This window comes from Sphingopyxis sp. Root154 (genome assembly GCF_001427105.1).
Classification (GTDB): domain Bacteria; phylum Pseudomonadota; class Alphaproteobacteria; order Sphingomonadales; family Sphingomonadaceae; genus Sphingopyxis.
The window spans coordinates 932,568-1,047,910 of record NZ_LMGI01000002.1 but is presented as its reverse complement, the minus strand read 5'-3'; the positions used below and the strand labels follow the sequence as shown (position 1 = coordinate 1,047,910).

Sequence of the window (115,343 nt, the reverse complement as noted above, 5' to 3'; positions counted from 1 at the left end):
GATGGAGCTCGCGATCGGCGAATTGGCGGTCGTGCTCGACCAGAGCCAGCCGCGCGTGTCGCGCCATGTCCGTATCCTTGTCGAGGCGGAAATCGTCGAGCGGCGACGCGAAGGGAGCTGGGTTTTCCTGCGCATTGCGACCGGCGGACCGGTCGCCGGGATTATCGGGCAGGCCGAAAAATGGCCCTTCTCCACGCGCGAGACGCGGGTCATCGCGCATGATGCGCGGCGGCTGGCGGCGGTGCGCGACGAACGGGTCGCGGTTGCCGAACGCTATTTCGCCGAACATGCCGCCGAATGGGATGCGATCCGTTCGCGCCATGTCGCCGAAAGCGAAGTTGAGGCCGCGATGCTGGCAATGATGCACAACCGCCGGCTCGGCCATCTGCTCGACATCGGGACTGGCACCGGACGGATGGCAGAAATTTTCGCCCCGACCGCGCGCCGCGTCACCGCACTCGACCGCAGCCCCGAAATGCTGCGCATCGCGCGCACCAAGCTGGCGGGGCAATCGGTTCCCGTCGATCTGCTCCAGGGCGACTTCCTGAACCTGCCGGTCGCGGATGCCAGCATCGACAGCATCGTCATTCATCAGGCGCTGCATTTCGCGCATGAGCCCGACCGCGTGATCGCCGAAGCGAGCCGGGTGCTGCGCGGCGGCGGCCATTTGCTCGTCGTCGATTTCGCACCGCACGAGGACGAGGAGTTGCGCAATTTTGCGGCGCACGCGCGTCTCGGCTTTTCGGACGCGCAGATCCGCGGCTGGTTCGCGTCGGCGGGGCTGCTGCTGGAAAATACCCAGACGCTGGAAGGCGGGGAGCTGGCCGTGAAGCTGTGGCTCGGCCGCCGTCGCAGCGATGAAGATCAACCTCCCGCCAGTGAAGGCGGGCAAAGTAAAAGGCTTGCGGCATGACGTCGAATTTGAACTCGCTGGCGGAGGCGCGCCGCGCTGCGGCCTCGCCGCTGTTCGCCAATCTCGAAGGCGACATCGGCGTCAGCTTCGAATTCTTCCCGCCCAAGACCGAGAAGATGGAGGCGCAGCTGTGGGACACGTTCCGCACGCTCGAGCCGCTGGGCCCCAGCTTCGTGTCGGTCACTTATGGCGCGGGCGGCTCGACGCGCGAGCGCACCCACGCGACCGTCGCGCGCATCGCCGCCGAAAGCGCCGTTCCGCCCGCCGCGCACCTGACCTGCGTCGAGGCGTCGCGCGCCGAGATCGACGAGGTCGCGCAGGCCTATTGGGACGCCGGGGTGCGCCATATCGTCGCGCTGCGCGGCGATGTCCCTGGCGGCGCGCCATACCGCGCGCACCCCGATGGCTATGCCAATGCGATCGAACTCGTCGCGGGGCTGAAGGCGATTGCGCCGTTCGACATTTCGGTCGCCGCTTACCCGGAGGTCCACCCCGACGCCGACTGCGCCGAATCGGATCTCGATAACCTCAAGCGCAAGCTCGATGCGGGCGCGACGCGCGCGATCACGCAATTCTTCTTCTCGCCCGACAGCTTCCTGCGCTTTCGCGACGCGGCGGCGGCGGCGGGCATTACCGCGCCGATCATACCGGGCATTCTGCCCGTATCGAATGTGTCGCAGACGCGGCGCATGGCCGACATGTGCGGTACTGCGATCCCCGGCTGGATGATCTCGCTGTTCGAGGGACTCGACGACCTGCCCGCGGCGCGCCAGCTGGTCGCCGCGACGATCGCCGCCGAGATGTGCCGCCGCCTTTATGCGGGCGGCGTGCGCGACTTCCACTTCTACACGCTCAACCGCGCCGAACTCAGCTATGCCATCTGCCACCTGTTGGGCCTGCGCCCGGCGGCGGCGCCCGCGACGGAGAAAGCCGCATGACCGCCAGTTTGACAAGCAGCGCACGCGAAGCCCTGCAGGCAGCAGCGAAGGAGCGCATCCTGCTCACCGACGGCGGCTGGGGAACGCAGATCCAGCTCCGCAAACTGGTCGAGGCCGACTATGCCGGCAGCCTCGGCCTGACGCACGACCAGAAGGGCAATAACGACATCCTCGCGCTGACGCGGCCCGATGTCGTCACCGCGATCGGCGAGGCCTATCTGGCGGCGGGGTCGGACATCGTGTCGACCAACACCTTCAGCGCCAACACGATCAGCCAGGCCGATTATGGCGCCGAGCATCTGGTCGCCGACATCAACCATGAAAGCGCGCGGCTGGGCCGCGAGGCGGCCGATCGCTATCAGGATCGTGACGGCCGCCGCCGCTTTATCGCGGGCGCGGTCGGGCCGACGAACAAGACGCTGTCACTGTCCCCCGACGTCAACAACCCCGGCTATCGCGAGATCGATTTCGACGAGCTCAAGAATGTCTATCTGGATCAGGTCGTCGCGCTCGCCGAGGGCGGGGCAGATTTCATCCTGATCGAGACGATCTTCGACACGCTGAATGCCAAGGCTGGGATCGCTGCAACGCTCGAGGCCGAAGCAAAGGTCGGACGCGAGCTGCCGCTGATGATCTCGATGACGCTCACCGACCTTAGCGGCCGCAACCTGTCGGGACACACGGTCGAAGCCTTCTGGTACGCGGTACGTCATGCCAAACCGCTGACGATCGGGCTCAACTGCTCGTTCGGCGCGTCGCAGCTGCGCCCGCATGTGCGCGTGCTCTCCGATATCGCCGATGCGCTGGTGATGGTCTATCCGAACGCCGGCCTGCCCAACGAACTCGGCGAATATGACGAGATGCCCGACACGACCGCGGGGCTCGTGCGCGAATGGGCCGAGCATGGTCAGGTCAACATCCTCGGCGGCTGCTGCGGGTCGACGCCGGCGCATATCGCGGCGATGGCGCGCGCGATCGAGGGCCTGCCGGCGCGGAAGATTCCCGAGGTGCCGGTACGCACGCGGCTCGCGGGGCTCGAGCCCTTCACCATGGCGGCCTGAACCGATGACCGACAATCCGACGTGGACGATCCGGGAAGCCGGAGCCGACGATGCGTCGGCGCTCGCGCTGATCGGCGCCGCGACCTTCCTCGAAACCTTCGCGGGCATCCTCGACGGCGAGGCGATCGTCGGTCACTGCGCCGCGCATCATACTGAGGCGGCTTATCTGGCCTATCTCGCGGATGGGGGCCGGGCATGGATCGCCGAGGCGCAGCCCGGCGGCGCGCCGATCGGTTTCGCGCTGGTCGGTAAGCCCGACCTCGCCGCGGCTCTCGACGGCGATATTGAGCTCAAGCGTATCTACTCGCTGTCGCGTTTCCACGGCTCGGGGCTCGGCGCGGCGTTGATGAAACAGGCGCTGGAAGCGGCGCGCGGCCATCGCCGTCTGCTTCTCGGCGTCTATGCCGGCAACCAGCGCGCGCTCGCTTTCTATCGCAAACAAGGTTTCGCCGACCTTGGCACGCGCCAGTTCAATGTCGGCGGCAAGCTTTACGACGATCTCGTCCTCGCCCGGCCGCTTACCGCCTAATGCTCAGTTTCAGGATACCCCGATGACCACCGCCGCCTCTTCCAGCTTCGTCAATATCGGCGAGCGCACCAACGTCACCGGATCGGCGGCGTTCAAGAAGCTGATCCTCGCCGACGACTATACCGCTGCGGTCGAGGTCGCGCGCCAGCAGGTCGAGAATGGCGCGCAGGTCATCGACGTCAACATGGACGAAGGTCTGCTCGACGCCGAATATGCGATGACGACCTTTTTGAAGCTTATCGCCGCCGAGCCCGACATCGCGCGCGTGCCGGTGATGATCGACAGCTCGAAATGGAGCGTGATTGAGGCGGGGCTGAAATGCGTCCCCGGCAAGCCGATCGTCAATTCGATCAGCATGAAGGAAGGCGAGGAGCCTTTCCTCGAACATGCGCGCAAATGCATGGCCTATGGCGCCGCGGTCGTCGTGATGGCGTTCGACGAGGTCGGGCAGGCCGACACGATGGAACGCAAGATCGAGATTTGCGAGCGCGCCTATAAATTGCTGATGACCATCGGCTTTCCGCCCGAAGATATCATCTTCGACCCCAATGTCTTCGCGGTCGCGACGGGGCTGGAAGAGCATGACAATTATGCCGTCGATTTCATCGAGGCGGTGAAGATCATCCGCGTCCGCTGCCCGCATGTGCATTTTTCGGGCGGGCTGTCGAACCTCAGCTTCGGCTTCCGCGGCAACGAGGTCGTGCGCCGCGCGATGCACAGCGTCTTCCTTTATTATGCGATCCCCGCCGGGCTCGACATGGCAATCGTCAACGCCGGCCAGCTCGACGTGTACGACACGATTGACCCCGAACTGCGTCAGGCGGTCGAGGATGTCGTGCTCAACCGCAAGGTCGAGGGCGAAGCCGAAAGCCCGACCGAGCGGCTCATCGCACTCGCCGAACGCTATAAGGGTAGCAACCCCGCGCAGGAAAAGGCGGCCGAGGAATGGCGCGGCTGGCCGGTCGCCAAGCGGCTCGAACATGCGCTCGTCAAGGGCATCGACGCCTATGTCGTCGACGACACCGAGGAAATGCGCCTGCTGATGCCGCGTCCGATCGAGGTGATCGAGGGGCCGCTGATGGACGGGATGAACGTCGTCGGCGACCTGTTCGGGTCGGGCAAGATGTTCCTGCCGCAGGTGGTGAAATCGGCGCGCGTGATGAAAAAGGCGGTCGCGCACCTGCTGCCCTTCATCGAGGCATCGAAGGAGCCTGGCGCGAAGGGCAAGGGCAAGGTCGTGATGGCGACCGTGAAGGGCGACGTCCACGACATCGGCAAGAATATCGTCGGCGTCGTGCTGCAATGTAACGGGTTCGAGATCGTCGACCTCGGCGTCATGGTGCCCTGGTCGAAGATCCTCGAGGCGGCGAACGAGAATGACGCCGACATGATCGGCCTCTCGGGCCTCATCACCCCCTCGCTCGACGAAATGGTCACGGTCGCCGAGGAAATGCAGCGGGCGGGCATGACCATGCCGCTACTGATCGGCGGCGCGACGACCTCGAAGGTCCACACCGCGCTGCGCATCGATCCGGCATACCAGGGTCCGGTGCTCCACGTCCTCGACGCCAGCCGTGCGGTGGGCGTCGCGACCTCTCTGGTCAGCGATACCGGGCGCGAGGCGTATGTGCAGGGGTATAAGGACGATTATGCCCATATCCGCGACGTGCGCGCGGGCAAGGGGCAGAGCGTGCTGCACACCCTCGAAGAAGCGCGTGCCAATTATTACGACGCCTATCTCAGCGACAAGCCGGCGCCGCCGTTACAGCCCGGACTGCACCGCTTCGACGACTGGTCGCTCGAAGATTTGCGCGAATGCATCGACTGGACGCCCTTTTTCCGCGCGTGGGAATTGCATGGCACCTGGCCGTCGATCATGGAAGACGACGTGGTCGGCGAAACGGCGCAGGCGCTCAAGGCCGATGCCGATGCGATGCTCGACAAGCTGATCGCCGAAAAATGGCTGACCGCACGCGGCGTCTGCGCCCTCTGGCCTTGCGCGCGCGACGGCGACAGCGTCACCATCCACATCGCCGAGGAGGAGCGCCATGTGACTCTTCCTTTTCTGCGCCAGCAGGTCAAGAAGAGTCGCGACCGCGCCAATATGTGCCTCGCCGATTTCATCGATCCGGCGGGCGACTGGATGGGCGGCTTCGCGGTCGGCATCCACGGCATCGAGCCGCATTCGGAACGCTTCCGGGCCGACAAGGACGATTATTCCGACATCTTGCTGAAGGCGCTGGCGGACCGCTTCGCCGAGGCCTTCGCCGAGCGGCTGCATCAGCATGTCCGCACCACGCTGTGGGGTTATGCGCCCGGCGAGCAGCTGACCAACGAGGCGCTGATCAAGGAAGAATATCGCGGTATCCGACCCGCCCCCGGCTATCCCGCCTGTCCCGACCACAGCCTGAAGCCGATCCTGTTCGATCTGCTGGCGGCGGGCGATAATGCCGGGCTGGTGCTGACCGAAAGCTTCGCCATGCTGCCGACGGCGGCGGTCAGCGGCTTTTATTTCGGCCATCCCGAAAGCCAGTATTTCGGTGTCGCCCGGATCGGGAGCGACCAGCTCGAAGACTATGCGCAGCGGCGCGGCGTCGATATCGAAACCGCGACGCGCTGGCTGCGACCCAATCTGGATTAACCTGCGTCCGCGCGCCTGTCCGATAAGGGGACAGGCGTGCGGTTAACCAGCTTCGCCAACGACGGACGCGCCGAAAGCCGCTATGGGCGGCGCATGTTCAAGGCACTTCTCCGTCGGCCGTTGATGCCGCTGCTCGCCCTCCCGCTGCTCCTCGCGCCGGTACCGCTGCCCGCCCAATCGGGTACGGCCCCGTATGTCGTCGCCGAAAGCGGTCGCAGTTTCGGACGGTTGCAGGACGCCGTCGATGCGATCGGTGAGGGCGAGGGCACGATCCGCGTCGCTTCCGGCTATCATCGCGACTGCGCGGTGCAGACCGCGGGCCGCATTGCCTTCGTCGCGGTCGAACCCGGCCGGGCGATCTTCGACGGCGTGACCTGCGAGGGCAAGGCGGCGCTGGTGCTGCGCGGCGCGGGCGCGAAAATCGACGGGATCGTGTTCCAGAATATGCGCGTCCCCGACGGCAATGGCGCGGGCATCCGTCTCGAAAAAAGCGATCTCGACGTCGTCAACAGCCTGTTCCGCAACAGCGAGGAAGGGATTTTGACCGCCGACGACCCCGCGGCGACGCTGACGATCGACCGCTCGACCTTCTCACGCCTCGGCCGCTGCGACCGCGGCCTCAGCTGCGCGCACAGCGTTTACACCGGGGTCTATGGCCGCGTCGTCGTCACCCGCACGCGCTTTGAAAAGGGCAGCGGCGGCCATTATCTCAAGACCCGCTCGCCGCGCGTCGAGATCCGCGACAACAGCTTCGACGATACGCAGGGCACCGCGACCAATTACCTGATCGACCTGCCTGCGGGATCGACCGGACGGATCGCAAACAATTTGATGATCCAGGGACGCGACAAGGAAAATTACGGCGCGTTGATCGCGGTCGCGGCCGAGGCGCGCGACAATCCGTCGCGGGGGCTGGTCATCGAAGGCAATCGTGCGAGCGTTCCGCAGGGCACGGGCCGCAAGACGATCTTCGTCGCCGACTGGAGCGGCGAGGCGCTGGCGATCGGGCCGAACGAACTGGGGCCAGGGTTGACGCGCTTCGAGAAGATTTAGGGGCTTAGGCTTCGCCGCGCGTTTCGATGAGCGACGCGGCGAGCGCTTCGGCGGGCGATTTTCCGCCCCACAGCACAAACTGGAACACCGGGTAAAAGCGCTCGCATTCGTCGATCGCGCTTTCAATTAGCGTTTCGGTCATGTCGAGCGGCAGCGACGCGTCGGCGCCGAGCAGCATGCCATGGCGGAACAGGATCGTGCCACTGTTCGACCACAGCTCGAAATGGCCCAGCCACAATTGTTCGTTGATCAGCGCGAGCGCCTCATGCGCGGCGGCGCGCTTGTCCTCGACGACGCGGATGTCGGGAAAGGCGAGGAGCTGGATGACGCCGTCGTCGGCGCGCCACACCGCGCGCAGCTCATAGGTCGTCCAGCTGCCCTGCGCGGTCGCGACGATCTCGTCCTCGCCGACCATCTCGTGGGGCCAGTCGTGCGCGGCAAAGTAGGACGCCAGCATCTCCATCGGTGCCGCGTCCTGGCCATCATCGTCGTCGTAAATATCGTCACTCATGCGCGCGCCTTTAGCCCGGATGGCTGGATGACGCGAGTCGGCATCCCGTGCCATCCGGGGAATATTTTCTGTGCATAAACGGCCAAAAGCGCGCCCGCGCGTCCTAGCTCTTGGGCTTGCGCGCCGCGGGCTTGGCTGCGGGTTTTGCGGCCGGCTTTGCAGCAGCAGGTTTCGCTGCCGCCTTCGGCGCCGCCGCAGCCTTGGCAGCCGCCGCAGGTTTCGTCACGCCTTCGAGCTTGTCGAGCCGCGCCTTCAGCGCTTCGGCTTCGGCGCGTGCCGTCGCGGCCATTTTCTTCACTGCCTCGAATTCTTCGCGGCTGACGAAATCCATGCGGCCGACCCATTCCTTGGCACGGTCGCGCATCGCGGACTCGGCTTCGCGGCCTGCGCCCGCGACGGTTCCGGCAATGCCGTTCACCATCTTGGCCAGATCGTCGAAAAAGCGGTTTTCGCTCTGCATGTCTCATATTCCTTCGTCGGGGTCTGTCCCCTTGCCGTCACCCTATTTGGGTGCTGGCGGCGGCGGGGACAAGGGTTTCGGCATCGGGATTGCGCTGATCGATCTGGAAATTAAGGATCGCGGCAAAGCTGAGCCAGATCATATAGGGCACGAGCAACCACGCCGCGGCCTTGCGGATCGGCGCAAAGGCAAAGGCGGTGGCGATCGTCACCATCAGGATGAAGATGATCACATAGAGCGCGGTCGTCACCTGATGCTGCCCGAAAAAAAGCGGCGACCAGGCGAAATTAGCGATCAACTGGACGAAGAAGAGCAGCAGCGCAAAGCCGCGCCCCTTGGCGCCGCGCGCATGGAGGATCATCGCCAGCGACAGGCCAAGGCAGATGTAGAGGAGCGGCCAGACGGTGCCGAACACCCAGCCCGGCGGGGTGATCGGCGGCAGGTCGAGCGAGGCAAACCAACGATTGCCATAGCCGCTGTTCGACAGCAGGCCCGACAGGCTGCCGGCAAGCACGATCGCCGGAACGGTGACGAGCGCCCAGCGCAGATAGGACATGCGAAGCTGCCCCGGCGTTGCGATTTCGGTCATCTCCGCATTATCCCCCACACGCGAATCCGTTGCATGGTGTCGCGATTGTGCGGCGCAGCGTCAAGCGGCTCGCTTCACCGCGGCGATCAGAAATTCGACATTTCCTTCCGGACCGGTGATCGGGCTTTCGACAAGGTCGAGCACGTCCCAGCCTTCGCCGGTCAGCCAGCCCTGCACTTCGGCGCAAACGCGCGCGTGCACCGCGGCATCGCGGACGACGCCCTTCTTGCCGACCTCGTGGCGTTCGGCCTCGAACTGCGGCTTGATCAGCGCGACGATGCGCGCGCCCCCTTTCGCGAATGACATCGGCACCGGCAGCACCTTTGCCAGCGCGATGAAACTCGCGTCGCAGACGATCAGATCGACGGGTTCGGGGATATGCGCCGGTGTCAGGATGCGCGCGCTCGTCTGTTCGTGGACGATGACGCGCTCGTCCTGCCGCAGCTTCCACGCGAGCTGGTTGGTGCCCGAATCCACCGCATAGACGCGCGCCGCGCCGCGGCTGAGCAGCACATCGGTGAACCCGCCGGTCGACGATCCGACGTCGATCGCGACCGCGCCGGTCACGTCCCAGTCGAGATGGGTCAGCGCATGGTCGAGCTTGATCCCGCCGCGCGACACCCACGGATGGTCGCGGCCCTTGACGCTGATCTCGGCATCTGCCGCGATCTGCTGTCCCGCCTTGTCGATCTTGCGGTCGCCGACAAAGGCGAGCCCCGCAAGGATCAGCGCCTGCGCGCGCGTCCGGCTTTCGGCGAGGCCGCGGTCGACGAGCAGCTGGTCGGCGCGCTGCTTCGCCATCAGCCGCCAACCTTGTCGGTGAGCAGGCTTGGCGTGAGGATCTGCGGCAGGATTTCGGCCTTCGCGGCGCCCGGCGCATACCAGAGATAGAGCGGCACGCTGTTGCGGCCATGCTCGGCGAGGGTGCGCGTGATGGCCGGATCGCCATTGGTCCAGTCGCCCACCAGAGTGACGACACTCGCCTTGTCGAACGCCTCCTGCACCGCCTTGCGGTTGATCGCGCCGGCTTCGTTCGCCTTGCACGACAGGCACCAGTCGGCGGTGAAATAGACGAAGACGGGCTTGCCGGTGGCGCGCGCCTTGGCGAGCGCGTCGGCCGAGAAGGTCGATCCGGCGCCGTCGGCGGTGCGTTCGGCCTCGGCGACTTCGGTCACCGTGCCCGCGAGGCTGACAAGGAAGAGCAGGCCTGAGGCGAATAGCAGCCACGACCGCCGGTCGCCGCGCTGGATTGCTCCGTAGTGCGTGAGCAGGACAAGCGCCATGGCGACAGCGAGGATCGGCCATAAGAGCTGCTCGCCGCTGCCGAGCTGCCGCCACAGCAGCCATGCCAGCGCGAGCGTGGTGAGCCCCATCGGTAGCGCCATCCATTTGCGGAAGCGGTCCATCCACGGCCCCGGTTTTGGAAGCCGGTTGCGCAGTGCGGGTACAAAGCCGACCGCGAGGAAGGGCAGGGCGAGGCCCAAGCCGAGCCCGCCGAAGATCGGCAGTGCCGCCCATGCCGGAAGCACCAGCGTCGCGCCGAGCGCCGCGCCGAGCAGCGGGCCGCTGCACGGCGTCGCGACAAAGGCGGCGAGCGCGCCCGTCCAGAAGCCGCCTGCCGCGCCGCCCTTGTCGACCAGCGCCTGCCCACGGCCGAAGGATGGCAGTTCAAAGGCACCGAGCAGATTGAGCGTGATCGCCAGCGCGAGGATCAGGAGCGCGAGCACGCTCAGCGGATGCTGCAGCTGAAACGCCCAGCCGACCTGCTCGCCCGCTGCGCGCAGCGCGAGCAGCGCGCCGCCGAGGAGCAGCGCGGTGACGATGGCGCCTGCGGTGTAGGCGAGCGCCTCGACTTTCGCGCTTCGCGCATCGCCGCCCGAGCGCGCGAGGCTAAGCGCCTTGAGGCTCAATATCGGGAAGACGCACGGCATCAGGTTGAGGATCAGCCCACCGAGGATCGCGCCGCCGAGCGCCGTCCAGAACAGGGTCATATCGATGCCGGCTTTCCCGGCGATCGCCTCACCCGCGGCGGGGACCGCGCCGGGGTCGAGCGTCAACGACAGCCCGCGCCCGCCGCCGAGCTTCAGCAGCGCCGAAACCGGCCCCGCCTTGTCGCCCTTCACGCGCGTTTCGACGATGATGTGGTCGCCGTTGCGGCTGAAACTTTGCGGCGCGGCATAATCGACCACATCCTGCGTTTCGACGAACAGGTGCGGCGCGTCGATCGCGGTGCTGGCGGGGAGGGGGATGGCGAAGCGCACCATGTCGCCGCGTTTTTCCCAACTGCCGTGCCGGTCGAGCGGCTGCGGCAGCAGCGCCCGCCAGCCGTCGAAGCGCGTGCGGTCCGCCGACGCGATCCTGCCATCGCCCGCCTTCAGCGCGACCGAAATCACCGCTTTCTCGGGCACGCACACCTTGTCGGTGCAGGCGAGCCAGTTCGCGATCCCCGACAATGTCAGATCGGTGCCCGGCGCAACGCTTTTGTCGACCTGCACCTCGGCGAGCAGTGCATAGGGGTGCTCATAGACATGGTTCATCATGCCAAAGAGGGTCAGCGCGTCGGGCACCGGATAGCGGAAGGGCGCGATCGTCACCCCCTCGGGCGCGTTCCATTCGACCGACAGGCCGAAACCCGCGTCGCCGCCATTCGCCCAATAGCCGTGCCAGGTCGGCTCGGGCGCCATCGTCAGCGCGAGCGTCGTGCTGCGGCCGGGGGCGGGCGCCGCCGACTCGGCGACCAGTTTGGGCTGGATATGCGTCGATTGCGCGTGCGCGGGGCTCATGGCGACGAGCGCCAGCGCCAGCAACGCCAGTATGGTCCGCCATGCGCGTGTCACAAAAGCCTCACTTCTCAAATTCATGCTCAGCCCGCGCCCGTTCGTCGTTCGAAGGCTTGCCATATAGGCGGCTTTCGACGAGAGGACAGCCCGCGCTGACACCCTTAGGTTGGAGAAGCCGTCCGTGAAGCTGAAATATCTGTCTACCGCCCTTGCCGCCGTGCTTTGTGTTGCCGCTGCCGGAACCGGCCTCGCGCAGAATTCCGTGCCGCCGGTACAGAAGGTTACCGCCGCGACCCCGGCGCCGAAGCTCGTCGTGATGATCGCGGTCGATCAATTTTCAGCCGACCTGTTCGCCGAATATCGCGGGCGTTTCACCGGCGGTCTTGCGCGGCTGGCGTCGGGCATCGTCTTCCCGTCGGGCTATCAGGCGCACGGCGCGACCGAAACCTGCCCCGGCCATTCGACGATTCTGACCGGCAACCATCCGGCGCACACCGGGATTGTCGCCAATAATTATTTCGACCTGTCCGTCGCCCGCGAAGACAAGCGCGTCTATTGCGCCGAGGACGAGACGGTCGCGGGGACGACGTCGAGCAGCGGTAAATATGCGCCGTCGGTGAACCATCTGCTCGTTCCGACGCTCGGTGACCTGATGAAGGCGCGCGATCCGAAGGCGCAGGTTATCTCGGTATCGGGCAAGGATCGTTCGGCGATCATGATGGGCGGCCGGCAAGCCGACGAACTCATGTGGCTCGCACCCACCGGCCTCACCAGCTATCGCGGCACGACCTTGTCGCCGGCCGCGCAGCAGGCGAGCGCCGCGATCGCCGCCGCGATCAACCAGCCGCGCCCCGCGCTGACGCTTCCCGCCGATTGCACGACGCATGATATCGCGATCCCGGTTGGCGACAAGGGCGCGACAGTGGGCACCGGGCGGATGGCGCGCGACGCCGGGGACTTCCGCAAATTCATGGCATCGCCCGAGGCCGACGGCGCGGTGCTCGCAACCGCCGCCGCGCTGCGCCAGGTGCGCAAGATGGGCGAGGGCAACAGCACCGACCTGCTCATTGTCGGCCTGTCGGCGACCGATTATGTCGGCCACAGCACCGGCACCGAAGGCAGCGAAATGTGCATCCAGATGGCGGGGCTCGACCGCGAGCTCGGCGATTTCTTCGCGCGGCTCGATGCTACGGGAATCGACTATGTCGTCGCGCTGACCGCCGACCATGGCGGCCACGACTTGCCCGAACGCAACCGCCAGAACGCCTGGCCCGATGCGCAGCGTATCGACAAGGCGCTGAACCCCGGCGCGATCGGCAAGGAAGTCGCTGAAAAACTCGGCCTGCCGCAGCCCATTCTCTATGGCGACGGCGACGATTATTATTTCTCGAAGGCGCTGACCGCGGCGCAGCGCAAGGCGGTGCTCGCCGAAATCCTGCCGCGCCTGCGCGCGCATCCGCAGGTCGAGGCGGTGGTGACGCGCGACCAGCTCGACGCGCATCCAATTTCGAAACGCGCGCCCGATACGTGGAGCCTGCTCGACAAGCTGCGCGCCTCGTACAACCCGCAGCGTTCGGGCGATTTCATCATCGCGCTGAAGCCACGGGTCACGCCGATCCCCGAATCGGGCATCGGCTATGTCGCGACGCACGGGTCGGTGTGGGATTATGACCGCCGCGTGCCGATCCTCTTCTGGCGCAGGGGGCTCGCCGGTTTCGAACAGCCCAATGCGGTGATGACGGTGGATATCATGCCGACGCTGGCGTCGGTCGTTGGTGTGCCCGTCGATGCGAACAAGATTGATGGCCGCTGCCTCGACCTGTTGTCGGGGCCAGAGAGCAGCTGTCGCTAAGGATAAGAAAAGTAGGACCTATGACCAAAGCTTTGCGGAATTTCTCCAGCCGGTTCCTGCTCGTGGGCTGCGGCAATATGGCGGGCGCAATGCTCGATCGCTGGCTGGCGGCGGGTCTCGACCCGGCGCTGGTCGCGATCGTCGATCCCTATGCGGCGCCGCGTGCGGGCATCGCCCAGCACGCGTCGCTCGATGAATGGCAAGCCGCAGGCGGCAGCGCCGACTGGATCATGCTCGGAATGAAGCCGCAGCAGCTGGGCGACGTCGCCGACGTGCTGGCACCGCTAGCGACGGGCAAGGTTCACCTGCTCTCGATCCTCGCGGGCGTGTCGCTCGCCGATCTGGCGGCACGCTTCCCCGATGCCGGCGCTCAGGTCCGCATTCTGCCGAATCTCGCGGCGCGCATCGGCGCCGGCGTGTCGGCGGTCGCGACGCTGGGCGATGCCGACGACGCGGCGATCGACGCGCTGCTCGACACTTTGGGCCAGACGGTGCGGCTCGCCGATGATTCGACGATGGATCTTGTCACCGCTTTCACCGGCAGCGGCCCCGCTTTCGTTTTCCGACTGATCGAATCCTATGCCGCCGCGGGCGAACGCCTCGGCCTGCCCGCCGAAGACGCGTTGGCGCTCGCGACCGCGACGTTCGGCGGCGCGACCGCGCTGCTTGCCGACAGCGGCGAAAAGCCGGGCGTGCTGATCGCGCAGGTCGCGAGCAAGGGTGGCACGACGCAGGCCGGGCTCGACATACTCGACAGCGACGGTCAGCTCGCGGCGCTGCTCACCAACGTGCTGCGCGCAGCACGCGACCGCGGGCGCGAACTGGCCGATATCGCGCGGGGCGAGGGCTGATCTAGCCCACATCCTTCCCCAGCATCGCGATCCGGCGGCGCTCGCGCGGCGGCACCAGCGCCTCGCTGACCTGCCAGAACCCCGTCACCGCCTGCTGTCCTGCGTGCGTATAGGCGCGGCTCATCGTGTCGCGCAGCAGGCCGAAGATCACCGTCTCGGCGGCGCGGCCGGCATCGGTCAGGCGCAGTTCCTTTTGCCGCCGGTCGCGATTGCCGGGGCGCGTCGTCAGATATTCGCGCGCCTCCAATTCCTTCACCACCCGGCCGAGCGACTGTTTGGTGATGCCGAGCAGGGCGAGGAGGTCCGAAATCGTCAGCCCCGGTTGCCGCGCGATGAAATAGAGCGCGCGGTAATGCGCGCGGCCCAGTTCCTTCTCGGCGAGCCGCGCGTCGATCGCGCGCCACAGCGAGGCGTGGGCGAAAAAGAGGAATTCGATGCCGCGGCGCACTTCGTCTTCACGCAAGAAAAGAGCAGAGGCGGCGGGTACTTGTGAAAGAAAATTTTCATCCGGCATAGTCGCTACCGTTGCGCGCCGCGCCCGTATTTGGCAAGAGGCGCGCACCATAGACCCCCAAGCTACAGGGATTTTTTGCATGTCCGCTCCCGCCTTTACCCATCTGCCGCACCCCAATCTGATCGCGGACGATGTACGGGCGGCGGCGATTGCCGACCCGGCGTTCGGGCGGGTCTTCACCGATCATATGGTGTCGATCCGCTATACCGAGGGGCAGGGCTGGCACGACGCGCAGGTGATGCCGCGCGGGCCGCTGTCGCTCGATCCCGCGACCGCGGTGCTCCATTATGCGCAGGAAATCTTCGAAGGGCTGAAGGCGTATCGCCTCGACGACGGATCGATGGCGCTGTTCCGCGTCGAAGCCAATGCCGCACGCTTCAACGCCAGCGCGCGCCGCATGGCGATGGCCGAATTGCCCGAGGACTTGTTCATCGCCGCGGTAAAGGAAGCTGTCGCCGCCGACGCGCACTGGTTCCCGCAGGTCGACGGCGGCGCGCTGTACCTGCGCCCCTTCATGTTCGCGAGCGAGGTGTTCCTCGGCGTCAAGCCCGCGGCTGAATATCAGTTTCTCGTCATCACCTCGCCCGTCGGCAATTATTTCAAGTCGGGCGCCCCCGCGATCTCGCTCTGGGTATCGGAAGACTACACCCGCGCCGCGCCCGGCGGCACCGGCGCCGCAAAATGCGGCGGCAATTACGCCTCCAGCCTCGTCGCGCAGCGTGAGGCGATCGCCAAGGGCCACGATCAGGTCGTCTTCCTCGACGCCGCCGAGCGTCGCTGGATCGAGGAACTGGGCGGCATGAACATGTTCTTCGTTTTCGACGACGGCAGCATCGTGACGCCGCCGCTGACCGGCACGATCCTGCCCGGCATCACGCGAGATGCGATTATCACGCTGGCGCGCGACGCCGGGCTGACGGTGCGCGAGGAACCCTATGCGATCGACCAGTGGCAGGCCGATGCCGAAAGCGGCAAGCTGACCGAAAGCTTCGCCTGCGGCACCGCCGCCGTGGTGACCCCGGTGGGCAAAGTGACACGCGGCAATTCAAGCTTCACCATCGGCGCCGGCGGCCCGGGACAAGTGACGACAAAGCTCAAGGACAAGCTCGTCGACATCCAGCGCGGCCGCGCCGCCGATCCGCACGGCTGGGTTACCCGGCTCTGACCGGCTAGCTTGCCAAGCGGCCGAGAGGCGCTATAGACGCGCTCGCACCGGCCTGTTGGGGCGTCGCCAAGTGGTAAGGCAGCGGCTTTTGATGCCGCCATTCGCAGGTTCGAATCCTGCCGCCCCAGCCAGCCAGCCGGTGCTGATTCCCAGCCAAAATCTGGATCAAGTATCTGATATTGATGACCAGTTTTGATTGGTCAGCCGTCGAGGCGCTTCTGATTGTGCATCAGAGTGCGCCAATGCGCTGGCCGGAAGGTCGGTTATGACATCCCTACCGGATGGAAGCGAGCAGCAGAGGGGCGGCTCTCATGGCCGCGTCGAGGGGCGTTAATGAAATGTTGAACCAGTATGCGGCCGAGCGGGCGCCGACAGAGGCCGAGTTGCGGGCAATCGCCAGAGCAGCCTATGAGAAGCTGCTGTCGGAGATCTGTCGGGATCAACGCTCGACACCACACCATGTCGAACTCAACAGCGCTACAAACCTCGCTTTCGCAGATTATTATCAACACCTGAGCAACAATCGCGGGCACACCTCCCTGCTGCCGGCAGAGGAACGCCGCCTGTCCGAAGAAGAGGGGTGGGACCCGCAGCGCGTCGAATATCTCAGGGGCGGCGCTTCATCTCCAGTTGACGGTGCCCGACGCTCGAATGGCAGTTGCACCCACCCTCAACTCGCCGATGTCGAGCAGTGCACTGGCCCCAGCGGCGCGATTGACCCGGACATTTGGCGCCGGCGATAAAAGAGGCTCTGTCAGGCCTTCTCCGCCCGCGCACCGCTGTGTTTTTCGAGAAATGTCAGCATGGCGGCATTGACCGCCTCGGGATTGTCGAGGTTTGCGACATGGCCGGCATCGGCAACTTCGATATACTCGCTGTTCCGGTCGCGCTCGCGCCACCGGGTAACTATCCGGGAGATGTTTCCAAGCCTGTCGTGCGCGCCGTTCATGATGAGGATGGGATGCTCGATGGAATAGTCCGCCTCGCCATGAACCGCCCCTGCAATCCCTCTGCTGATATCGAGGATATCGCTCCGGCCCAGCGGGGCGATCATCTCGCGCAGCTTGTCGCGCGATGCCTGCACGGATGCGGCATCGTCCATGGCTTTGCGCTTGAAGGTCTCGGCAGGATAAAGGCCGACAAAGAACGGAAAGCTCGCGAGGAGCCAGCGTTCCCACCATTTCGGCGCGATCGTGCTGCAGGTACAGCCCACGAGGATCGCGGCTGTGCAACGCTCCGGGTATCGGAACAGCATTTCCTGCGAAATATTGCCGCCGATGGACTGCCCGATCAGGGCCACCTCTTTCTCCCCGATTGCGTCCAGAATGGCGATCAGATCCTCAGCGGCGAGTTGGGTGGAAAAGGGCCGCGTCGCGGGGCGCGAAAGGCCATGGCCGCGCGGATCCCACCGCAATGTCCGATATGATGCCTGCAACGGACCGATCTGGAGATCGAACATGCGACGATCGGTGTAGGCGCCCGGCGTCAGGACGACGAGCGGTGCGCCCGGCGGACCGCCGATCCAGTAATGGATCAGGCAGTCACCGGCATCGAATGTTTCATGGGTTTCGTCCAATTTCATCCTCAGAAACGCACGCGCAGACCACCATAATAGGTGCGCGGCTCATTGTAATAATAGCTCAGAAATCCGTAGGTCGCCCCGATATAGTTGACGCCGTCGACCACATAATCCTTGTCGGTCAGATTGCGGACCCCGGCAAACAGCTGCAGGTCGCCGTTACGGAAGGACAGAGCCATGCGCGCGTTTGCGATCGTATAAGCATCGCGGTGGAGCAGAGCGCTGTTCAAGATATTGATGAAACTGCTCGACCGGTAGGCGACATCGCCGTCGAGTTCGAGCGCGGTCGTGGCGCCCAACGGCATGACATAGGTCGCGGCGAGGCTGGTGGTGAACTTGGGGGCGTTCGGGAGAGTCTTGTCGGCGAAGTCGCCGATGATCGAATTGACGAAGGTCGCGAACTTGTCGTCGAACAGCGATGCCTGTGCCCTCAGCGTCAGCCGCTGCGTCGCCCGCAACGTCAGTTCGGCTTCGGCCCCCCAGGATTCATACCGGCCCGCGTTGGTGAAATAGCTCGTCGGGCCCGGCGGCGTCCCCACAAAGGCGATCAGATTGGTCTGATAGTCCTTGAAGCGGTTGTAGAAGGCGGCGGCATTAAAGGTCAGCTTGCGATCAAAGAGGGTCGACTTGTACCCGATCTCGTATGTTTCGCTCGTTTCGGGCTTGTAGGACAGCGCGACGTCCGCCGATGCGGCACGCGGGTTGAAACCGCCGCTCTTGAAGCCCGTTCCATAGCTTGCATAGACAAGCTGGTCGGGGGTTATCTTAAAATCGATGCCGATGCGCGGCAGCCACCGTGACCAGCTGTCCGACAGATCGTAGCTGAAATTGCCGGTCGGAAACACGTCGTTGGTCAGGCTCGACAGATATTTCTTGCGATCGTCGGTATAACGCAGCCCGCCACTGATCGACAGGCGATCGGTCACGTCCCATACGGCGTTCAGATATGCGGCATAGCTTTTGTTCTTGAGATCGGTGAGCTGCGTGAAGCTGTTCTCCAGCGGCACGAAGACGCCCGGCGCCACCTGCAGGGGCAAGGTGTTGGGGACGCCGATGACCGAGTCCGTCTTCTCCTCGAAATAATAGAGGCCTCCGACGAAGGAGAGATTGTCCGTCGGCTCGAAATTGGCCTGGAGTTCCTGCGAGAACTGCGTCGTGCGCTGCCGCTGGTTGCTTGAGAGCAGAAGGTAGGGGAAGGAATCATAGTCGAAAGCCTGGCGGAACTTCAGCCGGCGATAGGAAGTGATCGACTTGATCTCGACTTGGTCACCCCGCCACGCAAGCTGGCCGTTAAAGCCGTAGCTGTCCTGATCGTTTCGCACGGGCGTGTCCGCCTTGCTCTGGCGCGGAGGAAGAGGGGATTGCGGGGAGAAAGGCGGGACGTTCGGCGGAAAGCTGACGGCAACGATCGGTGTCGGGGCCGCCGGGGTCGAGCGATCGCGCATGATATCGAATGTGAGGCGGGCCGTCAGGCGTTCGTCGATCCGCGCCAGCGCCGTGACCTGGCCGCCGAGATAGTCACGGTCCTGCAGATCGGCCCCGCTATTCAGATTCTTGACGACGCCATCGCGCGATACGCGCAGCACGCTTGCGCGAATACCGGCGCGGTCCTCGACGATCGGCAGGTCGAACGACGCCTTCCCCGAAAAATAGTCATAGGACCCGCCTGTTGCGGTTAGCTGCGCACCCGCTTCGACCAGGTCGGGATCGCGTGTATAGACTTTCAGCGCGCCGCCGCTGGTGTTCTTGCCATAGAGTGTGCCTTGCGGCCCGCGAAGGACCTCGACCCGGGCGATGTCCAGCGTCTCGAAGAGCGCGCCTTGCGCGCGGCCGATATATGCGTCGTCAAGGTAGATGCCGACACCGGGGTCGAACATGAAGAGCTGGTCCGCCTGGCCGACCCCGCGGATGTAGACCGACGCATTGTTGTTCGAGCCCCCGAAGGCGAAGAAGGTGGCGTTGGGGATCAGGGCTTCAACATCGGCGATATTTGCGCTTTGCCGGCGTTCGAGTGCGTCGCCGCTCACCGCGGTTACCGCCACCGGCACATCCTGAAGCCGCTCGCTGGTCCGCCGCGCTGTGACGATGATTTCCTGATCGTCTGCCGCCGCGTCGGCAACCGGAAGCGCACTCTGTTCGATTTGCGCGATGGCGTTCCCCGACACGCTCGCCAGCAATGCCGCCGCGAGACACAATGGTGCACGTGAAATGGTCAATCTACCCTCCCATAAGATATTTTATCTTGTGGGATAATGCATAAACAAGCGTTCATATATATGTCAAGTGAGCACTTGCGAATAGCGTTTTTAAAGGCCAACGTCGCGTTATGAAGACGTCCCCACGAACATCGCGCCCGACCAGAGCGCGCAAAGCGGCTGCAGGCAATGGGCCGGGAGAACCGGTTGTCGATCGCCGGCGCAACAATTCGCGCGTGCTGATCAAGGACGTCGCTTCGCAGCTTTTTTTTGCGCACGGTTATGAGGTGACGTCGATCCGCGCGATTGTCGATGCCTGCAATCTGACGCCGGCGGCGTTCTACAATCATTTCGCGACGAAAGAGGAACTGCTCTACGAAATCGTCGCCGAAGGGCACGCGACGGTTGGCGTGATGATGAAGGATGCCTTGCGTGAAGCGGCGGCCGACCCCGCTCGTGAGCTTGCCGCGATCGTTTCGGCCTATGTGCGCTTCCACACGCACCATCAGGTTTTCGCGCTGGTGGCGAATGCGGAATATGGTGCGCTTCCGGAGCCACGTTTGTCAGCAGTACGCGCCGAGCGCGTGCGATTGCGGGGACTTTTCGAAGACGTCATCGAACGGGGAGCGTCGGCCGGCCGGTTCTGCCTGGTCGATGCGGGCGGCATGTCCTCGCCAAAGCTCGCCGCGGTCGCGATCGGCGATATGTGCCTGCGGGTCGCCGAATGGTATCGGCCCGAGGAAAAGCTGGCGAGCGCCGACGTCGAACAGGCTTATGCCGCTTTTGCGTTACGCCTCGTCGGCGCCGAACCCTAGGACGCGGTCCCGCCGGGGCGGAGTATGATCGGCGGCCGCCCCCCGCCAGCAAGCGTAACCCGGATCGTCGACGCACCGGGATGGTCGCTGATGCCGTTTCGGGCAATCGTTCCACCGGCACCCTCCCCGGGTTGAGACATCTCGTTCATATTCGGATCAAGATGCGGATAATTGGCGCTTTGGATCTGGATGCCGATCCGGTGTCCGGGCAGCACGCGCCAGGCGGTGTGGCCCATGGGGATGCCGATCGGCACGGGGACTCCCGGCTCGGCAGGCAGCTCGCGATCGAACCCGTTCCGGTAGCGCAGGCGAAGTGTGCCCTCGCAGATCGGAAGGATCGTGCCGTCGGGCGAAACGTCGACCAGCTTGCAGATGAAATCGGTATCGACGGCCGAGGTCGAGACCGTCAGATTGGCCGTGACGGGCCCGATCAGATCGACGGGCTCGTCACAAGCCTCGGCGACATAGCGGACGAAGTCGTGACGCGCGTCGAGCTTGCGCTGGTCGATCGGCCCCATGGCCAGCCCGCCCAGATAGAGCGTGCGTCCGCCGACGGTCGGCGTCGGGTCGGACGGGTCATAATCATATTCCTGTTTCCCGGTGCCCGACAGTTCCAGATCCAGAATCGCGGTGTCGGGCGTCGGCCAGGCTTCGGCGCTCCGCCATTCATTGGCATTCGCAAGGAAATACTGGACGGCAGGCAGCGCAGTTTCGGCGCCCTCGAGGTAGCGGCGGAAGAAGGCGATATGGCGGTCGGCAAGGCGAGAGCCGCCCGCGGACGCCATTACGCCGAAATTCACTTCGCCATGCTGTTGCCCGAGTGATCCGCTATGGGTCCAGCAGCCCATGATCAGATGCGCGTCGGTTCGGCCGGCATCACGCTGGCGCTGGAACATGCCGATGCTGGCCTGCGCGAATATATCGTACCAGCCGCCGACATGCAGTGTGGGGATGTCGGCGATCTCCGCCGCGATCGGCGCACCGCCATCGGGGTCGACCAGTTCGTCGAACCCGATGGGGAATCCAGGCAGTCCGAATATCGGGCAATCCCTGAGCGGGCGGTGATCCATCAGGATGCGCGGATCGAGCGCCGCCTGCACGATCAGCTTGACGGCATCGGGCGGCAAGGGAGCTCCGCTTTCCTGCTGTCGCCGCATCCAGTCGACCGCCATGAATGCGACCCATGAGAGCAGATGATCGAGGCGCATCCCACCGCCCATCTCGATCAGTTCGAAATCCCGGCTGGTGGTGAGGGCAGGGGCAATGGCCTTCAGATGCGGTGGCTTGCGCGCCGCTGCCATGAGTTGCGCGATGCCAAGGTAGGACGGACCCGCCATACCCACCGGGCCCGAGCTCCAGTCCTGCCGCGCGATCCATTCGACGCTGTCATATCCGTCGTCGCCTTCCTGGTCCCACATCAACGGCTTCCACGCGCCTTCCGAACCAAAGCGGCCGCGCGTATCCTGGACGACGGCAGCGAATCCCGCATTGACCGCGTCCTGCGGTCGCAAGAAGTCGGGATTGAGCGCCGCCCTGTCATAAGGCGTGCGATACAAAATGGTCGCGACCGGTTGTTCGACGTCAGGCCGCCAGAGATCGGCCTTCAGCCTGATGCCGTCCCGCATCGGAATCGAGACGTCCTTCTCAACGATAAAGCGTTTCATATCCTGCTCCTAGCATCGTCCCTGATCCGCGTGCGACTTTCTCGCCCCGGCCGTTGACAGTCTTTTGCATTTTATATAGACGAACGATCGTTCATATAAAAGACGTGAAAGGGAGAGATGATGCGGACGGATGTGAAATGGGGCCTTCTTGCCTGCGCCGTCTTCAGCTTTCCGGCGTTTTCGATGGCGCAAGACGGAGAGATTGCGGACAGCGCAGACGTCGGGCTGAGCGAGATTCTTGTGACAGCGCAAAAGCGCGGCGTCGCCGAATCGGCTCAGCGGGTCCCGGTCGCGATCACGGCTTTCGACAGCGCGGCGCTGGATGCGCTTCAGGTTCGCGACTTGCGCTCGCTCAGCACCGCGGCACCCAATGTGGCGCTGGAGGATGTTGGTACGATCCCGGGTACGGCAAATTTTACCATTCGCGGTTTCGGGATCGTGAGCTCGATACCGTCCGTCGAACCCTCGGTCGGACTTTTCGTCGATGGCGTTTATCTTGGCATGTCGGCGGGCGCCGTGATCGACGTCTTCGATCTCGAGAGCGTCGAGGTGCTGCGAGGCCCGCAGGGGCTTTTGTTCGGCCGCAATACAACCGGCGGTGCTGTCACGTTGCGCACGCGGCGTCCGGGCGATGAATTTCAGGTGCGCGGCCGGCTGGCTGTCGAAACGGGGCCGCAATATACCGCCGGCCTGAGCGTCGAGGGGCCCGTCGCGGACAATCTCCGTGCTAAAGTCGCGCTCTATTACAGCAATGATCAGGGCTGGTTTCACAATGACTTCAATGACCGGCCGTTCGGGAAGCGCGAGACGGTGTTCGTGCGTCCGACCGTCGTTTGGGACATCTCGCCCGATGTCGAGACGACCCTGATCTATGAGCATGGGCGCAGCAGGGGTGACGGGACGGTGGCGCAGAACCCTGCCTTCCAGTCGGGATTCCAGATCGATATCGATAACCCGGGCTATTTCGATATCGACTGGGACGCGCTGACGTCGGAGACCAACATCAACGTGGCGCTCGGTGACGGGGTCATTACGAACGTCGCCGGTTACCGGCGGCTGAACCAGAACGGGTCGGTCGATGTTGATGGCTTGCCCGCCTTGGGTTTTCACTCCTTCGTCAACTTGCGGCAGCATCAGTTCAGCGAAGAACTCCGCTATGCAGGGACGTTCGGCCCGCTCGAGGCAACCCTCGGCCTCTATTATTTCAGTCAGAACTATTTCTATATCGAGCGGCGCGTGCTGTCCGGCGGCGCCGTCGATCGCGCCTTTGGCGGCCGGATCGACCAGGATAGCTGGGGCGCCTTTTCACAGCTCAGCTACGACATCGGGGCGGGTTTCAGCCTTGTCGGCGGCCTGCGCTACTCGTGGGAGCGAAAGAAGGCCGACGTCGCGACTTTTCGGGCACCGGGGCTGTGCGACCTCGATGCGCGCACGTGCGATTTCGATTTTCCGGGAGAGTTCCCCGGGGCGACCGGGGTAAAAAGCTGGGGCAGCCTGACGCCGAAGCTGGGCTTTCAGTATGAACCGGGCCGCGATCTGCTGCTTTACGGAAGCTGGAGCCGCGGCATTCGCAGCGGCGGATTCAACGTCAAGAGTACGGCCGCGACGATTCCGCCCGGCCCCTATGATATGGAAACGCAGGACGCGTTCGAACTCGGCTGGAAATCGACCTTCCTCGACCGGCGCGTCCGTTTCAACGCGGCGATTTTCCAGAGCACGCTGCGCGACCTGCAGCGCGACATCAACATTCCCGATCCGGTGTCGGGCGTCGTGCAAGTCACGTCAAATGTCGGGACGGCGCGGGTGCGCGGCGTCGAAGGCGAGCTGACGCTCGCCCCGTTCCGCGGTCTGACGCTCGGCGGCAGCTTCGGCCACCTGAACGGCAAATATACGAAACTGGCCGTCGATTTGAACGGAGCCGCTCCGGGGTTGGGCTACGAACTCGACCTGACACGGCTTCCGAAATGGAGTTTCGGCGCGAACGCGACGATCGTTCAGCCCGTGGGGGACGGCGCCGAAATGACGCTTCGTGCCGATTACGGATATCGCAGCCGGGTCGCCTTCACCGACAACAACTCCGCCTATCTCAATCAGGTCAACGATCTGTCGGCGAGCGCGCGGCTCTCGTTTCTCGATGACCGGTTCTCGGTCGGGGTGTTCGGCAAGAACCTCCTCAACCGTGTGACGCAGGGCGGCAACACCCCGCTTCCCCCCTCGGTCGGTGGTGGCTTCTTCGTGCCGATCAACGAGGGACGCACCGTCGGCATGGATATCAATCTCAAAATTTAGGGCGTCCGGACAATGACCATAAAAGCGGAAATCATCGGCGTGGGCATGGCCAGGCATGGCTACCGGGCCGACAGGGGATGGCGCGATCTCGTGTTCGAAGCCGGAAGCGGTGCCCTTGCCGACGCCGGCATCGAGCGATCGACCATTGACGGCGGGCTGGTGTCGGTCACCTGCCCGGAGGCGTTCGAACAGCAGAATCTCGGCCCGCTCGTCGCCGAAGAACTCGACCTGCCCAGCGGCCCTTTCGCTCAAGTTGTTGGCGCGTGCGCGGGCGGGACCATGGCGTTCATGCAGGGGGTCAACATGATCCGTTCGGGCCAGAGCGAGTGCGTCATCGTCGTCGGCGTCGAGAAAATGTCGGATGTTTATTCGGTGTCAGACGCTCTGCTGTCGTACCCTGACCAGGATTATGAAGCGCCCGCGGGCTTCGACTATGTCGATACGATGGCGCTCATGCACGCGCGCTATATGCAGAAATACGGCGTGGCGCCCGAACATGTCGCCGCCTTTGCGATGCAGGACCGCTGGTATGCCTCCCGCAACTCGAATGCGATCGACTATCGCCGCGGCGCGCTCGGCATCGACGAGATCATGCAGTCGGGCTGGGCGTCGCGGCCGATCACCCGCGCCGAATGCGCACGCGGCTGCGACGGCGCCGCGGCGGTAATTCTCGCCCGGGCGGGCGGCGATGCCTCGCGTCGGCGCGCCGTCCAGGTCGCAAGCATCACGGCCGCCACGGGGCCGAACGCAATGGGCGCCAAGTTCGGTGCCTGGCCCGGTGAGGACGATATCGCCGAGGCCGTGCCGACACGCATCGCCGCCGAACGCGCCTATCGGGAGGCCGGCATCACCGCGCGCGATGTCGACGTGGCGCAGGTGCATGACTGTTTCAGCGTCATGGGCTCGCTCCACCTGGAAGGGCTCGGCATCTTCCCTCGCGGCGAGGCGGCCCGCGCCGTCGCAAGCGGCGAGACAGCGCTCGGGGGCACCTGTCCGACGAATACCGACGGTGGCCGCATAGGTCTGGGCCATCCCACCGGCGCCACCGGCATCAGCATCATCTGCGAAACGGTGACGCAGCTTCGCGGCGAGGCAGGCGAGCGCCAGGTCGCCGACGCGCGGGTCGGCGTGGCCCAGTCGATGGGCGGGAATAATGCCGTCAGCGCGGTCGCGGTCCTGAAAGGAAACTGAAAATGAGCCAGAATGTTACGGCCCGGCCCGTCGTCGCCGGACCCGCCCGCGCGTGGCGTACCCGCCGCAATCGCTATGGCCTTGTCGGCAGCCATTGCCCGACCTGCCAGTCCTGTTCGTTCCCGCCGCGGCGACGCTGTCCTCGCTGCGTCGATGCGGTCCAGGAAGAGACCGTTTTCTCGGGTCGCGGCACGGTGATTTGTCTGGCCGAAGATCATTCGCCGCTGGTTGGTCACGGCGACCGCGCCCCGCGCCCCTTCGCAATGATCCGTCTCGAAGAAGGACCGGTCCTGATGGCCGAGGTGGTGGACGCCGAATATGACGGTCTCGCGCCCGAGCAGCCGGTCGAGATGGTCATCCGCAAATGGCGTCCCGAACAATCGGGCCTTGCGCTTTATGGCTTCAAATTCCGGGTGGCATCATGACGGCGGCCGTCGGCATCGTCGATCTGGCATTCGCCGCGCCGTCGGGTCGTCTGGCAACGGCGGACGTCGAAGCGGTCTGGCAGTCGGGATCCGCAAAGCGGAGCGGCGTGCGCGAGCGCGCGGTTCTCGACCCCGACGCCGATGTGATCACGCTGGCGGCCGAAGCGGCGCGCAGGCTCGCGCCGCTTCCGTCGAACATCGGCGCGATCTTCTTTGGCACCCAGTCGTCGCCCGACCTCTCCCGCTCGGCCGCGGCGGTGCTTGCCGACATGCTCGGGATCGCACCGGCCGTTTTCGCGACCGACGTGCGGTTCAGCGGGAAATCGGGCACGGCGGCGCTCGCCATGGCCATCGCCTGGGTGCGTGCGGGCTTTTCCGAATACGCCCTGGCGGTTGGCGCCGACGCGCTTTGCCTGCGGGCCGCGCCGGGCGATCCGCTGGAAATGACTGCGGGTGCCGGGGCGGCCTGCGTCCTTGTCGGCAACACCAATATTGCCGCACGCTTCGAAGCGCTGGCCTCGACCGCGTCCGACGCTGCCGACGGTTTCCGTCTTGAGGGTGATCCCTATGTCCGGTCGGGCGGTGCGGGTTTTGCATCGAGCGGCATCGGCGATTTGCAGCATATGGTCGGCGCCTGGAAACTATTGCTTGCGAGGCTGGGCGATGGCGCGGACTTCGCGGCCGTCGCGGCGCAGCAGCCCGATGGCCGGCTGACGGGGCGACTGGCGCGCGCCGCAGGGATCGATGCGGAGCTTTTTGCCGGCGGATCGGTTGCGCCGATGCTCGGCGACCTCGGCGCGGCATCGCCGTTGGCCGCACTGCTCCGTCAAATGGAAGAACGGCAGCCGGGCGACCGGGTCGGGCTTCTGTCCTACGGCTTTGGTGCGGGATCGGATGCCTTGTCGTTCATCGTCGAGCGCCCGATCGAGGCGGGGTCGTTCCATCAGGCGATCGGGCGGCGGCGCCCGGTCGACTATGCGACCGCGGTGCGGTGGGAAGGGCGATATCGGCGACACGCGCATCCCTTGAGCGTTTTCGAATGACCGAAGCGCGTTTCATGCAGCGCCCCGCGATCGTGACCGGCGCCGCGCGCGGGATCGGCCGCGCGATCGCGATACGGCTGGCGAACGAGGGCGCGCCCTTGCTGCTCGTCGATCGCGATGCAACCGGTCTCGCCGAAACCGCCGATAAATGCAGTGGCCAAGGCACCGCGATCGAGACGCTGGTCGCGGATTTGCAGGATCGCGCGGCGCCGCGACGGATCGCCGATGCGGCACGCAAGGCCCATGGCGCGATTGCCGTGCTGGTGAACAACGCCGGCGTCGAGTTTCGCGGCAAAGTTGCCGCGCATGACGACGCGGCATGGGACCGCGTGATCGACATCAACCTGTCGGCGGCGTTCCGCCTCGTTCGCGAATTGACCGACGATCTTGCGGCAACGCGGGGCGCCATCGTCAACCTCGCATCGGTGGCCGTGGTCGGCTTTGCGGGGCAGGCCGCTTATGACGCATCGAAAGGCGGACTCGCGACGCTGACGCGCTCGCTGGCGGTCGAACTGGGTCCGATGGGCGTTCGCGCCAATGCGGTGGCGCCGGGCTTCGTCGATACCGAGATGTTGAAGGAAGCACCCGATTTGGCGGCGGTGGCGGAACGCCTCGTCGCGACCTTGCCGATCGCGCGGACCGGGCGAGTGGAAGAGATTGCAGCCGCCGTGGCATGGCTCGCGTCCGAGCGCGCGAGCTATGTCACAGGCCACACGCTTTTCGTCGACGGGGGGTGGATGCGGCGATGACCTATCAGGGTGATATGAGCGGCCGGCCGGTGCTGGTGACGGGCGCGGCGCGGGGGATCGGACTGGCGATTGCGCATGCGTTCGGCGCGCGCGGCGCACGGGTGGCGATCAACGACCGGGACCCTGCCGACGTCGATCGGGCTGTTGCCGCGCTGCGCGAAAAGGGAAGCGATGCGATCGCGGTTCCGGGCGATATTTCGGACGAGCATGCCTGCGCCGGGATTGTTGCCAAAGCTTGCGACGGGGAAGGGAGGCTCGCTGTCCTCGTCAACAATGCCGCGATCGGACGCGCCGCTCCGCTCGCCAGCCACAAGACCGATTATTGGCGCAAGGTTCTGGACGTGAATCTGACGGGTCCCTTTCTCCTTGCGAGGGCTGCGCAGGAAGCGTTGCGGCAGGCGCGCGGCGCGATCGTCAACATCGCTTCGGCCGCCGCATACGGGATGAAGGATCAATGCTCCTACGACGCCTCGAAGGGCGGGCTGATTTCGCTGACGCGGTCGCTCGCGCTCGAATTCGGACCAGCCGGCGTTCGCGTCAACTCGGTCTGTCCCGGCTTTGTCGACACTGAAATGCTCAAATCGGACGCAAATCTGCACCGTCATTCGCAGAAATTTGCGCATTCGTTGCCGCTGGGACGCCTCGCGCGTCCGGAAGAAATTGCGGAAGCGGTGCTGTGGCTGGGGTCCGACGACGCCAGCTACGTCACCGGCCACGCACTATTTGTCGATGGAGGCTGGATAAGACCGTGACAATTGCCAATTCACTCGAAGGCTTCACCATATTGGTCACCGGCGCCGCCGGCGGGATCGGAGCGGTTGCCGCCCGGACGCTGTCGGCGCGCGGCGCGCGGTTGCTTCTGACCGATCGCGACGCGGGGACCCTCGCGCCGCTCGCGGCCGAGCTTGCGGCCGAGTATCGCGTCGCCGATCTCGACGACCGGAACCAGATCACCGACCTGGTCGACTGGGCCGATCAGCGCGGCATGGACGCTCTCGTCAACAATGCGGGGATCGTCAGCATGGCGCCGATCGAGGATTTTCCCGACGCCGACTGGGACCGCGTGATCGAGATCAACCTGACCGCGGTGCATCTGCTCACGAGGAATTTCGCCCGCTGCCGTATCGCGCGCGGCGGCGGCGGAGCGATCGTCAATATCGCCTCGATGTCCTACAAGGGAATGACCCGGCAGATCGCCTATGTCGCATCCAAAGGCGGAGTGGTCTCGCTGACGAAGGGCGCTGCGATGGAGCTCGCCCGGCATAAAATCCGGGTCAATGCCGTCGCGCCGGGCATGACCGAGACCGAAATGACCAATCCCGCCGATGGCAGCCAGGATCGCCTGCGGCTGCGGATGATGGAGCAGATACCGCTCCGGCGCTACGGCGAGCCACAGGAAATCGCCTCGGTCGTCGCGTTCCTGATCTCGCGCGACGCATCCTATGTCACGGGCGAGGTGATCCACGCATCGGGCGGAGCGAGGCTGTGAGCGGGCCGGTGCAGGAGCTCGCTGGCCGGACCTTTCTCGTCTCGGGCGCGGCGGGAGCCATGGGGGTCGCGACCGCGCGGCTGCTGCGGGCCGCCGGAGCCCGCCTGTGTCTGACCGACCGGCATGTCGACCCGATCGAGCTGCTCGCGAAGGAACTGGACGGAACGGGACATGAGGTGATCGCCATAGCCTGCGATCAAGCCGAGGCAGAGGATGTCGACCGTCTTTCCGCACAGCTTTCTGATCGTCTCGGCGCGCTAGACGGTGCCTTCATCAACGCCGGTATCGGCCGCTATGGCGCGCTGCTGGACGTGGCGGTCAAGGACTGGAAGCAGCATATCGACGTCAACCTGACGGGAAGCTTTCTCGTTGCGCAAGCCGCCGCCAGGCTGATAATCGACACGGGCCGGGGCGGATCCCTGCTGTTCAATGCGTCGACCGCCGCCGCCCATGCGGCAGAGCTGTTTGGCGCTTATGGCGCATCGAAGGCGGGCTTGCGGATGCTTTCGCGGACGCTCGCGGGTGAGCTCGGCGCGCACGGCATTCGTGCCAACCTGATCATGCCCGGGGTCATCGAAACGCGCATGACGTCGGGGCTGCTCGCCGATCCTGACATCAGCGCCGACATCGTCGGCGAGACGCCTGTCGGCCGCCTCGGCCAACCGGAAGACATCGCCGAGCTTGCGCTTTTCCTGTTGAGCGACCGTTCCACCTTCATCACCGGGGCGGAAATCCTGATCGACGGCGGCCAGACGCTGCACGGCTATCCGCGCTGGTTCAGCCGCACGCCGGGCGACACAAACCATGACTGGAGCCTCCATGCCAAGCGCACATGACAATGACTGCCTGCAGGTGCGCCGCGAGGGCGGCGTTCTCTGGCTGACAATGAACCGGCCGGCGGCGCTGAACGCGATCGACCGGATACTGGGTCTTGAACTCCTCAAGGCCTTTCACGCAGCGGAACGCGACGCTGATGTTCGGGCGGTCGTCCTGACCGGTTCGGGCCGCGCTTTTTGCGCCGGTGACGATATCGCGGGTCTGAAGGCTTTTCTCGAAGGCGACTTCGATCATGAGCGGGCCGCTGTTGATCCGACCGACAAATCCAGCCTTTACATGCGGGTCGCCCAGCTCATGACCCGGTGTCCCAAGCCCGTCATCGCGGCGGTCAACGGCCTGTCGTTCGGCGCCGGCACCGAACTTGCGTGCGCTGCGGACATAAGGTGCATGGCGCGCTCTGCCGTCATGGGAAGCGGGCTCGTTAAAATCGCACAGCTCGGGAATGCCGCCTATCTTGGCCACGTCGTCGGACCCGCGCGCGCGTTCGAGATTTTCGCGACCGGGCGTGCCGTCGGAGCGGAAGAAGCGATAGCGATCGGCCTCGCGACCCATATATTCGACGACGGCGAATTCACGGATGGCGTCGCGGCTTTGGCGGACCGGCTGGCGAACGGTCCGACCCGCATCATCGCGATGCAGAAAAGGCTGCTCGCAGCGTCGGAGGGCCGCAATCTCGACGCCCGCGCCATGTTACAGGAAGCCGCGCACCAGACCTGTTTTTTCGAAACCGAAGATGCGAGGGAAGGTGCCAGCGCCTTTATCGAGAACCGCAAGCCGACATTTACGGGCAGGTGAACCAATGAGCATTTTCAGCTGGATGGACCCCGACGTTCCGCCGCGGCACCAGTCCGTATTGCGCTATGCGCTCGAGCGATGGGAAGTCGAACGCGGCGAACAGGCTTACGCCGTTTTTCCCGGCGGCGGACAGTGGAGCTTTGCCGAAATGGGCCGGCAGGCCCGTCTGGTCGCGACGGGACTGGCGCAGCTCGGCGTCGCGCGCGGCGACCGCGTGATGAGCTGGCTTCCCAACGGACCCGACGCCTTGCGCGTATGGTTCGGGATCAACTGGCTGGGTGCGGTCTACGCACCGATCAATCTTGCCTATCGCGGCTCGATCCTGCGCAATGCGGTCGAGATTGCGGAACCGAAACTGATCATCTGTCATTCCAGCCTTGTTTCGCGGCTTGACGAGGCGGACATCGACCCGGCGTTGCCGGCGTTGCTGATCGACCAGCCCAAGGTCGATCCAAAGGGAGCCAGGTCGTTGCTGGGCGGCGACTACCTCGATGCCGGCATCGACGCGGCATTGCTCCGGCTGGAGGAGCCCATCGAGCCCTGGGACGAGCAGGCGATCATATATACGTCGGGAACGACCGGGCCATCGAAGGGGGTCCTCAGTTCCTATTGCCACGGCGCGACGGCCGCTCTCGTCGCGTTCGAGGAAAAGAGCTGCGCCGACCTGCGCTATCTTGTGACCTTGCCGCTGTTTCACGCCGGCGGGACGATCGGAACCATCGGCACCCTTTTGCTGGGGCACTCGATCGCGCTGCCCGAACAGTTCGAGACCGGGCGTTTCTGGGACGTGGTACGCGAAACGCGGTCGACCTGCTGCACGCTTCTGGGCGCGATGGCGGGATTTCTGAACAAGCAGGCGTCAGCGCCCGGTGAACGGGATCACGGGCTGCAATGGGCTTATGTCCTGCCGCACGGGCAGACGGCGACGGATTTTTCCGCGCGCTTCGGCGTCGCCACCCGAACCATGTTCAACATGACCGAACTGGCGGTGCCGATCCTGTCACGCGAAGATCAGGCCGATGCCGAAAGCTGCGGGCGCGCGCGCGCCGGCGTGACCTTGCGTATCGCAGATGCGCAGGATCGGGAGGTCGCGTCCGGCGAGGTCGGCGAACTGCTGGTCCGTGCCGACCGCCCGTGGTCGACGTCCCATGGCTACGCCGGCAATGCCGAAGCGACGGCCGCGGTCTGGCGCAATGGCTGGTTCCACACGGGCGACCTGTTCCGCCGCTCGGCCGACGGCGATTATTATTTCGTCGACCGCGCCAAGGACTCGATACGCCGCCGGGGGGAAAATATTTCCTCCTATGAGGTCGAGCGCGAATGCCTGTCGTTCGGTGCGGTCCGCGAAGCCGCCGCCTATGCCGTTGCCAGCGAATTCGGCGAAGATGAAGTCATGGTGGCGCTATCGTCTAACCCCGGAGCGTCGATCGATCCGGTCGCCCTCGTCGATCATCTGCGCGTCCGGATGCCCTATTACATGGTGCCGCGCTACATCCGTATCCTCGACGATCTTCCCAAGACACCGACCGCGAAGATCCTGAAGACCGAGCTGCGCGCTGAAGGGCGAACGGCGGACGTCTGGGATCGCGAGGCGAACGGCATCATATTGAAGCGGGACCGTATCAATGGCTCACGGTAGCGCCGGGCCCGGCATCATCGACATCTGCGCGGTCCATGGCGACCGCGACGTGTGGGAAGCTTATCTTACCGGCTTTGCTATCGCAGCACCCGATTACCTCGAGAAATTCGCTGAGCCCCTGACGCGGCGGGCAGGGGTGGACCTGGAAGCCTATCGCCGCCGGCTCGCCGCCGATCCCCATTCTGCGGTCCATTATCTGATCGACGCGGGTAGCGGCTTCGATGTCGCGGACCACGATTACATCGCGGGCCTGCGCGCCGATGGGATCACGCATCAGGTGCTGCACGGCTTCCCCTGGCGCGGACGGTCCGGCGCTGATGCCAATCGATCGATCGCCCGCCTCGCGGCTATGGCGCCCGACCTCCTGACATGCTGGCTGGGCGTTTCCTTACGCGCGCCCGACGAAGCCGCCTCGCAGATCGAATATGCGCTGCGCGACTGGAACATTGGCGGGGTGTCGGTTTCACCCTTCTGGGAGGCCGTCCCGGCATCTGACCCGGCACTGGCGCCGATATTCGAGACGGCGCAACGGCTCAATCTGCCGATCTGGATTCATGCCGGACAGAATTTCAATCGCTCCATCTCGCTCGATATTTCGGATGTACGGAATATCGATCGCGTCGCGACGGCGTTTCCCGATTTGACGATTTTGATCGGTCACGGCGGATGGCCGTGGATATCGGATGCGATAGCGATCGTGCAGCGGCATCCCAACGTCCATCTCGAACTGTCCAGCCACAGCCCGCGCTTCATGGGCCGTGCGGGGTCGGGTTGGGAACCCTTGCTCGCACAGGCTCGCGGCGCGTTGCGTGGTCGCGTCCTGTTCGGAGCATCAGCCTGGGTTTCCCGGCTGGGACCCGCCGACCTCGCGGCGCAAATCGACGAACTGGGGCTTCCGGCCGATATCGCCGCCGAATGGCGCCATGACAATGCGGCGTGGCTTTTGGCCGGCGCGGGCCGGAAGGCGATCGATTGAAAGAAATGGCCGGTACCCGCTGCTGCATACCGAGGATCATGCAATGGAGCCTGTAGCGGACGCCTGCGCGCCAGAGCGCACCAAAGGAAAATCGACCGGCCAAGCGGTCTGCGATGAAGGAAATGCCGCGTGAAAAAGGGTCTGTCAGTTTCGCCGGCCGATGCAGCCGAAGGCCATGGGTCGAGCTCCTATCGGGGGCTTGTTCTCCTGATGCTCCTCCTTGTCTACACCTTCAATTTTATCGACCGACAGATATTGGGCATTCTCGCCGTGCCCGTTCAGGCGGAACTGGGCCTTAGCGATACGCAACTCGGCCTGCTGGGGGGCATCGCCTTTGCCCTGCTCTACTCGACTGCGGCCATTCCGCTGGCCTGGCTCGCCGATCGCACGGGCCGCACCTGGGTGATCACCGGCTCATTGGCAGTCTGGAGCGGCTTCACCGCCTTGTGCGGCCTGGCGGGCGGATTCTGGTCGCTCTTCCTTTGCCGGCTCGGCGTAGGGGTGGGCGAGGCGGGGGGCGTCGCACCGTCATTTTCTCTTATCTCGGATTATTTCCCGTCGGCACAGCGCGCGAGAGCCCTCGCCATCTATTCGCTCGGGATCCCGCTGGGCTCGGCTTTGGGCGTGTATTTCGGGGGCTATATCGCAGCGAACGTCGACTGGCGGGCCGCTTTCATTGTCGTGGGATTGGCCGGCATCGCGCTGGCCCCTCTGTTTCGGCTGATCGTTCGGGACCCTCCTCGCGCTGCCGGCGCGCCTGACACCATGCGCCTTCGGGGCGTTCTGGCCATCCTGTCACGAAAGCGCAGCTTCTGGTTCCTCGCGCTCGGCGCAGCGTCCAGCTCGATCATGGGCTATGGCATGGCGTTCTGGCTTCCGACGCTCCTGCAGCGCAGCTTTGGTCTCGATCTGGAGGGGACATCGCTCTTCTTCGGGACGATGCTGCTGCTCGGCGGGGGTGTCGGAGTACTGCTTGGTGGCGTGATCGGCGACCGCGTTGGCCGGAAGGACAAAAAAGCGCTCGCGAGGGTGCCGGCCTTTTGCTTTCTGGTCGCGGCGCCCGTCTTCGCCGGCGGCATATTGTCGGACTCGCTTCCGCTGACCTTTGTCCTGTTCACCATCCCGATGGCGTTGGGCTATGTGTGGCTGGCGCCGGTCATTGCTGCCGTCCAGCATCTCGTGCCGTCGCAAATGCGCACCACCGCCACAGCAAGCTTCCTGTTCATCAACAACCTGCTCGGCCCCGGGCTCGGCATCTATATATTGGGAGGGCTCTCGGACGCGTTGCTGCCGGTTTATGGCAGTGACGGGCTGAAATATGCGATGATGGGTTGCCTGCTGTTCTACGTCATTTCAGCGGTTATGATGCTACTCGGCGCCCGGTCACTCGATCGCGATTGGGTCGATTGATGGCAGTTGCGACCGTGCTTGCGATACCCATGCGTTGATGTGGAGGATGCGCTGACGTTGGCGGAAGGCATCGAGGTCTAACGTCTAAATCTGAACACCCTGAGAGCGAGCGCTCTGATGTGTCGCAGAACGTCCGCTCTCTTTGTTTGCTCGCCAGCAGCCGCCAGTCCGCAATCGGCCAGTCCCAGTGATTGCATGAGCTGGCTTCGGACGACCCGGATGCTGCCGGAACCTGTCTTTGCCGGCAGACGTTTAGTCGGTATCCAGAACGTAGCGGGGTGTGGGTCCAATCGGGTTCGCTGAGTTCTTGTTGTGGATGAGGACAGATAGTGGACGCACAGACGATACTCGTCGTCGAGGACGAGATCCTGATTAGATTCATCCTGGCGGATTCGCTGCGGGACATCGGATATCAAGTTCTGGAAGCTGGGGACGGCGCTGAGGGGCTCAACATTCTGAGTTCCGGGCAGGCCGTCGATCTCATTGTCACCGATGTCCGAATGCCCGGCGAAGTCGACGGGATGGAACTGACACGCCGCTCCAAATTGCTGGTCCCCGGTCGCCCCGTCATCGTCTGCTCGGCTCACTTATTTAAGTCGGAATCCTTTCCGGCTGACGAATTTCTTGCAAAACCCTACAGTATCGCCGCGCTCGCTGATGTGATCGCACGGCTGATTGGAGACCCATGGCAGAAGAGCTCCCAGGCCCACAGTGCCTGATCGTCGCCGACGCTGACGTCCTGATCCGCAACGCGCTCGCCGAATATCTTCGGCACTGCGGTTACAAGGTTTTTGAAGCGGCAACGTCCGATGAGGTGATCATCGCGCTCGAGGAGGGCGCCATGAAAATCGACGCACTGCTGGCGGACGTGGAGCTTTCGGGGCAGTTCAACGTGTTCGAGTTGCGGATATGGGTCAGGGACCGTTATCCCGATGTCGAGATTGTCCTTGCCGGCAACATCGATTCGGCAGCGAAGGCTGCAGGCCACTTATGCGATGAGGGCCCGCATCTCCAACGGCCCTATGATCCGGAAAGCGTGGCGGCTCACATCAAGCGACTCCTAGCTGCAACGCGGCGGTAAGCTCCCGAGCTCGTCTCGCTATGTTCGGAAGCAAGGGGCAAACCCCTATCGCGCCGACCGGCCGAAGCGCCCGGCGGATGATCCGCAAAATCCTTTGTTCCTGTTCCCGATCGAGAGAGCAGATCAGACTGCGGCGATCTCCGCTTCGTCATTGGCCGCGACCTGCCGTGCGATGTGCGCGGTACGGGTCAGCGACACACGTGTCCCCGGCGCGGCATTATCGACCGAGATTTGCGCGCCCAATTGTTTGGCGAGCGCCTGGAGTCGGCCTGGACCGCAGAACGCGGCCTTGTCGGCGACCATAGCGAGGGGCGGATGCTCGATCGCTATCGCCGACCATTGCCCCGGAAGGAGGGTATAGCATGCGGGCTGGACTGGCAGCGCACGAAATCGAAATGACTGGCAACTCTTCACGACGCGAAGGGAATGTTGTGGCCATTATTGGCTGTATCCCAACTTCGCTCGCCTCCTCACAATCGTATGCCTCAGTCTGGGCGCTACGAGGCGCCAGTCTTAAGGTCGCCGGTTCCCGCGGTAACGAGCACTGACGCGCTTCACATCGGGGAAGGCACAGATGGGGTGGAATGTGGACGCGGTGCTATGGCGGCTACACGCTTGCGGCTATATCAGCTATGGTAGAGGCGGGCGGACCGTTGACCGACGCCGGCGTCGAGGGGTGTAAAAACCGTGACTGCTCCAGGCAAAACGCTGAAACGAGCCGGAGTTGCGGTCACGATCTCGCCGTCGGTGTTGATCGGCATCGGACGCCGTGTTTCAATGTCGAATTCCACGCACCGCGCGGTCCGCACTTCCTTCCAGGCCCCGTGCGTGCCGCTCCGAAAGGCCCGCGCCATCAGGGCCGATTTCCAGAGGTTGCGCATTTCCAGGCTGTAGAGATCCAGCGCGCCGTCATCGATAGCGGCCGTCTCTTCAACGACATTGCCCCCGCCGTAGAGGCGGCCGTTCCCGATCGCGATCTGGTAGGTTCTGACACTCGTGCCGCTTCCCTTCTCTACAATCCTCGCGCGAAAGCGCCTCGCGCCCGCCATGATGCGGAGCGCCGCGACGGCATAGCCTAACCTTCCAAAACGCTTCTTGATGCCGGGGTCCATTTTCTGCGCCAACTCGCTGCTGAGACCGATGCTTGCGACATTGAAGAAGGCATGACCATTCACCATGCCGATATCGATCTGCTTTTTGTGGCCGGCAACTATGACGTCGGCGGCCGCGGCGAAGTCGAGAGGAATCGAAAGCGTCCGCGCGAGATCGTTGGCAGTGCCGGCCGGAATGATGCCTAGCGGGAGGCCGCTCTCGATCACCGCCGGTGCCGACGACGAGATCGATCCATCCCCGCCGCAAACGACGATCGCATCCGCCGACTGGTGTAAACGCGTGATGTCGCGCGCTATCTCGGGAAGATTTTCGAAAGGTTCGACGGTGACGACTAAGCCGCCGGCTTCGAGTTTGTTGTACACCGGCTCCAACGCGCCATCGCCCTGCCGCGCCTTCGCATTGTGGAGTAAAAGGACGCGCTTGCCGCTCGGTGATGGCATTGAATGGACCTATTGGAGGGAATGGGAAGGGAGGGGGCCGCTATATCCGATCTGCCTCCAAAGCCACACGGTCTGAAATTGGCAAATCGGCCGAACGGATGGCGTATAAGCGTTAGGACTGAAGCACTGCCGGGGCCCGCCTTCACCATTCCGGCAAGAATCGCGGCGTCCCAGTGGCGACGCGATATAGCCATGTTTCGCGGCTCGCCCAATCATGCTCGGTCCGTTCGTGCTGCGAAAGCCAGAGTGCAGCTTGAGCAAAATAAGGCTGACCGGGCTTTTGGATCTCATGACCCGTGCAAGAGTCGCTGTTTATGTTCGATGGCTGCCAGGATCAGTTCGGCACGCGACATCTCCCCGAAGAGGCGGAAAAACTCCGCATCTTTTATGTCGGCCCCGGGGTTCGAAGTGAGCCAGTCGGCGGCCGCGCTCCAAACGCTCGGGCGGCCTGTCAGCGTCCCCACAATCGCGTCGAAATCGGCATCCCCGGCATCCAGCGCTTCACCCCGCCGCAGCAACTCGGCTTCCACAGCGGCAAGGTCGGTCAGCGACAGCAGCGGCCAGCGGTCGTTGAAACCCGGCCATTCTGGAACGGCGATAGTCCATGGCACATTGGCGACGACCCAGTCGGCAATCTCTCCGGTCCGATCACGCCACTCCCGTGCCTCGCGAATATCCGTAACTTTGCAGTCGCCCGGTTGCTTGCCATGTCGAAGGTCAACCACGTCGCCACTGCACCCATAATGCCCGGTCAAGCTCACGCGTATTCGAGCGAAGTTTGCGGGCCACGGCCGCGCAGGCAATGACGATTGCGATCAGGCCGCTGATGATCATCAGTTGCGTTTCGATGACGATATCTCCGGTACTTTGCCCCTATCAATATTACGCGCCGGGCCGAAAAAAGGTCCATCACCCGCGAATATAAAGACGCGCGCTGCGGCCGACAGAAACGTCGAAGTTTTGGTTAAACCTTTTACAGAGAATATAATTCTGGAGTATTTTCAATTTGATGAAAAAATACGCGTTGAGTGATAAACACTGAGATATTCAACTGAATTTCGTCAAGTGCGATGAATGATATCTGAGGAGGGTGTTCATGAGCGTTACACGCTGACCAGCGCTTAGCAGGCGCGAGGCGGGGCGCTTGGAGAAAACAGATGAGAAATATTCTATTTGGCTTGGCAGTTTCCGCCGCTGCCGTCACGGGACCGGTCGCTGCCCAAGGACCGGTTGGAGGCTATCAAAACCGCGGCGTCACTTACCGCGACAGCGATGAAGGCCGCAGGAGCATGTCGGCGCGTATCAAGCAATTGCGCGACCGCATCGAGACCGGGGTCCAATCGGGTGCCATCAACCGCCAGGAGGCAATGCCGCTTCGTTCCGGGCTTCGCTCGCTGACCCAGTTGGAGCGGCGCTACAGCCGGAACGGCTTGAACGACCAGGAGACGCGCGATCTACGGACGCGCCTCCGCACGCTCAGCCAGGATGTGCGCCGTGCCGACGAAGGCGGGAGCGGACGATATGACGAATGGGATCGCCGCTACGGCCAAGACGATGACCGCTACGGCGATCGCGACGATCGTGACTATGGGCGCGATGATCGCCGCGATGACGGCGAGCGGTATCGGCAACCTGAGCAGCGCGGCGGCGTCATCGACAATGTCCTCGGCCGCAACGCCGCAACACTGGAAATCGGGGAGCGCGCGCCTTCGGGCTTATATGGTGTCCCGTACGACATGCGCGAGCGATATCGCGATACCGATCGCTTCTACTATCGCTCGGACGGTCGTCAAATCTATCAGATTGACGCGCGCACCCAGACGGTCATCCGTGTTTATATGATGAACCGCTAACGTCCTCGCACCTTGGTCGGCATTTGGCTGGCCAAGGTGTCGGCGCGCGTTGACAAGAGGCGCCGCGAGAAGCGGAAATAGTGTCGCGCAGTGGCGCCTCGGGCGTTTTAGCAGCTGGCAGGCTCTAGCGCGCCGTGAACGAAACCGCCCCTCAAATAAGTGTCGGCGATCTCGCACGCCGGCATGGCGCGCCCGTAGCGATAGCCTTGGGCTTCGTCGCAGCCAAGATTGACCAGCGCCGCTTCCTGTTCCGCAGGTTCGACACCTTCGGCAGCGGCATCCCCTTCCGGTCGATCCGCGCAATGAAACTGCGATCGATCTTGAGGCGGATGAACGGATATTGCTGGAGAAGGCTGAGGGACGCGAACCCGGTACCAAAATCGTCAAACGCGATGCCGACGCCCAGAGATCTCGGGCGGCGTGCTCCGCACGCCTGCGACCGGCGCTGGCGGTAGGTGTGTGTCACCGCCCGTTGGCATCTTGCCGCACCTTGTTCATGCCGACCCCTTGTGCGGAGCGGCTAAGTTGGCGCTCGCCCTGGTCCGTCATGGGATTGGTCACTTGCCGTTGCTTGCTCGAGCGCAACGGAACTTGCGGCTTCCGGGCTCGTATAAGGGGTGAAAGGGCCGTCCATTGCAAAGCGATCACATGATTTCCACGTCCCCTCCGGCACCGGTCGCCGACACCAAAGGCGACCCGCGCGATGCCGTGACGAATGCGCGTACGATCCTTGCGGTGGATGACGATCCGATCATCTTGATGAACACCGCCGCCCTACTCGAGGACCTCGGCCATTCGGTTTTTGAAGCGGGTTCGGGGCAAGAGGCGCTCGAATGTCTTGAGCGTCGCCCTGAAATCGATCTCCTGATCACCGATCACGCCATGCCCGGCATGACCGGAAGCGAGTTGATCGACGCCGCGCGCTCGCTCCGACCCGATATATCGATCATTCTCGCGACGGGATTTGCAGCGGAGGCAATCACGCGAGCGCGCGGCCTGACCAGGCTCAACAAGCCCTACAGCTTCGCCGAACTCGAGGCCGCGGTCGGCCGGGCGGACGATTAAAATTATCCATTCTCAACCGTCTCGGCAGGCCGGTTATCGTCCCGCGATGAAACCGAACTGCGCCGGGCCACGTTCTGTACCTCATGAAAACAAGATCGAAACACCTATCCGCAGGGCTCAATGCCATGGCTGACGCTTGCCGGAGGATCGGTCCCGCGAGCACGTGATCAACAGACCCAAGGCGCACCCACTTATGACGGTACACGACAAACGCATTACGTCCGGAAACTCGGGCCTCGACTTGATCTTGCGTGGCGGGCTGCCCGCCAGCCGCCTCTATCTGGTTGAGGGCATACCGGGGTCGGGCAAGACCACACTCGCGCTGCAATTTCTGCTTGATGGGGCGGAACGCGGCGAGTCCGTGCTCTACATCACGCTCTCCGAGACGAGCGAAGAATTGTCGATTGTAGCGGGGTCGCACGGCTGGTCGCTGGAGGATGTGGAGCTCTTCGAACTCGCCTCGGCCGAAGAAACCCTGGGGCCGGGGCGCGACCAGTCGATCCTTCATAGCTGGGAGATGGAGCTTGGTCGGACGATCGAATTGATCCGCGAACAGGTTGAGCGCGTGAAGCCCAAGCGTGTTGTGTTCGATAGCCTTTCCGAGCTCCGCTTGCTGGCGCAGGATTCGCTCCGCTACCGCCGCCAGCTTCTGCATCTCAAGCAATTCTTCTCGAAGCTCGACACGACCGTGCTGCTCGTCGATGACATGACCGGCGGTAGCGGCGAGCGCGACAATCACCTGCACAGCCTCTGTCATGGCGTAATTACCCTGGAGCGGCTGACGCTCGATTTCGGGGCGGCGCGGCGGCGCATGCAGGTCCAGAAGATGCGCGGGGTCGCCTTTGTCGCAGGCTATCACGACATGGTCCTTCGCAAGGGCGGCATCGATATATTCCCGCGCCTCATCGCGTCGGAACATCATGCGCCCTTCATCGGCGAACCAGTACCGAGCGGGGTCACCGAACTTGATGCGATGCTCGCGGGCGGCCCGCAGCGCGGCACGTCGATGCTGGTCACGGGTCCCGCCGGTTCTGGCAAGACCTCGCTCGCGCTCCAATATCTCGATGCGGCGTGCGAGCGCGGCGAGGTGTCGGTCATCTATGAATTCGACGAGCGCATCGGCACGATGATCACCCGGGCGAGTGCCTTCGGCATCAATCTGCAGCGCCACGTCGACAGCGGCACGCTGACCATTCGCCAGATGGATCCTGCCGAGATCGCGCCCGGGCAATTTGCCGCGATGGTCCGGTCTGAAGTCGAGGAGCGCAATGCGCGGTTCGCGCTGATCGACAGCCTCAACGGCTATGTCACGGCGATGCCGCAAGAACGGCAATTGATCCTCCAGTTGCACGAACTTCTGTCCTATCTGAACCAGGCCGGCGTCGTGTCGATCCTGATCAACCCGCAGCATGGCTTTTTCGGTACGATGAGTACAAACGGTCTGGACGTCTCCTATATCGCCGACATCGTGGTGCTTTTGCGCTTCTTCGAGAGCGAGGGTCGCATTCGCAAGGCTATCTCGATCGTCAAGAATCGCAGCGGTCATCATGAGGATGCGATCCGCGAACTGCGGATCGACGCTAAGGGCATTCGCGTCGGCGCGCCGCTATCCGAGTTCCGCGGGGTCCTGACGGGCACTCCCGAATATGTCGGATCGAGCGCGCCGCTGATGGAAGATCGGCGCTAGGTGCACAGGTCCGCCTCCGAAGGTCATCGGGTCCTCATCAGCGCCCCCTATGGCAATGATGCATCGAGTGTCGCAAATCTGCTCATCCAGCATGGCTATCACACGGCTGTTTGCCCGGCGCTGGAGGACATAGCCGAGGCGATCGATGCCGACGCCGGCGTCATCCTGGTCACCGAAGAAGCTCTTCGCGCTGACCTCGGGCCGCTTCACAGAGCGCTTGAGGCCCAGCCGGCCTGGTCCGATATCCCGTTTGTACTGCTGACCGGTCGCCAAGTCGGCCGGGCGATGGGACACGAAACCCTTCGGCGCCGGCTTCCGGACAGCGCGCTCAATGTCGTTCTTCTAGAGCGTCCGCTCAGCGCCGAATCGTTGACCAGCGCGATCGCCTCCGCGATGCGCGCGCGGCAGAAGCAGTTCGAGATTCGCGATCAATTGTCCGAGCTCGCCAGCGAGCGCACCCAGCTGTCTACACTGCTCGATGCGCTGCCCGTCGGGATCGCCTTCATTAATCCCGACGGCGCGACAAGACTGGCCAATCCCGAGTTCCTGCGTTTCCTGCCGACGGGCGTTACGCCGTCGCGGCTCGCTGACGGCGAGATGCGGTGGGAGGGGTATGAGGAGGATGGCAGCCGAATCCTGCGTGATCGGTTCGTGACCCCACGCGCTCTTTCGGGTGAGACCATTCAGGGCATAGAGTTTTTGCATCATCCCGCCGGCGGCGACAGCGTCTGGACGCGCGTTAGCGGGCTTCCGCTGCGCGACGAGGCAGGCCGTGTAACCGGCGCGATCTCGGTCATCGTCGATATCGACGACCAGAAGCGGGGTCAGGCCGCGCTTGCCGACGCGGCGCAGGAACTCGAAGCCCTTGTCGCGGAACGCACCGCCGAATTGACCGATGCCCTGGCGCGGCTCGAAGCAGAAGCGGAAGAACGAGCCCGTGCCGAAGAGGCGCTGCGCCAGTCGCATAAAATGGAAGCGGTCGGCCAGCTTACTGGCGGTATCGCACACGACTTCAACAATATGCTCACCGGCGTCACCGGCGCGATCGACGTTCTGAGGCGCCGAATTGCGACCGGCCGCCTCGACGATCTAGAGCGCTTCATGGATGCCGCGAGCAATTCCGCGCAGCGCGCCGCAGGACTGACCGCGCGCCTGCTCGCCTTTTCGCGGCGGCAATCGCTCGACAGCCGGGCGACCGATATCAACGCGCTTATCGCATCGCTCGAGGACCTCCTCCGCCGCACCATGAGCGAGCGGATCATGTTATCGACCCGATTGGCCGACGACCTGCCGGCGGCGATCGTCGATATGAACCAGCTGGAAAGCGCGGTGCTCAATCTTGCGATTAACGCGCGCGATGCCATGCCGGAAGGTGGCACCTTGCTCGTCGAAACAGGCCTGGCGCACCTCGATGACGGCGCGTGCGGCAGCCAGCCAGACCTGGAGCCGGGCAACTATGTCACGGTGACCGTGTCGGATACTGGGATTGGGATGGATGCCGCGACTCTCGGCAAGGTATTCGAGCCATTCTTCACGACCAAGCCGATCGGACAAGGTACCGGGCTGGGCCTGTCGATGGTCTATGGGTTCGTCAATCAGTCAAAGGGTTGCGTGAAGATTCAATCCGAAGTGGGAAAGGGAACTGCGGTCAGCATTTTCATTCCGGTTGCGGGATCGGCGGCCGAACCCGAGAAGGAGGCGCCCGCAGCCGTCCATCATGGTGACGGCGAGACCGTCCTGCTGGTTGAGGATGACGCCTCGGTACGGCTCCTCGTGTGCGATGTCCTCGGCGAACTCGGCTACAAGGCGGTAGAAGCGGCGGAACCCTATGCCGCGATCCGGCTACTCGAAAGCGGGGCCCGGTTCGATCTCATGATCACCGATGTCGGTTTGCCGAGCATGAACGGCCGCCAGCTCGCCGACATCGCGCGCCAGCATCTTCCCGATCTCCCGATCCTGTTTATCACTGCATATGCGCAGAATGCCGAGACCCGCACAGATTTCCTGGGCGCCAACATGCAGATGATTTCGAAGCCGTTTCAAATGCAGGTGCTGGCAAGAAAGATCGACGAAATGCTTAAGTGATGCCGGAGACGTGGACTAACGCTCACCGTCAGCCCGCGTTCGAGGCAGTGGATAGATTAGCAGGCAACGCGGGCCACGGCGGGACCTCATGGACTTTTCCCGTCGCAGGCCACGTAGGAGTGCGGCGAGCGCGCGCGCCGTACGCCGAGGAACTTCGCGGTGCCGCCGGTGTTGCAAGAAAGCGGGGGTAGAAACGCCGCGACGGAGAGATTTATGAAAAGCCCTTTTGTCTTAACGCTCGCCCTTGCGCTGGCGGCGTGCAGCGGGGCTGACGGCAACGCCCCCACCGAAACGACGACGGTCGCCGATGCGACGGTGCCCGAGGCCGATGTTCCGCCGCTTACCGATGCCCCGACGACGCCAGTCGATGCGGCGGGCTACATTGCCAAGGCCGGGGCTGGCGATATGTGGGAAATTGAATCTTCTAAAGCGCTGCTTGCCAAATCGGCCAATGCCGACGTCAAAGCCTTTGCTCAGATGATGATCGATCATCACGGCAAGTCGACCGCGAAGGTCGAGGCCGCCGCCGAAGAAGCCAAAATCACGGTGACGCCGCCGAAGCTCGGCTCAGCGCAGCAGACGACGCTCAATGAAATCGAAGCCGCCGACGCTGCCGACATCGATGCCGTCTATCTTGGGCATCAGAAATCCGCACATGATGCTGCGCTCGCGCTCCACCAGGGCTATGCATCGGGCGGCGACACCGCGAGCCTGAAGAAGGCTGCGAGGGAAATCATTCCAGTGGTGGAAGCGCATCGCACCGAGCTTTCGAAAATCATGTCCAAGAGCTGAGGTCCTCAGTCCCGACTGATCGGCGGACTTCCTTGAAAATGCGACCTCTTCGCGCAATCCTCCCTCCTTGTTCCGCCAGTTCGGTCTTCGACCGCGTCGGCGGAATTTTTTCGCGTCCATAAAAGAATGCCGGCGGCCCCAGTGGAGCTCGCCGGCAGGAATCGCGGGAAAGGGAGGATCCAGCGATCCCCGATACTATGGGAGGGGTTTGCGTCCGCCGCGGCCAAACACGAACCCGAGCACAACGAGCACGACGGCCACGACGAGCAAGATTTTCGCAAAGTCGGCGGAGAGCCCGGCGATGCCACCAAAGCCGAGCAATGCGGCGACAAGTGCGACGACGGCGAAAATGATGGCCCATCTGAACATATATACGCTCCTCTTGAGACGCGCGCCGTCACAGGCTCGAGCACCAAATGCGAGAGCTGCGGGACGCCGCCAATTCATCCTGTCCGGATATGGGATTAACGCCGGTTTATGATGAAAGTTCCTGCGCGTCGCGCTGCAACAGAAGGGATCGGCAGGCGTTTTGTAGAAGGGGACGGGGAGCTCAACCAGGAAACTTTATGCGCCGGCACCTACAGATTGCCATCACCCTGAACTTGGCCGCAACCGCGGCGCTCGCACTTCAGTCCTGCAAGGGCGATCCAGAGGTGGCCGCCCCGGCGCAATCGGGCCGCAGCGGGGATATCATAACCCTTGCCGACGGCGCGACGATGGTGGCCGCAAAGGGATCGCGCCCTCGCGCAATGGCCGAGTGGATAGCTACCGCGGGCCCCCGAGGCGGGAGCCTAGACCTGGCATCCGACACCTTTACGGGTGAAACTGCGGTCCTCTCGCGGACCGGCCTGGGCGACGCCGCGACGCTCGCATCCCTGCTCGACGCGACGGCCGACGCGCGCATAGTGCTCATCGTTCGCAAAGACCCCCAAGACGTTGCGGCGGGCGACCTCAGTAGCAAACGCGCGGATGCACTGGTCACCTTCCTGGAAGGTCGCGGGATCGCATCCGACCGTCTCGCCGTCCGAGCGGATCGATCGAAGCAAGGAGCGAACGAAGCGTCGCTGACGCTTGTTGCCGAGCGCGGTAGCTGGCGCGACCCGATAAAAGCTGCAGTCCGCAGCTGATGCGGGCATCGGAATGAACCCTTTATCGGCGCACCGGTTGTAACCCAGTGCCCACATTTTCAGCGCCCGAACCCTATATACTCTGGCTCACCGGTGCGGGCGTCCTGATCGCGCTCGTCGCATGGTTGCCGCTTGCGCTGAAGCGCTTGCCGCTGTCGCTGCCGATCATCTGCATCGCGATCGGCGGCGCGATCTTTGCGCTTCCCGGCGTCATTCTGCGCCCGCTGCCGATAGACTATCCCGACGTCACCGAGCGCTTCACCGAGTTCGTCGTCATCATTGCCCTGATGGGCGCAGGGCTCAAGCTCGACCGCCGGTTCAGCTGGCGGCAGTGGCGCGTGACATGGCGTCTGCTCGCCATCACCATGCCGCTCAGCATCGCCGCAATTGCCGTCATCGGCGGCTGGGGACTTGGCCTTCCATGGATCACCGCGCTCTTGCTCGGCGCTTGCCTCGCACCGACCGATCCGGTTCTTGCGAGCGACGTGCAGGTCGGTCCGCCGCGTACGGGCGAAGAGGACGAGGTCAGGTTCGGCCTGACCTCGGAGGCGGGCCTCAACGACGGGCTCGCCTTTCCGTTCGTCAATCTGGCAATTGCGCTCGCGCTGGCTGCGGCCACGGGCGAGCCGTGGATGGGCAAATGGCTGGCGCACAATGTCCTGTGGGAGATCGGTGCCGGCATCGCCGGCGGCTGGCTGGTCGGCAAGCTCTTCGGCTGGCTGACCTTTCATGTCCCCGCCGAAACCCGGTTCGCCAAGACCGGCGACGGACTGATCGCCATCGCCGCAACCTTTGTTTCCTATGGCGTCACCGAGATCGCCAACTGCTACGGCTTTCTCGCGGTCTTCGTGACGGCGCTGACGCTCCGCAGGTCGCACCGCGATCATCATTTCAATCATGAAATGCACGCGCTGACCGAGCAGGTCGAACGACTGGCGATGATGGTCCTGCTGATCCTGTTCGGCGGCGCGCTCGTCGAAGGGCTGCTGCGCCCGCTGCGTGCGGAGGATATTGTCGCGGCAGTCGCGATCATCCTCATCGTCAGGCCGCTCGCGGGCCTGATCGCGCTCGCGGGGTTGCGGGCAGCTGCCTCCGAAAAGCTGACGCTCGCTTTCTTCGGCATCAGAGGCGTCGGCTCCTTCTATTATCTTGCCTATGCGGTGAACCATATGGCGCTGGCCGAAAGTGCACGGCTCTGGGCGATCGTCGGGCTGGTCGTGCTGCTGTCGATCCTGCTTCACGGCTTGACGGTAACGCCGGCGATGCGGCTTCTCGACCGCCGTCACGGCCGCGATCCCGATGCCGCCACGACCCAAGTAGCGCCCGATAACGCTGCCTGACCCGGCCTGGCTGTCGCGCGTTACGTCGCGGCGTGCCAACGGCGACTATCGAAGCTGGCTATCCTTGCTACCGCGGCGGTTAATACCTGCGGGCCGGACGGCCGCGTCGCGCGCCGACTGGCAGCCGACGCATGTGCGGGTTCCGGGCAAAGCCAAGCGGCGTGCGTTTGGTATGTCCTCGCCGCAATCTTCGCAAAAATTGGCGCCGTCGCCGGTGGGGAGACGCGCACGCGCGATCTTCACCGCGTCGGACACCGTATCGTCGATCTGATCCTGCACCGCGCCATCGCGTGCCCAGCCGTTTGCCATAGCCTGTCTCCGTCGGTGAAACGCGCGACTGCCCTGGAGGCTCCCCGACGTAGATTTGCGGAGGAGGCGACGACGAAACGGCGGCCCCAATCGATTGGGACCGCCGCTTCTCGTTCCTCCGCTCGAAGCGGACGCGAATTAGTTCGCGTTCAGCTGATGCTTCAACGCCGACATCTGGTCATGGCCTTCGCGCACCGAGTTGAAGGCGGTCTGGATCAGCTGGCGCACCGCCGGATCGAGATCCTCGTCCTTGAGCGCGCTTTCGAACTTCGCCTTGATATGGTCCTCGCCGCGCTCGACTTCGGCGACGACGGCCGCATCATCGCGTTCGCCGGTCAGCTTGTCGCGCAGACCAAGAAAGGCGCGGTGCGCCGACGCGAGAACGGTGCCGTCGTCTTCGGGATTGCCGCCGAGTTCGCGGACCTTCGCCTGGAAATTCGTGACAACCGCCTGACGCTCGTTCGCGCGGCTCAGAAACTGGTCCTTGAACTGCGCGGCATTCGCTTCGTCGGCGGCCTTGCGATAGCCATCGACGCTGTCGAGCGTGGTTGCAATCAATGAGTTGAGCGTCGCGACATTCTTGTTATCGAACATTTTGAGATCCTTTTAGAAAATGGCGAAAGGTCGTGCCGCATCAACCCTCGCCCCGAGCGCGAGTTGCACTGCACGGCGAGAAACTAACTTGCATCATGACGATAAGGCCGCGCGCTTGCGTCCGGCGCGCGACAGCATCCGGAGCGAGGCCGACATTGAAGCCGAACGTCTTGAGCAGGAGGTCGAGGCGGCGCGCAAAGCCGCGGATCGGCGCGCCGAAGCGGTGAAGGGCGAGGTTGCGAAATAATGGAGCGGCGAGGTCAACATCGTTCGCCGTTCATATGGCTTAGGAATTAGCGGCTTCCGCCTACCGGAGCATCGGCTCCCGTTTTCGGTCCGTTATCAGTGCGTATCGGCTTATGGCCGCCGCCGGCCTGCGTATCCGAGTCATAATCTTCGGGATTTCCGCCACCGCCCGCGCCCGCGCCACTGCCGGTTACGGGGCCGCTGCCGACCTTGTTTGCGCGGCGGCCGCGGTTCGAGGCGCCGGTGAGGTCACCGTCTTCGCGTTCCTTTTTCGGATAATCATCGGGGAGAACCGTCCCGACATTCTCGCGGTCCTCGACCTTTTGGGGCGGGAGCGAGCCGGGCGTGGGGGCTTTGTCGGTCATCGAAATCTCCTTTGGTTCGGGCTCGAACGTTCGGCGTGTCAGTAAGTCGAGGGTGGATCGCTCGCGGGGAAAGATTCGTCGGCCGCCTGATCGACGCTGTCCCATGTTCGCCGTGCGTCGCTGCGCATCCCATCGGGACCCGCCGAGCGCGTCTGGTCGAAATTTTCGCGGTCGGTTTCGCTGTCGGCAAAGGCCGCCGAATGATTGTCATCCTTAGGGAATTTCGGTTCGGTCTTGCGCGTAAACCAATAGATCGCGCCGAGTACGGCGACGCCCAGAAATTTGCCGAAGCCCGATGTTTTGCCGGGTTGTTGTGCTGCTGCCATTATCTTCTCCTCTTCGGTGAAGAAACGGAAGGGCGCGGCCATGGTTGCCCGATTGATATGGATCAGTCGTTTTGTCGCGCTAATCGCATGCCGCGGGCCGGCGGCGCCTATGCTTGCTGGGGCCGGATTTCGAAACCGATCACCCTGGCATCGGAAGACAGCGCCGTGGCGAGCCGTTCGCCGCGCTCCTCGTCATAGCCATTGGCGATCGCGCCATATTCCATGATGTCGTCGGCGAGGAGTTGCTCGATCGTGATGAAGGCGAGGCCATGGCCCGCGAGCAGCGCCCCGAACGCCTGCGCGCCTTCCGCGTCGGATCGGCGATAGCGCGCCTTGAGATGCACGACGCGGCGTTGCGGGGCGCGCTTCTCGGTGATCGAGACGGCCGCGAGGACGAGCAGCGTTGCCGCCGCTCCAAATATCGCCAGCTCGTAAAAGCCGATCCCGAACAGGATGCCGAGCGTCGCGGTCATCCAGAGCGAGGCCGCGGTGGTGAGCCCGCGCACGTTCAGGCCCTCGCGAAAAATCACGCCGCCGCACAGAAAGCCGATGCCCGTCAAAATGCCATGCGCCATGCGGACGGGATCGATCCGCACGACCTCGACAGGGGCGTCGTTGAGCCATGCCATCTGGTGAACGGCCGAAAGCATCAGCAGGCAGCAGGAGAGCCCGACGAGAATATGGGTGCGCAGCCCCGCGGGGCTCGCCCGATATTCCCGCTCGGCGCCGATGACCGCGCCCGCGACGACGGCGCCCAGGATCGGCCAGAACAGATCGGGGCTCAGCAATTCCATATTTTTCTTTCCCAAGGTCGGTGAGGCATGTCTTCTCATCGAACCCTTGTCGGCTCGCTTGGTTTCCTATGGGCCCTGCTCGGCATGAGATATCCGCTCGGTCTGTCCGCCTGGATTACGCCTTGCCGATGCAGCCGCGACGCCGCGGGCCAGCCAATCGCAAATCGATATAACCGAAGTTAATCGCGGGCAACTGGCCGCTCATTCAGCGGTTTACTGCACATGCTGAAACCAACTGACGATCGCGACCACCCTCTGGCGCGCCGCTTCGACGCCTTTGTGCGCGATCCCGCCTTTCCTTGCGTTGGTGCCAAGTCGGCGCTTGCGAAAGGGCAGATACGCATCGTCGTCGGCCGTGACATGCGGTCGGCGTGGGACGACCTGCGCATCTATCCCAACCTGCTCGATCTGGCTTGGACCTATGCAAGCGAACCGAGCCTATTTCACTCGCTTGCGGTCGTGTTCGAGGAAGATAGCGGGCTCGACGAGGAAGGGTTCGAACGCTGCCTTTGGGAGCGGCTTGAATCGCTAACGCAAAAGGATGATTTTCACGGGCAAATGGCCGATCCACGCGTCAGCGCCGACCCGGGCGATCCGCATTTCTCGCTGAGCTTCGGCGGCGAGGCTTTTTTCGTCGTCGGCCTTCACCCGCGCGCGAGCCGGCCAGCGCGGCGCTTCGAGCGGCCGGCGCTGATCTTCAACCTCCACGACCAGTTCGAACAACTTCGTGCGAGCGGCGTCTATGACAAGATGCGCAGCACGATCCTCGCGCGCGATGTCGCGCTCGCGGGCGACGTCAATCCGATGCTCGCGCGCCACGGCACCATGTCCGAGGCACGCCAATATTCGGGGCGCGCGGTCGGTAGCGACTGGGTCTGCCCCTTTTCGGGGCGGAGCGGCGTCCCCGCCCCGCGCGATTTCCTGACAGGGCGCGGCGACTGATCGATCGGGCGCGGCTTACACCGCGCCCGATCGTCACGCTTCGGAAGGTGAGCAGGGCTTGCGCGTTGCGAGGTCGAATTCGTCGCCCGCGCTCAGCGCGTGCAGCGTGACATAGTGGATCGAGAGCACGCGCTTGGGCTTGGCTTCGGCGACGTTCGACCGCGTCACATGTTCGGCATCGACGATTGTCACCGCGCCCGACCCGATCACGGTAAAGCGCTCGCCCTCGACGACGATCGCGCTATCCTCATCGATACCGATCCCCAATATCCGCGGATTATGCGCGACGGCTCCCAGCAAACGCCCGATGCGCCCGCGCTCGGCAAAATGCTGGTCGATGATGACATTGGGGATCAATCCGAGGCCCGGCGCCATGTGCAGTTCGCCGATCCGGTAGGATTCGCCGTCGCTGCCGCCGATGAGCATCGTTTCGCTCTGCGCCGATGCGCCGGCCGAGGTTCCGGCGATGACGCCGCCGCGCGCATGGAGTTCGCGCACTGCGGTCTCTAGCGGCGTGTCGCCGAGCTGGCTGACGATGCGAAGCTGGTCGCCGCCGGTGAAGAAGATTCCCGCCGCGCCATCGATCAATTCCTTGTGCGCCGGGTCGTTAGTCTCGGCGCGATCGTCGACATAAAGTTCGACGAGATCAGTGACGCCGAGCGCGCCGAATGCGTCCTTATAGGCATCGAAATAACCTTCGGGTTCGTGACTCGCGACGGTGGCGATAACGAGACGGCCGCCATTCAGCCGTTCGGCGATCGCCCCCAGGATGATACGCTTGTCTTCCTTGTCCTCATGTCCGCCAATGGCGATGAGGGGGCCATAATGATCAGTCATTTAAGATATCGGCTTTCAGTTCATCCTGATGGATGGCGGCAATGATGTCGGCCCGATCGCTCGAAGCGATGGCGAAGGCGAAATTCTCGCTGTTGTGCGCGGCGCCGACGCGGCCGGCCGCGTCGATCGCGATCACGCCCGCTTCGGCGGAGAGCCGCTGCATCGGGGCATGGATATCCTGGACCGCTTCGGCCGCGGGCTTGTCCTCCATCGCGCGGACAACGCGCGCGCCGAGCAGCGTTCGTGCGATCGCCTCCCCTTCGCCCGAGAGCGAGACGCCGCCGATCGCATCATCCGCGTAAAAGCCGCAACCGGGCAATGGGGCGTCACCGATGCGTCCCGGCACGGTGCCGGATATGCCGCCCGTCGAGGTCGCGGCCGCGATGTGACCAGCGCGATCGCGCGCCACGCAGCCCACCGTATCATGGCCGCTCACTCCGATCTTCGGTAGCGTCGGCCGGGGCGGCGTGCAGTGCAGGCCAAGCTTGTAGGCAAAGCGCTCGGCTCCCTTGCCGACGAGAAGGATAGGGGGTGTTTCAAGCATCGCAGCCGCCGCTTCGATCGGATTGGCGATGCGATTGACGGCGCCCACGGCTCCGATGGCGAGGGTCGCGCCATCCATGATCCCGGCGTCCATCTCGATGTCTCCGGCTGCATTGGTTACCGACCCTTGGCCGGCGTTGAACGTCGGATCATCTTCCAAGATGACAACTGCGCGCCGCGCGGCATCGACGGCCGAGCCTCCGCGCGCGAGAATCTCAGCGCCCGCTTCGACAGCGCGCGCGCAGCCGGCGCGGTGCGCGGCCGTTTCCGCTGCCGAGATCGCCTTCGCTCCGCCATGGACGATAATCGCCCAATCGCCCTTATCCATGTGCGAAACCGAGCATTGCGCTGCGCTCCTTCCGCTCAGAGAGGGGGCTGTTCGCGAACCTTTGAACGCGGGCCCAGATTCCTTCGATATCGGTCGGGGTCAGCACGACGATGTCGCCCGGCCGTGCGCGTTCGATACAGCAGTCGGTCGCATCATGTTCATTGGCGAGGCAGTGGATCGACGCGGGATCCTTGCCCGCCGCGAGCGCGCCTTCGGCCATTAGTGCGTTGATCGATCCAATTGCCCGGCCGCGGTTGTCGGGGCCTTCGCGGAACATGATCTCGTCAAACATGCCCGCCGCTTGCGCCCCGACGTCACGCAGGTCGCTGTCGCGGCGATCACCGGGCAAGCCGATCATACCAAGAATGCGGCCGCCCTCCGGGCGCAGCTTTTGGAGGAGAACAGACAGCGCGTCGAGTGCGGCGGGATTGTGCGCATAATCGATGACCACTTTCACGCCGTGCGCTTCGACGATGTTCAGCCGGCCCGGGGAATCTTCGAACGACGGCTGGAAAGCGCTGAGGCCTGCGGCGATTGTCGGAAGCGGGATCCCGTAGGCGGCGGTCATCGCGGCCGCCGCGAGCGCGTTGAGAACATTGAACTCGGCTGCGCCGCCCAGCGTCGCCGGGATATCGCTCGCGGGCAGGACCGGGAAGCGCTCACCATCCTTGTAGAAGAGGATCGAGTTGCTCCCGCACACCACGGCCATGCCGCCGTCTGCGATATGGTCCCGGATCGGATTGCGCTCGACCGCGTTGGCGGAGCCCGAGAACCAGACGATTTTGCCCCGCGCATGGCGTGCAAGTTTCACCGTGAGCGGATCGTCGGCGTTGAGGATGCTGTAGCCGCTGCGCTTCACGCTTTCGACGACCACCGATTTCACGCGCGCGAGATCCTCGACGCTGTGGATGCCTTTCATGCCGAGATGGTCGGCGGTGACGTTGAGCACCGCGCCGACATCACATGCATCGAAGCCGAGGCCTTCGCGCAGGATACCGCCGCGCGCCGTCTCGAACACCGCGGCGTCGACGGTGGGATTGCGCAGGATCATGCGCGCACTTTGCGGACCGCTGGCATCGGACTTCACCTGCTTGCGCCCGTCGACATAAACGCCGGTCGTCGTTGTGAAGCCGACGCGCTTGCCCGCTTCGGCGAGGATTTTCGCGACCATGCGGACCGTCGTCGTCTTGCCGTTGGTACCGGTGATCGCAAAGATCGGGATGCGGCTCTTGGCGTCTTTGGGAAAGAGCGATGCGATGATCGGCGCTGCGACATCGCGCGGCTTCCCTTCGGACGGCGCGATATGCATGCGCAGGCCCGGCGCCGCGTTGACCTCGACAATCCCGCCGCCCGTCTCGGCGAGGCTGCGGCTGATATCGGGCGACATCATGTCAATGCCCGCGACATCGAGCCCGATTGTCGCGGCCGCCTGGATCGCGATCGCGATATTGTCTGGATGCACCTCGTCGGTGCGGTCGATCGCGGTGCCGCCGGTCGACAGGTTCGCGGCGCCGCGCAGCCAGATGCGCGCGCCCGCGTCCGGAATGTCCGAAAGCTTGGCGCCACTTTGTTCTAGGAAGCGACGCAGCACGTCATCGATGCGGATCCGCGTGAGCACCGCCTCATGCCCGGCGCCGCGCCGCGGGTCGGCGTTGACGAGGCCAATGAGATCCTCGATCGAATGGCGGCCATTGCCAATGACATGCGCGGGTACGCGCTCGGCGACGGCGACGAGTTCGCCCGCGACGACGAGCAGGCGGTGGTCGGTGCCGGGAAGCTGCTGCTCGACGATCACGCGGCGGCTTATCGCTACCGCGCGTTCGAAAGCTTCGAGCGCCTGAGTTTCATACCTGAGATCGGTCGTCACGCCGCGGCCCTGATTGCCGTCGAGCGGTTTGATGACGACGGGCCAACCGATCCGCCGCGCGGCCTGCATCGCTTCCTCCGCCGTGCGTACCACTTCTCCGCGCGGCGCGGGCAATCCAGCCGCCTGCAGCAATTCCTTCGCGGCATGTTTGTTGGCGGCGAGCTCGGCGCCGATCAGCGAAGTTGCGCTCGTTACGCTCGCGCGGATGCGGCGCTGGCGGCTGCCGGTGCCGAACTGGATGAGGCTGGCGGTATCGAGCCGCATCGCCGGGATGTGGCGGCGCCGCGCTTCCGCAACGAGCGCAGCAGTGCTTGGGCCGAGCCCGTTGGTTACGACCATCTTGCGAAGGAGGGCGACGATCCCGGCGCCGTCGCCGGGGCGGGCGTCGAGCATCGGGCCGAGCCGGTCGAGACCTTCGACCGCCTGGAATTTCGAGGGCAGGAACGTGGCGACGAGCGCGATCGCGGCGCGCGCCGCAGCAAGCCCGCTTCGTTCGTCGGCATAGCAGAAGAGGATGTCATATACGCCCGGGTGGCCCTTTGCCGAGCGCGTCTTGCCACGCGTGACGGCTGCACCGGCGCGCGCCTGCAGTTCGATCGCGACATGCTCGATGACATGACCCAGCCATGTTCCCTCGTCCATGCGCCTCAAAAAACCGCCCGGTTCGCCATAGCTGCACCCGTGGCTCTTCAGACCGGGAAGCTGAGCAACGAGCGCATCGGCGAATCCCGGCAGCCGATCGGTCGGCCATTGCTCGAGCGCCCCGAGGTCGAGCCGCACACGTATCATCGGGCGGGCGCTGTAGAGATGTGGCCCGCGATAGACGCTGCGTTCGAGCACGCGCATGGGCGCTTCAGTCATATTCGAGCGGACCGGTCCGGTGCGGATCGCCGCAGCCGAAATATTGTTCACATTCATCGTCATATCGCCTCGCTGGTTGATCAGCCAACGCGAGGGCAAGGGCGCAGTTGCGCAATGTAACCTGGATCATGGCGATTGTTCGCAGCGTGGCTGAGCGACCGCGAGCGCGGAAGTTAACATGCATCATGATGATTGCCGGGGGCCTGATGCAACACCCCGTCGCCTCGCCCGTTAGGAAGACGCACAGAGTTCTTACTGATGCGTCCCCAACCCAAGAGCGAGGATCGTCAGATATGTTCACCGAGCGCTTCCTGAGAGACAAACGCGGCGCGAGCCTGACAGCGGCGGAGCGGGCCCGCCTCGAGGCCGCGATCAGCGAGGTCAGGACCTACAAGCCGCGCAAGATCATCGCGAAAGCGGGCGAACCGCTCGATCAGAGCACGCTGTTGATCGAGGGGTTCATGTGCCGTTATCTCGACGACCGCAGCGGCCTTCGGCAACTCGTTGCCATCCATGTTCCCGGCGATTTCCTCGACCTTCATGCCTTTCCGCTGAAGGTTCTCGACCATGACGTCGCGACGCTCACCGGCGCCACGGCGGCTATCGTGCCGCACAGCGAACTCGAAGCGATTGCGGACGAGATGCCCGAACTCACGCGCAAGCTCTGGTTCTCGACATTGCTCGATGCGGCGATCCATCGCGCCTGGCTGTTCCGGCTGGGCCGCCTTGATGCGAACGCGCGCGTTGCGCATTTTCTGTGCGAAACCAACGCCCGCCTTGTATCGGCAGGCCTCAGCGATGGACGCCGTTTCGCGCTCGGGCTCACACAGGCCGATGTGGCGGAAATTTGCGGCCTCACGACGGTCCATGTGAACCGCGTCATGCGCCAATTGCGTGAAGACGGGCTGTGCGTGTTTCGCTCGTCGCTCGTCGAAATCCTCGATCTTGCGAGGCTCACTGCGCTCGGGCAGTTCAATCCCGCCTATCTCTACATCGACGACGACGCCAACCCGCTGCCCTCAGTACAAAGGCCCCGATCATGAATTTAACCGCCACCCACCTTCAGCCCGAAACCGAACCAGGCGTCGCCAGCGCTGAAGAGGGCCTTGTCTTTCTCGATGGGCCTGACGGCATCGCCAAAACAATGACCCCTGACGCGGCGCAGCGCACGGGCCAGAGCCTGATTGAAGCCGCCGCTGAGGCCACAAAGCAAAAGACCGACAGCGATGTTTGATCCGTTCGGTCAATGGCAACGCTTCGCCGCCGCCGGTGTCGCGATGCAAAGGACGGGTCATCAGACGATGAAGACTCTGGACGGCGCAAACAGCGTTCTTCAGGCGCGCAGCACGCTGATTGTCGAGGCCGTGCAATCGCCATGGGCAGCGAATTATGGCGAGCTGGGCCGGATGCTGCCGGAAAAGATGGACGCCTTTTCGCGGGCCAGCTCTGCCGTCGCCGCGGTCATGTGGAAAAGCCAGTCGGCCTGGTCTGATCATATGCAGCATCTTGGCACGATGGCGATGCGCGGGCGTCTGCCGACTGCGGCCGAGTTGGCTGATCTGGGCCGTCGTAATGCCAGCCTCATGCTGAACTCGGTCGAGGCGACAGCAAAGCTTGGCGCAGCGGCGCTCGCGCCGGTGAGCCGGCAAGTGGATAGCAATGTTCGCCGTCTGAAAGCGGCGAAGACGCCCGGCGCCCGGGCGTCTCGCAGAACTTCGCTCTAACCCGGATTTTCGGCGGCGGATTGCAAGCTTGCCTCCATCAGCGGCGCATCCAGCGGGATCGGGCGAGAAATCGCCCGGCTCGGCGGCGGGGCCGCGGTCAGGTCTGTCGCTCGATCTCATAATGGATCGGCTTGAAGCTGCCGCCGCAGCTGTCATACGCCGAGCAGGCTGTCAGGCCGATCACCAGATCTCCCAGCGCGCGTAGCCGGATAAAATCCCCCGGCGCGGTGGGTGGGGGCAGAACCTTGAGCTTTCCCGCCGCATCGACCGGGACGTTCATGAAGATGTTGAAGGCGACGGGTATCGCGTCTTCGCCAATCCCGAAAGGGGCGAGCGCCTCGGCGAGATTGCCGAAGCAGCCGCGGTGTACCGGCTTGTCGGCGTAGAAATGGCGGAAGGTCGCCTCGCTGCACGGCGTTAGCAGAAAATCATGCGTGCCGACGTTATCCTCAACGATCTCGAGCATCGGGTTTGATCGGTTCGACCAGAGCCGGTTTCCGGTCGTGAGCTGGATCGTCTCCTCATAGTCGAACGTCCGGCCGTTCGAGAGGGCTTCGCGGACGTCGGCCTGCATGAAGGCGAGCAAGTCGCTCACCTGACCACCTTCCGGATCGATCACCCGCAAGATTTCGCCTTGGCGCAGCGCAAACGCCGTGCCGCTACGCGGCGCGATAACTTGAGCCATTGGTCTGAATCCTTGATAGAAATCCCGGGCGTGGATGTGTCATCTGCAATACGGATGGCAGCCCCGAAGGCTGCGATTGGCAAAGCAAAATACGGGCAGATCTCGATCACCCGCCCGCATAGGACGGCGCGCCGATTATTCAGGACCGCGAGTCCGGAAGCCGCGCTGGCGGGGCCGGGTCGGCTATACGGCAGCGGTTCAGGAAGCGGCGCGTGCCTTTTCGGCGCGAGCGTCTTCCATACGAATGACGCGGTCGGCCATACCCTGCCATGCGGATGCCGCGCGCAAACTCTGGTCGCGGACTTGTACCAGTCCCGTCGCATCGGCTGTCGCCATGCAGCTCTCGGCCTGGCTCAGATAAAAGTCGCTAGCGGCGGACATGGGCATTCTCCTGAATGTTTAGTCGATCATCTCGGCGATGAGGCGACGGAGTTCTTCGCGCGACAGGGTCGGCAAAGGGCGTCCGTTCGAATTGCTCCCGCCCGGATGGGGCGTGATGTCGAGCGCCGACGGTGCGGCGGCATGAAGTGCGATTTGTAACATCGGTGAATTCTTTATGTTGGGACGACATCGTCGTCGGGTCGGCGGTGCGCGACCGGGCCAAGTTGGTTCCCCGCCTGAGCTGGAACCGATGGTCCGGTCGTTGCGCCGCCGACCCTGGGTCGGTCAGGCCGACGCGAGGTTTACGGCGGAAATCTTTCCGTCGCGGCCGGTTTCAAGTTCATAGGTCAGGCGCTGGTCTTTGTTGAGCGACGACATGCCTGCGCGTTCGACCGCGGTGGCATGAACGAAGCTGTCGCCCGAGCCATCTTCATTCGCAATGAAGCCATAACCCTTGTCCGAGTTGAAAAATTTTACGGTGCCGATCGGCATGAGATGTTTCCTTTCACGAAAACAAAACCCGCCGGCAAAAGCGCAGGCGAGGCTGGAAGCGTGAGAAGGGAAGATCAGCGCGGTAGCGTAAAAATTCCGTCGCAGGCGACGTTAGCAATGACCGTATCGCATGAGGCATCGAAATCGTCAAGAATATTATTCAAATATCTAAATCGCTTATAAGTCAAATTGAAATTAAACTGGTTATTTTGGTCCGAAATAGATTCGCGTGATGATAATATATTTCCAAATATCCCGAATAATTACGATCTATTTTTGAAATTTTACATGGGTATTTCTGCTTGATCGAAGTGGATTTTGCGGAGAAAAATTGATCCGGTAGGTGGCTGATTTTCACAGAAACTTTCCGTCGCATCCGCAGCGGCAAGCAACTCCAAGGGTCCTCCCGCGTATCCTGAGGCCCCCGGCGCACCAACCGCGCTCATTCCCCTGGAGATTTCAATGCAACTTCCCACCGGCTCTCATGTCGCCGTCGCCGACGGCACCCAGTTTCAGCTGTTTCGGAACAGCGGCACCGAACAGGAGCCGAGCCTGAACACCGTCGACCTGCCAACGAGCGATGAAGCTGCACATAATGCCGGGCAGGGTGACACCCCGCGCCAGAACGAAGAAGCTGGTCATGCCGCGTCTGTCGCAGCCGCGCTCAACACCGCAGTGCTGTCGAACAAGATCAAGTCGCTTCTTGTGATCGCCGATCCCAGCACGCTCGGCGAGATGCGCAAGCTCTATCACAAGGCCTTGAGTGCCGTTCTGGTCGGCGAGATCGCAAAGACGCTCACCAGCCAGTCGACCGACGACATTTTGAAATCGATCGCCAACGCCTAGCCTCCTGAAAGGAGTATTGCGCCATCCGTCCGCATGATTGGGCGGCACGTCGTGCGATGGCGGGCGCCGGAAGGAACGTTATGGCGTGGGGCGGATTGGTGGTCTATGGACAAGCGCTCCGGTCGGACGGCCCTGGCGGCCAGTCCCGCCACCTCTCATTGGGCCGAACGCCCCAGGCGTTGGGCGCGGACGACCTGGACACCCGCGTGGCTTTCACGACGTCCAAAGCCGGTGCGGATCGCAATCCGCACGATGGTCATCATTATCCTGACCCTATTCGCGATCTGGCTGATCCTGTTCATCACCAAGGGCCGCTTTCTCAAGGGACCGTTCGAGCGGTTCGCGACGTCACAGCTCGAACGCCAGGTCGACATCGGGGGCGATTTCCAGCTCTATTTGGCTCCGTTCAATGTCAAATTATACGCCGAGGACATCAGTATCGCGAACCCCGAGTGGGCGCAGGCGAAGCAGTTCTTTACGGCAAAGAAGGTGGACACGCGGGTCGCGACCTTGCCGCTGATCTTCGGCGACCGCATCCTCCGCTTCGCCGATCTCGATCGCGCGCACGTCGCGCTCGAATGGGACAGCGACAACAAGCATAACAGCTGGACCTTCGGCGACCCGAACCAGCCGCCAGAGCCGCTCGAACTGCCGCAGGTCCAGCGCGCGGCATTGACGAAAAGCGGGCTCACCTATCGCGACCCCCGGCTGCGGCTGTTCGCCGACATCGACTTCGATACGGTAAAGGCGACAGAAAGCCGGATCGATGACACGATCCGTTTCTCGGGGCGCGGGACCATGCACGCGCAGCCCTTCACGATGACCGGTGGACTGGCTTCGCCGAACGAAACCATCGCGGGCGGCAAAAACAAGCTGACGCTCCATGCGATTGGTCTCGGCAACACGCTGGACGTCGCCGGCACGCTCCCCGGACCGACCGAACTCGAAGGTGCCGATCTCACGCTGCAGGCGCGCGGAGGTAATTTGTCGCGGTTGTTCGATTTCCTGGGCGTCGCGATCCCGGATACGCGCCGGTACCGCGTCACGTCGGCGCTGACCTATGAGGACAAGGTCTGGAAGCTTACCGGCATCAAGGGAGTTTTCGGCGACAGCGACCTCGCGGGTGCGCTCTCGGTCAGCCAGCCCAAAGGGCGGGTGTATCTGAAGGCCGACCTCACGACGCGCTCGCTCAATATCATCGATGCCGGACCGTTCATCGGATACGAGGTCGACCGGCTCGACAAGATGGGGACGGGCGGGGCGATCAAGACCGTTGGCGGTCGCCCACGCGTGCTGCCCGATTCACCGCTGCGCGCCGATGCGCTCAAGCGCTTCGACGCGGATTTGCGATACAAGGTCGCGCAGGTGCGGGCGAAAAGTTTCCCGGTAAGCAACGTCGATCTTACGCTGTCGCTGAAGCGCGGGCTGATGGAAATGAAGCCGCTGACCTTCGTGCTCGGGGGCGGCAAGGTGGCGAGCGATATTTCGATCGATTCGCGACCTGCCGTCGTGCGCACCGCTTATGACATCCGTCTGTCGCCGACGCGGCTAGGGACTTTGCTCGCTCGGTTTGGCGTCGAGGAATCGGGAACGACCGGCACGGTCAGCGGGCGGATCCAGATGGTCGGCCATGGTGACAGCCTGCGCCAGTCGCTGGCGAGTTCGAACGGGCGGATCGCCTTTGTCCTGCCGCAAGGCAGTTTCTGGACGCGCAATATCCAGCTCGCCGAACTCGATGTCGGCACTTTTGTGCAGAAATTGTTCGAGGACAAGCTGAAGAAGCCGGTCGAGATCAATTGCGGGGTGATCGCCTTCACCGTGCGGAACGGCGTCGGCGCAGCGGATCCGATCCTGATCGACACCAGGAAAAATGTCGTCGTCGGTCGCGGCGGCTTTTCCTTCCGGACTGAAGCGATCGATATGGCAGTGCGCGCCGATGGCAAAAAATTCAGCTTGTTTTCGGGACAGTCGCCGGTTGCAGTCGGCGGCTATTTCGCAGCGCCCCGGATCGACCCGATCAGTGACCAGTTGCTCGGCAGGGCCGGTGCCGGCCTCGGGCTGGCGATCGTCGCAACCCCGGTGGCACTGATCATTCCCTTTGTCGATCCGGGCGACGCGAAATCGGCGCAGTGCGGCCCGGTCCTCGCGGGTGCCCGCGCCAGCGCCCAGCGGACGACCAGGGGCGACGCGCGCGACGATGTTGGCAAGGGCACGACGGCGAAAGGCGAGGATGGCAAACAGACGGCGGAGGGAAAGAAGAAGCAACGCAAGAAATTCCTCGGAATCTTTTGAGTCCGCTTCAAACTGCATCCGGCTTCTAGCGCAGTCCTGCGACGTCGCCATCGCCAGCTTTGACGCGTGGTCCAAGGTCTGCTTTTCGTAATTCGCCGCCAGAAGCGACCCGTCTCCAGACCGCCAGATCCAGCGGTAGGGCAAGCTGGCGCGATCGATATAGCTGGAATGTCCGCAACGGAGTGTTTTGCGGATAGGCCCTTCTGGGCGCGAATACCGGAAAGCGGACCTCCCGTTAGATTGGCTTAGCTACAACGCCTACATTGAGAGCTTGTCGCTGGGCCTCCTGCCAACTCTGCCCGATATCGTCATTCAGCCTCCACCGTCTCGGCGGCCGGGTCATTCTTGAAAGCTTGGACCGGCGAAGACCCCGCAGCTATTCGGTCGCACCGCCCAAATCTGTATCTTCAATCGACACATAGCCGGTGTTGGTCAATCGATCGAACGAGGTCACGCCGAGAGCGCGCAAATGCGCCACCGCGGCTACGAATAGCGATGATGTGAGGTCCGCGGAGCCGAGAAGTCGATGTCGGTAAAAGCCAAAAACCTTCACTTCGCGCGACAAGAATGCCGCTTTCTCCGGTTCCTCCGTATACGCCCGAGCGACGAAGCTTCTCCAGCCTTGTGAGAACCGATAGACGTCATACTCATAGTGCCAGTCATGCATGCCGTCGGCATCGGTATCAGAGGCATCAACATGACGATCGATGCTGACGCGCATGCGCATCTTCAAGGGCATAATGACTGTCGGATTTAATTCAAAAACTGTCCGGTCGCGACATCATATGTTCGGGAGATCGATCCATAATCGCCGTTAAACCCAACTGTGAGAACAAGGAATTTCCTCTCGTCTATCGTGATGCCGGATGTGCCATCAATCCTTATCGTCGAAATTGCCGATCGATTGCGGAACCCGATATAGGAAAGCTGATTTTTGTCGCCGTGCATCAGCGCATCGCCCAGCGCATGTTCGAGAGCCGCGAAATTCGTGTCGGAAACGCGGAAGGTTTCTTCGGGCTTGATTGTAGAACTGGTCCCGTCCGGCCGGGAATCCACGACTGCACCGCGCATGGTGATGTCGTCATAGGCATTTTCCTGGGACGGATTTTCGATCGTCAGCTTCACATAGTCCTTATAGATATTCATGCGATAGATTTGCCGGTTGCCAGCATAGGCTATTGCACGATCATATGCCTTGCGGAGCTTCTCCTTATCGAAATTTCCTTCGTCGCGCCCGGTGAGCGTTTTCGGCAAATCCTGCGCGAATGTTGCCACCGTCTCGATCCCGCCCGTCACGAGGGCGAAAGGAGCCAAAAAACCAAGCACAAGGAAGACCAAAGTCGCGATCAAGTTGGCGGTTAACCGCAACGGCGACATTCCGGCGGACAGACTGAGTTCGCCGCCGAAAAACCCCGTGCCTTTATCGGGATATGACATCTCGGCCTTCTGCGTCTTGTAGGCCGGGGGCGGTTCGGCGGCTTTCTGCTGCCATTCCTCGGGCGGGTCTTTGTCGATGAGCCCATAGCCGGGGCTCTCCGGATCCTCGACAAACACGACAAAGCGTCCGGTGTAGAAATTGGGAAGCTCTCCCATAGTGATAAACTGGCGGATTACCGTTTCGTAGGGGGCGTCATGTTCCGGAAACACCGTCAGCGTGAAAATGAACATATGATTGAAGTTCGAAACCGTCAGCCCTGCCTCTTCAAGCTTGCCGACGCGCGCCAACACGCGCCTGCCAGGTGAAATTCCGCCCTCGGCCGATTCGAGAATCCGGTTCGCGATGCCGCTCTGTGCGGACTCCAGCATCGGTTTCAGATTGCGCGATATGCTCGTCACGAACACGCCGGTGAACAGGAAGCTTGCGGCGATGAATCCGATCACCACGAACGGTATCCATGAATCGGGCGCAACCCCGTTCGCGCCGGCGACGATAAAGCCGACAAATGCTCCTATCGTCATCCACAGCGCCGCCAGAAAAAGGAAGCGGCGCGGGTTGAATCGGGCCTTCGGCGGGGTTGGAGAGCATTTGCTTTGCATCAACATGGATATGGTCCGTCGTCAGAGCGTCTGGCAGAGCTTGCGGCGTAAATCAGGGGAGTGCGGGCCTCGTTTTGAGATTGATATTATGAGGCAATCTTGCAGCGCTGCAAGCGCCGGTGTTCGATGGCTTCTGTTTGAGAGCAATCCCGGAAAGTGCCTGATTTTGGCAGCGTCGGACGGAATGAAGCGGAACAGGCTCAAGATCATCGCCAACTCTCCGACTGGCGGCCGTTCAGATATGACCACAGATCGATATTCATACGCGGGCATGCGATTGCCCGCTTAGGCTGTCAGCTCTGGTCATCCCGGTTTGGCGGGGCAGATTGCTGTCGAGGGGATGGCCGCTCTGGAGGTTGTGGCGATGAAAGCGGATAATCCGCAATCGGCCAGATCATGCCTCGCTGCCTGGCATCGGCGCCGATCGCGCGAAGCGCCTCGTCGGGTGGCCCTAAAACGATTCCTTCGATCACTTCGCAGTCGCCCACTGCTGCACGAGCTCACTTGCTTGTCTCAGGCGCATCCGGGCCGCGTCGGGATGACGAAAGTTGCAACCGAAATCGAAGCGCAGCGAAGTTTCACGGTCGCTGGCCCGCCAGTTGAGCGCGCCCGTTCCCTGATCTGTGACCGCCCCGTCGCAAGGTAATTCGCGCATGTCCTCGAGCGGCTGCAATATCACGCGAATGCGTTCGAAGCCCTCCGGTCCGGCATTGAACGTGCCGCCCGCCTCGACGCGAATGGTTGTCCGGTAAGCGCCGCGCCCTGAACGATCGATCCACCATTCGGTCCGTCCGCCGGTCCAGCCGTTCCCGGTGCCGGCATAGGAAATGCGGTCAGGTGCTCTGGCCGACTCAGATTCCGGGATCCGTCCTGACGTATCGGTCAAGCCAGCCAATGCGATGGCGGCGAGGGATGCGAGTTTCCAAATCATAGAGCAACTCCGCTGTCTTCGTCATCGATGCGCCGCCGCGCCGGGCGCGCGGCGGCGCTAGCGCACCTGGCCAGCGAAATCGTGCACGAACAGCCCCGGCTTCCGGCTGTCAAACATCGCCTGAAGTTCGCAGGCCGTGCCCGCCCGCTTCTTGCAGTTCGCCCGCGCCGCCGCCTGCGCACGCTTGGCCGTGGTTTCGGCCGTCGCGCCGTCGTCGCTGCCACTGATGCGATAGGCCTGGATATACCCGTTTCCGGACAGCGCGTTGGTTTCGCACGGACGCAAGGTTGCATCACTGCACGCCTTGATCGCCGCCGCGGTCGCGGCATCGGCGCTGCGGTGGCCACTCGCGACATAGAGCCTGGCATTATATCCGTCGTCGGCGCCCCCGACGACCCAAGCCGACGCCGCGAAAGATTTACGGACCGCGGGGCCGGGGAAGCGCCGGTTTGTGCTGGCGCGAATGGTCGCAAAAACCTCGCACGGCAGCAGCTGCTTTGACGAACAGTCCGCCATCACCTGATCGCGTTCGGCTCCGCCCTCGCCGGCCCAACCTTTATAGAAATATCCGCTTCGGTCGCGGATGATCACTATCGACGAATTCCACCATGTGCCGGCCGATGTGCAGCCCCCGCCCATTACCCTGTTGCACGCATCGAGCGCGCCTTGCTCGGCAACATTATTGGCGCCGACGTAATTGCCATCGACCCAGACATCGGCGGCGTCGACATGCCAGGCGATGGCTGCATAGCTGTTGCCGGACATCGGCGCCGGCGCGGGTGTGCCGCCACTATCGACGCGCTCGCACAGTGGCGTAGGAGCGACGCCGGGGCCGCCGGGGGCCATTCCGACCAGCCGTTCGCCCGGTCCTGGACCGTTGCACGGATAGTGCTGCGCGTGCACCGACGCCGGCCAAAGGCAACAGGCCAACGCGATCAGGAGCATTTTCCCGATCATGTGCATATTGAAGTTGCGCATCATACAAGTCATCCTAGGCGGTTGATATGGTTCACGATAACCTAAACTTCCTGCGCGAAAAGTGTTTGCGATCACACCGTCCCGATACAGGATTAGGGACGGACGGACGGATAGGGCGGGGATCGTGATGGCGCCGTAGCGAGAAACTTTCGGCCCTCATCGCAGAGCTGGTCGCCGGCAGCGAAATACCCATCGAGTGAACTTATGCGGCCGAGATGCGCGCCGAGTTGGCGCGCGACAAAATACCGAAACGACGCTGACCCGCCGGCAAAGGTTCAAGATCTGCACACTGCTCATCGCCGTTCGGGCGGTCTCTACCCGCGACAAACCAGCGCCACATGGAAAATTCAGTATAAGCTTGCGTCTCCACAATGATTGTGAGGGGGTGCGGCGCAGCGGGACGGTGATAATATGCGCATGGGCCGTTTCCTCAACCGGTGACAATCAGACTCCGCAGATCAGCTCGCTTTGGCCGCGCGATCGGGCACTGGCATCGGTGGGGCGGATCGTCGTCGCGACTGCGACATCGTCGTCAACGGCAAAGTCCCCGTTCTTGTCGATCTTGAAACCCATCTGCCGGAAAGCGGCTTGGACCTTGCTTGCCGGATCGCCGAACGCCACGCCCTGCCATTCATAGCCGACAATCACGGCGGTCACGCGCAGGCCGCGAAATTTCTTGTCGACCGGGAAGTCATATTCTTCCCCGGTCTCTTCCATACTTTGCCCGTCGCGTGCCTTGCGGGCCTTTTCGAAATAGGGCTCGAGCTCGGGGCCGAGCTCGCAGGTCCGCGCGTCGAACTGGATGAGCGAATTGGCCACCGCACCTTTCGCCGGGGACGGTTCGGTCACACAGGCCGACGCCGCAGGCGTATAGCCAACGCCGCCGCCGGGCAGCCCGACCTCGGTGAAACCATCGGCGGTTACGCCGACCAGCCGAACCGCCGCGCCGGGCTTTATGACCGTCTTGGAAGCTGCGGCTGCCGCGGCGGTTTCGAATACAGTGCATTGCGCGGTCGCGATGCGGTCGCTGCCATCGAGGCTTGCCAGCACGGGGGGAGTGGCTGTCGCGAGGTTGGCGAGGCTGACGAAGCCGCCGGCGATCTTGAGCCACTGCTTGCCGTGCTCGTCGATGACGAGCGTGCCGCTTACTTTTTCGCCGCGCTTCAGCGATCCGACGACCTTCGATCCCTGAAGCGACGCGCGGTCGCGCAAATTGGCCTCGGCGACGGCATAGAGCGCAGCCGTCTCCGCCGCGGGGCGGTCTTCTCCTGCCTTTGTGTTTTCGACGATGCCGGGCTTGTCCGCCGAGCTCGAGAGGCCGAGCCAGGCCCCGCTGCCGATCGCGACGGCCAGCAGCGTGGCGCCGCCGAGAAGCAGTCCGGTCTGGCGCGGTGCGGGTGAAGCGCCCTCAGTCTCAACGTCTATGACCGGCAAGGGCGCCGAAACGATCGGCGACGAAGCGACGGGGTCGGTGACAGCTTCTGCGCCGGAAACCGCCGCGCCGCATGCCGCGCAGAAACGCGCATCGGGGGACAGCGGCGATCCGCATTCGGAGCAAAATTTCGCCATTTGCCTTTCGTCCTTCGATTCGTTGAAACACATTTCGTCGCTCCGCTTAGCGAGCGATTGTGCATGGTCGATGTGATCGACCGCACATTGAGCGAATAATCAACGAAATTCGTATGATAGATGCCTATCTGTTACGGCACCGCATTTTTTGAGGAAAAAGCGTCGCCAGACTATCTGCGCGCACGTAGCTGACCGCTATCTCCGCGGTTTTCGATGCTTTAACATCATGCTAGCGGCCGATGAAATGGTGAGCCCGATCACAATCTTTGCGTATTCGATCCGTTACGGACGCCTTCGAGAAAGGGGTGCGGATTCGCCCTCGCAACTCCACCGCCGAAAAGGATCGAGAATGTCCCACCGCCGATTGAGCTTCCTCGCCGCGATCGTCGCGGCGCCGCTGTGGGCGACCATGCCCGCCGCGATTGCCCAGGAAGCGCCCGGAAGCGAGCTCAACGACGACCAGCAGAAGATGCTGGACCTTATCAACAAGGGCATGGACTTCGAGCGCGCGGACAAACCCGTCGAGGCCGAACGCATCTATCGCCGCTGGATCGAGGAAGCGGCGAAACGTTATGGCGCCGACGGGCTGCTCACGAGCCTCGGTTACCGGCTGCTGGCCGGTAGTCTCGAATCGCAGAATCGGTTCAAGGAGGCCGAGCCTCTCTGGAAGCGCCTGCTCGACATCAACCGCGCGCAGCTTGGCGAAGAGGATGACGAGACGCTGACTGCCTACATGTTCCTCTCGGCCAACTACATCAAGCAAGGGCGTCCGGGCGAGGCGCTGCCGCTGCGCCGTGCGATCCTGGCAAAGCGGATCGCGCAGCGCGGGGAGAAGGACGCAAAGACGATCATCGCGACGGCCAACCTCGCCCGGATTCTCTCCGACCTTGGCGAGATGAAGGAAGCTGAGACGCTGTTTCGCAAGGCGCTCGCCACCAGTCTCGAAGTGCATGGCGAAAAGCACAGGGAGACCGCCACCGCCTATGGTAATCTGGGCGATGTGATGCGTAGCCTTGGCCGCTATGGCGAGGCGGAACCGATGCTTGAGAAGGCACGCCTTATCGACGAGACCCTTCCGGAGACGACCACCGCCGACATCGCGCTCCGCTATTACAACAGCGCGGTGAATTTCGGCGACATGGGCCGCTATTCAGACGCCGGCGCTGCCGCCAACAAGGCGCTCGACCTGTGGCGGACTAGCAAGGGCGACGATAGCCCGCAGGCGGCGCTGGGCTATACCGCGGTCGGTTATGTCTTAATGTCGGAAGCCCGCTTTAAGGAAGCCCGCATCGCCTATCGGAAGGCGCTCGACATCCGGCGCACGCGGCTCGGCGAAGAGCATCCGCTGACCGGCGAGGCCTATAACAACCTCGCGATCAACATGGAAAACCAGGGCCAGCCGCCAAGCGCGATCGAGCCGATGTTTCGCAAGGCGCTCGACATCACACGTGCATCGCTTGGCGAGACCAGCCCGCGTACGGCGACCCTCTACGCCAATGTCGCGCATATCCTGAACCAGCAGGGCCGCTATATCGAGGCCGAGCCCATGTATCGGCGCGCCCTCGACATTCAGGAACGGATCACCGGCGCCGAACATCCTTCCTATGCGACGACGCTCCTCAATCTGGCGTTCAACACAAGCGATAACGGCCGCGACGATCAGGCCGAGCCGATGATGCGGCGCGCCCTCGGCATTTTCCGCGCCAAGTTCGGCGACGACAACCCCGAAACGGCGTGGGCCTATACCAGCCTCGGCTCAACGCTCGGCGCGCTCGGCCGCCACAAGGAAGAAGCCGAAATGACGGCCAAGGCGCTCGATATCCGGCGCCGTCTGCTCGGCGAGAATCATCCCTTGACGGCAATCGCCCATAACAATGTCGGGGACGCGTTGGTTCGCGGTGATGGCGGCCAGGGCGACAAGGCTGCCGAGCCCTACTATCGCCAGTCGCTCGCGATCCTGCTTCGCACGGTCGGCGAATCGCACATCGACACGGCGCACGCCTATAGCCGTCTCGCTTCCAGCCTCGGGCGGCAGGGGCGAGCGGTCGAGGCGGAGCAGGCGGCGGCCAAGGCGATCGCGATCGCGCGGCGCCTGAACGAGCAGGCCGCCGCGGGTGCGAATGCGGTCACGCTGTCGGCGCTCGACCGGCAGCAAGCCGATCCCGGTCGCAGCATCTATACCACCTATATGAATTCGGCCTTTGCGCTGATGAGCGATACGCCGGACGCGGCGGGACAGTCGGCGATCCAGAATCGTGCCTTCCTCGCCGCACAGGACGCGATCAGCTCGGCGTCGGGGCGCGCGGTGCTGCAAACTGCCGCGCGTGCCGCCGCCAAGACGCCGCAAATGGCGGAAGCGGTGCGCCAGGAACAGGATCTCGCGGTACGGGCGAACATGCTCGACAAGAATCTGCTCCGCGCGCTCAGCGATCGCAAGCCGGTCGAAGTCATACGGCTTCGTAGCGAACTCGACGCCGTGCAGGCGCAGCTTGCGGACGTCGGCGCGCTGATCGACCGCAAATATCCCGCCTATCGAGAGCTGGTCTCGCCGCGCCCGATCAGCCTCGCCGAAACGCAGAAGGCGCTGCGTCCAGGCGAAGCGCTGCTGCTGATGACCGAAGCGGCGAACACTTTCCATTTGTTCGTGGTTACCCCGACCGCGGTCGGCTGGAGCCGTCCGGGTAGCGGGATCAACGTTATCCTCAAGCAGATTTCGGACCTGCGGTGCGACGTCGATTATGCAACCTGCACCGATGCCCGAAAGGCCGAACTCGACACGCTGCCGGCTACCGAAAAGGAGCAGGAAGGTCAGCGCCGCTTCGATCTCGATACGTCGCACGCGCTGTATCAGGCCCTGATCGAGCCGGTCGAGCCGCTGCTAAAGGGCACAACGCGCCTCTATGTCACGAGTTCGGGCAAGCTCGGCGATCTCCCGCTTGCGCTGCTGTCCACATCAGCGCTTCCGGCAGGCGCGGACATGGCTGACCCCGACGTGCTGGCCCGCGCGCAATGGCTCGCCGACCGTTACGCCTTCACCAGCCTGCCGTCGGTCGCATCCCTAACGCTCGCGCGTGACCCACGCGCCAGGGCGGGCATCGAGAGCTTTCGAGGCTATGGCGCTCCGGTCCTGCTCGGCGGCGATACCGGCGCGCGCGCGGCCACGGGGGTCGGGGTTTTCGACGCGGTATCCGACGCGGGCTCGCCGCTCGCCGACCCCGATGCGCTTCGCAAGCTTGCACCACTGCCCGGCACTAAGGTCGAGCTTACGGCGATGGCCAAGCTGTTCGGCGCGCCGGACAAGAGCCTGACGCTTGATCGCGGCGCGACCGAAGCGGCGTTGCGACAGGATCCCTCACTGGCGAGCAGCCGCGTGATCGCGATCGCGACGCACGGTTTGCTTCCCGATCCGCAGCTCGGGCCGGGCGAGCCCGGCCTCGTCATGACGCCTCCCGCGAAGCCGAGCGACCTCGACGATGGATTGCTGACCGCGACCGAAGCGGCACAGCTCGATCTTGCAGCGGACTGGGTCATCCTTTCGGCGTGCAACACGGCATCGGCGAGCAATTCGGGCGGCAGCGACAGCCTGTCAGCTCTTGCCCGCGGCTTTCTTTACGCCGGCGCGGATGCGCTTCTCGCCAGCCATTGGCGCGTATCGGACGATGCCACTGCGGCGCTGACGGTCGAGACGCTCATGGCGCGGCGGGCGGATCCAACGATGACGCGCGCGCAGGCGCTGCAGATCGGGATGAAGGCAGTACGGGCCGGAATGCGCGCCGACGGAAGCGTCGTTCCCGGATGGCGCCCGGCATGGGCCCATCCCGGGGCCTGGGCGGCGTTCACCAATATATCAAACCGTGACGAATAGGTGCGTCGAGCGATCGCTTTGGAGCTCAGGCTGGTCCAAAACAGGCGGTTTTTTCGTCACTTGCCAGAGATGGCTCCTGCCGCCCAGCCAGTCGAATCTTCCAGATTTGGCTGAAAACATGGAAATTCCGGTATCGACGTCAGCCCGGCGCAGCTCCCCATCGCCCGGCCACGTGTCGATGGGTCTGTCCCCGATGATCCGCTAATGCGCGTCGGAGCGCGGGAGGAGGATTGTCGCGAGGCCCAAAAGGGGCAGATATGCGCAGAACTTATACACCCAGACGATGCCATAGAGGTCGGCCAACTGGCCGAGTCCTGCCGCGCCGATCCCGCTGATCCCGAACATCAGACCGAACATCAATCCCGACACCAGCCCGACGCGGCCCGGGACGAGCTCCTGCGCGTATACGACGAGCGCGGCGAACGCCGATGACATGATCAGGCCGATCGAGATGGCCAAGATCGCCGTCCAGAAAAGATTGGCGTGCGGCAGGATCATCGCGAAGGGCGCGACGCCGAGAAAGGACGCCCAGATCACGGCTTTGCGGCCAATGCGATCGCCGACCGGTCCGCCGGCGAAGGTTCCGGCCGCGATCGCGGCGAGGAAGCAGAAGAGATAGAATTGGGATTCGCGCGCTGTCAGCTCGAACCGTTCGATGAGGTAGAAGGTGAAATAGTTGGTGAAGGCGCCGATGTAGATGAATTTCGCGAACATGAGGATGCCGATTGCCGAAAGCGCGCGAACGATTTCGCGGCGGCTGTGCGGCGAAGCACGGGCGGCGGCGGGAGCACTGGCTTGCGCCCGGCTGTGCCGCACTCTCCAGCGCGTGACGCCGAAGAGGACCCAGATCGCCGCGACGGCGACGAAGGCGAGCCAGCCGACCGCGGTCTGTCCGAACGGCAGAATGATCGCCGACGCGACGATGGGGCCCAGCGCCGAGCCCGTATTGCCGCCGACCTGGAACGCCGACTGGGCGGTTCCGAAGCGGCCGCCCGATGCCATCCGCGCGACGCGGGAGGCTTCGGGGTGGAAGGTCGCCGATCCGATGCCGATGACGGCGGACGCGAAGATCAGCGCCGGATAGCTTCCCGCCATCGCAAGCCCGCCGACGCCGGCGAGCGTGACGATCATGCCGAGCGGCAGCAGATAGGGCAGGGGGCGCTTGTCGGTATAGAGACCGACCCATGGCTGCAGCAGCGAGGCGGTGACCTGATAGACGAGCGCGATCCAGCCGATCTGGCCGAAGCTCAGATGATATTTCTCCTTGAGCATCGGGTAAATAGCCGGAAGCACGGCCTGGATCAGGTCGTTCAGAAGGTGCGCGAAGGCGACGGCGCCGACGATCTGCACGACGAGCTTCGGTCCATCCTGACGCGGCGCCACTGGGGAGAGCATATCGGGCGAGGCGGGAAGGCGGGCGGCGGTATCGGTCACGATCGGGTCTTTCGATTTTCAGGAAGCGGGCCTCTAGCAAGGACGCTTCGTTCCAGCTTGCTTGTATGAGCCAATCATTTCTGCGAGTGGGACATGATGCACTTTTATCCCGACGAGAATGATCATGTGGCCCGGCCCGTCATCGCGATCGGTCACGATTATCCGGACTCGTTCGAGTTGGCCGAGCACCGGCACCGTCGCAGCCAGTTCCTCTATGCGGCGCGCGGTGTGATGGCGGTCAGCACGCCTTCGGGCGCATGGGTGGCGCCGCCCGAACGTGCGGTCTGGATCCCCGGTGGTACGCCGCATTCGGTTCGCATGGTGGGGGCGGTGCAGACCCGAAGCGTCCTTGTCGAACCCGGCGAATGTCCCGGGCGGGGATTCCAGTGCCAGGTCGTCGGCGTGTCGCCATTGCTTCGCCACCTGCTGTCCGCCGCCGCGCACGTGACGCCCGAATATGATGTGGCCGGCCGCGACGGGCTGGTCATGCGTCTGCTGATGGCGGAAATCGATGCCGCGCCGCCGATCCCGCTGGCGGTTCCCTTCCCGTCGCATCCCGGGCTCGCAAGGCGATGCCACGCCTTCCTCGAGCGGCCGAACGCGGCTGCGACGATCGATGAATGGGCGGATGCCATGGGAATCAACCGCCGCAGCTTCACCCGGCTCTTTCGGCGCGAGACGGCGATGAGCTTTGCCGAATGGCGTCAGCAGGCCTGTCTGTTGGTTGCCCTTCCGAAATTGGCGGCGGGGGAGCCGGTGACGTCGATTGCCTATGATCTCGGTTACGACGGGCCGGGCAATTTTTCTGCGATGTTCAAGCGCGTGCTCGGTGTTCCGCCGAGCCGCTACCGGTTGCCTTGATATATGCGTGATCGGGGGTGCCGGATATGTCTTCGCCGATCGGTGAGGACGTCGGCTCGCCGCGTCCGTTGCACGGCCGGGCAACATCGCATTTGGCACGCGGTCGTGCGATGCGGCACGGGCGGGCATATTTGTTCGACAGGAGCGCTTCATGCACAAATCCTTCGGCCCGATCGCAGCGCTTTTCCTCGCGAGCACGATACCGCTCGCTGGCCCCGCCGCGCAGGCGCAGGAGCCAGCGCCTGCCGCTTCGTTTGTCGTGGGTGCCAAGGTCTATGACCAGAATGGCGAAGAAGTTGGCCAGATCGCCAAAGTGTCAGGAGACAGGGTGGCCGTGTCGATTGACGGCAACGGGCTGGTGGTTCCGAAGAATGCCTTTGTGAAGAGCGCGAAGGGCCCGGCGTTGAAAGCCCCGAAGGAGAAGATCCTCGCCGTGCTGAGGCAGGCCGAGGCCGATGCGGCGGCGGTCGACGGAGCCTTGAAGCCGGGCGCCGAAGTTCGGAGCGCCGACGGCGCCGCGGTACTCGGCAAGGTTACGGCGATGGCGCCTCAGGGCGCGGTGCTGGCGACCAGCGAAGGCAATATCACCATGCCGCGCACCGCATTCTTCCTGTCGGCGAGAGGATTGGCGATGAAGGTCAATGAAAAGCAGTTTCTTGCGGGCGTCAGGGCGGCGCGGGCGCAGAAGAAGGGCGGTTGATCCCGCGCGCGTGCTTCAAGGGAGAATGAGATGGCGCTCGAAAGGGAGCTTTATGACATCGAGCAAGGATTCTGGCTCGACGGCAAAGATCATTTCCTGAAGCATGTCGACCGCCAGTGCCTGCTTGCCTTTCCGCAGGCGGGAGAAATGCACGGCGTCCATTCGCGCAAAGAGGTCGCGGCGACGGCGACCAACGCCAACCGTTGGCGTGACCTGACGATGGGGGATCGTCAGCTTCTGGATAACGACGAAGATTTTGCGATCATCAGCTACCGGGCAGATGTGACGCGCGCCGATGGCGAACCCTATGCGGCGCTCGTCAGCTCAGCCTATGTGCGGCGCCCCGATGGTTGGAAGCTGGTGTTTCACCAGCATTCGCCGATATGATCGGTGACTAATCGCTGGCCTCGCCCAGCGTGGCGCCCAAAAAAGGATCGGCTATCGGCCACCGCGGGCGATGTCGACGCCTTCCATCAGCGCCCAGAGGCGGCGAAGCAAAGCATTTGGAAAGGGCGGCGCGAGAGGGACCAGTCTGCTCGCGCCSCCCTGCCGTTGCCGTGCGTGTGGGGACGCCCGGCATCGATTGATCATCTGTCCAACCGATTACGATATTCCTGAATTCTGGTGATTCGAAGGCCGGGGATGCCCGCGCGATCGATCGACCGCCGCCAGGCGGCAAGTTCCTCGACGCTCAGCCGGTATCGCGCACAGGCCTCGCTCTGGCTGAGCAATCCGCCATCGATCGCGGCCAGCACTTCGGCCTTGCGGCGGCTGACCCAGTGCGCCGTGGACGAGGACGGCAGATCGTCGAGAGTGAGCCGGCCCAGCGGCCCCATGACCGATGCCGGCCTTGTTTCATATTCGAGCACTGCGAACTCTCCATTCGCGCGGCCTGCGCCGCTTTGTGCCCCCCGCCCGACATCTGCAGGAAGGGGGTTAACAAAAACTTGCCAGAAGGCGCACGATGCGGTGAACCGTTCGTCGCCGCTGCGGCGGACACGGCCTTGTTGTGCTTGTCGTGCTTGTCGGGATTATATTGATCCGCCTCCTGCCGCGACCATCCTCGGCGGTATCGCGCAGGCTCGAACTGCCTCAGTGTCGCCGCTCGCCGACAGGCAGCTATCGGCCGGTTGCGGCTAAAGGAGCCTGGCTATCGATGTCGGGCCGGGTTGGCATCTGGATGAGGTTGGTGAACGCCATCACGACCGCGCCCTCCTGATTGGTAACGGTCATTCGCATGGTCAGCACGCCTCGGTCCGGCTTGCTTCTGGAACGCGAGATGTCGACGACCTCGCGCGTGATGCGAAGCACATCGCCGGGCCGCACGGGTACGCGCCACGCAAGATCGTCGATTTTGAGGCCAAGAAGCGGCGTGCTCCCGAACGGGGCGGCTTCGACAAAATCGCGCATCACGACCGAGGCGACGTGCCAGCCGCTGGCGATAATGCCGCCAAAGCGCCCGCTCGCGGCCGCTGCGGTGTCGATGTGCATCGGCTGGGGGTCATATTCGCTTGCGAAGCGGATGATCTCCGCTTCGGTCATCTCGATCGGGCCGCCATGCCATTGCTGGCCGAGCTGCAAATCATCCAGAAAAAGCGATTTCGACATGGGGGCTCCGTTGTTCCCGGCGCGGGGGCCCGCAGTGGGACACCGGCCGTGAGAGTTTCGCGGCCGCCTATAGTCCATGCTGGGGCCCGCCTCAATCGTACAGGCCCGGAGCCGCGTCACGTTTGCCTTTTTACAACCAGGGACGAAGCACCGGTTGCCGGTTGCCGGTTGATCCGCGAAATGGACGAGATGGGGTGGTCGCCGAACGACACCCTGGACCGGCCAACAAAAAAGGGAGGGCAACCGGTGCCCTCCCCTTCTTCTTTCGTTCGTCCCGCGTTACCTTGTCTTGAAGCGGACGCCTATGCGGAAGGACCGGCCCAGCAGGTCCGAATAGGTGCTGGCCGCGGCCAAGCCGGTTTCGGGCAGCAGCAACGGATCGGCGTCGAACAGGTTGGTGACGTTGAAGAAGAATTCCGCCTCCGATCCGCTCTTGACGCTGACCTTCTGCGTCAGGTTGAGGTCGACGTAGAAGGTGCCCTTGACGTGGTTGTTGTCATAGGTCGGGAACTGGCTGGTTGAGGTCGGGCACCCGGTCGTGCATTCGATCGCGTTGGCCAGATATTTGCCCGAACTGACGCCCCGGCCGACGACCGTGCCCGAGAAGGTCGGCGTCTCGAAATTGACGCTGGTGCGGAAGATCCACTTCGGAGTGCTGGCTTGCGTGCCAACGGCACCGACCGTGTTGATCGGTGTGACCCCGGCGATGCCGGTATCCGAGATGTTGTCGATGTAGCGCGTCGCCGTGCCTTTCAGCGTGATGGCGCTTTCACCGCCAACCGGCAGGCGATAGGCGGCGTCGAAATCGATGCCGCGTACCAGCTTGCTGACGAAGTTGAAGGGCTGGGTACGGATCAGCTTGTACGGGATAGTGGGCGTCGAGCGGATCGGATCGTCGGTGATCGCGTCGCAATATTCCTGCCGCCCTTCAAAACAGCGATTGATCGTCTCCTGTGCGGTGAGCGAATCGATCGCGCCTTCCAGGTCGATGCGGAAATAATCGACCGATGCGGTGAAGCCGGGCAGGAAGCGCGGCGTGACCACCGCGCCGATATTCCATGAATCCGCTTTTTCCGGCTGCAGATCCGGGTTGCCCGTCGTCAGACCCGAATAGGGGAAGAACTGCGGGCCGTTCGCAAGATCCGGTGTGAAGGCGGGGTTGCGTACCGAATCGCTGTTCGCGGTACCCGCCTGAAACAGCTCGTTCAGGTTCGGCGCACGAATGTCGCGCGACCGCGTCACGCGGAAACGGATATCCTCGATCGGTGCCCAGGTCGCGCCGAGTTTCCAGGTGGTGACATAGCCCGAGTTCGAATAATCGGTTGCGCGCACCGCGCCGTTGAACTCGAGGCCAAGGCCCAGCGGGACCACGGTTTCGAGATAGGCTTCCTTCACATTATAGCTGCCCTTGAACGGCAGATAATTGCCGACCGACCAGCGGTTCGACGTCGTGCCGTTGGGATTGATGACCGGCTGGAATTCCTCGGGCACGGTGCCGCGGATCTTCTCCTCACGATATTCGCCGCCGATCGCGATGCTGACGTCGCCCGCCCAGGTCGCGAAGGGCGTCAGCGACAGGTTGGCGCCGGTGACATATTGCTCGAGCACCTGCTTGCGATAGGGATCGCCGAGCACATAATCGATCGCCGCTGGATTGGCGACGCCAAGACCAAGGCGATTGAGCGGCACGCAGTTCGGATCATTGTTCGTGGTGACGGCGTCGACGTTGATCAGGCACTGGATCGAGCCGACCGCATAGCCGCCCGCGTTGCCGGCAGGTGCGAAGGCCGCGTTCGTCGCTGCCGCCATGCGCGCGACATGCATGATGTTGCGGAGCTGTTCGCGCAGGTCGGACCTGCCGTACTGGCCATACACGTCCCAGCGTGCCGCCTTGCCGAACGCGTCGAACTCGCCCTCGGCTCCAATGACATAGCGCTGGACCTCGCGGTTGTTGTTGATGCCGCGGAACGGCAGGTCGGCCGCGGTGGTCGTGATGCTGAAGTTGTCGACACCCGTGAGCGCCGCGGCACCCAGTGTTTGCAGCGCGAAGGCATTGCAGGTGATGGGGACCGGGGTGGCTGTGCAGCCGCGCGTATCGAGCGTCGCCGAGCCGAGGTTGGGACCGGCGTTGAAGAAGACTTCCTGCCGATTGTACGAACCCTCGGCAAAGATTTCGACGCCGTCAGCGACTTCGTAGCTCAGGCGGCCAAAGGCGCCCCAGCGATCATCCTTGGGGTTGAGGCCGATGCGCCGGCCCGAGTCATTGACCCGCCAATCGCCCCCGACCGTGCGTGTCACCGCGGCACTGCCACCGAGGACCGGCGAGTTGAATGAGCCATAATTGAACGGAATGACCTGGCCATTCACGCCGAAATAGCGGCCGCGGAGCGTATTGTTGGTGGTGCCCACCGAACCGGTGATGAAGCCCCCCGGCGCCTGGTTCGTCTGGCCGGCGTCACGCTGGAAGGTAATGAATTGGGGCAGGCCGTTCCCCGCGACATAGGCCGGGTTGGCAAAGGACAGATAGCCGCGGTGGTTCCACGGCCGGTCGTTCGGATCGATTTCGTAGATGCCGTCCTGATGCGCGATCTCGGCGTTGAAGATGGCATGGCCGCGGCCGTCGGCGAACGACATGCCGCCCGCGACGCTGCCCGAATAGTTGAAGCCGTCGCCCTTGTCGGTGAGGCCGATGTCGCCCGTGATGCGCAGCCCCTCCATCTTCTTGTTGAGGACGAAGTTAACGACGCCGGTGACGGCATCCGAACCATAGGCCGACGAGGCGCCGCCGGTGACCACCTCGACGCGGTCGACCAGCGCCTGCGGGATCGTGTTGATGTCGACCCAGCCGAAGATCGTCGAACCGACCGAACGGCGGCCGTCGACGAGGACCAGCACGCGGCCTTCGCCCAGGTTGCGCAGGTTGAGCGCGTTGATGCCCGCCGAACCGTTGGAAATGTTCAGGCGCGAGTTGCCCGGTTTGGTCGAGCCGGCGAGCTGCGGAAGCTGATTGACGAAGTCGGCGATGTTGTTCGACGGCGAGGTGTTCTGGATGTCCTTCTGCGTCAGCACGACCAGCGGGGTCGGCGCCTGGAAGCCGTCGCGCGCGACGCGCGATCCGGTGACGATGATCTGGTCGCCGGCCGCCGCTTCGACGCTGTCAGCAGGGGCGGTCGCCTCCTGCGCCAGCGCCGGCGCACCCTGGACCAGCGCCAGTACGGTCATCGCCGCGCCGAAACGGCCTTTGCGGCTCAGCGGTCGACGAATTGGTTCAAAATCACGCATATCAGCAGTCCCCTTTTTTGCCCGAGGGCCGAACCATATGTCGCCCGATGCGTGCCCCGCATTCGGTGCGCCAACTTGGCTCGCCCTATTGTCCCACCTGACCATTCGGCGGATGCTTCGCCCGCCTTTTTATATTTTAGTGATGTTCGTTGTACGGTCCGGCCATCGTCGCAGCCAAGGCGCGCAGACGGCCGGTTTCGTGACAACGAGGTTACAGGGTGGTTGCGGGGGGTCAACAGCTTGGCCACTAACCTGGCGATATGGACATATAGCCCGAAGATATGGCGTCGCTGAATAGCTTGCAGTTATAGGACGCGCCCCGCTTGCTATGGCCTTGGGGCGCGCGGCTGCGATAGGGTCGCGTTTCGTCATTTTCATATCTGATCGGGGAGGGCCTGTTGATCCAGCGCCGCGCGTTTTTGCTGGCTTCGGTCGCGCTTGTCGCGATGCCGGGAAGCCTTTTTGCGAAACCCAAGGTCAAGGGCGGGGCGCAAACCATCGGCCTGTCCGGCGCACGCGCGCCGGTCGAGGTGGTCGAGGACGAACTGGGCGTGCCGCACGTCCGCGCCGCCTCGCTGCACGACGCCTTCTTCGGGCAAGGCTATCTCGTGGCGCGTGACCGGCTGTTCCAGATCGACATGGAACATCGCCGCGACATGGGGCGGATGGCCGAGGCCTTCGGGCCGCGTTTCGTCGCCGCCGACAAGGCGGCACGGCTCTTCCTCTATCGAGGCGACATCGACGCCGAACTCGCGGCGCTGCCACCCGACGTGCTCGAATGCGCGCGCGGCTATGTCGCCGGGGTCAACGCCCGGATCGAGGAACTGGCCGCCGATCCGGCACAGCTGCCACTGGAATATGGCATTCTCGGGATCAGCCCGTTGCGCTGGGACATCCACGATCTGGTGCGCAATCGCGGCATCGGCATGGGTGACGCCGACGACGAGGTGCGCCGCGCGCAGCTTCAGGCGCGCGGGCTGCTCGACGCCGACCAGCTGATGATGCCGCTGCGCCCCGCCTGGTCCTTTACCGTGCCCGCAGGGCTCGACTGCGCGGCGGTGAGCGACGCCGACCTCGGCGTCCTCGATCCCGCAAGCCGCCCGATGGATTTCGATCCGGTGCAGGAAGCATCACTCGACCCCGAAGCGCGTTGGACCGATCGCTTCGCGCTGGGCAGCAATGCGTGGACGATCGCGCCGTCGCGCAGCGCGACGGGGCGGCCGATCCTCGCCAACGATCCGCATCTCGGCATCGGCCGCGCCAGCCCGCGGCATATGTGCCATCTGTCGGCGCCGGGGCTCGACGTCATCGGCGCGGGCGCGCCGGGGCTGCCCGGGATCATGCAGGGGCACACCGATCGCTTCGCCTTTGGCCGCACCAATTTCCACATCGACCAGACCGACCTGTTCATCCTACGCACCAAGGAAGGCGACCCCGGTCGATACTGGCACAAGGGCAAGTGGAAGGCGTTCGAGACCTTCGAGGACGAGATACGGGTCAAGGGCGCGCCGTCCGAGCGCGTGACTTTGCGTTATGCCGCGGGCCGTCCGATCGTGTCGCAGGATGCCGCGCGGAGCCGCGCGGTCGCCTTTGCCACGGTCAGCATGCTGCCCGGCGCCAACCAGCGTTTCGCGATTATCGCGATCAACCTGTCGAAGGATTGGGCGTCGCTGCGGCAGGCGTTCAAGCTGCACGTGTCGCCGACCAACCTCCATTATGCCGACATCGACGGCAACACGGGCTGGCAGACGATCGGCTTCACCCCGCGCCGGCCGAAGCACGACGGGCTGTTCCCCGCGCCGGGCGATGGCGCTTTCGACTGGAAGGACATCTTGCCGGTCGAGGATATGCCCCATGTCTATAACCCGCGCGAAGGCTGGTTCGCCTCGGCCAACCAGATGAACCTGCCGGCGGGCTATCCCTATCGCGAGCGGATCATCAGCTTCAGCTGGAGCGATCCCTTCCGCTACGATCGCGTCGCCGAGGTGCTGCGCAGCCAGCCGAAGCACCGGATCGAGGATAGCATCGCGCTCCAGCACGACGTCCAGTCGCTACCCGCGCGCGCGCTGCTGAAGCTGCTTCCCGCCAACCCCACGGCGGCGGCCGCCCCCGCGGCCGCCTTGCTCCGGCGATGGGATTGCGGGATCGAGGCGGATAGCGCGGCGGCGCTGCTGTATGAAATGGTGATGCCGGCGCTATCGACGGCCTTTTACGACCGGATCGTGCCCGCGGCGGCGCGCGATCTGATCGCGTCGGTCAATTTGTCAGAAATGCTGCGCCTCCTCGCCGCGCCCGACAAAAGGCTGGGCGCCGATCCCGCCGCGGCGCGCGACGCGCTGGTCGACGGTGCGCTGGCGGCCGGATGGACGAAAGCGGTCGAACTCGGCGGCCCCGATCCGGCGCGCTGGAAGTGGGGCGATCTGCACCGCGTCACGATCGCGCATCCGATGGCGTCGAACCCCGCGATCGCCGCCGCCTTTCCACGGATCGAGGGCGGCCGGTCGGGCGGTGACGGGACGACGCCGATGGCGCGCGGCTTCAACCCCAAACGCGGCTTCAATGTGTCGCACGGCGCGAGCTATCTGTTCGTCGCCGACGTCGGCGCTTGGGACAACAGCCGCTTCCTGCTGCTGCCCGGCCAGTCCGCCGATCCGCGCTCGCCGCGTTACCGCGACTTTTATCCCTATTGGCTGGCGGGGGCGATGCAGCCTTTGTGGTTCAGCAAGGCGGCGGTCGACCGGCATGCCGCCAATCGACTGGTGCTGACGCCCGCTTAAAGCGCTTCGGCGATGGCAACGAGCGCGCGGTCGACCGCTGCGGTGGCCTGGGCATCGGTGCCGTCGGGCATGTCGTTCGCCAGCGCCGAGAAGATCAGCGTCTTGCCGCTGCGCGTCGTAAGATAACCGGACAGCGCGCGCGATGCGTTGAGCGATCCGGTTTTGGCGAACAGCTTACCCTCCAGGATCGTGCCCTTGAAGCGGCTCTGCAGCGTGCCGTCGCGTCCGGCGATCGGCAGCGTGCCCCGCCACGCCATGCTCCACGGCTGGCGCGCGATCCAGCCGAGCAGGCCGACGGCGGCGCGCGGCGTGATGCGGTTATAGCTCGACATGCCCGACCCGTCGGCAAAGAAATAACCGGTCGCGGGCAGCCCCGCCTCGCCCATCACCCGGCGCATCACCGCCTGCCCGTCGGCGATCGAGCCGCTGCCCGCCTGCCGCGCGACGCGCCGCAGCATCAGTTCGGTGTGGAGATTCTGGCTCTCCTTGTTGATCCTCACCATATTTTCGGCGAGCGACGGCGCGGGTAATTCGGCGAGCATCGCGGGTTCGGCGGGCAGCTTGGCGGGCGCGCCCTTGCGGTTCTCGGGATCGTCGGCGGGCGTCAGCGGCCGGTGGCGCACCTCGATATCACCATCGACGCGTACCCCGCGCGCGCGCAGCAGTTCGCTGAGGCGCCACGCAGCATGGTTCGCCGGATCGTCGATGCCATAGCGCAGCGTCAGAGGCTCGACCTCGGTGCCGACGGTGCCCGTCAGGCGAAGGACGCGGCTATTCGGCATGCGGTCGGCTTCGATCTTCTCTTCCTTACCCGCAACGGTCGTGACTCGATTTTCGATGATATAATAGCCGGATGTCTGCACGCCGGGTGCGGCGCCGGGCGCGCCCGGTGCCAGCTTCACCACCAGCTCATTGTCATCGAGTGTTAGCGCGGACGTGCCGGTGCCGTAACGTGACTGGATATTGTTCCAGCTCATCCCCGGGCCCCAGCGCTCATCGGGGAACCAGCTGTCGTCGCCGATGATGTTGCGGACGTGGCGCGTCTTCGTGGCAACAGCGTCGGCGAGCGTCTGCAGGCAATCGACCCTGCAATCGTCGGCGCTCGACAGCAGCGCGTCGCCGCGACCGTGCAGCACGACGTCGACCGCGCCATCGGCATGCGTTTCGAGGCGCACGCCGGTGCCTTTTGCGGTCCGCTGGAGCAACGGCAGCTCGGCATAGGCGATCGCGGTCGTGAACATCTTGGTGTTCGACGCGGGGATGAAACGCTGGTCGGGTGCGATCGACAGCAGCACTTCGCCGTCGAGCGTAGTGACGAGCAGGCCGAAGCGCGACCCTGCGGGTCCCTCGGCCAGTTTCTGTTCGACCGTCGTCAGTAGCGGCGCCGGCGCCGGGTTCGTCTGGGCATGGGCCGCGGTCAGCGAAAGTGCGAGCGCAGAAGCGAGTGCGAAGCGTCCAATCGATCTCGTCATATTATGTCCGTTTGTCCCAGGCTGTAATGACCCGCTCGCCCACCGCGGGGCGCAGGGTAGTAATGCCGCTGTCGGCGTGGCGGGTCGGGTGGACCCGGTTGGTGAGCAAGGTCCAGGCGAGGCCGCGCTCGAAATCGATCCACAGCCCGGTGCCGGTGAAACCGGTATGGCCGATCGTCTCGGCCGAACAGGCATCGCCGCCATGCCATCCGGCAAAGGCGCGCTCCCAGCCCGAGGTGCGGTGGCGTTCGTCCGCGGTGCGGACTTCGTCCATCATCGCGGGCGACAGCATCGAGCCATCAAGCATCGCGCGCGCAAAACCCAATACGCCATCGACCGTGCCGAACAGCCCCGCATGCCCCGGCGCGCCGCCGAGGGCGAAGGCATTTTCGTCGTGGACCTCGCCCTTCATCACGCGCCCGCGCCAGCTGCAATTTTCCGTCGCGACCGCCGGACCGGGCGGCGGGCCGAAGCCGAGTCCCTCGCCGAGCGGCCAGTCCCAGAGCGCCGCGCCGGTGATCCGCTCGATCGCGATGCCGAGCAGAATGAAATTGATGTCCGAATAGACCGGCGGTCCGTGGCGCCATTCGCGCTGCAGGACAAAGGCGCGAAGCCGCGCCGGATCGTCGCCATAGGTATAGATGGGCTCGACCGCGGGCAGGAAGCTGCGGTGCATCAGGCAGTCGCGAAAGGTCAGCCGGCGCTCGGCGGCACCCGTGACATCATATTGGCGGAGGTCGGGGATCGCGTCGGTCAGCGGCCGGTCGAGGTCGAGGCGTCCCTGTTCGGCGAGTTTCATGATGATCGTGGTCGTCGCGATCACCTTGCTGAGCGAGGCGAGGTCGAACCAGTGATCGCGGGTCAGCGCCTCGCGCTCGGGGACAAGCGCGGCCATTCCGGCGAAGCGCACCGCGCTCGCGCCGTCGGCGGACACGATCCCCAGCGCGGCGCCAGGAATGCGGCCGGCCTCGACCGCTTCGAGCGCGGGCGCAAAGCCCCGTTCGCAAATCGCCTCGATCGTCATGTCGGCACGCGGCCTTTCACGCGCACGATGATGGGCAACAGGAAGATCGCGGCAAAACTCAGCGCGCCCGAAAGCAGGAAGAAACCGTCATAACCGATCTGCGTCTGCATCGAGCCAGATGCGCCCGCGAGCAGACGCGGGAGCAGGAAAGCGAAGCCCGAAAGCAGCGCATATTGCGCGCCGGGATAGGTCGGGCTGACGAGCATCGAGAGGTAAACGACGAACACCGCACCCGCGAACCCGTTGCCGAACTGGTCGACCGCGACCGAGGTGTAGAGGACGAACGCCGAGGGATCGCTGTGCCAGAGCCAGACATAGATCCAGTTGCCCGCCGCTGCCGTAACCGCACCGATCCCGAGCGTCCAGCCGAGCGACAGCCGCGTCGACAGAAAGCCGCCGAGTGCGACGCCGAGCATGCTTGCGGACAGCGCGACGACGCCATCGGCAATGCCGATCTGATGCAGGCTGTACCCCTTGTCGTTCCACAGCGGATGCGACAGCGTCAGCGTGAGTACGTCGCCCATGCGATAGAGCGAAACGAAAGCGAGCACCGCGAGCACGGGTGTGCCGTAACGCCAGAACAGTTCGACGTAAGGCGCGGCGAAGGTTGATACGTTCGAAAGGGCATAGGCGGGCAGGCGGCGAATGCGCGGCAAGGCGAGCGCCAGCGCGACGAAGGGCAGCAAGGCGATCGCCAATACAATCGGCGTGACGTTGGTCTTCGCCGAAATGCCCGCACCTTGGACCGCCGAGAGCAGCGCCCAGCCGATCACAGCGGTGACGATTGCGGTGGCGAGTATGACGAACAGGCTGGCGAGCGTTCCCGCGACGAGTGCCTGCGTCCGGCCCCCGGTGCCTTCGCGTTCGGGCCGCATCGCCGCGAGGATCGGGAAGGGCAGGAAGGCGGCGACAGCGATCACGAGATAGGCCCAGGTCCAGTCGGCCCACGCGGCAACGAGGATTGCGCCGCTTCCCGCCGCGACCATCGCGCTGCGATAACCCCACAGGTTTGCGGCGACGATCGGCGCCTGCTCGGCCTGCGTCGGCGCGAGTTCGATACGCCAGCCGTCGGCGGCAACCTCCAATGTCGTCGTCCAGAAGGCGAGCAGGACCGCGAACAGCGCGGTGAGCGGCAGGCTCTTGTCGCTCGACGTGAAGGCCATCGCGACCATCGAGAGGAAGATGCCGAGCTGCGAGAGCATGATCCACCCGCGCCTTCGTCCCCAGAAGCGCGCGAACCCCGGCACGTCATATCGCTCGATCAGCGGAGCCCAGGCGAATTTGAACGTCGGCAGCAATGCGATCCACGCGAAAAAGCCGATGATGACGATATCGACGCCGTGCCGCGCGAGGCGCAGCGTCAGCACCGCGTTGAACATGTAAAAGGGCAATCCGGCAGAAAAGCCCAGCAGCAGATAAAGGCCCAGCAAGCGCCGCGTCGAAGGCTTGGCGGGCAGGTCGCCCGCCAGCACGCCGGCAACGGCCTCGGCGGCGGCTACGGTCACGCCTTTTCCTCGGGCTCGATGGCGTTTTCCCAGCGCGCGACGACGCTGGTGACCGTGAGGTTCGCACTCGCGCTTGCGACGGTGCGCGTCATGTCGAGGAGCCGGTCAAAGGGCAGGACGAAGCCGACGACGAGCGCGGTCTGTTCGGGCGACACGCCGACCGCGGAGAGGACGGCGGCGAGCATGAAGAGTGACGCCGATGGGATCGGCGCGGTGCCGAACGCCGCGAGCGCGCCGGTGAGCAGGACGATCGCCAGCATCGGCAGGTCGGGTTCGACGCCGACCGCCTGCAACGCGAAAATGCTGAGCAGGCCGACGTACATCGCGGTGCCATCCTTGCCGATGCTCGCACCGATCGGCAGCACGGTCTTGGCGACCCCGGGCGCGATGCGCAGGTCTTCGAGCGCGATGCGCAGCGCGACGGGCAGGGTGGCCGCAGAAGATGCGGTCGAAAAGGCAACCGCCAGCGCGTCGACGATCGTGCGGTAGAAGCGGAGCACCGGCCGCCGCGCGACGAACGCGATCAGTGGCACATGAACGAGCAGGATTTGCAGCACCACCCCTGCCGCGACGCCCACCGCCAGCCAGCCGATGTTGGCGAACACCGCGACGCCATTGTCGGCGACCGCTTTCGCGATCAGCGCCAGCACGCCGAAAGGGGTGATTTCCATGACGATCCGCACCAGCTGGAACAGCACCTGTCCCGCCGATTGCAGCAGGTCGGCCATCGGGCGCCCCGCTTCCCCGGCGAGGATGACGCCGAAGCCGAAAAGCATGGAAAAGAAGATGATCGCGAGCATGTCGCCCTCGACCAGCGCCTGCACGATATTGACGGGGACGATGCCGACCAGCTGGTCGTGCAGCGACTTGGGCTCGCCGAGGGCGTGCGGGACGGCGCTGCCGAGCGCGGCGCCCTGTCCGGGTTCGAGCAGCAGGCCGACGATCATGCCGATCGACACCGCGCAGAATGTGGTCGCGGCGAACAGGCCGACCGTGCGCGCGCCGACCGAGCCCAGCTTGCGCGGGTCGGCGAGCGCGGTGACGCCCGACGCGATGCTGATGAAGACGATCGGGACAACGAGCATCCGGATCACACGGACGAACAATTCGCCGATGAAGGCGATCGCGCCGGTCGCGGCAGGCCACAGGAGCCCCAGCAGCACGCCGACGACCATCGCGCCCAATACGCGTTGCCACAGCGGCACTGCGAACCAGCCGCGAAGAAACCCCGTCATCCGTCCCCCTGTTTTATCGTATCAAATACCGCCCCAGAAACCGGGCCGCGGCGGCGCCATGATACCGTTCGCCGCGCTGACCCCGCCCGGCCGATCCTCTGCAAGCCAGAGCGGTCCGTCAAGGTCGACGAAGCTGCTCGTCGCCGCAATCGCCCACGCCGGCGCGATCGAGAGCGACGAACAGATCATGCAGCCCGTCATCACGCCCAGCCCGCGCGCCCGCGCCGCCTGCGCCAGATCGAGCGCTGCGGTGAGGCCGCCGGTCTTGTCGAGCTTGATGTTCACGACCGCATAGCCATCGGGAAGGCTGCCCAAATCGGCCGCGACATGCACCGATTCATCGGCCGCGATCGGGATCGCCGAGCGGAAACCGACGAGGTCGCTATCGGCGTCGGCGGGCAGCGGCTGTTCGAGCAGGTCGATACGCAGATCGGTCATCAGCCCCTGCAAGTCGCGGACCTCGGCGATCGTCCAGCTTTCATTGGGATCGACGATGATTTTGGGTTTGGGCGCTGCGGCGCGGACGGCCTTGAGTTGCGCGGCGGGATCGCTCTGGTCAACCTTCACCTTGACCAGCGGTGCGTCGGCGAGCGCTGCGGCGGCGAGCGCCATGCGGTCGGGGGTGTCGAGGCTGACCGTCATCGCGGTGACGATCGGGCGCAGCGGTCGTTCGAGGCCCAGCGCCGCCGCGACATCGCTTCCCGCGCGCCGCAGTTCGAGATCCCACAGCGCGCAGTCGACTGCATTGCGCGCGGCGCCGGCGGGCATCAACTCCAGCAATTCCTGCCGGCCGAGCCCGTGCTCGATCGCCTCGCGCGCCGCTTCGATCGCGAGAACTGTGCTTTCGACATCCTCGCCATAGCGGGGGTAGGGAACGCATTCGCCGCGTCCGGTGACACCGTCCTGCGCGATGGCGACGGTCACCACCTGCGCCGCGGTCTTGACCCCCCGTGATATGCGAAACGGCGTGTGCAGCGGCAGGATTTCGCCGGCGACGGTCAGGATGCGGGGCATCGTCGGGCGATCAGACGGTTTCGGCGGTGGCGTGCATATCGAGCAGCCGGTCGAGGATCGCCTCGACCCCGAAGCGATAGGGATCGCTGGTCGGCAGCCCGAACTCGGCCTCGGTCGCGGCACACAAGGCGCGCGCCGCATCCTCGAGCATCGCCGAGGTGTTGAGCGCGATGCCGACTACCCGCACATCGGCACTCGTCAGCCGCGCCACGCGCAGATTGGCCTCCAGCGTTTCGGATATGCCGGGCAGCGGATAATGCGGCAGGCCGCGCATATGCGGACGCACCGGGTCGTGGCAGAGGACGAGCGCATCGGGCTGTGCGCCGTGAAGCAGGCCTGTCGACACCCCGGCGAAGGAGGGGTGATAAAGCGAGCCCTGGCCTTCGATCAGGTCCCAGCCATCGTCGGTGCGCGCGGGCGAAATCTGTTCGATCGCGCCCGAGATGAAGTCGGCGACCACGGCATCGAGCGGAACGCCGTCGCCCGCGATCAATATGCCGGTCTGTCCGGTCGCACGGAAATCGGCGGCGACGCCGCGCTTTTCGAGCGCGCTCGCGAGGCACAGCGTCGTATACATCTTGCCGACCGAACAATCGGTGCCGACGGTCAGCAGCCGTTTGCCCGCGCGCGGCTTGCCATTGCCGATCGGAATGTCGGGCCGCGGGTCGCGCACATCGTGGAGTTTGCGGCCGAGCCGCGCCGCGGCTGCAATCAGGCGCGGTTCGGCGTTGAGCCGGTGGTGCAGCCCCGATGCGATGTCGAACCCGGCGTCCATCGCGGCGAGCGCATCGACGATCAGATCCTCGCCGAGCTTGCCGCCCGCATTGGCGATGCCGAGCACCAGCGTCCGCGCGCCGGCGGCGTACGCTGCGGCGAAATCCATCCGCGGCAGGTCCAGAGTCAGCGGGCAATCGTCGTGACGATATTCGCCGACACAAATGTCGGGGCGGAACACCGCGAGCCCGCGCGAGGTCTTGATGTCGGCGGGGTCGCTGGAGTGGCCGAGGTAGAGAAGATAGGGCGTTTCGATCATGGATCCGGGAAACCTGCGTGATGATGAGCGGCCGATATTATCCCCAGCGGCCGTATCGCCCCAATATCTAGCGCCCCATATACTATAGCTTGATGCTATAGCCCCTCGATCACCGTTGCGAGCACCGCGAGGAACGCCGACGCGGTTCGCGACGGCGGGCGGTTCTGCAAATAGACCGCGTTGATGTCGAAGGTGATCGCGGGCTGCAGCGGCCGGCTCGAGAGCCCGGGGGGCAGCGCGGCATGCGCGGTGAAATTGTCGACGATCGCCATGCCGACCCCCGCGCTTACCAGCGCCGCGGCGACATAATAGGTGCGCGCCGACACCACTTCGTCGAGCACGACCTCGAGCCGGCTGAGCTCGCTCGACAGCATCCGTCCGATCGGGCCGCCTTGCACCGGGCTGATGAACTTGTGCCCGCGGAGCTCGTCGAGGTGCAGGCGCGGTGGTGCGCCGGGCATATCCTCTTCGCGATAGATGACGACCAGCTCGCCCTCGCCGATCACCTGATGCGCGACGGGCGCCGACAACGGCACCTCGAAACTGATCGCGATGTCGGTTTCATGTTCGTAGAGTTTGCGCACCATTTCGTCGTGATGGAGCGTCTGGAGGTCGAACATGATATCCGCATGGTCGCCCATGAAGCGCGCGACCGCCTCGGGAATCGCGCCGAGCCCGAGCGACGGAAGCGCCGAAATGCGGAGCAGCCCGCCGCGTCCATGGCGCAGATTCTGGCACGCCTGACGCAGCGAACGCACGCGGTCCTGAATGTCGGAGACTTCGGCGAACAGCGTGTGCGCGTCCTGCGTCGGGATCAGCCGCCCTTTCGACCGTTCGAACAGGGTCAGGCCGATCGAACGTTCGGCATGGCGCAGCACCTTCGTCACCGACGGCTGCGACACGTTGAGCGACCGCGCCGCGGCGCTGACCGTGCCGTGCAGGAAGACCGCGTGGAATATCTCGATCTGGCGCAGGTTCATCCCGTTACGATCCCGAAGTTGCGACACCGGGGCATGCGATTGCCCCTTGTTTTGGCCGGATATTGTTGTGGCTTTGATCTCTATGCCATCGGGTTATAGGGGGTGCAACAACGCTGTCTGGACGCGGGATGTCTGTTCGAGACATCCTCCCCACCGGAAAACGCACATGGAAGGATCACGCCGATGCCCCAACCGCTTGCCTCGCTTTCGGTTCGCCGGACAATCGGTTCGCTGTCGGTCGCCGCGGCGCTGCTCTGCGTTGCCGGAGCGGCGGCGAAGGCGGACGAGGCGGTCGATGTGATCATCCGCGGCGGTACGATTTATGACGGCGGCGAGGGTAAGCCCTTTGTCGGCGATGTCGCCATTCGCGGCGATCAGATCGTCTACGTCGGTAAATCCGGCCGCTATTCGGCGGGCAAGATCATCGACGCCAAGGGCATGATCGTCGCGCCGGGCTTCATCGATCCGCACACGCATGCCGACAGCTTCATCCGTTCGCCCGACAAGGCGCTGCGCGTCAACGCGGCGTGGCTCAATCAGGGGGCGACCACCGTGATGATCGGGGTTGACGGGTCGGGCACGCCCGATGTCGCGGAGGATAGCGGCAAGCTGGCGGCGTCGGGAATCGGCACCAATATCGTCCTGTTCGTCGGTTTCAATCCGGTTCGCCAGCGCGTGCTCGGACAGGATGCGCGCGCGCCGAACCCCGCCGAGCTCGACCGGATGAAGGCGCTGGTGGCCAAGGGCATGTGCGAAGGTGCCGTCGGCCTGTCGACCGGGCTTTTCTATGCGCCGCAAAGCTTCGCCGCGACGGACGAGGTCGTCGCGGTTGCGCGCGAGGCGGCGAGCCGCGGCGGCATCTACGACACCCATCAGCGCGATGAATCGAGCTACAGCATCGGCCTGCTCGGATCGGTTAAGGAGGCGATCGACATCGGACGGGAGGCCGGAATGCCGGTCCATTTCGCGCATCTGAAGGCGCTCGGCGTCGACGTCCATGGACAGGCCGGCGCGGTGATCGCCGCGATCGACGCCGCGCGCAAGTCGGGGGTCGATGTGACCGCCGACCAATATCCCTGGCTGGCGTCGGGATCGAGCCTCGACGCGTCGCTGCTGCCGCGCTGGGCGGTCGACGGCGGCGGGCCGGCGCTGTTGAAGCGGCTGGACGATCCCGCAACACTGGAACGGATACGCGGCGAGATGCAGGAAAATCTGCGCCGACGCGGCGGCGCGAAAGCGCTGCTGCTCATCGCGCAGGGTTTCCCCTGGACCGGAAAGACCCTCGCCGAGGTCGCCGCAGAATGGAAACTCGATAGCCGCGACGCCGCACTGCGCATTATCCGCCAGAGCGTCGAGGCGAAGGATCAGGGGCCGCGGGGCGGGGGCACCGCAGTCGCGTCGTTCAATATGGCGCAGGCCGACGTCGACCTGCTGATGAAGCAGCCGTGGATGGTGACATCGTCCGACGGATCGGACGGTCATCCACGTATGTTCGCGACCTTCCCCGAAAAATATGTGCGCTATGTTCGCGAGCGGAAGGTCATCGACCTCGCGACCTTCATCCGCCAGTCGACGGGGCGCACCGCCGACATCTACAAGCTCGACCGGCGCGGCTATCTGCGTCCCGGCTATTTCGCCGATGTGCTCGTCTTCGATCCCGATCAATATGCCCCGCGCGCCGATTATGTCCGCCCGCGCGAACTGAGCGTCGGCGTGCGAAAATTGTTCGTCAACGGCGCGCTGGCGGTCGACGACGGGCGGACGACCGGTGTCGCCGCCGGCCGCGCGCTGTTGCGGCCCCGTCCGGCCGGCTGCGCCGCACCGCTCCCGAGCTAAATTTTGCTCGCCGCCCTCAGGCAGGCGCGGGCACGGGCGTTGAGGGCCGCGCGAGCCGGATTGCGCCGATCAGCCCCGCGAGGGCGAAGGGAATGCCGATCCCGATCGCACCCCAGGCGACGGCCGAGAGGTTGGCGCTGCTGAGCCCCTCGCCAAAGCCCGCCGCATTTGCTCCCACCCCGGCGATCGCCGCGCCGATCGCACCACCCGCATTGCGTGCGGTGCCGATCGCGGCCGAGCCGCGCGTTCGCGATGCGTCGTCGAACGACCCGATGACCTGCTGCCCCAGAAACGCGTAGGACATGCCGAATCCACCGCCGAGAAAAGCCGCGAAAACGCCCGTGGCGAACAGGCTTTCGCGTTCCATCGACAGGGGAATCCCGATATTGCCCGCGAGGATCGCGGCCGCCCCGAATATGATCAGCCGCGGCTGCCAGCGCGCCGATGCACCCGACACGAAGAGCGATACCATTGTCCAGGCCAGCGCCTCGATGGCGACGACATAACCCGCCTCGAGCGCGCTCAGCTTCGCGCTGATCTGCAGCATCGCGGGCGCGTAAAGCGCAAAGGCGGTGCCCGCCGCGGTGGTGGCGAAATAGGTGAGGTAGGCGACGCCCAACGGGAAGGCGCTGCTGCGGCGCGGCAACAGCGCATTGTCGCTGGTGCGATCGATCGCGAACGCGGCCGCCAGCAAGAGCACGCCTCCCGTCAGGAGGACGGCCGGGACCAACAGGCCGCCGGTCACGCCCGCGGTCGCCACCGCGCCGATGCCCAGCGCAACGAGCGCCATGGTGGAGAGCGGGAGCCTGCTGTCGGTCCGGTGATCGGTCGGCGGCGGAACGAGGAACCAGCTCGCCACGGCGAACAGGACCGCCTGCGCCGCGAACAGCCAGAACACCCCGCGCCAAAGTCCCGCGTCGGCGAAAACGCCGCCGAGCAGCGGGCCGGCGAGCATGGCAATCCCCCAGACGGCGGTGCATAGCGCGAAGACCCGCGGCAGATGGCGGCCGGGAAACAGCATCGCCATGGCGACATAGATCAGCCCGCCGATCCAGCCCGCCGCCGCGCCCTGCACCACGCGGCCGGCGAGAAACAGTGCGATGCCGGGTGCTGCGGCGCTCATCACGCAGCCAAAAGCAAATGTGATGCCGGAAAGGATCATCGCTGCGCGCAGGCCAATACGTTCGGCCAGCCAGCCGGCGGACGCGCCTGCAACAACCAGTCCGGTCATGAAGCCCGATCCGGCCCAGCCAAACCAGGCGTATCCGTCGAGGTCCGCCCCGACGCTCGGCATAATCGTCGCGGTGACGAGCGAATCGGCCGCCACCACCCAGCAGCCGAGCAGGACCAGCGCGAGCGCGGGGCCACGGCCCCCCGCGAGCAGATCGCGCCAGACGGCGAGGCGGGGGACAGGCCGGGCGGGGGTTTGGCTATTCATGCGCACTCCAGTGAAAATCAGCGTCGCACGCCCTCTGCAACCTCTACCATGGTTGAGATCAAGCGATAAAAGCGCGCTCGGGCGACAATGCCACGCCGCGCGTCATTGACACGAGGGCGCCGCTCGGCTTTATCTAAAATCGAATTATTAAAGCGCCTATATTTTATGAATCGAGTCTGTTTGGCGGGGGGCGCCGGGCATTCGGATAAGCTTAAAGGACAATCCAGCGATGACCCTTAATCTTCCGGGTCTTGACCGGCGGCAATCGACGAAAAATGGTCCCGAAGCGCGCGATGCCCGGCTGACGCTCAGCCTTTCGGGCACCAATCTGGAGCGCGCGGGCGATTATAACCAGCGGATCGTGCTGCAGGCCATTCGCCTCACCGACGAAACGACGCGCAGCGACCTCGCGCGCGTCACCGGGCTGACGCCGCCGACGATCGTTAACATCACCAAGCGGCTGATCGACCTGGGTCTCGTCAAGCCGGCAGGGCGGCTCCAGGGAAAGCGCGGCCAGCCCGCGATGCGGATCGTCATCGATCCCGACGGCGCCTTTTCGATCGGCCTCAACATCGATCGCGATCATATCACGCTGGTGACGCTTGACCTCGCGGGCAAGATCCGCAGCCGCCACACGCGCGAGATCGCCTTCGCGCTGCCCGGAACGGTGGTCGATCACGTCCGCGAAATCCTGCCCGGACTGCTCGAAGAGGGCGGCGTCGATCGGGGGCGCATCCTTGGCGTCGGCGTTGCGCTGCCCGACGATCTCGGGCGAATTTCCTTGCCGCACCGGCCGACCGAATATGACGCGTGGGACGACATCGACCTTGGCGCGCTGCTCGGCGAAGTGCTCCCCTGGCCGCTGCACGCCGACAATGATGCCGCGTCGGCGGCGCTTGGCGAAGTCCACCTCGGCAACGGCATCGCGCTGCCCAGCTTCTTTTACCTGCTGATCAGCGCGGGCCTTGGCGGCGGCCTCGTTATCGACCGCAGCTATGTTCGCGGCGCGGATTCGCGGTCGGGCGAGATCTGGGCGCTGCCCGATCCCACGCGCGGCGAGGGCGCGAATGTGCAGGACACGGTTTCGCTGTCGGCGCTCTACGCCCGGCTGGAAGCGGCGGGACATATCGTCAACGGGCCCGAGGCGCTGATCGACGGCCCGGCGGCGCAGGAGGCGGTGATCGTCCAATGGCTCGACGATGCCGCCGACGTGCTCGTTCAGCCGCTGATCGCGGTCAATTGCCTGATCAATCCGGCCGCCATCCTCATCGGCGGGCGGCTTCCGGGCAAACTGGTCGACGCGCTTGTCGAGCGGCTCAACGCCCGGATGGCGGGGCGCAAGCTTCCCGTGGTGGCGCCGGTGCGGCGCGCCGAGGCGGCGGATGATGCGTCGGCGATCGGCGCCGCTATCATCCCGTTCCTCGACAATGTCCTGCCGTCCGAATCGATCCTGATGCAGGCGGGGCGCTGACGCTTCACTCGATCCGCTGTGCCATATCGTCGAGATCGACCCCGCGCGTTTCGGGGAAGATCGCCGCGACGACGATGAACTGGACGACCATCGCGGCGGCGAAGATCGCGAACGGTGCCCCGGGCGACCATGCCACCAATATCGGGAAGATGCCGGCTATCAGCGCGTTCATCAGCCAATGCGTGCTCGCGCCGAGCGCGCTGCCGCGCGCGCGGACGGGGGTCGGGAATATCTCCGAGATATAGACCCAGATGACCGCGCCCTGGCTCGTCGCGAAGAAGGCGATGAAGCCGATGAGCGCGGGTAGCATCAGGCCGTTGTCGAGCGCGCCGTAAAGGACCCCCGCGGCGGCGGCGAGGCATAAGGTCATGCCCGCCGCGCCCGCGAGCAGCAGCGTCTTGCGCCCGATCCGGTCGATCAGCGCCATGCCGACCAGCGTGAACACCAGATTGGCGATTCCGATCAGCACCGCCTGGCGGTCGGGCGATAGCGAACCCGCGCGCGCGAAGATGTCATTGAGATAATAGAGCACCGCGTTGATGCCCGCGAGCTGGTTGAACATCGCGACGAGGATCACGAGCATTATCGGCCGCCGATGGCGGCGCCACGACAGCTTCTCCCCCGGCGGGTCGCGTTCGAGCGTCTGCTCGACGCGGCTTAGTTCGGCTTCGGCGGCTTCGGGCGCCGTGCCGATCCGCGCCAGCGCGATGGCTGCTTCGCCCCGGCGTCCTTTTGCGACGAGCCAGCGCGGGCTGTTGGGAATCGCGAACAGCAGCACGAAGAAGAGCAGGGCAGGGGCGGCGGTGATGCCCAGCTTCCACCGCCACGCGATATCTCCGCCGACGAGCCCCGATATCGTCGCGTTGCTGAGATAGGCGACGAGAATGCCGGTGACGATCATCAACTGGAACAGGCCGACGAGGAATCCGCGGTGCCGCGGCGGCGCGATCTCGGCGATATAGACGGGCGCGAGCACCGACGAGCCCCCGATCGCGAGCCCGCATAGGAAACGGAAGATAAGGAAAGCCGGCCAGCTCGATGCCAGCGCGCAGCCGATTCCCGCGACGAAATAAAAGGCAGCGAGGATCCGCAGACTGTCACGGCTGCCGAATGCATCGCCCGGCTTACCCGCGAACAGCGCGCCGACGAGGGTGCCCCAAAGCGCCGCCGATACGGTAATGCCGAGTGTTTCAGGGGTGAGCGCGAACAGGTCGGTCAGGTCGCCAGTCACTCCCGCGATCACCGCGGTATCGAATCCGAAGAGAAGACCCGCCAGGGCGGCGGTCCCGATCGCGGCGGCGAGGGTGCCGCGCCCTCCCGGACGCTGCGGCGCGCCGGGCACCCGAAATGCTTCGCTGTGGTGCTTGCCTGCCATCCACTCTCTCCGACGGATTGGGCATCGGCGCCCGTCCTGATTGCCACCGACATGCCACAAAGGCGATTTCGATCAAATAAATTAATTTTCATTATTATCTTGACGGGGAGCGGTCGGCCGAGGCAGTTTTCGAAAAACCAGACCCGGAACGGCGGCTGGGAAAGAGGGAGAGGCTCGTGCCGGCGACATTGCTTGCGACGCATCGCGTGGAAAAGCCTTGGGGGCGCCATCAACTATGGGGCCCGTTCGCTGATTCGCCCGCGGGCGGCGAACCGGTCGGCGAGATCTGGTTCCAGGCGCCCGGCGACAGCACGCCCGACCTCCTGATCAAATATCTCTTCACCAGCGAAAAACTGTCGGTGCAGGTCCATCCGGACGATGAGCAAGCGCATGCGCGCGGACTGCCGCGCGGCAAGGACGAATGCTGGCTGATCCTCGACGCCGCGCCCGATTCGACAATTGCGGTGGGAACGAAAGCGCCCGTCGACAAGGCGGCGCTGCGCGACGCCGCGCTCGATGGCAGCATCGAACAATTGCTCGACTGGAAACCCGTGAAGGCGGGCGATTTCTTTTACGTCCCGTCGGGCACGGTGCATGCGATCGGCGCCGGTCTGACGCTGATCGAGGTGCAGCAGAACAGCGAGACGACCTACCGTCTCTATGATTATGGCCGCCCGCGCGAACTGCATCTGGAGGACGGCATCGCGGTGTCCGATCCGCGGCCCTATGCGCCCTATCCGTCCCCCGGCCGTATCGACGATGATCGCACGATCCTCGTCGACGGGCCGAAATTCGTGCTCGAACGGCTGGCGGGCGGCGCGCGCACGATCGCGCTGCATGATGGCGTCACCGCATGGCTGATCCCGGTCGCGGGCAAGGGCGTTGTCGATGGCGCCGCCTTCGAAGGCGGCGAATGCCTCGCACTTACCGGCTCGGTGCATCTCGATGCCGACGCCGGGGCCGACCTGTTGCTCGCCTATCCGGGCGAGGGGAGGCTCGCATGACCGCTACCCGATCGGGCACCGCCTGGACCTTCGCCTATGTCACGATGCTGTTCTTCGTCTGGGGCGCGGTGACCGCGGTCAACGACATTTTGATCCCTGCGGTGAAGGCGATCTTCGCGCTCAGCGATACCGAAAGCTTCCTCACGCAATTCGCCTTCTTCATGGCCTATGGCGTCGTCTCGCTGCCCGCGGCGGCGATCATGGGGCGGCTGGGCGCGGCCAATTCGATCATCGTGGCGCTCGCGACGATGATCGTCGGCTGCCTGATCATGCCGCTTGCGACCGTCGTGCGCGAATATTCGATCGTGCTCGTCGGCCTGTTCGTCATCGCGTCGGGGATCACGCTGCTGCAGGTCGCGGCGAACCCCCTGTCGGCGTCGCTCGGCCGCCCCGAACGTTCGCATTTCCGGCTGGTCTTGAGTCAGGCGTTCAACTCGTTCGGCACCGTTATCGCGCCCTATCTCGCGGCGCGGACGTTGCTGCAGGGCGGATTGTTCGAAGATGGGCCGGTGACCGAGGCGAAGATCGCTTATTCGCTCGGCCGGATCGACGTCGCCTATGTCTTCATCGCCGCAGTGATCGCGGTGCTCGCGATGTTCCTTTACCGCGTCCGGCACGAGATCACCGCGGCCGCGCCGGCGGTCGAGACGGGCGCGCGGGTTTCGAGCGCCTTCGCCTCGCCCTGGGCGCTCGCCGGCGCGCTCGCGATCTTCCTCTATGTCGGCGCCGAGGTCGCGATCGGCAGCGCGATGGTCAATTTCCTCGAACAGCCCGATGTGTTCGCGATCAGCGCGGTACAGGCGGGGAGCTTCGTCAGCCTCTATTGGCTCGGCGCGATGATCGGGCGCTTTATCGGCTCGGGTCTCCTCTACAAGCTGCCCGCGGGGCCGCTCCTCGCCGTGGCGGCCGTCGCCGCGGCGCTGCTCTGCCTGACGATCAGCCAGATCAGCGGGCCGGCGGCGGGCGTGCTCGCGATCTCGGTCGGGCTGTTCAACTCGATCATGTTCCCGGTGATCTTTTCGCTGACGATCGAGCGGTCGACCGCGCCCGCCTCGGCGACCTCGGGGCTGCTCTGCATGGCGATCGTCGGCGGGGCGCTGGTGCCGCTCGTCTTCGCGCAGGTCGCCGATGCCAGCGGCAGCCGCTCCCTCGCCTTTTTGGTGCCGATGGCCTGTTACCTCGTCATCGCATTGTTCGGCTGGCGCGCGGCGCGGGCGCCGGCACGGGCGACCCGCTTTGCAACTTCGCTGCACTGACCACGCAATCAACGAAAATATTCAGGGAAGAGGGTCGCAATGAACAAGAATATCAATCGGAGCCGTTCGCGGAAGGCGGCCGCCATCATGGCATCGACCGCCGCGCTGCTGCCGCTCGCGCTGGCGCTTTCGCCGGTCGCCGCGCAGTCCAAATCCGGCCAGTCGCCGGTCGAACTCGCCGACCCGCTGGTCGGCACCGCGCCGCTCGATGATCCCGCGGTGATCGGCAACGCGCCGCCGCCGGGCGAGCCCGTCTATTCGGGGCAGACGTCGCCGGGCGCGCGGCTGCCGCACGGGTCGGTCGAAGCGGCGCCGGTGAACAACAATATTGAGCTTCTCTATCCGAACGGCGTCCCCGTTCCCTATTATTACACCAACCCGACGATGATCGGCTTCACCGGCGGCGGCGGCTCGACCTATGGCGGCGGCGCCGAGCCGTTCATCATGCCCGTGGTCGGCGACTGGTCGCCGCCGCCCGCGTACAGCCAGTCATACTATGACAAGTCGCGCGAGAAGGCGTCGCCCGGCTATTATTCGGTCTATCTCGACAGCTTTCGTACGCAGGCCGAACTCACCGCGACGCGCTGGGCGAGCGTGATGCGCTTCACCTTCCCCGAGAGCCAGCGGTCGAACATCATCGTCAACCTGCCGCGCCACGGCGGCACGGTCGAGGTCGTCGGCGACCGCATCATACGCGGTATATCGAACGACAAGGACAGCGCCGACGGCGGCTATTTCGTCGCCGAATTTTCGAAACCCTTCGCCGCGCTCGGCACCTTCCGCAAATCGCCCGGCGACAATGCCGGCTGGGGCATCGGCACCAGCGACGTGAAACCCGGCGGGCGCGAGATGTCAGGCAGCTATTCCGGCGGCTATGTGACCTTCAAGACGAAGGCCGGCGAGCAGGTGCTGGTGAAAATGGCGCACGGGACCAGCTATGAGCAGGCCGCACAGCGGCTCGCCGCCGAAGTGCCGGGCTGGGACTTCGACGGCGTCCATGCGGCGGCGCGCGATACCTGGGCGCAGCTCCTGAACCGCGTCCGCGTGACCGGCGGCACCGACAAGCAGCGCAAGCTCTTCTATTCGACCCTCTTCCAGTCCTTCGCCTCGCCGCGCCTGATCGCGCAGAAGGGCGAGAAGTTCGCCGACACCAATGGCAAGGTCCAGACCGCGACGCACGACCGTTACGGCCCGGTTCCCTTCTGGGATACGGGGCGCAACCAGATCGTGCTGCTCGAACTGATGGAGCCCGAGGCGGTGCAGAACATCATGGCGTCCGAACTCGCGATGGCGCGCGAGAAGGGCTATATGAACACCTCGTTCCACGGCGACAATGCGGTGTTCCTGTTCCTCGGCGCGTGGGAGCGCGGCATCGAATTCGATTATGAAGCCGCCTATGAATATCTGCGCAAGAACGCGACCGACCCGAAGGGGCCGCGCGGCTATCTCGCCGAATATATGAAACAAGGCTGGATTTCGGACATCGTGCCCGATCACAATCCCAGCCCGCCCTATGCCGGCGGGAAGGCGGGCGCCGACAAGACGCTCGAATATGCGTGGGACGATTATGCGCTCGCGCTCTACGCGAAAAAGCTCGGCAAGGACGCCGACCACAAGATGTTCCTCAAGCGCGCGGGCAACTATGCCAATGTCTTCGACAAATCGATCGGCTTCATCCGCGGCCGCACCGCCGACGGCAAGTGGATCGCGCCCTTCGATCCGCAGGAACCCTATTATAATTTCATGATGAAGGAGGCGTCGGGCTGGTCGACCTTGTGGCTCGTGCCGCACGACGTGCAGGGGCTGATCGGCCTCCTCGGCGGGCGCGACGCGTTCAATGCCAAGCTCGACGAGTTTTTCACCAAGCCGTATAATCCGACGGGCATCTGCCGCGACTGCACCGGCGTGATCGGGCAATATGTCCACGGCAACCAGCCCGACCAGCAGGCGCCCTATTATTACAACTGGAGCGGCCAGCCGTGGAAGACGCAGGCGCTGGTGCGCCAGATTCTCGACCGGACCTATGGCAGCGATGCGTCGGGTTACGGCTATCCGGGGATGGACGATCAGGGCGCGACCTCGTCATGGTACGCGCTCTCGGCGCTCGGCTTCTATCCGGTCGATCCGTCGAGCCAGGATTATATCATCGGAAGCCCGGTCTTCGACGACGCCAGCCTCGATATGGGCAATGGCAAGACGCTGCGGATCGTCGCGCGCAACAATTCGGCCACCAACGTCTATATCCAGTCGGCGACGCTGAACGGCAAGCCGTGGAACAAGCCGTGGTTCCGCCACGACGATGTGAAGGACGGCGCGACCTTCGTCTTCACGATGGGCGCCAAGCCGAACAAGGCGTGGGGCGCCGCACCCGACGCTGCGCCGCCGTCGATGTCGCGAAAACGCTGACCATCCCCTCGCCCCCGCCACCCCCGCGGGGGCGCGAGCCCAGGACCCGCCATCCCCCCAAGGGTCCTGGGCTCTCCCCCATTCAACAGGACAGACATCATGCGCAGCCTCTTGATCACCGCCTCTCTTCTCGCCCTTGCACCGGTCGCGGCACAGGCCCAGACCACCACCGCCGCGCCTGCAGGCGACGCCGTCTATACTAGCGAGCTGATGACGCGCTGGGGCAAAGAAGTGACGCCAGAAAACGCGTGGCGCCTCTATCCCCGCCCGCAGATGGTGCGCGAGCGCTGGGTCAATCTCAACGGCCTGTGGGATTATGCGATCGCCCCCAAGGCGGCCGAGCGTCCGGCGGCGATGGAAGGAAAGATCCTCGTGCCGTTCCCGGTCGAATCGAAACTGTCGCGCGTCGCGCGCAAGGTCACGCCCGACGACCGCGTCTGGTATCGCCGCAGCTTCTCCGTCCCCGCCGACTGGCGCGGCCAGAATGTCATGCTCAACTTCGGGGCGGTGGATTATGAGGCGACGGTGCGCGTCAACGGATCGGTCGTCGGATCGCACAAGGGCGGCTTCGACGCCTTCGGTTTCGACATCAGCCCCTATCTGAAACCGGGCGCGAACGAGCTGATCGTTGAGGTCACCGACCCGACGAGCGCGGGCACCCAGCCGCGCGGCAAGCAGATCCTCGATCCCTCGGGCATCTGGTACACCGCGGTCAGCGGCATCTGGCAGACGGTGTGGATCGAGCCGGTACCCAAGCTCCATATCGCCGAGGTGCGCGCGACGCCCGATATCGACCGCGGCACCGTCGATGTCGCGGTGGCACTTTCCGGCTGGGCGAACGACAATGATGCGGTGCGGCTGACCGCGAGCGCGGGCGGCAAGACGATCGCCTCGACGATCATCCGTGCGAACCGGCAGGCGACGCTCGCGATCCCGAACGCGCACCTCTGGTCGCCCGACGATCCGCATCTCTACGACCTCAAGGCCGAGCTGGTGACGATCGCCGATCCCTATGCGGGCGAGGCCGAGCGCGACCGCAAGGCCTATGACTCGCGCTTCACCGATCATGAGAGCCGCGTCTATGCCAAGGCGCGCGTGCAGGGCGCACCGCGCGACAGCGTCGCCGCCTATTTCGCGATGCGCAAAGTGTCGGTCGGACCCGGCCGCGTCGCCGGGCAGCCCGCGATCTTGCTCAACAACAAGCCGCTGTTCCAGCACGGCACGCTCGATCAGGGCTGGTGGCCCGACGGGCTTTATACGCCGCCGTCGGAAGAGGCGATGAAGAGCGACATCGTCTTCCTGAAGAAGGCGGGGTTCAACATGCTGCGCAAGCATATCAAGGTCGAGCCCGCGCGCTATTATCACGACGCCGACCGGCTCGGCATGCTGATCTGGCAGGACATGCCCTCGGGCGGCGGCGAGGATCAATATCTCGCGGGCACAAGCCAGTATCAGGCGATCTTCCCGTCGGAGACGCTGGCCGAGCAGCAGAAGCAATTGTCCGAGATGATCGGCGAGCTGCGCGCCTTCCCCTCGATCGTGACGTGGGTCGTCAATAACGAGGGATGGGGCCAATATGATTCGGCGACCCTGTCGCGTTTCGTGAAGGGGATCGATCCGACGCGGCTGGTCGACGCCAATTCGGGCTGGCTTGATGTCGCGCCGAAGGACTCCGACATGCTCGACATCCACACTTACGAGGATGTGCCGAAGACGCCGCCGCTGCAGACGAATCGCGCGATCGTGCTCGGCGAATATGGCGGGGTCGGCTTTCCGGTGCCGGGCCATATCTGGAAGCCGGGTAAGGGCAATTGGAGCTATCAGGTCGCGCAGGACGAGAAGGAATATCTCGTTCGCTTCCGCCGCAAGATGGAAGGCGTGATCCGGCAGGCGAAGGAGAACGGGCTCAGCGCCTCGGTCTACACCCAGACCACCGACGTCGAGGACGAGATCAACGGGCTGCTGACCTATGACCGCGCTGTGCCGAAGGCGCCCGCCGAGGCGTTGGCGGAGATCGCCGCGCCGCTGTGGAAGACCCCGACTCCGGATTGACCGGCCTCGGGCGAAAGCGTGACGGCACCTGCCGTCCCCGGAGCCGGGGATAGCGGGCGGGGCGGTCTGCGGCCGCGCGTCGATACCCACGTAAAACTGCGAAAAACTGCGTCTTTGCGACGGGTTTGTAACGATTCATCGCGTCCGGCCAACGGCTCGAAAAATTTATTTTGACAAATTGTTTTTTATATTCTGATAGAGGCTCAACGGGTCCGATGATCCGCTGCTCGGCGACTCTGAAAGCGCCGAATAACGAGTGGGGGCGAACAGCCCCTCGAACAGGGAGGTCGATGTGATGAAGGCAGGACAAATCCATTCAGCGAAAGCGGCACGGCGCGCGGCGCTAGTGCGCGAACTGATGCTGGGCGCGGGCACGCTCGCGGCACTGTGCAGCGCCGGGCAGGCCTATGCGCAGGCAGCACCGGCGCCGGCGCCGGCGACGCAGCCACCGGCGGATGAAGCGGCAGAGGCGGCGCCGGGCGATGCGATCGTCGTCACCGGCTATCGCAAGTCGATCGAGCAGAGCCTCGAGCAGAAGCGCGAAGCCAATTCGCTTATCGAAGTCATCACCGCCGAGGACATCGGCAAATTCCCCGACAAGAATGTCGCCGACGCATTGCAGCGCGTCCCCGGCGTGATCATCACGCGCGACGGCGGCGAAGGCAGCCGCGTCAGCATTCGCGGCCTCCAGTCGGACCTGACGCTCACGCTGCTCAACGGTAATTTCATCGCCGGCGCCGACAGCGGCGATCCGTCGCGTTCGTTCAACTATGTCCTGCTGCCGTCGAACTTCATCGCGAGCACCGAAGTCTACAAGTCGTCCGAAGCGCGGCTCGAAGAGGGTGGCGTCGGCGGCACCGTGATCCTCAACACCCGCCGTCCGTTTGACCTGCCGGCCTGGTCGGGCTTCGTCTCGGCCGAAGGCACCTATTCGGACACCACCAAGAAATTCGACCCGCAGATCGCCGGCCAGATTTCATGGAAAGACCCCGAGGAACGCCTCGGTTTCCTCATCGGTGCGACCTATCAGGAGCGTGCGAACCGCGAACTGCGCGGGTCGACCGAAACGTGGCGCTGGTGGAGCGACCGCGCGGCCAACGGTGACATCATCACCCCCGCGACTGACGTTAACGGCAATCCGTTCGAAAACGACGACGCGATTTCCTATTGGCCGGGCACCGGCGTGACCGGGCAGGACGGCACGCATTATTCGGGCTATTGGGCACCGCAATCGGTCAACGCCGAAGTCTTTTCGCAGCAGCGCAAGCGCCTTGGCATCCAGGCGACCGCGCAGATGCGTCCGATCGAAAATCTGACCGTCACCGCGAACTATTTCCGCTTTGATTACAAGAGCAGCTTTCAGAGCAATGTGCTGAAGATCCCCGAATGGGGTTATGGCAATTTCTTCACTGCGCCGACCTTTGACGAGAGCGGCACGATCTTCCAGTCGGCGAATTTCCAGGTCCCCGCCGCGGGAACCGGATGCTCGGCCAATGCGACGCCCTGCACGATGGAGACGCCGCAGATCGCGGGGACGTACAGCCGCGAAAAGCAGGTTTCGAACACCTTCGAGACCGAGGTCGCCTGGAATCAGGACAATTTCGACGCGGTGCTGAAATTCGGCAAGACGAAGGCGACCGGCGGTCCGTCGATGCGCTTCGGCGTTGCGGCGAAGCCGCGCCTGACCGTCACGGGCCAGGAGCAGAACGGCAATTTCCTCAGCATGTGGGATTTCACCGGCGGCAACCTCAACATGGAGTTCTCCCCGGAGCTTCAGGAGAATATCAAGAACGGGATCGCGCAGATCGACGTCGGCTCGACCGGGTCGGGCTTCACCAACAGCGCGATCTCGCAGCGTTATGCGCAGCTCGATCTCGTCCGCCGCTTCGACGGGTTGCTGAGCGCGTTCCGCGTCGGTGGCAAATGGCGCGAGATGAGCATCCACCGCGAAACCGGCCGCAACGAATGGTATGCTGATCCGGCAACGAAGCTGCGCTATCAGGACACGCCCGCAGGCGCGGTCGCGCGGCCCGAATATTTCTATGACAAGCCGATCGGCAACATCGGCGGCGGGTTCAATGCGAACCTGTTCCCGGGCATCAATTTCAGCAATTATCTCGACTATATCAACGACACCTATGGTCCGTCGGTGCGCGTTCCCGAACCGAACAACACCTATGACCTGAAGGAAAAGGTGTTTGCGGGCTATGTGCAGGCCGACTTCGCGACCGGCCCGCTGCGCGGGAACATCGGCCTGCGCGTGGCGCATACCAAGCAATCGGGGCTGACGTCGGATCGCCTGCAGTTCCTCAACGATTATTGCGTCGACGGTCCGGGCGGCCCGCTCGATCCCAATGTACCGCTCGGCCCCGACGGCAACTGCCAGGTGCGCCCGCTTTCCGAGCGCGAGTTGATCGTCAACACGCAGGTCGATCAGTCGAAAAGCTACACCGACTGGCTGCCCAGCCTGAACGTCGTCTATGAAGTCACCCCCGACATCGTCGTTCGCGGCGCAGTCGCCAAGGTGATCTCGCGTCCCTCGTTCAACGATCTCGGGTCGCAGCGTTCGCTGACCTATCGTTCGGCCGCCTATGCGTTCGACCGCGGCCAGTTCGGCGAGTTCGAAGGCTGGTCGGGCAGCGGTGGCAACGCCGATCTCCAGCCTTTCTCGGCTTGGCAATATGACCTCGGCGTCGAATGGTATTTCAAGCGTGGCTCGGTGCTCGGCGTCGGCCTGTTCCGCAAGGACGTGTCGGACTTCGTTGTCCCGCTCGTGCTCGACGTGACGCGCGAAGTGAACGGCGAACAGGTGCTGATCCAGCCCTATTCGACCGTCGCCAATGGCTCGAACGCCAAGTCGCAGGGTGTCGAACTCTATGCCCAGCACACCTTCGACTTCGGCCTCGGCGCGCAGGTGAACTTCACCTATAACGACACCTCGGTCGCCGAGATCACGCTCGACGGCGAGGCAGTCGGCAAGTCGGCGCTCGTCGGCAGCGCGAAGACGCAGGTCAACGCGTCGGTCTTCTATGAAACCGACAAATTCCTCGTCCGTGCGTCGTACAACCGCCGCGGCGAAGTCGTCGGCGGGCTCTCTTCGGGCCTCAACATCTACACCGACCCCTATGAACAGGTCGACATCAACGCGTCGTACGAGCTGATGGACGGGCTGATGCTCACCGCTTCGGTCATCAACCTGACCAAGTCGGAAGAGCGCCAGCACCTTGGTAACGACACCAAGGACCGCTTCGTCCGCAGCAACTACTTCGGCCGCCGCGCTTATGTTGGCGTCTCGTACAAGTTCTGATGGGGCCCATACCCCAGCTCTCCCCCTTGGGTGGCTCCGCAAGGAGCCACCCACCTCTTTCCGGGCGAGCTGGAACATGCTTCGGTGTTTTATAACGACAATATGGGGGAGGACGCGAGGTGCGTGTCGGGTTGAAATCGCTGGTTTTCGGTGCGGCGCTGCTGACGGGCGGCACGGCCGCGGCAGAGAATCCGATCGTCCCCGGCTGGTACGCTGACCCTGAAATCCGCGTCTTCGGCGACCGCTACTGGATCTATCCGACCTATTCGGACCATGGCGAGACGCCCGATTTCTCACAGCATTTCAATGAGCAGCAGAAGAAGCTGCGCGAACAGAAGACGGTCCGGCCGTCCTATCATTACCAGACCTTCTTCAACGTCTTTTCGTCGCCCGACCTCGTTCACTGGACGAAACATAGCCACGCGCTCGACGTCGAGAATGTCGCCTGGGCGGCCTATGCCGTGTGGGCGCCGTCGGCGATCGAGAAGGACGGCAAATATTATCTCTTCTTCGGCGCGAACGACATCCAGTCGGACGACCAGCGCGGCGGTATCGGCGTCGCGGTCAGCGACCGCCCCGAGGGGCCGTTCAAGGATGCGATCGGCAAGCCGCTGATCGACGCCTTCCACAACGGCGCGCAGCCGATCGACCAGTTCGTCTTTCGCGACGATGATGGGCAGCATTATCTCTATTATGGCGGCTGGAAGCATTGCAACGTCGTCCGGCTCGGCGACGACCTGACGTCGATCGAGCCCTTTGCCGACGGCACGACGTACAAGGAAATCGCGCCCCCCGGCTATGTCGAGGGATCGTTCATGGTGAAGCGCAAGGGCGTCTATTATCTGATGTGGTCGGAGGGCGGCTGGACCGGCCCCGATTATTCGGTCGCCTATGCGATGGGGCCATCGCCGACCGGGCCGTTCAAGCCGATGGGCAAGATATTGAGCCAGGATTTCAAGATCGCGCGCGGCGCGGGGCATCATTCGGTGGTCAATGTGCCCGGCACCGACGACTGGTATATCGCCTATCATCGCCGCCCGCTCGATCAGACGAGCGGCGAGCGCCGCCAGCTCGCGATCGACCGCATGATTTTCAACGCCGACGGCACGATCGCGCCGGTGATAATGACAAACAAGGGCGTCGCAGCGCGCCCGCTGCCGGCACGAACAGCAAACAGGGGAGAGACAAAGTGAAGACGATCCGCAAGATGATGCTGAGCGCCGCCGCAAGTGCGCTCGTGCTCACCAGCGTCGGGACGCCGGTGGCGCTCGCGCAATCGAGCGCGAACCAGACCGCGCTCGTCGATTACGTCAACCCGCTGATGGGCACCGATTCCAGTTATCGTCTGTCGTACGGCAACACCTATCCCGCGGTCGCCGTCCCCTTCGGCATGAACAGCTGGACGCCGGTGACGGGCGAGCCCGGCAGCGGCTGGGGCTATACCTATGACGGCGAAAAGATCAGCGGCATCAAGCAGACGCACCAGCCGAGCCCGTGGATGAACGATTATGCCGCCTTCGCGCTGATGGCCGAAACCGGTCCGGTGAAGGTCAAGCAGCAGGAACGCGGCAGCTGGTTCAGCCACAAGGCCGAGGTCGCGCGCCCCTATTCCTACAAAGTCTATCTCGCCGACTATGACGTGACTGCCGAGGTCGCGCCGACCGCGCGGGCCGCGCAGTTCCGCTTCACCTTTCCCGAAAGCGACGACGCGCACATCCTGCTCGACGGGCTCGCGGGCGGATCGATGGTCAAGGTCGACGTCAAGAACCGCCGCATCACCGGCTATGTCCGCAACAACAACGGCGGCGTGCCCGACAATTTCCACAACTATTTCGTCGCCGAATTCGACCGCGACTTCACGCTCGCGCGCACCTGGGCCGGCGACGACGCGCCGACGAACGAACTCGCGCGCGAGGGCGACCATGTCGGCGCGGTGCTGAGCTTCAAGACGAAGAAGGGCGACAAGGTCCATGTCCGCGTCGCCTCGTCGTTCATCAGCCCCGAACAGGCGCTGCTGAACCTGCGCACCGAAATCGGCAGCGACAGCTTCGACGCGACGCAGGCAAAGGCGAAGGCGGCGTGGGAAAAGGAACTCTCGCGCATTCGCGTCACCGATCCCGACCCCGAAAAGGTCCGCACCTTCTATTCGTCGCTGTACCGGATGCTGCAATTCCCGCGTGTCTTCTATGAAAAGGACGCGAACGGAAAGATCGTCCACTACAGCCCGTACGACGGCAAGGTGCACGACGGTTACATGTTCACCGACAATGGTTTCTGGGACACGTGGCGCGCGGTCTTCCCCTTCTTCGCGCTGATGTACCCCGACCTCGACAGCCAGATCATGCAGGGGCTGGTCAACACCTATAAGGAGGGCGGCTGGCTGCCCGAATGGGCGAGCCCCGGCTATCGCAACGTGATGATCGGGTCGAACTCGGCGAACCTGATCGCCGACGCCTATTTCAACGGCGTGCGCGGCTTCGACGTCGAGACGCTCTACGAAGCGATGATCAAGAACGCGACGACGAGCGAGGGCCGCCCCAAGGACAAGGCGGGCAAGGTCATCGCCGCGGTCGGGCGCGAGGGCGCCGAACATTACAACCGGCTCGGCTATGTGCCCTATGACGTCGGCATCAACGAAAATGCCGCGCGCACGCTCGAATATGCGACCGCCGACTTCTCCATCGCGCAGCTCGCCAAGCTGCTCGGAAAGGATGCTGACGCCAAGAAATATCGCGAGCGGGCGCTGAACTACCAGAAGCTCTATGACAATCAGAGCGGCTGGATCCGTGGCCGCAACAAGGATGGCTCGTGGGCGACCCCGTTCAATCCGTACAAATGGGGCGATGCCTTCACCGAGGGCAACGCGCTCCACTATAGCTGGGCGGTGATGCAGGACGTTCAGGGGCTGATGAACCTGATGGGGGGGCGGCAGAAATTCGTCGAGCGGCTCGACGCGATCTTCACCACGCCGCCGATCTTCGACGAAAGCTATTACGGCCAGGTGATCCACGAGATCCGCGAGATGCAGATCGTCGACATGGGTCAATATGCCCATGGCAACCAGCCGATCCAGCACATGCCCTATCTCTACAATTGGGCGGGTGCGCCGTGGAAGACGCAGCATCATGTCCGCGACATCATGGCGAAGCTCTATTCGTCGGCGCCCGACGGCTATCCGGGCGACGAGGATAATGGCCAGACCTCGGCCTGGTATGTCTTCTCGGCGCTCGGCTTCTATCCGGTCGCCTCGGCGACGGGCGAATATGCGATCGGCAGCCCGCTGTTCCAGAAGGCGGTGCTGACGATGCCGAACGGCAAGACGCTGACGATCAACGCGCAGAACAACAGCGCGGCGAACGTCTATCTCCAGTCGGTCGCGCTCGGCGGCAAGCCGCAGAGCAAGACCTATTTCACCCACGGCGCTTTGTCGCAGGGCGGCACGGTCGACTTCGTGATGGGCGCCAAGCCCAACAAGCAATGGGGCACGGCCCCCGCCGACGCGCCCTTCTCGATCAGCGCGCCCGCCAAATGATTTCGGAGATGAACATGACCCCCAACCGCCGCGAGATCATGGCCGGCGCCGGCGCGCTCGCGCTGGCCGCCACGATGCCCGCCGCCGCCCGCGCCGCCGGCGCCTTCGCCAGCAAGCGCCCCGCGCCCGCCGCGCGCGCCTTCACCAGCCCCGCGATCGAGGCCGAGATCGCGCGCGTGAAGGCGAAGATCGCCGATCCCGAACTCGCCTGGCTGTTCGAGAATTGCTACCCGAACACGCTCGACACGACGGTGCAGACGGGCACGCTCGACGGCCGCCCCGACACCTTCGTCATCACCGGCGATATCGAGGCGATGTGGCTGCGCGACAGCTCGGCGCAGGTGCAGCCCTATATCCACCTCGTTGCCAAGGACGCGAAGCTCAAGCGGCTGTTCCAGGGGCTGATCCAGCGGCAGGCGCGCTGCATCCTGATCGATCCCTATGCCAATGCGTTCGACAAGGATCCGACCGCGCCGTCGAAGCTCGAATGGTCGCAGACCGACAAGACCGAAATGAAGCCCGGCGTCGCCGAGCGGAAATGGGAAATCGACTCGCTCTGCTATGCAATGCGGCTCAGCCACGAATATTGGACGCGGACGAAGGACAAGGCACCGTTCGACGACACATGGTCGCGCGCGATGAAACTCGCGGTTCAGACCTTCCGCGAACAGCAGCGCAAGGATGGCCCGGGCCCGTACAGCTTCCAGCGTCCGGCGCTCCAGCCCACCGACAGCCTGATGCTGAGCGGTTATGGCGCGCCGACGAAGAAGGTCGGGTTGATCCACTCGATGTTCCGCCCGTCGGACGATGCGTGCCTCTATCCCTTCCTGATCCCGTCGAACCTGTTCGCGGTGTCGGTGCTGCGCAAGATCGCCGCCGTCCACCGCGAAGCGCGCGGCGATAATGCGGCGGCGACCGACGCCGAGGCGCTCGCCGCCGAGGTCGAGGCCGCGCTGAAGACGCATGCGCTGATCGACAACGGCAAGGGCGAGCAGGTCTGGGCCTATGAGATCGACGGCTTCGGCAATACTGTCTTCATGGACGACGCCAATGTGCCGAGCCTGTCGGGGCTGCCGTTGATCGACGTCGTCGACAAGAAGGATCCGATCTTCCTGCGCACCGCGGCGCTCGCCTGGTCGGAGCGCAACCCCTATTTCTTCAAGGGCACGGCGGCCGAGGGGATCGGCGGGCCGCATATCGGCCTCGACATGATCTGGCCGATGTCGATCATCACCCGCGCGATGAATGCCGACGACGATGCGACGATCCTCCAGTGCCTGCGCTGGCTGAAGACGACGCACGGCGGCACCGGCTTTATGCACGAAAGCTTCCATAAGGACGATCCGAAGAACTTCACGCGCAGCTGGTTCGCGTGGGCCAACGCGCTGTTCGGCCAGCTGATCATCGAGGTCGCCGACAAGCGCCCCGCGCTGCTGTCGCGGCCGCTGTGAGCGGGGAGAGGACGATGATCACGACCAGCCGCCGCCAGCTTCTCGCGACCACGGGGCTGCTCGCACTCGGCGGCGCGATCCCCGCCGGCTGCTCGCGATCGGTGGCGGGCGGCGCCGCGCTCGCGCCCGGCAAGCCCAATCTCTTCATCGGCACTGGTGGGCACGGGCACACCTTCCCCGGCGCGTCGCTGCCATTCGGGATGGCGCAGCTCAGCCCCGATACGAACACCCATGGCTGGGATGCCTGCTCGGGCTATCATCAGAAAGATGGCTCGATCATGGGGTTCAGCCACACGCATTTGTCGGGCACTGGCATTGGCGACATGCTCGACATTCTCGTGGTGCCGACGCGGCGCGAGTTGAAGCTCGAACCCGGTACGATCGAAAAGCCCGGCGAGGGCTATCGCCAGCGCTATTCGGACGAGCATGCCGAGCCCGGCTATTACCGCGTAAAGCTCGAGACCGGCGTGCTCGCCGAGCTCACCGTCACCGAACGCTGCGGGCTGCACCGCTATCGCTTCGGCCAGGGGCCGGGGCATATCCTGATCGATTTCGCGCACGCGATCGAGGATGACTGGGACAAGGGTATCGTTGTCGAAAAGGCGTCGCTCGACCTCGGCGATGACGGCACGCTGACCGGCGGCCGGCAGGTCAATCGCTGGGCCAAGGGGCGGCGCATCCATTTCGCGATGCAGATGTCGCGCAAGCCTGACCGCGTACAATTCTTCGGCGACGACGGAACACCCGCCCCCGACGGCGCGAAGTCGATCAAGGGCAACAAGCTCAAGGTCGCCTTCTTCTTCGACGATGCCGGTGGCCCGCCGATCCTGATCAAGACCGGCCTCTCGGCGGTCGACGTAAAGGGCGCGCGCGACGCGCTGGCGCAGGAGGTTCCCGCCTGGGATTTCGATGACGCGGTCAAGGCCGCGCGCGGCACCTGGGCCAAGGCGCTCGGCGGCATCCGCGTGTCGGGCGGCACCGAGGCGCAGCGCACGATCATGACGAGCGCGCTCTATCACGCGCAACTCGCGCCGACGCTCTTTACCGACCGCGACGGGCGCTATGTCGGGCTCGACCGGCAGGTGCATGAAGCCGCGAAGGGCGAGGAGGCGTTCAGCACCTATTCGCTATGGGACACCTATCGCGCGCTCCATCCGCTGCTGACGCTGATCGATCCCGACCGTGCTGCGCTCCTGACCCGCGACATCTGCCGCCAGACCGCGCAGAGCCCCGCCGGCCCGCTCGTCTGGCCGCTGCAGGGGGTCGAAACCGCGTGCATGATCGGCTGGCACGGCGTGTCGGTGCTCGCCGAGGCGCACGCCAAGGGCATCAAGGCTGACTATGCCGCCGCCTGGCCGAACATCCGCCGCCGCGCCTTCGACCGCGAGTATAAGGATATCGACAGCACGCTCGGCCGCGGCTTCTATTACGACCTAGGCTATATCCCGTGCGACGAGGTGTGGGAGTCGGTCAGCCGGACGCAGGAATATGCGTATGACGACTGGGCGATGGCGCACCTCGCCGATGCCGTTGGCGCCAAGGACGATGCGGCGGCGCTGCGCAAGCGCGCGCAGAACTACCGCGGCGTCATCGACCCCGAAACCCGCTTCGCGCGCCCGCGCTTCAAGGACGGCAGCTGGTGGAAGGATTATGATCCGGTCCAGATCGGCCACAATGTCAAAAAGTGGCGCGACTATACCGAGGCGAACGGCTGGCAGGCGACCTTCCTCAACCAGCATGATGTTTATGGCCTGATCGAGCATTTCGGCGGCGACGCCGCGTTCGAGAAACAATTGGACGCGCTGTTCAATGCGCCCTCGACCTTGCCCGACAATGCGCCGCCCGACATCTCCGGCCTCGTCGGCCAATATGCGCACGGCAACGAACCGAACCACCATGTCGCGTACATGTACGCCTATTGCGGCGCGCCCGCGAAGACGCAGGCGATGATCCGGCGCCTGCTCGTCGAAATGTACAAGAATGACCCCGACGGCGTGATCGGCAACGACGATTGCGGCCAGATGAGCGCCTGGTTCATCCTGTCAGCGCTCGGCTTTTATCCGGTCGATCCGGTGAGCGCGATCTACGTCTTCGGCTCGCCGCTGTTCGACGTCGCCGAGGTGACGGTGGGCGCGGGCAAGACGCTGACCGTCCGCGCCGAGGGCAATGGCCCCGACCGGCCTTACGTGCAGTCGGTCCGCTGGAATGGCAAGCCGTGGAGCAAGAACTGGGTCGCGCACGCCGACCTCATCGGCGGCGGCGAACTCGTCTTCGAGATGGGCGCGAAGCCGTCAGAGTTCGGCGCCGCGAAGGCCGACCGTCCGCCTTCCTTCGGCTCTGCTCCCGCATGAAGCAAATTTGCGACAAGTTTTTGGTAGCGAAAAGAAAATGATAAGAACGGAATGCGTTGTGAAATCTCTCCCAATCCCGCCACGTTCGGCCTTGCGCTGCGGCCCCGCACCCTTCAGAAACCTCGGCAATCGAGCGAAGGGGTGGCGCTGATGGATGGTCCCGTAACAGAGCGCGGCGAAGCGCGCCTGTTCGCCGGCGTCGAACTCGGCGGCACCAAGTGCATCGTCACGCTCGCAGCAGGGCCGAGCGACATTCGCGACCAGCGGACGATCGCGACTACCGTGCCGTGGGAAACGCTGCCCGCGATCAAGGCGGTGCTCGACGAGTGGGCCGGGTCTTATGGTTTTTGCGGTCTGGGCATTGCGTCCTTCGGCCCGATCAAGCTCGACCCCGGCAAAGCCAATTACGGCCAGATCGGCGCGACGAACAAGGCCGATTGGGAAGGCGCCGACCTGCTCGGGCCGCTGCAATCGGCCTTCCAGGTTCCGATCGGGCTCGACACCGACGTCAATGGCGCAGCGCTCGCGGAAATCCGCTGGGGCAGCGGCCGCGGCCTCGACGATTTCGCTTATGTCACCGTTGGCACCGGCGTCGGCGTCGGGTTGATCGTCCACGGCAAACCGACGCGCGGCTTCAGCCACAGCGAGATTGGCCATGTCCTTGTGCCGCGTCTTGCTGGCGACGACACGCCGAGCGTTTGCCGTTTCCACGACGATTGCGTCGAGGGGCTCGCCTCGGGCACCGCGCTTAACGCGCGGCTGGGCGGGCGGCCGCTCGCGGACGTCGCGGCCGACGATCCGGTCTGGGGACCGATGGTGCACACGCTGGCGTCGATGGTCCATTCGCTCGCCTGCACGACCGGGCCGATGCGCGTTGCGATGGGCGGCGGCGTGCTTGCCGGCCAGCCGCAATTGCTGCCGCGGATCAACGCGAAGCTCGAAGCGAGCCTCTCGGGCTATATGCAGATACCGGGCGACGGTGCTTACGTCACCGCGCCCGAACTCGGGACGATGGCGGGGCCGCTCGGCGCGATCGCGCTGGCGATGGACGCGGTGGGCGCGCCCGTATGAGCAAGGCAGGCGGGGTGGCGATACCGACCCTTTCGCGATTGGACAGCGCCAGGCCTTCGCGCCACAAGAGGGTTATGAAACGCCTGTCCGCCGCTGCCGCGCTGCTCGCCCTCCTGCCGATTCAGTCCTTCGCCGAGCAGCCGGCGCCCGATCCGCTCGGCTTCGTCGACCCGATGATCGGCACCGGCCCCGAAGGCCACACCTTCCCTGGCGCCACCGCGCCGTTCGGCATGGTCCAGCTGTCGCCCGACACCGACGCGACCTGCCAGATCCGCGACTGTTACGATCATGCGGCGGGCTACAGCTATCATGACCCGACGATTCAGGGGTTCAGCCACACCCACTTCTCGGGCGCCGGCCATTCGGACCTCGGCGATATCCTCGTCATGCCGCAGGCGGGCGAGGTAAAGCTCGATCCGGGCGATCCGAAGCAACCCGGTTCGGGTTATCGCCAGCGCTTCGACCATGCGACCGAGACGGCGAGCCCGGGCTATTATGCCGTCACCCTTGCGGATTCCGG

General features: G+C 64.3%; 101 protein-coding genes, 1 tRNA gene and 1 pseudogene (2 of these 103 cut by a window edge). 59 read left to right on the top strand and 44 right to left on the bottom strand.

Annotated elements, in window-relative coordinates:
• From ASD73_RS10650 to ASD73_RS10625, 6 genes are all read left to right on the top strand, one after another.
• On the top strand, positions 1–913 hold the 3' portion of the coding sequence (locus tag ASD73_RS10650; RefSeq protein WP_056372154.1) for an ArsR/SmtB family transcription factor. The gene continues 74 nt to the left of window position 1, outside the view; 913 of the gene's 987 nt are visible here — the last part of the coding sequence; its start codon lies beyond the left edge, outside the window; it ends in the stop codon at positions 911–913.
• Positions 910–1,851, top strand: coding sequence for a methylenetetrahydrofolate reductase (metF, locus tag ASD73_RS10645; RefSeq protein ID WP_056372152.1), 942 nt, complete (start codon positions 910–912; stop codon positions 1,849–1,851). Before ASD73_RS10650 ends, metF begins: the two co-directional genes overlap by 4 nt.
• A complete protein-coding gene (locus ASD73_RS10640) occupies positions 1,848–2,912 on the top strand; it encodes a homocysteine S-methyltransferase family protein (RefSeq protein ID WP_056372150.1) in 1,065 nt (354 codons plus the stop codon). The genes metF and ASD73_RS10640 overlap by 4 nt, the downstream gene beginning before the upstream one ends.
• 4 nt (positions 2,913–2,916) lie before the next feature.
• Positions 2,917–3,441 carry a GNAT family N-acetyltransferase gene (locus ASD73_RS10635; protein WP_056372147.1) on the top strand — a complete coding sequence of 175 codons (525 nt, stop codon included), beginning with the start codon at positions 2,917–2,919 and terminating at the stop codon, positions 3,439–3,441.
• A 22-nt stretch (positions 3,442–3,463) separates the two neighbouring features.
• Positions 3,464–6,082, top strand: coding sequence for a methionine synthase (metH, locus tag ASD73_RS10630; RefSeq protein WP_056372146.1), 2,619 nt, complete (start codon positions 3,464–3,466; stop codon positions 6,080–6,082).
• 93 nt (positions 6,083–6,175) lie between these two features.
• Entirely contained in the window at positions 6,176–7,135 is a 960-nt protein-coding gene (locus ASD73_RS10625) for a right-handed parallel beta-helix repeat-containing protein (RefSeq protein WP_056372144.1), read from the top strand.
• 4 nt (positions 7,136–7,139) lie between these two features.
• Here the strand turns inward: ASD73_RS10625 and ASD73_RS10620 are convergent, their stop codons facing one another.
• The 5 genes from ASD73_RS10620 to ASD73_RS10600 form a co-directional block, all read right to left on the bottom strand.
• A complete protein-coding gene (locus ASD73_RS10620) occupies positions 7,140–7,646 on the bottom strand; it encodes a YbjN domain-containing protein (protein WP_039571887.1) in 507 nt (168 codons plus the stop codon).
• Positions 7,647–7,749: 103 nt separating this feature from the next.
• Entirely contained in the window at positions 7,750–8,106 is a 357-nt protein-coding gene (locus tag ASD73_RS10615) for an accessory factor UbiK family protein (protein WP_056372142.1), read from the bottom strand.
• Between the two features lie 37 nt (positions 8,107–8,143).
• Positions 8,144–8,695, bottom strand: coding sequence for a TspO/MBR family protein (locus ASD73_RS10610; RefSeq protein WP_056372140.1), 552 nt, complete (start codon positions 8,693–8,695; stop codon positions 8,144–8,146).
• A 60-nt stretch (positions 8,696–8,755) separates the two neighbouring features.
• A complete protein-coding gene (locus ASD73_RS10605; RefSeq protein WP_056372138.1) occupies positions 8,756–9,496 on the bottom strand; it encodes a TlyA family RNA methyltransferase in 741 nt (246 codons plus the stop codon).
• Positions 9,496–11,556 carry a protein-disulfide reductase DsbD family protein gene (locus ASD73_RS10600; RefSeq protein WP_056373493.1) on the bottom strand — a complete coding sequence of 687 codons (2,061 nt, stop codon included), beginning with the start codon at positions 11,554–11,556 and terminating at the stop codon, positions 9,496–9,498. The genes ASD73_RS10605 and ASD73_RS10600 overlap by 1 nt, the downstream gene beginning before the upstream one ends.
• Before the next feature lie 85 nt (positions 11,557–11,641).
• On the opposite strand from ASD73_RS10600, the gene ASD73_RS10595 reads away from it, so the two are divergent.
• Entirely contained in the window at positions 11,642–13,327 is a 1,686-nt protein-coding gene (locus ASD73_RS10595; RefSeq protein ID WP_082521484.1) for an alkaline phosphatase family protein, read from the top strand.
• Between the two features lie 20 nt (positions 13,328–13,347).
• Positions 13,348–14,178 (top strand): pyrroline-5-carboxylate reductase family protein, encoded by an 831-nt coding sequence (locus tag ASD73_RS10590; protein ID WP_056372135.1) that lies wholly within the window; start codon positions 13,348–13,350, stop codon positions 14,176–14,178.
• A 1-nt stretch (position 14,179) separates the two neighbouring features.
• On the opposite strand, the gene ASD73_RS10585 is transcribed toward ASD73_RS10590, so the two are convergent.
• Positions 14,180–14,692, bottom strand: a complete 513-nt coding sequence (locus ASD73_RS10585; RefSeq protein ID WP_056372134.1) for a MarR family winged helix-turn-helix transcriptional regulator — start codon at positions 14,690–14,692, stop codon at positions 14,180–14,182.
• 79 nt (positions 14,693–14,771) lie between these two features.
• On the opposite strand from ASD73_RS10585, the gene ASD73_RS10580 reads away from it, so the two are divergent.
• The 3 genes from ASD73_RS10580 to ASD73_RS10570 all read left to right on the top strand — a co-directional run bounded on the left by ASD73_RS10580 (position 14,772) and on the right by ASD73_RS10570 (position 16,600).
• Positions 14,772–15,857, top strand: a complete 1,086-nt coding sequence (locus ASD73_RS10580; protein WP_056372132.1) for a branched-chain amino acid aminotransferase — start codon at positions 14,772–14,774, stop codon at positions 15,855–15,857.
• 56 nt (positions 15,858–15,913) lie between these two features.
• Positions 15,914–15,988: transfer RNA gene (locus ASD73_RS10575), tRNA-Gln, on the top strand.
• Between the two features lie 180 nt (positions 15,989–16,168).
• Positions 16,169–16,600, top strand: coding sequence for a hypothetical protein (locus ASD73_RS10570; protein WP_156377357.1), 432 nt, complete (start codon positions 16,169–16,171; stop codon positions 16,598–16,600).
• 11 nt (positions 16,601–16,611) lie between these two features.
• Here the strand turns inward: ASD73_RS10570 and ASD73_RS10565 are convergent, their stop codons facing one another.
• Both ASD73_RS10565 and ASD73_RS10560 read right to left on the bottom strand, forming a co-directional pair.
• Positions 16,612–17,439 (bottom strand): alpha/beta fold hydrolase, encoded by an 828-nt coding sequence (locus ASD73_RS10565; RefSeq protein WP_056372127.1) that lies wholly within the window; start codon positions 17,437–17,439, stop codon positions 16,612–16,614.
• A gap of 2 nt (positions 17,440–17,441) precedes the next feature.
• Positions 17,442–19,652 carry a TonB-dependent receptor gene (locus ASD73_RS10560; protein ID WP_082521483.1) on the bottom strand — a complete coding sequence of 737 codons (2,211 nt, stop codon included), beginning with the start codon at positions 19,650–19,652 and terminating at the stop codon, positions 17,442–17,444.
• A gap of 215 nt (positions 19,653–19,867) precedes the next feature.
• On the opposite strand from ASD73_RS10560, the gene ASD73_RS10555 reads away from it, so the two are divergent.
• Positions 19,868–20,446 carry a TetR/AcrR family transcriptional regulator gene (locus tag ASD73_RS10555; RefSeq protein ID WP_056372123.1) on the top strand — a complete coding sequence of 193 codons (579 nt, stop codon included), beginning with the start codon at positions 19,868–19,870 and terminating at the stop codon, positions 20,444–20,446.
• Here ASD73_RS10555 and ASD73_RS10550 read toward each other — a convergent pair.
• A complete protein-coding gene (locus ASD73_RS10550; protein ID WP_056372122.1) occupies positions 20,443–22,110 on the bottom strand; it encodes a CocE/NonD family hydrolase in 1,668 nt (555 codons plus the stop codon). The genes ASD73_RS10555 and ASD73_RS10550 overlap by 4 nt on opposite strands.
• Positions 22,111–22,230: 120 nt before the next feature.
• Here ASD73_RS10550 and ASD73_RS10545 point away from each other — a divergent pair, with 120 nt between their 5' ends.
• From ASD73_RS10545 to ASD73_RS10480, 14 genes are all read left to right on the top strand, one after another.
• Complete coding sequence (locus tag ASD73_RS10545) at positions 22,231–24,399, top strand: TonB-dependent receptor (protein ID WP_235534317.1); 2,169 nt, start codon at positions 22,231–22,233, stop codon at positions 24,397–24,399.
• A gap of 12 nt (positions 24,400–24,411) precedes the next feature.
• Positions 24,412–25,590: a thiolase family protein gene (locus ASD73_RS10540; RefSeq protein WP_056372118.1), complete on the top strand. Its 1,179-nt coding sequence runs from the start codon at positions 24,412–24,414 to the stop codon at positions 25,588–25,590.
• 2 nt (positions 25,591–25,592) lie between these two features.
• Positions 25,593–26,015, top strand: coding sequence for a Zn-ribbon domain-containing OB-fold protein (locus tag ASD73_RS10535; protein WP_056372116.1), 423 nt, complete (start codon positions 25,593–25,595; stop codon positions 26,013–26,015).
• Positions 26,012–27,058 carry a hypothetical protein gene (locus tag ASD73_RS10530; RefSeq protein WP_056372114.1) on the top strand — a complete coding sequence of 349 codons (1,047 nt, stop codon included), beginning with the start codon at positions 26,012–26,014 and terminating at the stop codon, positions 27,056–27,058. Before ASD73_RS10535 ends, ASD73_RS10530 begins: the two co-directional genes overlap by 4 nt.
• The gene (locus ASD73_RS10525) at positions 27,055–27,807 is read left to right on the top strand and encodes an SDR family NAD(P)-dependent oxidoreductase (RefSeq protein WP_056372112.1); all 753 of its coding nucleotides are present in this window, start codon (positions 27,055–27,057) and stop codon (positions 27,805–27,807) included. Before ASD73_RS10530 ends, ASD73_RS10525 begins: the two co-directional genes overlap by 4 nt.
• Positions 27,804–28,559 (top strand): SDR family NAD(P)-dependent oxidoreductase, encoded by a 756-nt coding sequence (locus ASD73_RS10520; protein ID WP_162248146.1) that lies wholly within the window; start codon positions 27,804–27,806, stop codon positions 28,557–28,559. The genes ASD73_RS10525 and ASD73_RS10520 overlap by 4 nt, the downstream gene beginning before the upstream one ends.
• Complete coding sequence (locus tag ASD73_RS10515) at positions 28,556–29,296, top strand: SDR family NAD(P)-dependent oxidoreductase (protein ID WP_056372108.1); 741 nt, start codon at positions 28,556–28,558, stop codon at positions 29,294–29,296. Before ASD73_RS10520 ends, ASD73_RS10515 begins: the two co-directional genes overlap by 4 nt.
• Positions 29,293–30,132, top strand: a complete 840-nt coding sequence (locus tag ASD73_RS10510; RefSeq protein ID WP_056376026.1) for an SDR family NAD(P)-dependent oxidoreductase — start codon at positions 29,293–29,295, stop codon at positions 30,130–30,132. Before ASD73_RS10515 ends, ASD73_RS10510 begins: the two co-directional genes overlap by 4 nt.
• Positions 30,116–30,928: an enoyl-CoA hydratase/isomerase family protein gene (locus tag ASD73_RS10505; RefSeq protein WP_056372104.1), complete on the top strand. Its 813-nt coding sequence runs from the start codon at positions 30,116–30,118 to the stop codon at positions 30,926–30,928. Before ASD73_RS10510 ends, ASD73_RS10505 begins: the two co-directional genes overlap by 17 nt.
• 4 nt (positions 30,929–30,932) lie before the next feature.
• Positions 30,933–32,567: an AMP-binding protein gene (locus ASD73_RS10500; protein WP_056372101.1), complete on the top strand. Its 1,635-nt coding sequence runs from the start codon at positions 30,933–30,935 to the stop codon at positions 32,565–32,567.
• The gene (locus ASD73_RS10495) at positions 32,554–33,543 is read left to right on the top strand and encodes an amidohydrolase family protein (RefSeq protein ID WP_056372099.1); all 990 of its coding nucleotides are present in this window, start codon (positions 32,554–32,556) and stop codon (positions 33,541–33,543) included. Before ASD73_RS10500 ends, ASD73_RS10495 begins: the two co-directional genes overlap by 14 nt.
• A 210-nt stretch (positions 33,544–33,753) precedes the next feature.
• On the top strand, positions 33,754–34,953 hold the full coding sequence (locus tag ASD73_RS10490; protein ID WP_056373489.1) for a spinster family MFS transporter: 1,200 nt from the start codon (positions 33,754–33,756) through the stop codon (positions 34,951–34,953).
• 329 nt (positions 34,954–35,282) lie between these two features.
• A complete protein-coding gene (locus ASD73_RS10485) occupies positions 35,283–35,672 on the top strand; it encodes a response regulator (protein WP_056372097.1) in 390 nt (129 codons plus the stop codon).
• Complete coding sequence (locus ASD73_RS10480) at positions 35,639–36,034, top strand: response regulator (protein WP_056372095.1); 396 nt, start codon at positions 35,639–35,641, stop codon at positions 36,032–36,034. The genes ASD73_RS10485 and ASD73_RS10480 overlap by 34 nt, the downstream gene beginning before the upstream one ends.
• A gap of 123 nt (positions 36,035–36,157) precedes the next feature.
• On the opposite strand, the gene ASD73_RS10475 is transcribed toward ASD73_RS10480, so the two are convergent.
• The 3 genes from ASD73_RS10475 to ASD73_RS10465 form a co-directional block, all read right to left on the bottom strand.
• A complete protein-coding gene (locus ASD73_RS10475) occupies positions 36,158–36,337 on the bottom strand; it encodes a hypothetical protein (protein ID WP_056372093.1) in 180 nt (59 codons plus the stop codon).
• A gap of 323 nt (positions 36,338–36,660) precedes the next feature.
• Positions 36,661–37,587, bottom strand: coding sequence for a lipid kinase (locus tag ASD73_RS10470; protein WP_056372091.1), 927 nt, complete (start codon positions 37,585–37,587; stop codon positions 36,661–36,663).
• A gap of 287 nt (positions 37,588–37,874) precedes the next feature.
• On the bottom strand, positions 37,875–38,342 hold the full coding sequence (locus ASD73_RS10465) for a hypothetical protein (RefSeq protein WP_156377356.1): 468 nt from the start codon (positions 38,340–38,342) through the stop codon (positions 37,875–37,877).
• 555 nt (positions 38,343–38,897) lie between these two features.
• Between ASD73_RS10465 and ASD73_RS10460 the strand changes: the two genes are divergently transcribed.
• Positions 38,898–39,440 carry a hypothetical protein gene (locus ASD73_RS10460; RefSeq protein WP_156377355.1) on the top strand — a complete coding sequence of 181 codons (543 nt, stop codon included), beginning with the start codon at positions 38,898–38,900 and terminating at the stop codon, positions 39,438–39,440.
• 151 nt (positions 39,441–39,591) lie between these two features.
• On the opposite strand, the gene ASD73_RS10455 is transcribed toward ASD73_RS10460, so the two are convergent.
• Complete coding sequence (locus ASD73_RS10455; RefSeq protein ID WP_056372085.1) at positions 39,592–39,906, bottom strand: EAL domain-containing protein; 315 nt, start codon at positions 39,904–39,906, stop codon at positions 39,592–39,594.
• 182 nt (positions 39,907–40,088) lie between these two features.
• Here ASD73_RS10455 and ASD73_RS10445 point away from each other — a divergent pair, with 182 nt between their 5' ends.
• From ASD73_RS10445 to ASD73_RS10430, 5 genes and pseudogenes are all read left to right on the top strand, one after another.
• Positions 40,089–40,505 carry a response regulator gene (locus tag ASD73_RS10445; protein ID WP_056372083.1) on the top strand — a complete coding sequence of 139 codons (417 nt, stop codon included), beginning with the start codon at positions 40,089–40,091 and terminating at the stop codon, positions 40,503–40,505.
• Between the two features lie 193 nt (positions 40,506–40,698).
• Positions 40,699–42,192 (top strand): ATPase domain-containing protein, encoded by a 1,494-nt coding sequence (locus ASD73_RS10440; protein ID WP_056372081.1) that lies wholly within the window; start codon positions 40,699–40,701, stop codon positions 42,190–42,192.
• A 285-nt stretch (positions 42,193–42,477) separates the two neighbouring features.
• Positions 42,478–42,969: pseudogene (locus tag ASD73_RS23195) on the top strand (PAS domain-containing protein); the annotation flags it as partial.
• Between the two features lie 192 nt (positions 42,970–43,161).
• Positions 43,162–44,277 carry an ATP-binding protein gene (locus tag ASD73_RS23190; RefSeq protein WP_235534468.1) on the top strand — a complete coding sequence of 372 codons (1,116 nt, stop codon included), beginning with the start codon at positions 43,162–43,164 and terminating at the stop codon, positions 44,275–44,277.
• Positions 44,278–44,490: 213 nt separating this feature from the next.
• A complete protein-coding gene (locus tag ASD73_RS10430) occupies positions 44,491–45,069 on the top strand; it encodes a DUF4142 domain-containing protein (RefSeq protein WP_056372076.1) in 579 nt (192 codons plus the stop codon).
• A 195-nt stretch (positions 45,070–45,264) separates the two neighbouring features.
• Here ASD73_RS10430 and ASD73_RS22285 read toward each other — a convergent pair whose 3' ends face one another.
• Positions 45,265–45,438, bottom strand: a complete 174-nt coding sequence (locus tag ASD73_RS22285) for a DUF1328 family protein (protein WP_082521477.1) — start codon at positions 45,436–45,438, stop codon at positions 45,265–45,267.
• Between the two features lie 197 nt (positions 45,439–45,635).
• Between ASD73_RS22285 and ASD73_RS10425 the strand changes: the two genes are divergently transcribed.
• Positions 45,636–46,196, top strand: a complete 561-nt coding sequence (locus tag ASD73_RS10425) for a hypothetical protein (protein ID WP_056372074.1) — start codon at positions 45,636–45,638, stop codon at positions 46,194–46,196.
• A 47-nt stretch (positions 46,197–46,243) separates the two neighbouring features.
• On the top strand, positions 46,244–47,536 hold the full coding sequence (locus tag ASD73_RS10420) for a cation:proton antiporter (RefSeq protein ID WP_056372072.1): 1,293 nt from the start codon (positions 46,244–46,246) through the stop codon (positions 47,534–47,536).
• A 45-nt stretch (positions 47,537–47,581) separates the two neighbouring features.
• On the opposite strand, the gene ASD73_RS10415 is transcribed toward ASD73_RS10420, so the two are convergent.
• A complete protein-coding gene (locus ASD73_RS10415) occupies positions 47,582–47,845 on the bottom strand; it encodes a DksA/TraR family C4-type zinc finger protein (RefSeq protein WP_056372069.1) in 264 nt (87 codons plus the stop codon).
• Between the two features lie 138 nt (positions 47,846–47,983).
• Positions 47,984–48,439, bottom strand: a complete 456-nt coding sequence (locus ASD73_RS10410; RefSeq protein WP_056372067.1) for a PA2169 family four-helix-bundle protein — start codon at positions 48,437–48,439, stop codon at positions 47,984–47,986.
• An 88-nt stretch (positions 48,440–48,527) separates the two neighbouring features.
• On the opposite strand from ASD73_RS10410, the gene ASD73_RS22765 reads away from it, so the two are divergent.
• Positions 48,528–48,686, top strand: a complete 159-nt coding sequence (locus ASD73_RS22765) for a hypothetical protein (RefSeq protein ID WP_156377354.1) — start codon at positions 48,528–48,530, stop codon at positions 48,684–48,686.
• A gap of 46 nt (positions 48,687–48,732) precedes the next feature.
• Here ASD73_RS22765 and ASD73_RS10405 read toward each other — a convergent pair whose 3' ends face one another.
• The 3 genes from ASD73_RS10405 to ASD73_RS10395 all read right to left on the bottom strand — a co-directional run bounded on the left by ASD73_RS10405 (position 48,733) and on the right by ASD73_RS10395 (position 50,170).
• The gene (locus tag ASD73_RS10405) at positions 48,733–49,050 is read right to left on the bottom strand and encodes a hypothetical protein (RefSeq protein WP_082521476.1); all 318 of its coding nucleotides are present in this window, start codon (positions 49,048–49,050) and stop codon (positions 48,733–48,735) included.
• 38 nt (positions 49,051–49,088) lie between these two features.
• A complete protein-coding gene (locus ASD73_RS10400; RefSeq protein WP_056373486.1) occupies positions 49,089–49,376 on the bottom strand; it encodes a hypothetical protein in 288 nt (95 codons plus the stop codon).
• A gap of 107 nt (positions 49,377–49,483) precedes the next feature.
• Positions 49,484–50,170 carry an MgtC/SapB family protein gene (locus ASD73_RS10395; protein WP_056372063.1) on the bottom strand — a complete coding sequence of 229 codons (687 nt, stop codon included), beginning with the start codon at positions 50,168–50,170 and terminating at the stop codon, positions 49,484–49,486.
• A gap of 222 nt (positions 50,171–50,392) precedes the next feature.
• On the opposite strand from ASD73_RS10395, the gene gntA reads away from it, so the two are divergent.
• Positions 50,393–51,112, top strand: coding sequence for a guanitoxin biosynthesis heme-dependent pre-guanitoxin N-hydroxylase GntA (gene gntA, locus ASD73_RS10390; RefSeq protein ID WP_056372061.1), 720 nt, complete (start codon positions 50,393–50,395; stop codon positions 51,110–51,112).
• Between the two features lie 33 nt (positions 51,113–51,145).
• Here the strand turns inward: gntA and ASD73_RS10385 are convergent, their stop codons facing one another.
• The 3 genes from ASD73_RS10385 to cphA are packed head-to-tail and all read right to left on the bottom strand — an operon-like array spanning position 51,146 to position 55,611.
• The gene (locus tag ASD73_RS10385; RefSeq protein ID WP_056372059.1) at positions 51,146–51,949 is read right to left on the bottom strand and encodes a cyanophycinase; all 804 of its coding nucleotides are present in this window, start codon (positions 51,947–51,949) and stop codon (positions 51,146–51,148) included.
• Positions 51,942–52,820: an isoaspartyl peptidase/L-asparaginase family protein gene (locus ASD73_RS10380; protein WP_056372057.1), complete on the bottom strand. Its 879-nt coding sequence runs from the start codon at positions 52,818–52,820 to the stop codon at positions 51,942–51,944. The genes ASD73_RS10385 and ASD73_RS10380 overlap by 8 nt, the downstream gene beginning before the upstream one ends.
• Positions 52,813–55,611, bottom strand: a complete 2,799-nt coding sequence (gene cphA / locus ASD73_RS10375) for a cyanophycin synthetase (RefSeq protein WP_235534314.1) — start codon at positions 55,609–55,611, stop codon at positions 52,813–52,815. The genes ASD73_RS10380 and cphA overlap by 8 nt, the downstream gene beginning before the upstream one ends.
• Before the next feature lie 230 nt (positions 55,612–55,841).
• On the opposite strand from cphA, the gene ASD73_RS10370 reads away from it, so the two are divergent.
• The 3 genes from ASD73_RS10370 to ASD73_RS10360 are packed head-to-tail and all read left to right on the top strand — an operon-like array spanning position 55,842 to position 57,272.
• Positions 55,842–56,591, top strand: coding sequence for a Crp/Fnr family transcriptional regulator (locus tag ASD73_RS10370; RefSeq protein ID WP_056372055.1), 750 nt, complete (start codon positions 55,842–55,844; stop codon positions 56,589–56,591).
• Entirely contained in the window at positions 56,588–56,782 is a 195-nt protein-coding gene (locus ASD73_RS10365) for a hypothetical protein (protein ID WP_056372053.1), read from the top strand. The genes ASD73_RS10370 and ASD73_RS10365 overlap by 4 nt, the downstream gene beginning before the upstream one ends.
• Positions 56,775–57,272, top strand: a complete 498-nt coding sequence (locus ASD73_RS10360; protein ID WP_056372051.1) for a hypothetical protein — start codon at positions 56,775–56,777, stop codon at positions 57,270–57,272. The genes ASD73_RS10365 and ASD73_RS10360 overlap by 8 nt, the downstream gene beginning before the upstream one ends.
• Before the next feature lie 97 nt (positions 57,273–57,369).
• On the opposite strand, the gene ASD73_RS10355 is transcribed toward ASD73_RS10360, so the two are convergent.
• From ASD73_RS10355 to ASD73_RS10345, 4 genes are all read right to left on the bottom strand, one after another.
• The gene (locus tag ASD73_RS10355; protein WP_056372049.1) at positions 57,370–57,957 is read right to left on the bottom strand and encodes a DUF1989 domain-containing protein; all 588 of its coding nucleotides are present in this window, start codon (positions 57,955–57,957) and stop codon (positions 57,370–57,372) included.
• A 198-nt stretch (positions 57,958–58,155) separates the two neighbouring features.
• Positions 58,156–58,338 (bottom strand): hypothetical protein, encoded by a 183-nt coding sequence (locus tag ASD73_RS10350; protein WP_056372047.1) that lies wholly within the window; start codon positions 58,336–58,338, stop codon positions 58,156–58,158.
• Positions 58,339–58,356: 18 nt separating this feature from the next.
• Entirely contained in the window at positions 58,357–58,500 is a 144-nt protein-coding gene (locus ASD73_RS22760; RefSeq protein ID WP_156377353.1) for a hypothetical protein, read from the bottom strand.
• Between the two features lie 123 nt (positions 58,501–58,623).
• Complete coding sequence (locus tag ASD73_RS10345) at positions 58,624–58,830, bottom strand: cold-shock protein (protein WP_056376019.1); 207 nt, start codon at positions 58,828–58,830, stop codon at positions 58,624–58,626.
• Positions 58,831–59,292: 462 nt separating this feature from the next.
• On the opposite strand from ASD73_RS10345, the gene ASD73_RS10340 reads away from it, so the two are divergent.
• Both ASD73_RS10340 and ASD73_RS10335 read left to right on the top strand, forming a co-directional pair.
• Positions 59,293–59,676, top strand: a complete 384-nt coding sequence (locus tag ASD73_RS10340) for a baeRF12 domain-containing protein (RefSeq protein WP_056372043.1) — start codon at positions 59,293–59,295, stop codon at positions 59,674–59,676.
• Positions 59,677–59,928: 252 nt separating this feature from the next.
• Positions 59,929–61,968, top strand: coding sequence for an AsmA family protein (locus ASD73_RS10335; protein WP_082521475.1), 2,040 nt, complete (start codon positions 59,929–59,931; stop codon positions 61,966–61,968).
• 376 nt (positions 61,969–62,344) lie between these two features.
• On the opposite strand, the gene ASD73_RS10330 is transcribed toward ASD73_RS10335, so the two are convergent.
• From ASD73_RS10330 to ASD73_RS10310, 5 genes are all read right to left on the bottom strand, one after another.
• Positions 62,345–62,695 (bottom strand): hypothetical protein, encoded by a 351-nt coding sequence (locus ASD73_RS10330; protein WP_156407322.1) that lies wholly within the window; start codon positions 62,693–62,695, stop codon positions 62,345–62,347.
• Positions 62,696–62,721: 26 nt separating this feature from the next.
• On the bottom strand, positions 62,722–64,011 hold the full coding sequence (locus tag ASD73_RS10325) for a hypothetical protein (RefSeq protein ID WP_056372039.1): 1,290 nt from the start codon (positions 64,009–64,011) through the stop codon (positions 62,722–62,724).
• A gap of 463 nt (positions 64,012–64,474) precedes the next feature.
• Positions 64,475–64,936 (bottom strand): hypothetical protein, encoded by a 462-nt coding sequence (locus ASD73_RS10320; RefSeq protein ID WP_056372037.1) that lies wholly within the window; start codon positions 64,934–64,936, stop codon positions 64,475–64,477.
• Positions 64,937–64,993: 57 nt separating this feature from the next.
• Complete coding sequence (locus tag ASD73_RS10315) at positions 64,994–65,917, bottom strand: DUF4189 domain-containing protein (RefSeq protein ID WP_056372035.1); 924 nt, start codon at positions 65,915–65,917, stop codon at positions 64,994–64,996.
• Positions 65,918–66,358: 441 nt separating this feature from the next.
• Positions 66,359–67,483 (bottom strand): zinc-ribbon domain-containing protein, encoded by a 1,125-nt coding sequence (locus tag ASD73_RS10310; RefSeq protein ID WP_162248144.1) that lies wholly within the window; start codon positions 67,481–67,483, stop codon positions 66,359–66,361.
• A gap of 349 nt (positions 67,484–67,832) precedes the next feature.
• Here ASD73_RS10310 and ASD73_RS10305 point away from each other — a divergent pair, with 349 nt between their 5' ends.
• Positions 67,833–71,348, top strand: coding sequence for a CHAT domain-containing tetratricopeptide repeat protein (locus ASD73_RS10305; RefSeq protein ID WP_162248143.1), 3,516 nt, complete (start codon positions 67,833–67,835; stop codon positions 71,346–71,348).
• Positions 71,349–71,549: 201 nt separating this feature from the next.
• Here ASD73_RS10305 and ASD73_RS10300 read toward each other — a convergent pair whose 3' ends face one another.
• Positions 71,550–72,782 (bottom strand): MFS transporter, encoded by a 1,233-nt coding sequence (locus ASD73_RS10300; protein ID WP_235534309.1) that lies wholly within the window; start codon positions 72,780–72,782, stop codon positions 71,550–71,552.
• Between the two features lie 126 nt (positions 72,783–72,908).
• Between ASD73_RS10300 and ASD73_RS10295 the strand changes: the two genes are divergently transcribed.
• The 3 genes from ASD73_RS10295 to ASD73_RS10285 all read left to right on the top strand — a co-directional run bounded on the left by ASD73_RS10295 (position 72,909) and on the right by ASD73_RS10285 (position 74,730).
• On the top strand, positions 72,909–73,643 hold the full coding sequence (locus ASD73_RS10295; protein WP_235534307.1) for an AraC family transcriptional regulator: 735 nt from the start codon (positions 72,909–72,911) through the stop codon (positions 73,641–73,643).
• 151 nt (positions 73,644–73,794) lie between these two features.
• Positions 73,795–74,343, top strand: coding sequence for a hypothetical protein (locus ASD73_RS10290; protein ID WP_056372027.1), 549 nt, complete (start codon positions 73,795–73,797; stop codon positions 74,341–74,343).
• A gap of 30 nt (positions 74,344–74,373) precedes the next feature.
• Entirely contained in the window at positions 74,374–74,730 is a 357-nt protein-coding gene (locus ASD73_RS10285; protein ID WP_056372025.1) for a hypothetical protein, read from the top strand.
• Positions 74,731–74,930: 200 nt separating this feature from the next.
• Here the strand turns inward: ASD73_RS10285 and sciP are convergent, their stop codons facing one another.
• The 3 genes from sciP to ASD73_RS10270 form a co-directional block, all read right to left on the bottom strand.
• A complete protein-coding gene (gene sciP / locus ASD73_RS10280) occupies positions 74,931–75,212 on the bottom strand; it encodes a CtrA inhibitor SciP (protein WP_082521472.1) in 282 nt (93 codons plus the stop codon).
• Between the two features lie 250 nt (positions 75,213–75,462).
• Positions 75,463–75,951, bottom strand: coding sequence for a MaoC family dehydratase (locus tag ASD73_RS10275; protein ID WP_056372021.1), 489 nt, complete (start codon positions 75,949–75,951; stop codon positions 75,463–75,465).
• Positions 75,952–76,230: 279 nt separating this feature from the next.
• Positions 76,231–79,233, bottom strand: a complete 3,003-nt coding sequence (locus tag ASD73_RS10270; RefSeq protein WP_056372019.1) for a TonB-dependent receptor plug domain-containing protein — start codon at positions 79,231–79,233, stop codon at positions 76,231–76,233.
• A 398-nt stretch (positions 79,234–79,631) separates the two neighbouring features.
• Between ASD73_RS10270 and ASD73_RS10265 the strand changes: the two genes are divergently transcribed.
• Entirely contained in the window at positions 79,632–82,010 is a 2,379-nt protein-coding gene (locus ASD73_RS10265) for a penicillin acylase family protein (RefSeq protein WP_056372017.1), read from the top strand.
• On the opposite strand, the gene dacB is transcribed toward ASD73_RS10265, so the two are convergent.
• The 7 genes from dacB to ASD73_RS10230 all read right to left on the bottom strand — a co-directional run bounded on the left by dacB (position 82,007) and on the right by ASD73_RS10230 (position 90,273).
• Positions 82,007–83,482 (bottom strand): D-alanyl-D-alanine carboxypeptidase/D-alanyl-D-alanine endopeptidase, encoded by a 1,476-nt coding sequence (gene dacB / locus ASD73_RS10260; RefSeq protein ID WP_056372015.1) that lies wholly within the window; start codon positions 83,480–83,482, stop codon positions 82,007–82,009. The genes ASD73_RS10265 and dacB overlap by 4 nt on opposite strands.
• Position 83,483: 1 nt before the next feature.
• A complete protein-coding gene (locus ASD73_RS10255) occupies positions 83,484–84,506 on the bottom strand; it encodes a serine hydrolase domain-containing protein (protein ID WP_056372013.1) in 1,023 nt (340 codons plus the stop codon).
• On the bottom strand, positions 84,503–86,011 hold the full coding sequence (locus tag ASD73_RS10250) for a permease (RefSeq protein ID WP_235534305.1): 1,509 nt from the start codon (positions 86,009–86,011) through the stop codon (positions 84,503–84,505). Before ASD73_RS10250 ends, ASD73_RS10255 begins: the two co-directional genes overlap by 4 nt.
• Positions 86,008–87,246, bottom strand: a complete 1,239-nt coding sequence (locus tag ASD73_RS10245) for a dicarboxylate/amino acid:cation symporter (protein ID WP_056372010.1) — start codon at positions 87,244–87,246, stop codon at positions 86,008–86,010. Before ASD73_RS10245 ends, ASD73_RS10250 begins: the two co-directional genes overlap by 4 nt.
• A gap of 21 nt (positions 87,247–87,267) precedes the next feature.
• Positions 87,268–88,260, bottom strand: a complete 993-nt coding sequence (gene dgcA, locus ASD73_RS10240) for an N-acetyl-D-Glu racemase DgcA (RefSeq protein ID WP_056372008.1) — start codon at positions 88,258–88,260, stop codon at positions 87,268–87,270.
• A 10-nt stretch (positions 88,261–88,270) separates the two neighbouring features.
• Positions 88,271–89,293 carry an N-acetyltransferase DgcN gene (gene dgcN, locus ASD73_RS10235; RefSeq protein ID WP_056372007.1) on the bottom strand — a complete coding sequence of 341 codons (1,023 nt, stop codon included), beginning with the start codon at positions 89,291–89,293 and terminating at the stop codon, positions 88,271–88,273.
• A gap of 95 nt (positions 89,294–89,388) precedes the next feature.
• Complete coding sequence (locus ASD73_RS10230) at positions 89,389–90,273, bottom strand: LysR family transcriptional regulator (protein ID WP_056372005.1); 885 nt, start codon at positions 90,271–90,273, stop codon at positions 89,389–89,391.
• A gap of 183 nt (positions 90,274–90,456) precedes the next feature.
• On the opposite strand from ASD73_RS10230, the gene ASD73_RS10225 reads away from it, so the two are divergent.
• On the top strand, positions 90,457–92,109 hold the full coding sequence (locus ASD73_RS10225) for an N-acyl-D-amino-acid deacylase family protein (RefSeq protein ID WP_056372003.1): 1,653 nt from the start codon (positions 90,457–90,459) through the stop codon (positions 92,107–92,109).
• A 16-nt stretch (positions 92,110–92,125) separates the two neighbouring features.
• On the opposite strand, the gene ASD73_RS10220 is transcribed toward ASD73_RS10225, so the two are convergent.
• Positions 92,126–93,547 (bottom strand): MFS transporter, encoded by a 1,422-nt coding sequence (locus ASD73_RS10220; RefSeq protein WP_056372001.1) that lies wholly within the window; start codon positions 93,545–93,547, stop codon positions 92,126–92,128.
• A gap of 229 nt (positions 93,548–93,776) precedes the next feature.
• Between ASD73_RS10220 and ASD73_RS10215 the strand changes: the two genes are divergently transcribed.
• On the top strand, positions 93,777–95,018 hold the full coding sequence (locus tag ASD73_RS10215) for an ROK family transcriptional regulator (RefSeq protein ID WP_056371999.1): 1,242 nt from the start codon (positions 93,777–93,779) through the stop codon (positions 95,016–95,018).
• Between the two features lie 4 nt (positions 95,019–95,022).
• On the opposite strand, the gene ASD73_RS10210 is transcribed toward ASD73_RS10215, so the two are convergent.
• On the bottom strand, positions 95,023–96,393 hold the full coding sequence (locus ASD73_RS10210; RefSeq protein ID WP_056371997.1) for a sugar porter family MFS transporter: 1,371 nt from the start codon (positions 96,391–96,393) through the stop codon (positions 95,023–95,025).
• Between the two features lie 176 nt (positions 96,394–96,569).
• Here ASD73_RS10210 and ASD73_RS10205 point away from each other — a divergent pair, with 176 nt between their 5' ends.
• The 11 genes from ASD73_RS10205 to ASD73_RS10155 form a co-directional block, all read left to right on the top strand.
• Positions 96,570–97,397: a class I mannose-6-phosphate isomerase gene (locus tag ASD73_RS10205; protein ID WP_056371995.1), complete on the top strand. Its 828-nt coding sequence runs from the start codon at positions 96,570–96,572 to the stop codon at positions 97,395–97,397.
• Complete coding sequence (locus ASD73_RS10200; protein ID WP_056371993.1) at positions 97,394–98,653, top strand: sugar MFS transporter; 1,260 nt, start codon at positions 97,394–97,396, stop codon at positions 98,651–98,653. The genes ASD73_RS10205 and ASD73_RS10200 overlap by 4 nt, the downstream gene beginning before the upstream one ends.
• An 87-nt stretch (positions 98,654–98,740) precedes the next feature.
• Complete coding sequence (locus ASD73_RS10195) at positions 98,741–101,059, top strand: GH92 family glycosyl hydrolase (protein ID WP_056373477.1); 2,319 nt, start codon at positions 98,741–98,743, stop codon at positions 101,057–101,059.
• Positions 101,060–101,158: 99 nt separating this feature from the next.
• Complete coding sequence (locus tag ASD73_RS10190; protein ID WP_200934930.1) at positions 101,159–103,111, top strand: glycoside hydrolase family 2 protein; 1,953 nt, start codon at positions 101,159–101,161, stop codon at positions 103,109–103,111.
• A gap of 295 nt (positions 103,112–103,406) precedes the next feature.
• Complete coding sequence (locus ASD73_RS10185) at positions 103,407–106,418, top strand: TonB-dependent receptor (protein ID WP_235534303.1); 3,012 nt, start codon at positions 103,407–103,409, stop codon at positions 106,416–106,418.
• A gap of 131 nt (positions 106,419–106,549) precedes the next feature.
• The gene (locus tag ASD73_RS10180) at positions 106,550–107,611 is read left to right on the top strand and encodes a glycoside hydrolase family 43 protein (protein ID WP_235534300.1); all 1,062 of its coding nucleotides are present in this window, start codon (positions 106,550–106,552) and stop codon (positions 107,609–107,611) included.
• 14 nt (positions 107,612–107,625) lie between these two features.
• Positions 107,626–109,950, top strand: coding sequence for a GH92 family glycosyl hydrolase (locus ASD73_RS10175; protein WP_056373473.1), 2,325 nt, complete (start codon positions 107,626–107,628; stop codon positions 109,948–109,950).
• Positions 109,951–109,964: 14 nt separating this feature from the next.
• Positions 109,965–111,401: a glycoside hydrolase family 125 protein gene (locus ASD73_RS10170; RefSeq protein ID WP_056373470.1), complete on the top strand. Its 1,437-nt coding sequence runs from the start codon at positions 109,965–109,967 to the stop codon at positions 111,399–111,401.
• Between the two features lie 14 nt (positions 111,402–111,415).
• Positions 111,416–113,752: a GH92 family glycosyl hydrolase gene (locus ASD73_RS10165; protein ID WP_056371990.1), complete on the top strand. Its 2,337-nt coding sequence runs from the start codon at positions 111,416–111,418 to the stop codon at positions 113,750–113,752.
• 150 nt (positions 113,753–113,902) lie between these two features.
• A complete protein-coding gene (locus ASD73_RS10160; protein ID WP_056371988.1) occupies positions 113,903–114,823 on the top strand; it encodes an ROK family protein in 921 nt (306 codons plus the stop codon).
• 74 nt (positions 114,824–114,897) lie between these two features.
• Positions 114,898–115,343, top strand: the start of a protein-coding gene (locus tag ASD73_RS10155) for a GH92 family glycosyl hydrolase (RefSeq protein ID WP_056371986.1). It continues 1,876 nt past the right edge of the window; only the first 446 of its 2,322 coding nucleotides appear in the window; the start codon lies at positions 114,898–114,900; its stop codon lies beyond the right edge, outside the window.

Coding starts and splice junctions, on each gene's coding strand:
- ASD73_RS10215 (WP_056371999.1), top strand. CDS start 93,777: ATGACCCTTAATCTTCCGGGTCTTGACCGGCGGCAATCGACGAAAAAT.
- ASD73_RS10310 (WP_162248144.1), bottom strand. CDS start 67,483: ATGGCGAAATTTTGCTCCGAATGCGGATCGCCGCTGTCCCCCGATGCG.
- ASD73_RS10185 (WP_235534303.1), top strand. CDS start 103,407: ATGAAGGCAGGACAAATCCATTCAGCGAAAGCGGCACGGCGCGCGGCG.
- ASD73_RS10640 (WP_056372150.1), top strand. CDS start 1,848: ATGACCGCCAGTTTGACAAGCAGCGCACGCGAAGCCCTGCAGGCAGCA.
- ASD73_RS10425 (WP_056372074.1), top strand. CDS start 45,636: ATGCGCCGGCACCTACAGATTGCCATCACCCTGAACTTGGCCGCAACC.
- ASD73_RS10440 (WP_056372081.1), top strand. CDS start 40,699: ATGACGGTACACGACAAACGCATTACGTCCGGAAACTCGGGCCTCGAC.
- ASD73_RS10160 (WP_056371988.1), top strand. CDS start 113,903: ATGGATGGTCCCGTAACAGAGCGCGGCGAAGCGCGCCTGTTCGCCGGC.
- dgcA (WP_056372008.1), bottom strand. CDS start 88,260: ATGCCCCGCATCCTGACCGTCGCCGGCGAAATCCTGCCGCTGCACACG.
- ASD73_RS22285 (WP_082521477.1), bottom strand. CDS start 45,438: ATGTTCAGATGGGCCATCATTTTCGCCGTCGTCGCACTTGTCGCCGCA.
- ASD73_RS10350 (WP_056372047.1), bottom strand. CDS start 58,338: ATGTCCGCCGCTAGCGACTTTTATCTGAGCCAGGCCGAGAGCTGCATG.
- ASD73_RS10325 (WP_056372039.1), bottom strand. CDS start 64,011: ATGTTGATGCAAAGCAAATGCTCTCCAACCCCGCCGAAGGCCCGATTC.
- ASD73_RS10330 (WP_156407322.1), bottom strand. CDS start 62,695: ATGCGCATGCGCGTCAGCATCGATCGTCATGTTGATGCCTCTGATACC.
- ASD73_RS10175 (WP_056373473.1), top strand. CDS start 107,626: ATGATGCTGAGCGCCGCCGCAAGTGCGCTCGTGCTCACCAGCGTCGGG.
- ASD73_RS10530 (WP_056372114.1), top strand. CDS start 26,012: ATGACGGCGGCCGTCGGCATCGTCGATCTGGCATTCGCCGCGCCGTCG.
- ASD73_RS10230 (WP_056372005.1), bottom strand. CDS start 90,273: ATGAACCTGCGCCAGATCGAGATATTCCACGCGGTCTTCCTGCACGGC.
- ASD73_RS10615 (WP_056372142.1), bottom strand. CDS start 8,106: ATGCAGAGCGAAAACCGCTTTTTCGACGATCTGGCCAAGATGGTGAAC.
- ASD73_RS10385 (WP_056372059.1), bottom strand. CDS start 51,949: ATGACTGATCATTATGGCCCCCTCATCGCCATTGGCGGACATGAGGAC.
- ASD73_RS10525 (WP_056372112.1), top strand. CDS start 27,055: ATGACCGAAGCGCGTTTCATGCAGCGCCCCGCGATCGTGACCGGCGCC.
- ASD73_RS10355 (WP_056372049.1), bottom strand. CDS start 57,957: ATGGCTCAAGTTATCGCGCCGCGTAGCGGCACGGCGTTTGCGCTGCGC.
- ASD73_RS10255 (WP_056372013.1), bottom strand. CDS start 84,506: ATGACGATCGAGGCGATTTGCGAACGGGGCTTTGCGCCCGCGCTCGAA.
- ASD73_RS10380 (WP_056372057.1), bottom strand. CDS start 52,820: ATGGATAAGGGCGATTGGGCGATTATCGTCCATGGCGGAGCGAAGGCG.
- ASD73_RS10270 (WP_056372019.1), bottom strand. CDS start 79,233: ATGCGTGATTTTGAACCAATTCGTCGACCGCTGAGCCGCAAAGGCCGT.
- ASD73_RS10410 (WP_056372067.1), bottom strand. CDS start 48,439: ATGTTCGATAACAAGAATGTCGCGACGCTCAACTCATTGATTGCAACC.
- ASD73_RS10495 (WP_056372099.1), top strand. CDS start 32,554: ATGGCTCACGGTAGCGCCGGGCCCGGCATCATCGACATCTGCGCGGTC.
- ASD73_RS10430 (WP_056372076.1), top strand. CDS start 44,491: ATGAAAAGCCCTTTTGTCTTAACGCTCGCCCTTGCGCTGGCGGCGTGC.
- ASD73_RS10405 (WP_082521476.1), bottom strand. CDS start 49,050: ATGACCGACAAAGCCCCCACGCCCGGCTCGCTCCCGCCCCAAAAGGTC.
- ASD73_RS10305 (WP_162248143.1), top strand. CDS start 67,833: ATGTCCCACCGCCGATTGAGCTTCCTCGCCGCGATCGTCGCGGCGCCG.
- ASD73_RS10365 (WP_056372053.1), top strand. CDS start 56,588: ATGAATTTAACCGCCACCCACCTTCAGCCCGAAACCGAACCAGGCGTC.
- ASD73_RS10170 (WP_056373470.1), top strand. CDS start 109,965: ATGACCCCCAACCGCCGCGAGATCATGGCCGGCGCCGGCGCGCTCGCG.
- dacB (WP_056372015.1), bottom strand. CDS start 83,482: ATGACGAGATCGATTGGACGCTTCGCACTCGCTTCTGCGCTCGCACTT.
- ASD73_RS10535 (WP_056372116.1), top strand. CDS start 25,593: ATGAGCCAGAATGTTACGGCCCGGCCCGTCGTCGCCGGACCCGCCCGC.
- ASD73_RS10220 (WP_056372001.1), bottom strand. CDS start 93,547: ATGAATAGCCAAACCCCCGCCCGGCCTGTCCCCCGCCTCGCCGTCTGG.
- ASD73_RS10605 (WP_056372138.1), bottom strand. CDS start 9,496: ATGGCGAAGCAGCGCGCCGACCAGCTGCTCGTCGACCGCGGCCTCGCC.
- ASD73_RS10580 (WP_056372132.1), top strand. CDS start 14,772: ATGTCCGCTCCCGCCTTTACCCATCTGCCGCACCCCAATCTGATCGCG.
- ASD73_RS22760 (WP_156377353.1), bottom strand. CDS start 58,500: ATGTTACAAATCGCACTTCATGCCGCCGCACCGTCGGCGCTCGACATC.
- ASD73_RS10315 (WP_056372035.1), bottom strand. CDS start 65,917: ATGATGCGCAACTTCAATATGCACATGATCGGGAAAATGCTCCTGATC.
- ASD73_RS10400 (WP_056373486.1), bottom strand. CDS start 49,376: ATGGCAGCAGCACAACAACCCGGCAAAACATCGGGCTTCGGCAAATTT.
- ASD73_RS10345 (WP_056376019.1), bottom strand. CDS start 58,830: ATGCCGATCGGCACCGTAAAATTTTTCAACTCGGACAAGGGTTATGGC.
- ASD73_RS10545 (WP_235534317.1), top strand. CDS start 22,231: ATGCGGACGGATGTGAAATGGGGCCTTCTTGCCTGCGCCGTCTTCAGC.
- ASD73_RS10340 (WP_056372043.1), top strand. CDS start 59,293: ATGCAACTTCCCACCGGCTCTCATGTCGCCGTCGCCGACGGCACCCAG.
- ASD73_RS10620 (WP_039571887.1), bottom strand. CDS start 7,646: ATGAGTGACGATATTTACGACGACGATGATGGCCAGGACGCGGCACCG.
- ASD73_RS10360 (WP_056372051.1), top strand. CDS start 56,775: ATGTTTGATCCGTTCGGTCAATGGCAACGCTTCGCCGCCGCCGGTGTC.
- cphA (WP_235534314.1), bottom strand. CDS start 55,611: ATGACGATGAATGTGAACAATATTTCGGCTGCGGCGATCCGCACCGGA.
- metF (WP_056372152.1), top strand. CDS start 910: ATGACGTCGAATTTGAACTCGCTGGCGGAGGCGCGCCGCGCTGCGGCC.
- ASD73_RS10565 (WP_056372127.1), bottom strand. CDS start 17,439: ATGAAATTGGACGAAACCCATGAAACATTCGATGCCGGTGACTGCCTG.
- ASD73_RS10475 (WP_056372093.1), bottom strand. CDS start 36,337: ATGGTCGCCGACAAGGCCGCGTTCTGCGGTCCAGGCCGACTCCAGGCG.
- ASD73_RS23190 (WP_235534468.1), top strand. CDS start 43,162: ATGGAAGCGGTCGGCCAGCTTACTGGCGGTATCGCACACGACTTCAAC.
- gntA (WP_056372061.1), top strand. CDS start 50,393: ATGCTGAAACCAACTGACGATCGCGACCACCCTCTGGCGCGCCGCTTC.
- ASD73_RS10470 (WP_056372091.1), bottom strand. CDS start 37,587: ATGCCATCACCGAGCGGCAAGCGCGTCCTTTTACTCCACAATGCGAAG.
- ASD73_RS10370 (WP_056372055.1), top strand. CDS start 55,842: ATGTTCACCGAGCGCTTCCTGAGAGACAAACGCGGCGCGAGCCTGACA.
- ASD73_RS10200 (WP_056371993.1), top strand. CDS start 97,394: ATGACCGCTACCCGATCGGGCACCGCCTGGACCTTCGCCTATGTCACG.
- ASD73_RS10480 (WP_056372095.1), top strand. CDS start 35,639: ATGGCAGAAGAGCTCCCAGGCCCACAGTGCCTGATCGTCGCCGACGCT.
- ASD73_RS10285 (WP_056372025.1), top strand. CDS start 74,374: ATGGCGCTCGAAAGGGAGCTTTATGACATCGAGCAAGGATTCTGGCTC.
- ASD73_RS10625 (WP_056372144.1), top strand. CDS start 6,176: ATGTTCAAGGCACTTCTCCGTCGGCCGTTGATGCCGCTGCTCGCCCTC.
- ASD73_RS10520 (WP_162248146.1), top strand. CDS start 27,804: ATGACCTATCAGGGTGATATGAGCGGCCGGCCGGTGCTGGTGACGGGC.
- ASD73_RS10445 (WP_056372083.1), top strand. CDS start 40,089: ATGATTTCCACGTCCCCTCCGGCACCGGTCGCCGACACCAAAGGCGAC.
- ASD73_RS10210 (WP_056371997.1), bottom strand. CDS start 96,393: ATGGCAGGCAAGCACCACAGCGAAGCATTTCGGGTGCCCGGCGCGCCG.
- ASD73_RS10165 (WP_056371990.1), top strand. CDS start 111,416: ATGATCACGACCAGCCGCCGCCAGCTTCTCGCGACCACGGGGCTGCTC.
- ASD73_RS10190 (WP_200934930.1), top strand. CDS start 101,159: ATGCGCAGCCTCTTGATCACCGCCTCTCTTCTCGCCCTTGCACCGGTC.
- ASD73_RS10500 (WP_056372101.1), top strand. CDS start 30,933: ATGAGCATTTTCAGCTGGATGGACCCCGACGTTCCGCCGCGGCACCAG.
- ASD73_RS10590 (WP_056372135.1), top strand. CDS start 13,348: ATGACCAAAGCTTTGCGGAATTTCTCCAGCCGGTTCCTGCTCGTGGGC.
- metH (WP_056372146.1), top strand. CDS start 3,464: ATGACCACCGCCGCCTCTTCCAGCTTCGTCAATATCGGCGAGCGCACC.
- ASD73_RS10225 (WP_056372003.1), top strand. CDS start 90,457: ATGCCCCAACCGCTTGCCTCGCTTTCGGTTCGCCGGACAATCGGTTCG.
- dgcN (WP_056372007.1), bottom strand. CDS start 89,293: ATGATCGAAACGCCCTATCTTCTCTACCTCGGCCACTCCAGCGACCCC.
- ASD73_RS10550 (WP_056372122.1), bottom strand. CDS start 22,110: ATGAAACGCTTTATCGTTGAGAAGGACGTCTCGATTCCGATGCGGGAC.
- ASD73_RS10395 (WP_056372063.1), bottom strand. CDS start 50,170: ATGGAATTGCTGAGCCCCGATCTGTTCTGGCCGATCCTGGGCGCCGTC.
- ASD73_RS10320 (WP_056372037.1), bottom strand. CDS start 64,936: ATGATTTGGAAACTCGCATCCCTCGCCGCCATCGCATTGGCTGGCTTG.
- ASD73_RS10610 (WP_056372140.1), bottom strand. CDS start 8,695: ATGACCGAAATCGCAACGCCGGGGCAGCTTCGCATGTCCTATCTGCGC.
- ASD73_RS10585 (WP_056372134.1), bottom strand. CDS start 14,692: ATGCCGGATGAAAATTTTCTTTCACAAGTACCCGCCGCCTCTGCTCTT.
- ASD73_RS10275 (WP_056372021.1), bottom strand. CDS start 75,951: ATGTCGAAATCGCTTTTTCTGGATGATTTGCAGCTCGGCCAGCAATGG.
- ASD73_RS10505 (WP_056372104.1), top strand. CDS start 30,116: ATGCCAAGCGCACATGACAATGACTGCCTGCAGGTGCGCCGCGAGGGC.
- ASD73_RS10600 (WP_056373493.1), bottom strand. CDS start 11,556: ATGAATTTGAGAAGTGAGGCTTTTGTGACACGCGCATGGCGGACCATA.
- ASD73_RS10540 (WP_056372118.1), top strand. CDS start 24,412: ATGACCATAAAAGCGGAAATCATCGGCGTGGGCATGGCCAGGCATGGC.
- ASD73_RS10570 (WP_156377357.1), top strand. CDS start 16,169: ATGGCCGCGTCGAGGGGCGTTAATGAAATGTTGAACCAGTATGCGGCC.
- ASD73_RS10290 (WP_056372027.1), top strand. CDS start 73,795: ATGCACAAATCCTTCGGCCCGATCGCAGCGCTTTTCCTCGCGAGCACG.
- ASD73_RS10635 (WP_056372147.1), top strand. CDS start 2,917: ATGACCGACAATCCGACGTGGACGATCCGGGAAGCCGGAGCCGACGAT.
- ASD73_RS10415 (WP_056372069.1), bottom strand. CDS start 47,845: ATGGCAAACGGCTGGGCACGCGATGGCGCGGTGCAGGATCAGATCGAC.
- ASD73_RS10490 (WP_056373489.1), top strand. CDS start 33,754: ATGCTCCTCCTTGTCTACACCTTCAATTTTATCGACCGACAGATATTG.
- ASD73_RS10195 (WP_056373477.1), top strand. CDS start 98,741: ATGGCATCGACCGCCGCGCTGCTGCCGCTCGCGCTGGCGCTTTCGCCG.
- ASD73_RS10335 (WP_082521475.1), top strand. CDS start 59,929: ATGGTCATCATTATCCTGACCCTATTCGCGATCTGGCTGATCCTGTTC.
- ASD73_RS10245 (WP_056372010.1), bottom strand. CDS start 87,246: ATGACGGGGTTTCTTCGCGGCTGGTTCGCAGTGCCGCTGTGGCAACGC.